General features: G+C 36.0%; 99 protein-coding genes, 4 tRNA genes, 1 pseudogene and 2 riboswitches (1 of these 106 cut by a window edge). Of the genes and pseudogenes, 52 read left to right on the plus strand and 52 right to left on the minus strand.

All coding sequences use genetic code 11. The annotated features are described in order from the left end of the window. Positions 1–40: 40 nt before the first annotated feature. The gene (locus C8D70_RS03875) at positions 41–370 is read right to left on the minus strand and encodes a hypothetical protein (protein WP_076597019.1); all 330 of its coding nucleotides are present in this window, start codon (positions 368–370) and stop codon (positions 41–43) included. A 183-nt stretch (positions 371–553) separates the two neighbouring features. Here C8D70_RS03875 and C8D70_RS03880 point away from each other — a divergent pair, with 183 nt between their 5' ends. Together C8D70_RS03880 and C8D70_RS03885 are read left to right on the plus strand one after the other, a co-directional pair. After that, positions 554–1,735: a hypothetical protein gene (locus tag C8D70_RS03880; protein ID WP_110366441.1), complete on the plus strand. Its 1,182-nt coding sequence runs from the start codon at positions 554–556 to the stop codon at positions 1,733–1,735. Then, a complete protein-coding gene (locus C8D70_RS03885) occupies positions 1,719–2,300 on the plus strand; it encodes a hypothetical protein (RefSeq protein ID WP_110366442.1) in 582 nt (193 codons plus the stop codon). The genes C8D70_RS03880 and C8D70_RS03885 overlap by 17 nt, the downstream gene beginning before the upstream one ends. Here C8D70_RS03885 and C8D70_RS03890 read toward each other — a convergent pair. Genes C8D70_RS03890 through C8D70_RS03905 form a run of 4 tightly spaced genes read right to left on the minus strand, consistent with a single transcriptional unit; the run spans position 2,249 to position 5,722 of the window. Continuing rightward, on the minus strand, positions 2,249–2,824 hold the full coding sequence (locus C8D70_RS03890; RefSeq protein ID WP_110366443.1) for a 5-formyltetrahydrofolate cyclo-ligase: 576 nt from the start codon (positions 2,822–2,824) through the stop codon (positions 2,249–2,251). The two genes, C8D70_RS03885 and C8D70_RS03890, sit on opposite strands and share 52 nt — an antisense overlap. A 5-nt stretch (positions 2,825–2,829) precedes the next feature. Beyond that, positions 2,830–3,060 carry a ferredoxin gene (locus C8D70_RS03895; protein WP_076597023.1) on the minus strand — a complete coding sequence of 77 codons (231 nt, stop codon included), beginning with the start codon at positions 3,058–3,060 and terminating at the stop codon, positions 2,830–2,832. Further along, positions 3,060–4,304 carry a peptidase U32 family protein gene (locus C8D70_RS03900; RefSeq protein ID WP_110366444.1) on the minus strand — a complete coding sequence of 415 codons (1,245 nt, stop codon included), beginning with the start codon at positions 4,302–4,304 and terminating at the stop codon, positions 3,060–3,062. The genes C8D70_RS03895 and C8D70_RS03900 overlap by 1 nt, the downstream gene beginning before the upstream one ends. A 56-nt stretch (positions 4,305–4,360) precedes the next feature. After that, positions 4,361–5,722 (minus strand): rhodanese-related sulfurtransferase, encoded by a 1,362-nt coding sequence (locus C8D70_RS03905; RefSeq protein WP_110366445.1) that lies wholly within the window; start codon positions 5,720–5,722, stop codon positions 4,361–4,363. A gap of 339 nt (positions 5,723–6,061) precedes the next feature. Here C8D70_RS03905 and C8D70_RS03910 point away from each other — a divergent pair, with 339 nt between their 5' ends. Then, positions 6,062–7,591, plus strand: coding sequence for a trypsin-like peptidase domain-containing protein (locus C8D70_RS03910; RefSeq protein ID WP_110366600.1), 1,530 nt, complete (start codon positions 6,062–6,064; stop codon positions 7,589–7,591). A gap of 67 nt (positions 7,592–7,658) precedes the next feature. Here the strand turns inward: C8D70_RS03910 and C8D70_RS03915 are convergent, their stop codons facing one another. The 3 genes from C8D70_RS03915 to C8D70_RS03925 all read right to left on the minus strand — a co-directional run bounded on the left by C8D70_RS03915 (position 7,659) and on the right by C8D70_RS03925 (position 11,223). Next, positions 7,659–8,114 (minus strand): hypothetical protein, encoded by a 456-nt coding sequence (locus C8D70_RS03915; protein ID WP_076597026.1) that lies wholly within the window; start codon positions 8,112–8,114, stop codon positions 7,659–7,661. Continuing rightward, positions 8,114–8,494: a RidA family protein gene (locus C8D70_RS03920; RefSeq protein WP_034694591.1), complete on the minus strand. Its 381-nt coding sequence runs from the start codon at positions 8,492–8,494 to the stop codon at positions 8,114–8,116. Before C8D70_RS03920 ends, C8D70_RS03915 begins: the two co-directional genes overlap by 1 nt. A gap of 143 nt (positions 8,495–8,637) precedes the next feature. Further along, positions 8,638–11,223, minus strand: coding sequence for a putative LPS assembly protein LptD (locus tag C8D70_RS03925; protein WP_110366446.1), 2,586 nt, complete (start codon positions 11,221–11,223; stop codon positions 8,638–8,640). A 53-nt stretch (positions 11,224–11,276) separates the two neighbouring features. Between C8D70_RS03925 and C8D70_RS03930 the strand changes: the two genes are divergently transcribed. The 10 genes from C8D70_RS03930 (at position 11,277) to C8D70_RS03975 (ending at position 18,675) form a co-directional block, all read left to right on the plus strand. Further along, entirely contained in the window at positions 11,277–12,563 is a 1,287-nt protein-coding gene (locus tag C8D70_RS03930) for an N-acetylmuramoyl-L-alanine amidase (protein ID WP_181416090.1), read from the plus strand. Positions 12,564–12,623: 60 nt separating this feature from the next. Further along, a tRNA-Glu gene (locus tag C8D70_RS03935) sits at positions 12,624–12,695 on the plus strand. A 446-nt stretch (positions 12,696–13,141) separates the two neighbouring features. Beyond that, complete coding sequence (locus C8D70_RS03940) at positions 13,142–15,193, plus strand: DNA/RNA non-specific endonuclease (RefSeq protein ID WP_110366447.1); 2,052 nt, start codon at positions 13,142–13,144, stop codon at positions 15,191–15,193. Between the two features lie 474 nt (positions 15,194–15,667). Continuing rightward, on the plus strand, positions 15,668–15,988 hold the full coding sequence (locus C8D70_RS03945; protein ID WP_076597979.1) for a hypothetical protein: 321 nt from the start codon (positions 15,668–15,670) through the stop codon (positions 15,986–15,988). A gap of 66 nt (positions 15,989–16,054) precedes the next feature. Further along, complete coding sequence (rpsT, locus tag C8D70_RS03950) at positions 16,055–16,309, plus strand: 30S ribosomal protein S20 (protein ID WP_002983073.1); 255 nt, start codon at positions 16,055–16,057, stop codon at positions 16,307–16,309. Between the two features lie 10 nt (positions 16,310–16,319). Beyond that, a tRNA-Glu gene (locus C8D70_RS03955) sits at positions 16,320–16,391 on the plus strand. Between the two features lie 82 nt (positions 16,392–16,473). Continuing rightward, positions 16,474–16,545, plus strand: a tRNA-Glu gene (locus C8D70_RS03960). A gap of 62 nt (positions 16,546–16,607) precedes the next feature. Continuing rightward, positions 16,608–16,679 (plus strand) — tRNA-Glu (locus C8D70_RS03965). A gap of 214 nt (positions 16,680–16,893) precedes the next feature. Further along, on the plus strand, positions 16,894–17,670 hold the full coding sequence (locus C8D70_RS03970) for a T9SS type A sorting domain-containing protein (protein ID WP_110366448.1): 777 nt from the start codon (positions 16,894–16,896) through the stop codon (positions 17,668–17,670). 249 nt (positions 17,671–17,919) lie between these two features. Next, positions 17,920–18,675, plus strand: coding sequence for a T9SS type A sorting domain-containing protein (locus C8D70_RS03975; protein WP_181416091.1), 756 nt, complete (start codon positions 17,920–17,922; stop codon positions 18,673–18,675). Between the two features lie 148 nt (positions 18,676–18,823). Here C8D70_RS03975 and C8D70_RS03980 read toward each other — a convergent pair whose 3' ends face one another. The 20 genes and pseudogenes from C8D70_RS03980 to C8D70_RS04075 all read right to left on the minus strand — a co-directional run bounded on the left by C8D70_RS03980 (position 18,824) and on the right by C8D70_RS04075 (position 43,303). Further along, on the minus strand, positions 18,824–21,082 hold the full coding sequence (locus C8D70_RS03980) for a DUF5074 domain-containing protein (RefSeq protein ID WP_110366450.1): 2,259 nt from the start codon (positions 21,080–21,082) through the stop codon (positions 18,824–18,826). Positions 21,083–21,118: 36 nt separating this feature from the next. Then, positions 21,119–22,312, minus strand: a complete 1,194-nt coding sequence (locus tag C8D70_RS03985; protein WP_110366451.1) for a cell surface protein — start codon at positions 22,310–22,312, stop codon at positions 21,119–21,121. Positions 22,313–22,326: 14 nt separating this feature from the next. Further along, positions 22,327–23,460, minus strand: a complete 1,134-nt coding sequence (locus C8D70_RS03990) for a YncE family protein (protein WP_110366452.1) — start codon at positions 23,458–23,460, stop codon at positions 22,327–22,329. Continuing rightward, complete coding sequence (locus C8D70_RS03995) at positions 23,457–25,490, minus strand: TonB-dependent receptor plug domain-containing protein (protein ID WP_110366453.1); 2,034 nt, start codon at positions 25,488–25,490, stop codon at positions 23,457–23,459. The genes C8D70_RS03990 and C8D70_RS03995 overlap by 4 nt, the downstream gene beginning before the upstream one ends. A 108-nt stretch (positions 25,491–25,598) precedes the next feature. Beyond that, positions 25,599–25,785, minus strand: a riboswitch (cobalamin riboswitch). A gap of 93 nt (positions 25,786–25,878) precedes the next feature. Next, positions 25,879–26,826 carry a transporter gene (locus C8D70_RS04000; RefSeq protein WP_110366454.1) on the minus strand — a complete coding sequence of 316 codons (948 nt, stop codon included), beginning with the start codon at positions 26,824–26,826 and terminating at the stop codon, positions 25,879–25,881. An 11-nt stretch (positions 26,827–26,837) separates the two neighbouring features. Further along, positions 26,838–27,893 (minus strand): cytochrome c peroxidase, encoded by a 1,056-nt coding sequence (locus C8D70_RS04005; protein WP_076595921.1) that lies wholly within the window; start codon positions 27,891–27,893, stop codon positions 26,838–26,840. Positions 27,894–27,903: 10 nt separating this feature from the next. Beyond that, on the minus strand, positions 27,904–28,731 hold the full coding sequence (locus tag C8D70_RS04010; RefSeq protein WP_076595922.1) for an MbnP family protein: 828 nt from the start codon (positions 28,729–28,731) through the stop codon (positions 27,904–27,906). A 27-nt stretch (positions 28,732–28,758) separates the two neighbouring features. Further along, entirely contained in the window at positions 28,759–29,520 is a 762-nt protein-coding gene (locus tag C8D70_RS04015; RefSeq protein ID WP_110366455.1) for a GEVED domain-containing protein, read from the minus strand. Between the two features lie 145 nt (positions 29,521–29,665). Continuing rightward, positions 29,666–29,911, minus strand: a complete 246-nt coding sequence (locus C8D70_RS04020) for a YHS domain-containing protein (protein ID WP_076595924.1) — start codon at positions 29,909–29,911, stop codon at positions 29,666–29,668. A gap of 48 nt (positions 29,912–29,959) precedes the next feature. Further along, on the minus strand, positions 29,960–30,328 hold the full coding sequence (locus C8D70_RS04025; RefSeq protein WP_076595925.1) for a hypothetical protein: 369 nt from the start codon (positions 30,326–30,328) through the stop codon (positions 29,960–29,962). Between the two features lie 437 nt (positions 30,329–30,765). Then, positions 30,766–31,437: pseudogene (locus tag C8D70_RS04030) on the minus strand (superoxide dismutase); the annotation flags it as partial. Positions 31,438–31,627: 190 nt separating this feature from the next. Then, positions 31,628–32,305 (minus strand): SCO family protein, encoded by a 678-nt coding sequence (locus tag C8D70_RS04035; RefSeq protein ID WP_076595926.1) that lies wholly within the window; start codon positions 32,303–32,305, stop codon positions 31,628–31,630. Further along, a complete protein-coding gene (locus C8D70_RS20715) occupies positions 32,292–32,567 on the minus strand; it encodes a YHS domain-containing protein (protein ID WP_083688837.1) in 276 nt (91 codons plus the stop codon). The genes C8D70_RS04035 and C8D70_RS20715 overlap by 14 nt, the downstream gene beginning before the upstream one ends. A 208-nt stretch (positions 32,568–32,775) precedes the next feature. Then, complete coding sequence (locus C8D70_RS21010) at positions 32,776–32,985, minus strand: hypothetical protein (RefSeq protein ID WP_228402514.1); 210 nt, start codon at positions 32,983–32,985, stop codon at positions 32,776–32,778. A 734-nt stretch (positions 32,986–33,719) separates the two neighbouring features. Beyond that, positions 33,720–35,702, minus strand: a complete 1,983-nt coding sequence (locus tag C8D70_RS04050) for a heavy metal translocating P-type ATPase (RefSeq protein WP_110366456.1) — start codon at positions 35,700–35,702, stop codon at positions 33,720–33,722. A gap of 45 nt (positions 35,703–35,747) precedes the next feature. Next, positions 35,748–36,167, minus strand: a complete 420-nt coding sequence (locus C8D70_RS04055) for a Fur family transcriptional regulator (RefSeq protein WP_034691375.1) — start codon at positions 36,165–36,167, stop codon at positions 35,748–35,750. Positions 36,168–36,179: 12 nt separating this feature from the next. Beyond that, positions 36,180–37,061, minus strand: coding sequence for a bestrophin family protein (locus C8D70_RS04060; RefSeq protein WP_110366457.1), 882 nt, complete (start codon positions 37,059–37,061; stop codon positions 36,180–36,182). A gap of 133 nt (positions 37,062–37,194) precedes the next feature. Beyond that, a complete protein-coding gene (locus tag C8D70_RS04065) occupies positions 37,195–38,424 on the minus strand; it encodes an efflux RND transporter periplasmic adaptor subunit (protein ID WP_110366603.1) in 1,230 nt (409 codons plus the stop codon). Positions 38,425–38,470: 46 nt separating this feature from the next. Further along, positions 38,471–42,832: a CusA/CzcA family heavy metal efflux RND transporter gene (locus tag C8D70_RS04070; RefSeq protein ID WP_110366458.1), complete on the minus strand. Its 4,362-nt coding sequence runs from the start codon at positions 42,830–42,832 to the stop codon at positions 38,471–38,473. A 147-nt stretch (positions 42,833–42,979) separates the two neighbouring features. Further along, entirely contained in the window at positions 42,980–43,303 is a 324-nt protein-coding gene (locus C8D70_RS04075; RefSeq protein WP_110366459.1) for a DUF6660 family protein, read from the minus strand. 165 nt (positions 43,304–43,468) lie between these two features. Between C8D70_RS04075 and C8D70_RS04080 the strand changes: the two genes are divergently transcribed. Genes C8D70_RS04080 through C8D70_RS21015 form a run of 3 tightly spaced genes read left to right on the plus strand, consistent with a single transcriptional unit; the run spans position 43,469 to position 44,620 of the window. Then, positions 43,469–43,939 carry a hypothetical protein gene (locus C8D70_RS04080; RefSeq protein ID WP_076595933.1) on the plus strand — a complete coding sequence of 157 codons (471 nt, stop codon included), beginning with the start codon at positions 43,469–43,471 and terminating at the stop codon, positions 43,937–43,939. Between the two features lie 43 nt (positions 43,940–43,982). Continuing rightward, on the plus strand, positions 43,983–44,465 hold the full coding sequence (locus C8D70_RS04085; RefSeq protein ID WP_181416092.1) for a hypothetical protein: 483 nt from the start codon (positions 43,983–43,985) through the stop codon (positions 44,463–44,465). A 14-nt stretch (positions 44,466–44,479) separates the two neighbouring features. Then, a complete protein-coding gene (locus tag C8D70_RS21015) occupies positions 44,480–44,620 on the plus strand; it encodes a hypothetical protein (protein WP_228407973.1) in 141 nt (46 codons plus the stop codon). Between the two features lie 14 nt (positions 44,621–44,634). On the opposite strand, the gene C8D70_RS04090 is transcribed toward C8D70_RS21015, so the two are convergent. Further along, positions 44,635–46,128 carry a RagB/SusD family nutrient uptake outer membrane protein gene (locus C8D70_RS04090; protein WP_110366460.1) on the minus strand — a complete coding sequence of 498 codons (1,494 nt, stop codon included), beginning with the start codon at positions 46,126–46,128 and terminating at the stop codon, positions 44,635–44,637. A gap of 17 nt (positions 46,129–46,145) precedes the next feature. Continuing rightward, complete coding sequence (locus C8D70_RS04095) at positions 46,146–49,079, minus strand: SusC/RagA family TonB-linked outer membrane protein (protein WP_110366461.1); 2,934 nt, start codon at positions 49,077–49,079, stop codon at positions 46,146–46,148. Between the two features lie 83 nt (positions 49,080–49,162). Beyond that, positions 49,163–49,262: riboswitch (SAM riboswitch) on the minus strand. A gap of 244 nt (positions 49,263–49,506) precedes the next feature. Between C8D70_RS04095 and C8D70_RS04100 the strand changes: the two genes are divergently transcribed. Beyond that, complete coding sequence (locus C8D70_RS04100; RefSeq protein WP_076595936.1) at positions 49,507–49,914, plus strand: type II 3-dehydroquinate dehydratase; 408 nt, start codon at positions 49,507–49,509, stop codon at positions 49,912–49,914. A 163-nt stretch (positions 49,915–50,077) separates the two neighbouring features. Here C8D70_RS04100 and pckA read toward each other — a convergent pair whose 3' ends face one another. The 8 genes from pckA to C8D70_RS04140 form a co-directional block, all read right to left on the minus strand. Then, positions 50,078–51,694: a phosphoenolpyruvate carboxykinase (ATP) gene (pckA, locus tag C8D70_RS04105; protein ID WP_076595937.1), complete on the minus strand. Its 1,617-nt coding sequence runs from the start codon at positions 51,692–51,694 to the stop codon at positions 50,078–50,080. 127 nt (positions 51,695–51,821) lie between these two features. After that, entirely contained in the window at positions 51,822–52,727 is a 906-nt protein-coding gene (locus C8D70_RS04110) for a GYDIA family GHMP kinase (RefSeq protein WP_110366462.1), read from the minus strand. A gap of 8 nt (positions 52,728–52,735) precedes the next feature. Next, a complete protein-coding gene (gene fabD / locus C8D70_RS04115) occupies positions 52,736–53,611 on the minus strand; it encodes an ACP S-malonyltransferase (protein ID WP_076595939.1) in 876 nt (291 codons plus the stop codon). Between the two features lie 70 nt (positions 53,612–53,681). Next, positions 53,682–55,649, minus strand: a complete 1,968-nt coding sequence (locus C8D70_RS04120) for a LysM peptidoglycan-binding domain-containing protein (protein WP_228407974.1) — start codon at positions 55,647–55,649, stop codon at positions 53,682–53,684. A gap of 38 nt (positions 55,650–55,687) precedes the next feature. Next, positions 55,688–57,274 (minus strand): bacillithiol biosynthesis cysteine-adding enzyme BshC, encoded by a 1,587-nt coding sequence (bshC, locus tag C8D70_RS04125; protein WP_110366464.1) that lies wholly within the window; start codon positions 57,272–57,274, stop codon positions 55,688–55,690. Between the two features lie 12 nt (positions 57,275–57,286). Next, positions 57,287–59,224, minus strand: coding sequence for a putative porin (locus C8D70_RS04130; protein WP_110366465.1), 1,938 nt, complete (start codon positions 59,222–59,224; stop codon positions 57,287–57,289). A 92-nt stretch (positions 59,225–59,316) separates the two neighbouring features. Beyond that, on the minus strand, positions 59,317–60,957 hold the full coding sequence (locus C8D70_RS04135; RefSeq protein ID WP_110366466.1) for a RagB/SusD family nutrient uptake outer membrane protein: 1,641 nt from the start codon (positions 60,955–60,957) through the stop codon (positions 59,317–59,319). A gap of 12 nt (positions 60,958–60,969) precedes the next feature. Continuing rightward, a complete protein-coding gene (locus C8D70_RS04140; RefSeq protein WP_076595944.1) occupies positions 60,970–63,834 on the minus strand; it encodes a SusC/RagA family TonB-linked outer membrane protein in 2,865 nt (954 codons plus the stop codon). A gap of 396 nt (positions 63,835–64,230) precedes the next feature. On the opposite strand from C8D70_RS04140, the gene C8D70_RS04145 reads away from it, so the two are divergent. Beyond that, on the plus strand, positions 64,231–64,911 hold the full coding sequence (locus C8D70_RS04145) for a hypothetical protein (RefSeq protein ID WP_076595945.1): 681 nt from the start codon (positions 64,231–64,233) through the stop codon (positions 64,909–64,911). A gap of 68 nt (positions 64,912–64,979) precedes the next feature. Here the strand turns inward: C8D70_RS04145 and infB are convergent, their stop codons facing one another. The 3 genes from infB to rimP form a co-directional block, all read right to left on the minus strand. Then, positions 64,980–67,940, minus strand: a complete 2,961-nt coding sequence (gene infB / locus C8D70_RS04150; protein WP_110366467.1) for a translation initiation factor IF-2 — start codon at positions 67,938–67,940, stop codon at positions 64,980–64,982. Positions 67,941–68,016: 76 nt separating this feature from the next. Continuing rightward, a complete protein-coding gene (gene nusA, locus C8D70_RS04155) occupies positions 68,017–69,252 on the minus strand; it encodes a transcription termination factor NusA (protein ID WP_034691439.1) in 1,236 nt (411 codons plus the stop codon). A 16-nt stretch (positions 69,253–69,268) separates the two neighbouring features. Next, positions 69,269–69,736 carry a ribosome assembly cofactor RimP gene (gene rimP / locus C8D70_RS04160; RefSeq protein WP_076595947.1) on the minus strand — a complete coding sequence of 156 codons (468 nt, stop codon included), beginning with the start codon at positions 69,734–69,736 and terminating at the stop codon, positions 69,269–69,271. 214 nt (positions 69,737–69,950) lie between these two features. On the opposite strand from rimP, the gene C8D70_RS04165 reads away from it, so the two are divergent. The 18 genes from C8D70_RS04165 (at position 69,951) to C8D70_RS04250 (ending at position 88,254) form a co-directional block, all read left to right on the plus strand. Beyond that, on the plus strand, positions 69,951–71,264 hold the full coding sequence (locus tag C8D70_RS04165; protein WP_110366468.1) for a UDP-glucose dehydrogenase family protein: 1,314 nt from the start codon (positions 69,951–69,953) through the stop codon (positions 71,262–71,264). Positions 71,265–71,268: 4 nt separating this feature from the next. After that, the gene (gene rfbB / locus C8D70_RS04170; protein ID WP_076595949.1) at positions 71,269–72,348 is read left to right on the plus strand and encodes a dTDP-glucose 4,6-dehydratase; all 1,080 of its coding nucleotides are present in this window, start codon (positions 71,269–71,271) and stop codon (positions 72,346–72,348) included. A gap of 131 nt (positions 72,349–72,479) precedes the next feature. Continuing rightward, on the plus strand, positions 72,480–73,343 hold the full coding sequence (rfbA, locus tag C8D70_RS04175) for a glucose-1-phosphate thymidylyltransferase RfbA (RefSeq protein WP_110366469.1): 864 nt from the start codon (positions 72,480–72,482) through the stop codon (positions 73,341–73,343). Between the two features lie 174 nt (positions 73,344–73,517). Beyond that, positions 73,518–74,366 carry an ABC transporter permease gene (locus tag C8D70_RS04180; protein WP_110366470.1) on the plus strand — a complete coding sequence of 283 codons (849 nt, stop codon included), beginning with the start codon at positions 73,518–73,520 and terminating at the stop codon, positions 74,364–74,366. Positions 74,367–74,409: 43 nt separating this feature from the next. Continuing rightward, positions 74,410–75,669 carry a polysaccharide ABC transporter ATP-binding protein gene (locus tag C8D70_RS04185; protein WP_110366471.1) on the plus strand — a complete coding sequence of 420 codons (1,260 nt, stop codon included), beginning with the start codon at positions 74,410–74,412 and terminating at the stop codon, positions 75,667–75,669. Then, a complete protein-coding gene (locus C8D70_RS04190; protein ID WP_110366472.1) occupies positions 75,666–76,067 on the plus strand; it encodes a sugar 3,4-ketoisomerase in 402 nt (133 codons plus the stop codon). Before C8D70_RS04185 ends, C8D70_RS04190 begins: the two co-directional genes overlap by 4 nt. Beyond that, a complete protein-coding gene (locus tag C8D70_RS04195) occupies positions 76,057–76,482 on the plus strand; it encodes a sugar 3,4-ketoisomerase (protein WP_110366473.1) in 426 nt (141 codons plus the stop codon). Before C8D70_RS04190 ends, C8D70_RS04195 begins: the two co-directional genes overlap by 11 nt. Beyond that, entirely contained in the window at positions 76,469–77,398 is a 930-nt protein-coding gene (locus tag C8D70_RS04200) for a DegT/DnrJ/EryC1/StrS family aminotransferase (protein WP_110366474.1), read from the plus strand. Before C8D70_RS04195 ends, C8D70_RS04200 begins: the two co-directional genes overlap by 14 nt. Further along, positions 77,385–77,873 carry an acyltransferase gene (locus tag C8D70_RS04205; protein WP_110366475.1) on the plus strand — a complete coding sequence of 163 codons (489 nt, stop codon included), beginning with the start codon at positions 77,385–77,387 and terminating at the stop codon, positions 77,871–77,873. Before C8D70_RS04200 ends, C8D70_RS04205 begins: the two co-directional genes overlap by 14 nt. After that, on the plus strand, positions 77,863–78,795 hold the full coding sequence (locus tag C8D70_RS04210; RefSeq protein ID WP_110366476.1) for a GNAT family N-acetyltransferase: 933 nt from the start codon (positions 77,863–77,865) through the stop codon (positions 78,793–78,795). The genes C8D70_RS04205 and C8D70_RS04210 overlap by 11 nt, the downstream gene beginning before the upstream one ends. A 3-nt stretch (positions 78,796–78,798) precedes the next feature. Then, a complete protein-coding gene (locus tag C8D70_RS04215) occupies positions 78,799–79,899 on the plus strand; it encodes a DegT/DnrJ/EryC1/StrS family aminotransferase (RefSeq protein ID WP_110366477.1) in 1,101 nt (366 codons plus the stop codon). Between the two features lie 3 nt (positions 79,900–79,902). After that, positions 79,903–81,402, plus strand: coding sequence for a hypothetical protein (locus C8D70_RS04220; RefSeq protein WP_110366478.1), 1,500 nt, complete (start codon positions 79,903–79,905; stop codon positions 81,400–81,402). 324 nt (positions 81,403–81,726) lie between these two features. Beyond that, positions 81,727–82,842: a glycoside hydrolase family 99-like domain-containing protein gene (locus C8D70_RS04225; RefSeq protein ID WP_076595960.1), complete on the plus strand. Its 1,116-nt coding sequence runs from the start codon at positions 81,727–81,729 to the stop codon at positions 82,840–82,842. Continuing rightward, positions 82,839–83,966, plus strand: a complete 1,128-nt coding sequence (locus tag C8D70_RS04230; RefSeq protein WP_228407975.1) for a glycoside hydrolase family 99-like domain-containing protein — start codon at positions 82,839–82,841, stop codon at positions 83,964–83,966. The genes C8D70_RS04225 and C8D70_RS04230 overlap by 4 nt, the downstream gene beginning before the upstream one ends. Positions 83,967–84,070: 104 nt before the next feature. Beyond that, positions 84,071–84,892 (plus strand): glycosyltransferase family 2 protein, encoded by an 822-nt coding sequence (locus tag C8D70_RS04235; protein ID WP_076595961.1) that lies wholly within the window; start codon positions 84,071–84,073, stop codon positions 84,890–84,892. A 236-nt stretch (positions 84,893–85,128) separates the two neighbouring features. Then, positions 85,129–86,040 (plus strand): glycosyltransferase family 2 protein, encoded by a 912-nt coding sequence (locus C8D70_RS04240; protein WP_076595962.1) that lies wholly within the window; start codon positions 85,129–85,131, stop codon positions 86,038–86,040. 483 nt (positions 86,041–86,523) lie between these two features. Beyond that, on the plus strand, positions 86,524–87,192 hold the full coding sequence (locus C8D70_RS04245) for an NAD-dependent epimerase/dehydratase family protein (protein WP_076595963.1): 669 nt from the start codon (positions 86,524–86,526) through the stop codon (positions 87,190–87,192). 123 nt (positions 87,193–87,315) lie between these two features. Further along, complete coding sequence (locus tag C8D70_RS04250; RefSeq protein WP_110366479.1) at positions 87,316–88,254, plus strand: glycosyltransferase family 2 protein; 939 nt, start codon at positions 87,316–87,318, stop codon at positions 88,252–88,254. A gap of 48 nt (positions 88,255–88,302) precedes the next feature. Here the strand turns inward: C8D70_RS04250 and C8D70_RS04255 are convergent, their stop codons facing one another. After that, positions 88,303–89,337: an acyltransferase family protein gene (locus tag C8D70_RS04255; protein ID WP_146212850.1), complete on the minus strand. Its 1,035-nt coding sequence runs from the start codon at positions 89,335–89,337 to the stop codon at positions 88,303–88,305. A 165-nt stretch (positions 89,338–89,502) separates the two neighbouring features. Here C8D70_RS04255 and C8D70_RS04260 point away from each other — a divergent pair, with 165 nt between their 5' ends. The 3 genes from C8D70_RS04260 to C8D70_RS04270 are packed head-to-tail and all read left to right on the plus strand — an operon-like array spanning position 89,503 to position 92,038. Then, a complete protein-coding gene (locus C8D70_RS04260) occupies positions 89,503–90,048 on the plus strand; it encodes an acyltransferase (protein WP_076595966.1) in 546 nt (181 codons plus the stop codon). Further along, the gene (locus C8D70_RS04265; RefSeq protein ID WP_110366481.1) at positions 90,045–90,884 is read left to right on the plus strand and encodes a glycosyltransferase family 2 protein; all 840 of its coding nucleotides are present in this window, start codon (positions 90,045–90,047) and stop codon (positions 90,882–90,884) included. Before C8D70_RS04260 ends, C8D70_RS04265 begins: the two co-directional genes overlap by 4 nt. A gap of 23 nt (positions 90,885–90,907) precedes the next feature. Then, positions 90,908–92,038, plus strand: coding sequence for a glycosyltransferase (locus C8D70_RS04270; RefSeq protein WP_228407976.1), 1,131 nt, complete (start codon positions 90,908–90,910; stop codon positions 92,036–92,038). 1 nt (position 92,039) lies between these two features. On the opposite strand, the gene C8D70_RS04275 is transcribed toward C8D70_RS04270, so the two are convergent. From C8D70_RS04275 to C8D70_RS04285, 3 genes are read right to left on the minus strand one after another with little or no spacing between them, the layout of a single operon-like run. Then, positions 92,040–92,798, minus strand: coding sequence for an SDR family NAD(P)-dependent oxidoreductase (locus C8D70_RS04275; RefSeq protein ID WP_076595969.1), 759 nt, complete (start codon positions 92,796–92,798; stop codon positions 92,040–92,042). Then, on the minus strand, positions 92,798–93,031 hold the full coding sequence (locus tag C8D70_RS04280; protein ID WP_047380387.1) for a phosphopantetheine-binding protein: 234 nt from the start codon (positions 93,029–93,031) through the stop codon (positions 92,798–92,800). Before C8D70_RS04280 ends, C8D70_RS04275 begins: the two co-directional genes overlap by 1 nt. Positions 93,032–93,058: 27 nt before the next feature. Further along, entirely contained in the window at positions 93,059–94,030 is a 972-nt protein-coding gene (locus C8D70_RS04285; RefSeq protein WP_110366483.1) for a 3-oxoacyl-ACP synthase III family protein, read from the minus strand. Positions 94,031–94,176: 146 nt separating this feature from the next. Between C8D70_RS04285 and C8D70_RS04290 the strand changes: the two genes are divergently transcribed. From C8D70_RS04290 to C8D70_RS04330, 9 genes are all read left to right on the plus strand, one after another. Next, on the plus strand, positions 94,177–94,653 hold the full coding sequence (locus C8D70_RS04290; protein ID WP_228402518.1) for an acyltransferase: 477 nt from the start codon (positions 94,177–94,179) through the stop codon (positions 94,651–94,653). A gap of 40 nt (positions 94,654–94,693) precedes the next feature. Further along, positions 94,694–95,842, plus strand: a complete 1,149-nt coding sequence (locus tag C8D70_RS04295) for a glycosyltransferase (RefSeq protein WP_110366605.1) — start codon at positions 94,694–94,696, stop codon at positions 95,840–95,842. Between the two features lie 11 nt (positions 95,843–95,853). Next, on the plus strand, positions 95,854–96,408 hold the full coding sequence (locus C8D70_RS04300; protein WP_110366484.1) for a serine O-acetyltransferase: 555 nt from the start codon (positions 95,854–95,856) through the stop codon (positions 96,406–96,408). 506 nt (positions 96,409–96,914) lie between these two features. Next, entirely contained in the window at positions 96,915–98,408 is a 1,494-nt protein-coding gene (locus C8D70_RS04305; protein WP_110366485.1) for a phosphoethanolamine transferase, read from the plus strand. A gap of 324 nt (positions 98,409–98,732) precedes the next feature. Continuing rightward, complete coding sequence (locus C8D70_RS04310; RefSeq protein WP_076595974.1) at positions 98,733–99,401, plus strand: carbonic anhydrase; 669 nt, start codon at positions 98,733–98,735, stop codon at positions 99,399–99,401. Between the two features lie 21 nt (positions 99,402–99,422). Beyond that, positions 99,423–99,722, plus strand: coding sequence for a hypothetical protein (locus C8D70_RS04315; RefSeq protein ID WP_076595975.1), 300 nt, complete (start codon positions 99,423–99,425; stop codon positions 99,720–99,722). A gap of 143 nt (positions 99,723–99,865) precedes the next feature. After that, positions 99,866–101,458, plus strand: a complete 1,593-nt coding sequence (locus C8D70_RS04320) for a SulP family inorganic anion transporter (protein ID WP_076595976.1) — start codon at positions 99,866–99,868, stop codon at positions 101,456–101,458. Between the two features lie 51 nt (positions 101,459–101,509). After that, a complete protein-coding gene (locus tag C8D70_RS04325; protein ID WP_076595977.1) occupies positions 101,510–102,145 on the plus strand; it encodes a carbonic anhydrase in 636 nt (211 codons plus the stop codon). Between the two features lie 226 nt (positions 102,146–102,371). Then, the gene (locus tag C8D70_RS04330; protein ID WP_110366486.1) at positions 102,372–103,298 is read left to right on the plus strand and encodes a hypothetical protein; all 927 of its coding nucleotides are present in this window, start codon (positions 102,372–102,374) and stop codon (positions 103,296–103,298) included. Between the two features lie 90 nt (positions 103,299–103,388). Here C8D70_RS04330 and pth read toward each other — a convergent pair whose 3' ends face one another. The 7 genes from pth to mfd form a co-directional block, all read right to left on the minus strand. Beyond that, positions 103,389–103,952 (minus strand): aminoacyl-tRNA hydrolase, encoded by a 564-nt coding sequence (gene pth, locus C8D70_RS04335; RefSeq protein WP_110366487.1) that lies wholly within the window; start codon positions 103,950–103,952, stop codon positions 103,389–103,391. A gap of 87 nt (positions 103,953–104,039) precedes the next feature. After that, positions 104,040–104,972, minus strand: coding sequence for a hypothetical protein (locus C8D70_RS04340; RefSeq protein WP_110366488.1), 933 nt, complete (start codon positions 104,970–104,972; stop codon positions 104,040–104,042). A 98-nt stretch (positions 104,973–105,070) separates the two neighbouring features. Beyond that, positions 105,071–105,946, minus strand: a complete 876-nt coding sequence (locus tag C8D70_RS04345) for a hypothetical protein (protein WP_110366489.1) — start codon at positions 105,944–105,946, stop codon at positions 105,071–105,073. Positions 105,947–106,098: 152 nt separating this feature from the next. Beyond that, a complete protein-coding gene (locus C8D70_RS04350; RefSeq protein WP_110366490.1) occupies positions 106,099–106,836 on the minus strand; it encodes a hypothetical protein in 738 nt (245 codons plus the stop codon). An 8-nt stretch (positions 106,837–106,844) separates the two neighbouring features. Further along, entirely contained in the window at positions 106,845–107,669 is an 825-nt protein-coding gene (locus C8D70_RS04355; RefSeq protein ID WP_228407977.1) for a hypothetical protein, read from the minus strand. A 2-nt stretch (positions 107,670–107,671) separates the two neighbouring features. Then, entirely contained in the window at positions 107,672–108,493 is an 822-nt protein-coding gene (locus C8D70_RS04360; RefSeq protein ID WP_110366491.1) for a hypothetical protein, read from the minus strand. Positions 108,494–108,864: 371 nt separating this feature from the next. Further along, on the minus strand, positions 108,865–112,233 hold the full coding sequence (mfd, locus tag C8D70_RS04365; protein WP_110366492.1) for a transcription-repair coupling factor: 3,369 nt from the start codon (positions 112,231–112,233) through the stop codon (positions 108,865–108,867). A gap of 250 nt (positions 112,234–112,483) precedes the next feature. On the opposite strand from mfd, the gene C8D70_RS04370 reads away from it, so the two are divergent. The 4 genes from C8D70_RS04370 to C8D70_RS04385 form a co-directional block, all read left to right on the plus strand. Beyond that, positions 112,484–112,879, plus strand: coding sequence for a hypothetical protein (locus tag C8D70_RS04370; protein WP_047427317.1), 396 nt, complete (start codon positions 112,484–112,486; stop codon positions 112,877–112,879). A 181-nt stretch (positions 112,880–113,060) separates the two neighbouring features. Beyond that, positions 113,061–113,357 carry a hypothetical protein gene (locus C8D70_RS04375; protein WP_076595986.1) on the plus strand — a complete coding sequence of 99 codons (297 nt, stop codon included), beginning with the start codon at positions 113,061–113,063 and terminating at the stop codon, positions 113,355–113,357. 135 nt (positions 113,358–113,492) lie between these two features. Beyond that, complete coding sequence (locus tag C8D70_RS04380) at positions 113,493–114,992, plus strand: GH3 auxin-responsive promoter family protein (protein WP_110366493.1); 1,500 nt, start codon at positions 113,493–113,495, stop codon at positions 114,990–114,992. Positions 114,993–115,061: 69 nt separating this feature from the next. After that, positions 115,062–115,343: the 5' portion of a hypothetical protein gene (locus tag C8D70_RS04385; protein ID WP_076595988.1), read on the plus strand. The gene runs 81 nt beyond the window's last position; only the first 282 of its 363 coding nucleotides appear in the window; its start codon is at positions 115,062–115,064; the stop codon falls past the right edge of the window.

Here is a 115,343-nt window from a genome sequence, read left to right on the forward strand (position 1 = left end):
TGGGTGAAACGGTTCTTTTATTGTTAAGCGTATGCTAGAATTATTTCTTAGCAGCATCTTTAGCAGCATCAGCAGCACCTTTAGCAGCATCAGCAGCACCTTTAGCAGCTTCAGCAGCACCTTTAGCAGCATCTTTAGCAACTTCAGCACCAGCAGCAGTAGTAGCAGCAGCAGCATCTTTAGTAGCTTCTACAGCAGTAGTTGCAGCAGAATCAACAACTTTAGCAGCTGAATCAGAAACTACAGCAGCAGAATCAGCTACAGTAGCAGCAGCAGAATCAGTTGTACCTTCAGTAGCAGTAGCTTCAGTTTTTTTACAAGCAACTAGAGAGATTGCAGCGATAGCAGCTACGAATAATGACTTTTTCATAATAAATTAAATTTAATTTTGTTAATATTGTTTTATAAAATTTTCTTCTGTTCTGTTATTTGAACAAGACAAAGGTAGAGCAGTTAGAAAGTTTGTCTATGAAAAATAATTGTAATACCTTTGTAAAATAGTTTTACAAAAAAACATAGCTGATAATCAATAATTTAATTATTTTTTGAAAAATTGACAGATTTAGATCTATTACACTTTGAACAGCTAAAAAAGGATGTTCAGGGTCAATACTTAAAAGAATATACCCCTTCGCAGGATGACATATCCAAGTGGAAGGGTATAGATATTATATATTTTCAGGAAGACCTTCGAAAAAAAGCGAAAGGTAACATTAGTGAAAAGTCATTTTACACTTATTTTAAAACTTCACCGGTTACTAAATTACCAAGGATAGATATGCTCAATTTATTGAGTATTTATGCGGGTTATGACTCCTGGTATGAGTTCAAAAAGCAACATCTTTTTGCCGGCGAATTGCTGCAGGAAAATGAAAATTTTGATGAAGAAGATATGGATGAACTTGAAAAAACAGTTTCTTCAGCTCCCGAACTTCCAAAAACTGAATTTCAGCCTAAAAAAGTTGAAATAAGCACCCAAGAAAACACTGATTTACAAAAATCAAATACTGAAAATCAGACACTTACAAAAAACAAAGCGACAACAAATGAGATTGAAATTTCAGCTGTTCCGCCTAAGAAAAATTTCTTCAAAAAGAACGCCTGGGCACTTGTTACTTCAGTTTTGATTACCATTACTGGCCTTTTAGGATTTAAAGATGTACTTTTTTCGAAAACTTATAAATATTGTTTCATTGATAAGGACAGAGGAGTTTCTGTGATCAATACCTTAGAAATAATGGTGGTGAAAGAAAACGAATCTCCGTTGATGTATAAAATAAAGCCCGGCGAGTGCTTCTATTATTCCAGCAAAGATAAAAATCTAAAAATGCGAATCAGTGCTCCTTTCTACGAGCCTCTGGAGGTCAACAGAAGCCTTGAAAATGCCCCTGAAGAAGAAAAAATAGAACTAAAGCCGGATGATTATAAGATGGCTGTGTATTATTTCTCTATAAAAGACATCAAAGGAGGGAATCCGGATGAGCAGGTTGCTCTTATTAAGCAGAAAAGAAATCAGCTGGAAAACCTGATCAGCAGCAATGCAGTCATCTATCAGGTGTATGATAATGACACTTATGGCATTGAAAGGCTGGATAAACAGAAGTATATCACTCTGGTAACCACGCCAACAACCTCTCTGAAAAACCTGAATGTAATAGAAATGAAAAAGGATATCAAAGGTAAAATTGTATCCATCAAATTTAAAATTGCTACCACAGATGAAAAGAATAAGTAATTTTTTAATTTTCACCGTGCTTCTGACTTTAGTTATTGCCTGTAATAATAAAACCTCAGAGGTAAGCGACCTCGATAAACTACGAAACAGCAACAATGAAAAAAGCTATCCTGCCGTACAGATGGATAGCATGCAGGCTATCAACTCCATCACCAAACAAAAAGTTCAGGAGCTTCTTGACCTGTCTACCCTCTATCTTAGTGGAAACAGGAATACGGAAATAGATACTGTCATTTATTCTCAGATGGAAAGTTATTTTCACAAACCGGATTCTCTGACATTTAAAAGACTGCTGAAGGAACTGGACAGCATGAAAGCAAAAACAGCGAAAGTCAGCAATCTGAATGTATATAAAGAGTTTTATAAAAAAGATACATTAGACTACGCCAAGTTCAATGTGGAGTATTTTGATAATAAAAACAAGTCGCTGGGAAGCTTTGAAAAGAATGCACAATACATCTTATTGTCTACATCAAAGCTTAAAAAAGAATTTAAATTCTACTTTTTAGATTTTTATTCCAAGCCGCTCAAGAAAGACAGTACGTCTGTAGGAGTAACCAGATAGTCCAGAGGAATATCATTTTCCCAGACATCATCCACATATTCATCGGGGTCAAAATAATTGACTCCGATTTTTTTTGTCTCGGAAGAAATGCCTTGAAACAAGCCGTCATAGAATCCTTTACCGTATCCTACCCGATTTCCTTTTTTATCACAGTATAATAAAGGTGTAATCACATAATGAAAGTAATTTTCCCCTGAATCATCATTAGAAACAGGTTCTGAAATCCCCCAACTGTTGGTTTCAAAAACAGTATCTTCAAAAATTTCAATAGCAATCAGCTTATCAGCTACAATTTTAGGCACATAAACCCGGATATTCTGTGCTAAAAAATAATCAATGAATATCTGGGTATCAATTTCCATTCTTGCCGGAATCGGGATAAAAACATGCACTTTCTCCGATTCTTTCGGATTGAAATACTGAATGAAATTTTCAAAAATCTTTTGAGATAACAGGAAAGCCTCATCGGTAGACAAGGCCTTTCTTTTTTGGATATATTTTTTTCTAAGTTCAGCTTTCAGCATAATGATTAAGTAATTCTTACAGAAATAATTTTCACAGGACAGGCGTTTGCCGCTTTCTCCAAATGCTCAAATGCTTCCTGATCAGATGTTTTTAAAGTATAGAAGCCCTTTTTATCTACCGTCTTAAGCAATACTGATTTGCCATCTTTTTTAGACATTCTAAAATATTCCGGAGCGAATTCAACACAGTAATTACAACCAATACATTTATCTCTTTGGAGTGTAGCAATGACCATTACGCTTTAACAATTTTATATAATTTGTCACTTGCCCGTACACGAAACTTCGTAGGGAAAGTAATCACATCAGACTTTGTTGCCTTTTCAGCTCCTTCCTTCTTATCAACGATCATACTTTCGATGATCATTTCCTGTGATCCTGTAGTGGGCCCCTGTATAAGTACACTGTCTCCTACGGAAATATCATAGGCTTCAACCACAAACTCAGCAATATTGGCTTTCGGATAGAAATGCCGCCCTTTTCCTATATAAACTTTCTTTTGTGTTGCACTGGAACCTGAGTTCGAAGACCAGTCACCCAGCTCCTGGCCAAGATAATATCCACTCCAGAAACCTCTATTGTATACGGTTTCCAGAAGTTTCATCCATTCATCAACTTTTTCCTGAGAAAATGTTCCTTCAGCAATACTGTCAATTGCTTCTCTATAACATTTTGTAACTGTTGCTACATATTCAGGTGCTCTTCCTCTTCCTTCTATCTTTAAGACTTTTACGCCGGCATCTACAATCTGATTCAGAAAACCAATGGTACAAAGGTCTTTGGGAGACATCATATATTCATTATCAAGTTCAATTTCAAAACCTGATTCCTGATCAATCACAGTATATTTTTTTCGGCAGTTCTGTTTGCACGCGCCTCTGTTTGCAGAAGAATTATGAGAATGCAGGCTTAGATAACACTTCCCGGATACGGCCATACATAAGGCACCATGCCCGAAAATTTCCACTTCAACAAGATTACCGGAAGGTCCTTTCACCTGATCTTTTTCAATCTGAGTACAGATTTTTTTGATCTGGCTGATACTTAATTCACGGCTCATCACCATTGTATCAGCAAAAAGAGCATAGAATTTTACGGTTTCAACATTGGTTATATTAATCTGCGTAGAAATATGCACCTCCATGCCAATTTGTCTTGCATAAGAGATTACAGCCTGATCCATTGCAATTACAGCTGTAAGACCAGCTTCTTTAGCTTTATCTAAAAGTGTTCTGACGATAGACAGATCATGATCATATATAATGGTGTTAAGGGTAAGATAGGTTCTTACTCCTTTTTCAGCACATCTTCTGGCGATTTCCGGCAGATCATCAATGGTAAAATTCATTGTTGCTCTTGCACGCATGTTGAGTTGCTCAACACCAAAATAGACAGAGTCAGCCCCATTATCTATAGCTGCCTGAAGTGATATGAAATCTCCTGCAGGAGACATCAATTCTATTGTTCCGCTTTTTGTCATTTTGAGTCCGGAATTACTAAGTTATTAAACAGAAATAATTTATTGAAAGTTCGGAATTATGCATTTTGTACAATTCTGTACATCTTATCAGATAAGCGAACTCTGAATGGTAATGCAAAAGTAATCTGATCTCCTATATTTGCTGTTTCACAAGGACCTCCGTTAGCATAGATTTCAGTAATAGTAACCTCCTGCTCTCCTGTTGTAGGACCTGAAATTAATACTTTATCTCCAACTGACAGATCTTTATGCTCAATTAAAAACTGCGCAATTTTTGATTTTGAATAGTAATGCTCTGCTTTACCTATCAATTCTTTTTTAACAGCAATCTTCTGGCGGATATTTTTTGTTTCGGCTTTTGCTAAAGGCTTATCAGTTAAATCTCCTGAGTTTTTAAATTTCAGGGCATCGGATTTTCCTTTTCTGAATACTTTATTTCCAACCTGTAACCCTTTTCTTAGTTTCACCTGTTCTTCCCAAGGTAAATGGATGGTATCCAGACATTCTGCAGAACAGCAGTTTTCCATTGCTGCTTTACAATCATCACATTGGATAAACAATAGATGACAGGCATCATTGGCACAATTGGTATGATTATCACAAGGTTTTCCGCACTGATGGCATTGTGCAATAATATCGTCTGTGATTCTCTCTCCTAAGCGGTGGTCAAATACAAAGTTTTTACCGATGAATTTACTTTTTATTCCTTCTTCTTTGATCTGGCGTGTATATTCAATGATACCTCCTTCCAGTTGATATACATTTTTGAATCCCTGATGTTTGAAGTAAGCACTTGCTTTTTCACAACGGATTCCTCCGGTACAATACATCAGCAGGTTTTTATCTTCTTTAAAATCCTGCAGCTGTTCGTTAATAATAGGTAAACTTTCTCTGAAGTTTTCCACATCCGGAGTAATTGCTCCTTCAAAATGCCCAACTTCACTTTCGTAGTGATTTCTGAAATCTACAACAATGGTATTGGGATCTTCCAGCATATTATTGAATTCCTGAGCTTTTAAGTGAATCCCTTTATTGGTTACGTCAAAAGTCTCGTCATTCAAACCGTCAGCAACAATTTTATTTCTGACTTTTATGGTTAATTTTAAAAATGAGTAATTGTCATGGTCTACCGCTACGTTCAAACGGATTCCTTTCATGAAGTCATAAACTTCCAGCGTATCACGAAAAGCCTCAAACTGATCTGCAGGAACACTCATCTGAGCATTAATTCCTTCTGTTGCAACATAAATACGGCCAAGTGCATCCAGTGCATTCCAGGCTATAAATAATTCGTCGCGAAATTTTTGGGGGTCTTCAATTTTGGCATACGCATAGAAAGACAAAGTAAGACGGTCTTTACCGGCTTCATCAATAAGTTGAGCTCTTTCTTCTGCGCTTAAGGTGTTATACAGTTGCATGCTATAAACGTTTTAAGTGAGAATAAAATTTTTGCAAAGGTAATAATTTTTGAATTAAGTATATTTATGACACGAATCAAGAATAGTAAGTAATGACCTGTCTGCAATGAAAAAGAAATCACTTTACATCATGATTCTGCCATATTTTCTTTAATTTTTTTTTAAGTTTTGTTAACTCTGACATTAACAATTATGACATAAGACATAAAATGATATAATAGCCGTTAAATTTTAGTTAAAATTGAAACATAGCATACTAATTGCTTACTTATTTAACATTAAATTTGTTTACTCAAAAACATAAAAATGAAATTAATTAATAAAAAAGAAAGATATACAATGAAGACTACTTTTAAAAAACTATTACCATTTGCAGTGGTAGGGGTATTATCTGGAGCTACTACCGTTGGAGCTTTACAATATTTCGGACATAGCTCTAATAATGGAGATCAATCTTATTTCACAACAGCCGCACCTAATACATCATTCGCAGGAATGAATACAGGAGCTGTAGGTGATGATTTTGTAAAAGCGGCTAAAACAACCGTTCCGGCTGTAGTTACCATTAAAAACTATCAGAGCAGAACCTCAAGCAGAGCTTCAGAGCAGGATTTGTTCGACTTTTTCTTTGGAGATCCTTTCGGGGGAAGAGGCCAGCAGAGACAGAAGCAGCAACAAGCTCCTGACAATATGCCATCTGGAATGGGTTCCGGTGTTATCATCTCTCCGGACGGTTACATTATTTCCAACAACCACGTGGTAGCAGGTGCTAACAAGCTTGAAGTTGTTTTAAGCAACAAAAAATCATATATCGCTACTTTGGTAGGAACAGACCCTAATACAGATATCTCTTTATTAAAGATTGAAGAAAAAGGTCTTCCTTATCTGAATTTTGCGAACTCTGACAATATTGATGTAGGACAATGGGTACTTGCAGTAGGAAATCCATTAGGATTAAATTCTACAGTAACAGCCGGTATTGTTTCTGCAAAAGGAAGAGGTATCGGAATCTTGGGAGGCCAGGGAAAAGCTACTAATCCTATTGAAAGTTTCATTCAAACGGATGCCGCCATCAACCCGGGTAACTCAGGAGGAGCTTTGGTAAACACGAATGGAGAGCTTATCGGGATCAACTCTGCGATTCAGTCTACTACAGGATATTATCAGGGATACGGATTTGCAGTGCCTTCTAACTTAGCAAGAAAAATCGTTGAGGATATCAAGAAATTCGGAATTGTACAGAGAGGATTCCTTGGAGTTCAATCTTTAGATCTTTCGAATGACCAATTGGTAAGTTCATACAACAAGCAGTTTAAAACAAATCTGAAGGTAGGTTCAGGAATTTATATTACAGGATTTGGTGAAAACAGTGGTGCTGAAGATGCAGGACTGAAAAAAGGAGACGTAATCACAAAAGTAGACAACTACGATATCACAGACTTTGCTGATCTTTCTATGTCTATCGGAAGCAAACGTCCTGGCGATAAAGTACAGGTTACTTATTCAAGAAATGGCAAAGAAAGTACTACCTCTGTAACGCTTAGAGACCAGAAAGGAGGCACTTCAACAAGAACAAAAGCCGACCTTAGTGTAACAGAAAAAATCGGATCTGAATTTGATCCCCTTACAGAGCGTTTCAAAACAGAATACGGACTAAATAGCGGTGTAGTGGCTAAAAACGTATCTGAGGGCAGCGAAATGGCTAAAATCGGGATCGTAGATAACTATATCATCATCGAAATCAATGGCAAGCCGGTCAATTCACAGAAAGATGTTGAAAAGATCCTTGAGAAATATCAGGGGAATGTACAGGTGAAATTCGTGGATGACTATGGAAGAATCTATACAAAAGGTTTCAAAATGCCTTAATCAGAAAACAAATTAGTTTTTCATATCAACAAAAAGCGCTGCAAATGTCTGCAGCGCTTTTTATTATTTATTTAGACTTGTTCATTTTATCAGCGATATTCTTCTTTTTATTCCTTTCGTAGATCACTTCTACAATTTTACCCCCAATCCATGAAAACGGAAAGAACGTAAGAAAAATAGAGATCTTATAAAATGTAGGATGATAAGGAAAAATAATGACATCCAACATGGCGATAAAAAGCATAATAAAGCCAATCAGAATAGCATAGGCTACTTTAGCATATTTAACAATAATGGCCGTCGCAACTCCTCCAATGGTCGTTCCTAATCCGGAAATAAATAAAAGGAAGCCGAAAAACGCCTTATCATCTTTCATGCTGAAAAGAAACCTTTGCCAGTGCTCAAACGGAGCAAAAGCCTCAAAAGTTACCCATTGCGGAAAAGCCCTTATACCAAGAGTAATAATAAGTCCTGCAATACCAAGGCCTATCAGAACCGCAATTGTATTTCTTATAAAGTTCATTAATCCTGATGTGCGATCATAGAAATTTCGATATCCACATTTTTAGGCAAGCATGAAACCTGTACTGTTTCTCGGGCAGGATAGCTTTCTGAATCTAAGTATGATGCATAAATATCATTCATTACAGCAAAATCATCCATGCTCTTAAGGAAGATGGTCGCTTTTACAACATTTTTGAAAGTCATGCCAGCTTCAGTAAGGATGGCTTCAAGGTTTTTCATTACCTGATGCGTTTCCTTTTCAATTCCTTCTACCAGTTTACCCGTTGCAGGATCTACAGGAATCTGTCCGGAGATATACAAAACTCCGTTTGCCATATTAGCTTGTGAATAAGGTCCGATAGCTGCAGGTGCATTAACTGTGTTGATTATTTGTTTCATATGCGGATATTTAATTTTTTCCAGATCATAGGTGATCACTATCTGTTATGTTCGCTGGTTTGCGAATTTTGTCAACAGTGATTTCATTAGTATTTATTCTGCTTGCAAATATAAAATTTATATTCACAAATGCCAATCTGATATTAGAAAGGTGCATTAGGCTGGGTAAAACTTCTGTCTTTGTACTTCAATGCATCACTTAAGATATTGGCTTTGATACCGATAAAGAAGTCATACACTTTATACTGTCCGAAAGGAACCCAGTTGAAATTGATTGTAAAACTTCGCTGATCCCTTGAAAAACCAATCCTTGTATATGCCAATTCTTTAGTCACCATATCATAATGCGTACTTCCGTTGATATTCCAGTAAGGAGTAAGCTTGATACTACCGTCTAATCCTATGGATGCAATTTTATTGGCAAATTTGCTCAATCCTTTGGAATAAGCATAATTGGCACTGATATTTAAAGTCCAGGCCTGATCAAAGTGAGCATAATGATCATCATCAAAATAATAATTTTCATTTCGGACTTCTCCCTTCGAAGAATACTTCTTGGCATAATCTGTTTTTTCTCCAAAAATTTCGCTGCTTAAAGGATAAGATAGCTGAACGTTGAATCCTTGCACACTGAAGTGACCGAACTGCTCTGTTCTTACCCCTGTATTTTCTCCTGATGAGAAATCAATTTTATAAGGTTCCAGCGCAAGACTGGTATTTACAGTAAGTTTACTATTGAAAAAGGAAGACTGTCCGTTGATAGAGAATACAGACCAGGGATGATCTTTAGCAGCAAAGTTGTAGCTTCCTGCCAGGTTTAAAGATTCAAAAATTTTGATTTTCTTTACCCCTGTAGAATCACTCTTAGACTTTACTTTCATCTCAATATTGTTACCGATATTGAACCCTAAGGCTCCCTGCATACCACTTGACGGGCTTCCGATAATTCCTTTTTCAAAAATAGAATAGGGTGTCAGCGCTCCGGTTGCATTATAATAGTTTCTGTAATATCCGAAGCCAGGACTTGAAAAATCCGGTGAATAGGTAAAACTCATACTTGGAGTCATCATATGTCTTATCGCTTCCACTGTAGATCCTTTTTTGAATTTCATCATTCCAAAAAGTGTTGTCTGAAGACTTGCGGAAGTGGAAAAAGTAGAGTATCCTGTAAAGTTTTTATTGATTTCGTCAACCGTTACATTTTTTACCGGATCATAATATCTGTTCAGCGTTTTTGTAGTCAAAGCGTTATCGATATTCGCACTTAAACTGAAAGTGAAGTATTTCGCCAATGTTGTATTGGTAGCCAATGCGATATTGTTTTTAAGTCCTGTCTGCATTTTATCCCACATTTCTTTTTTAAATAGCTCGTTCTCCTGAGTATTCACAAAATTGGTAAGATTGAAACCGGTATTCACTGTAATATTTTCAAGTAATCCCTGTCTGATCCCTGTTCTTGATTTGAACAGATAGAACTGATTAATTGCTACGTTCATCTGTGGAAGACGAAGGTCTGCCAATCCTGTTGCAAAGTTCTGGGAATATGAAGCAGTTCCTGTGATAGTCATCGGAAGTTTCAGGAATCTTTTGGTAAGGGTTACTGTAGAGTTCTGCTGGGTATTCAATACATTCTGATTGAAAATGTAATTGTTGTTAAGCGGGTTGTTATAGAATTTGGTACTTACAATATCTACAGAGGCACTGAATGTAAGGAAAGGATTGGCTTTGGAATCCTGCGAGTGAGTCCAGTTGATTCTATAGGTACTGTTTTTAGTATAATCGTCCAAACCTTTGATCCCTCTCACCATTGTACCAATATCTGCCGTAAAGTTTCCTGAGTAGCGGTATTTCTTCTGGTAATTCACCTGAGGACGTAAGTTCCAGCTTCCTTTTGTATAAATATCTGCTAAAACCTTAAGGTCAAAATGTTCTCCAATCGGTTGATAATATCCAATTCCGTTCAGGAAGAAACCAACATCTTCTCTTTCCCCGAAACTTGGGATCAGAATACCTGCAGCCCTTTTATCTGAGAATGGCAAAATAGCAAAAGGAAGGTAAAGCGGCGTAGGAACCTGTTCGATAAACATCTGAATAGGACCTGTTACGATCTGGGATTTTGTTTTGGTTTTAATCAGCTTAATATTATAGGCTCTCATAAAATAATCCGCTGCCGTATCTTTCTTCTTAATGAAATAATCATCCGTTGTATAATCCGCTTTTCTCATTGCGAATACGGAATCATTATATTTTTTAGTTTTCTGGGCTATAATTACCCCTTCGCTTTCTTCTGTTCTGGCATTGAAAGCAATGGCCTGTTTTGTTTTTGTATTATAGTTGAATTCATTGGTTTCGTATTTTTTCCCGGCCTGTGTAGTGATTACAGGCTCTATAATCTTCCCTAGAGAGTCTTGTTTTCCTCTGGCGTAGATCAGATTTTTGTTATCATCAATAGAGATATAATCCGCATCAATCTGCATATCCTGATACTTTACCTGAGCATTTTTGTTCAGGAATGTCATTTTTTTGGGAACATCTCTTCTCTGATCATCCGCTTTTGTACGAAGAACATCATTTAAAGGTTCTTTTTTTACAACTATGGTATCCTTTTTGGAAATAGTATCATTAACCGCATTTTCAGGCAATTTTTCAGGAGTTTTCTGTGCTAAAAAATTGTTAAAAATTAGGATAATTAAAATTTGTAATATATTTTTGAAGACGGTTTTGGCCAATTTTATTCTATATAATTAAGGCTCAAAATTAATATAATTTTTATAACTGTAAGATGCACAAACAAAATTTTAAAATAATTTTATCATTTCTCCTTATCCTTACCAGCAACTTTATTTTCTCACAGAAGAAGTTTACTATCGTTCTGGATGCTGGACACGGAGGAAGTGATCATGGAGCCAACAGGACTTATTCCGACATTGGAAGGGTTGCAGAAAAAGACATTACACTTGCCATTACATTAAAAGTAGGTGCCATGTTAGAGAAAAACAGAGATTTCAAAGTAATATATACCCGTAAAATAGACGAGTATCCTTCTCTGTCTGACAGGACCAATCTGGCTAACAGAAGTAAAGCAGACCTTTTTGTATCCATTCACTGTAACTCTTCCCAAAGACCTACAGCATATGGAACTGAAACGTATGTACAGGGACCTAACCAGAATAATGAGAACCTGGAAGTAGCCAAAAGAGAAAATGATGTAATTTTTCTTGATGAGAAAGATAAGCAGATTTTTGGTTCTTATAACCCGGATTCTCCTGAATCATTAATTGCTTTGAAACTTCAGCAAAGTAAATATCTGGAATCAAGTCTTCTCTTGGGAGGACTGGTAGAAGATAACTTTGTGAATAAAGATAAAAGATTTTCAAGAGGTGTATTTCAGAAAAACCTTCACGTTCTCCGTATGAATGCCATGCCATCTGTACTGATAGAAACAGGTTTTATCAATCACCCTGAAGAAAGCCACTATATTGCTTCAGACAAAGGACAGACTGAAATTGCAGAAAGTATCTACAATGCCATTATTGATTATAAAAAAGCGGTTGACAGAAAATCCGGCGGTTCTATGGCTGTCAGAAAACCAGAACCTGAAAAACCGGCAGAAGTTCCTTTGAAAAACGATTTCAGAATTCTATTGATGAGTTCTCCTACGAAATACAATGAAAATGATCCTGCCCTGAAAGGCCTGAACTATATTCTTACCCTTAAAGAAAACGGACAATACAAGTATTACTATGCTGTAACCAATATGGCTTCAGTGAAAGATATTAATCTTAAAACTGCCAAAGATGCAGGTTTCAGAAATGCGTTTGCTGTAGGATTTATGCCTAACCAGAGAATCAGTATGGGATATTATACCATAGAAGTGTATGCAGGTGATAAACTGAATGGTAATTCTTATATCCTTCAGAATTTAAAAGATGTGGAAAGAAACAAGGATAATGGAGTATTTTATTATACCTACGGAAAGGTATACACATTGGAAGATGCTGTAAAGCTTCAAAAGGAACTTGAAGCTAAAGGTGTCAAAAATACCGTGATACAAAAGGTCTACAAATAAATCAAAAAAAATAATTTTGAAGTTTAAAAGTTAATTCCTACTTTTGCAACCTCAAAATTTGGCCTATTCGTCTAGTGGTCAGGACTCAAGATTTTCATTCTTGCAACAGGGGTTCGATTCCCCTATAGGCTACTCAACTACATCAATCAATCCCTGATCAATAAAGGTTAAGGGATTTTTTTATTCCAAAAATCAACAGAATCTCCACGAATTTTAAAAGAACGCCTCTACACACTTTGTACAGGGCGAATTTCGAAAATCTTTTTTCATCTCTTTAAAGATTTTTTAGAGCAATAGTTTCATTTTTTTCCAATATCCACAAAAGCAAAATTTTGATTGCCCCATATAACATTTTTGATTTCAGGAACCGTTTTGAGCAAATAAAAACTCAACCTCAAAATCACGAAAAAGGGTAATTGAAATGATTCTGATTATAACTGAAATTTGTACTCATACATAGTCTAAGTATGGTACAAACTAAACAGCGTTGTAAAAAATTGAGCATCAAATTAAATTAAAATTATAGGAGTAGAGAATTCACGCTCTTATAAACAGTCGTAAAAACTAATTAAAAACATATGAAACTATCCAATCTAAAATTCATAGCAGAGACTGAAAAAAGATTTTCAAAATTGAGTCTTCCTCATGCTAAAGCAGCAATTGAATCACCAACATGGTTAAGTGAGAAAGTTATTATTAACGAAAGATTAGATCACCTTGTTTCAAATCGCTTTGAACCTTTCAATCTTGCAAAGGAAAGAATCCTGAAGAAAAATGATTTAATGAGTATAAATTATTTACAGTTGGGGTTTTTAGCTTCAAATCCTGTATGCAGAATTCACGTAAAGAATATAAGTGGCGGTAGCATAGGTTTTGGAACTGGTTTTTTAATCTCTCCCAATCTCTTGCTCACAAACAATCATGTATTTGCAAATGAGGGCGATGCCCAAAATAGTCTGGCTGAATTCAATTTTCAATACGACCAGTTTGGCGAGCCTACAGTAAGCCATATATTTACTTTTAATGTAAATAAATTCTTTTATACAAATGAAAGATTAGACTTTACAATTGTCTATGTAAACCCTGATTCTAAAAGCAAGATTAAACCGCTCTATCATTTTGGATTTTTAAAGCTTACTGAAGACCCGAATAAAGCACTCGTTTCAGAATGCGTGTCAATTATCCAACATCCTTCAGGACAATACAAACAGATTGCTATTAGGGAAAACCAGTTAATTGCTAAAACAGAAGACTTTATAACCTATTTTACAGACACTGCACCGGGCTCTTCCGGCGCACCTGTTTATAATGATCAGTGGCAGGTTGTTGCACTGCATCATAGCGGAGTCCCCCGAAAGGACGAACAAGGTAATTACTTGTGTAAGGACGGAACTATATTTCAAGAAAACATGGATGAGAATCTTATAGACTGGATTGCCAATGAAGGTGTTAGAATTAGTTCCATTCTGCAAGATATTAAAAGCAACATAAACAGTATACGGGCAAAATTCCCCAATAATTTGGTTGAGGAAATATTCAATAATTCAAATTCAATTTCTGATTTACAAATCTTAACAGAAAAAAAAGTCCATCAATCTTCATCTGATAATAAAAAATTAAACGAAATGAGCAACAAAATTACATTTAACGTACCCGTTGAAATTACGTTAGGTATTGGTCTTACAGACAACTTGGTTTCACAAAATACAACAGACAGTATTCCCACTAACCAAGATACTAAGGAGCAATCTTTCTTCATAGAAAAAGCAAAAAACCCAAATTACAAGGGCAGAAACGGATATGACGCAAACTTTGTAAGCTCAGATAATTTCAAGATTGAAATCGAGGACTTATTAAAATCTCAAAGTAAAAATTTAGCACCATTATTAAACCCTACAGAGACCAACAAAAGTCTTCTGCATTATTTTAATTTTTCGATAGCCATCCATAAGAGCCGAAAGCTGTGTATGATGACAGCAGTCAATATCGATGGGAATAGGCTTGATCCTATAAAAAGAGAAAATACAAAATGGATAATTGATCCAAGAATGGACGAGAAATATCAAACAGGTCCGGCCGTATATGCAGATAATGATCTGGATCGCGGACATATGGTTCGGAGACTGGATCCTGTTTGGGGCCCAAATGCAGCTGCTGCAAATGATGATACTTTTCATTTTTCAAATTCTACTCCGCAACATAAAGACCTGAACCAAAAGACCTGGTTAAGCCTCGAAAACTATATATTGGATAGTGCGGGACGGGAAGATATTAAAGTTTCTGTTTTTACAGGTCCTGTATTTAGTGAAGATGACATTCCATACAGAGGAGTTTTGTTACCATTACAATTTTGGAAAGTGGCAGTGATGATAAAAGCAGATGGAACACCTTCCGTAAGTGGCTATATGTTAAAACAACCAGAAAATATTGAAGATTTTAGAAATAAAGAAGGAATCAGAGAAGATGGTTTTGGTCAATTTAAGACTTATCAGGTTCCATTACAAAAAATTGCAGATCTAACGGGTATTGCTTTTAATGATTACAATGAATTTGATCCTTTAAATGGAGTTGATTTCCGCGAAACTATAAAACTTATTGAAATTACAGGGAAAGATGATATAAAATTATAAGTTCCTAGATTACTTAAAAAAGTTATTGTTAATCTGAAAATATTAAGCATCAAACTCTTTCTAAATAATTCTTTTGAATTATAATTTACATACAGTTTTTGAGAACAATAAAGAAGGACCATTAAATGTCCTTCTTTATTATTTAAATAAAATTTAGTCTGTTGATTTTCAAAACCAACCCCTCATTCAGAAATATTATAGCTTTGAAGAAACTTTTCAAATTTTGTGACTTATATTATAAATAAAGAACACCCGAATTTTAGCATGCTGATAATTGGAGAATTACCATCATTATACTGAAAAGGCAATGACTTTTATTTGAAAAAAGCATTCCATTGATGTTATATGTCACAAAAGCATTATATTTGCAAAAATTTTAACCATACTTGGTCACACCAATATGGTCACACTGATGAAAAATATTATTGATAAATCATTGTTTGCAGTTTTCTGCAGACTATCAAATTTTATATCATGCCGGATTTAAAAATACAAGAAGCGAAATTGCTTTTTAAGAAAATCCACTCTAACCCAAAAAGTTACGATTTACAAATCAATGAAGGCGGGATTACAGGCAGAGATGATAAAATCAGTTTCAGGCTTTACAGGACTGGAGAAAGGGTTGCTTTTGAAGTAACAATTGACGGACTTACTTTCACCAATACCACTGGAGAATGGAATAATGCACTGATCATGCTGGGAAATACGATCAAAAAATTAGAGAAAGAACAAGAAAATTTAAAAATAGAACAGGCAATAAATAAACTTAGAAAGTACCTATCAGAAGAAAATTAAATTTTTTAAAAATAAATTTGGTAGTTTAAAAAAAAGTTTATAGTTTTGCACTCACATTTAAACGATATGGCAAATCATAAATCAGCACTAAAAAGAATCAGACAAAACGAAACTAGAAGACTTCGTAACAGATATTACCACAAGACTGCTAGAACAGCTTTAAAAGCTTTAAGAAATGAAGAGAACAAAGCTGCTGCTACAGAACAATTGCCAAAAGTTATCGCTTTATTGGATAAATTAGCTAAGAAAAATATTATCCACAAAAACAAGGCAGCTAACTTGAAAAGCAAATTAACAAAACACGTTAATAAATTAGCGTAACAATATAGCTGGCCCGTTCGTCTATCGGTTAGGACCTCAGATTTTCATTCTGGTAAGAGGGGTTCGATTCCCCTACGGGCTACTTACATCTTATAAGACCACTGTAATAACGGTGGTTTTATAAAGATCAAAGTAGAAAAAGCTATATTAAAATAAATCTAACCGGCCCGTTCGTCTATCGGTTAGGACCTCAGATTTTCATTCTGGTAAGAGGGGTTCGATTCCCCTACGGGCTACAATAAGAGTTGATACTTACTAAAACAAAGCTAACACATTACTTCAGTAATGGAAGATAGAAGGCCCGTTCGTCTATCGGTTAGGACCTCAGATTTTCATTCTGGTAAGAGGGGTTCGATTCCCCTACGGGCTACAAAGGACTTTTTCGAAGGTCCTTTTTTCGTTTCTATATACAGATTTCAGGGAATCTTTTCCACTCCCTAATAATTTTTTATGCTATTTTTATTCTCTAAAGTAAAGTCATATTAAATTTCATTAAAAATATCACCAATAATGGAAATATTATTTCATATTTATTCTATTAATTATTAAATTTGAATAAAACTATTCATTCTAAAATATATAACATGAAATTCAATTTACTTTCGGGAAATCAATTCTCTATTAAAGCCGGATTGATGGCTTTATTTTTATTTTCTGCCAGCACAATGTCATTATTGGCACAAGACAGAATTTACGCGCATGCACAAAGTTCAGGCGTATTCGGAGTAGCCTGCCTGGGATGTCGTATAGATAATCCACTTAATGCTGTAGGTTTTAACGAAGACGACTATTCAACAATGGTATTGGGAACCGTGCTATTGGGAGGGATTCAGCAAACTCTTCTTTTCCCAGACCTGAGATCAGACACAAGACTGGTAGTAGGAATCGGAACAGATAATATCCCGTTATCAGTACAATTATTGAGCGGAGTAACTCTGGAAACCATGAATGGCGGCACTTCTAACGATGATCGAAGAACAATCGATGTAAGCCTCCTTAAATTGGGAGCAACTCCTAACAGAGGTACAATAGAATTCAAGCCTGCAAAACCCTATGATGGAATAAGAATCGGATTAACCGGCGGTGTTTTGAGCCTTGGTGGTGGTTTCAGAATTTATTATGCTTATCAGGATCCATTAATAAATATTATGGCTCATAGTCAAAACGGACGGATTACTCTTGGCGGAAATGTTCCTGTGGAGGGTTCAGAAGTCACCCTGTTCAATACTTCAGGAAAAGAAGTATTCCGTGCAACATTGAACTCAAATACATTCGAAGCAAAACAACCGGAAGGTGTTTACATCATGAATGTACAGACCAGGGAAGGTAAAACATATTCCAGAAAAATTTTAATCAAATAATTTAATAAGCGATAATATAAATACGGCAGACTTTGTTAGCTTGCCGTATTTTTTATATTCATTTTTCAGATCAAAAATGGCAGCAATCCCTTTAAACAATAATAAAACTACAATTACAAATATCAATAAATCATTGACAATTCACATAATTATGAAATAAAACAAGTAACATAATTGTTTTAATTACAAAAAGCTAAAACCAAAATTTTTCTACATATGAAATCTTATTTATTACTTAGCCAACGCACCATGAAAACTGCAATTTTGGCATTATTCCTATTTTTAACCAGCACAATGTCTTTTGCTCAGATTGTAAAAACCTACGCAGACAGCCAGACCAATCAGGTATTTGGAGTATGTCTGGGCTGTGGTGTATTGAATCCTGAGAATGCGGTAGGAAGCAACGAGAATGACTACTCTACTTTACAGGTGTCAGTAGGTCTTCTTGCGAGAACGGAACAGACATTAATTTTCCCAACTACCAATATTGCAAACAATACCAACAAGCTTGTTCTTGCCATTGGTTCAAACGGAACTCCATTATCTGCACAGGTGTTGGGTGGTGTATCTATTGAAACATTTAATGGAGATGTATCCAATAACGATTATACAAGTCTTGCTACAAAAATCATCAACATTGGAGCCGGAGATCCCAGCAAAGGTGAAATTGAGATGACGATGAACATTCCTTTTGACCGTATAAAAATTAATGTTAACTCAGGGGTATTGAATATTGGTGGTGAGCTTAGAGTATATTATGCTTACCAATACAAAGATCCATTCATTAATTTCATGACGCATAGTAATGATGGGCAGTTTACTCTGGACAAAAATGTTTCTGCTGAAGGTTCGGAGGTTACTCTCACTAATACTTCAGGCAAAGAAGTATTCCGTTCCAGGCTGACATCAAATTCTTTTGAAACAAAACAGCCACAGGGAGTATATATTATGAAACTTCAGACAAAAGAAGGAAAAACATATGCTAAAAAAGTGATAATTAAATAAGAAAAAACATAACAGATTGAATCCGGCAAGCTTTCCAAGCTTGCCGGATTTTCATATCCAATTTATAATCATATTGAATGATAAATAAAAAACCTCTGGTCAATTTTGACCAGAGGTTTTATTAACAAGATTACGATCTAAACCGGTATTAGTTTTTGATTAATTTTTGTTGATATACTGCTTTATCTGTGACAGCCTTTAAAATATAAATACCTTTTGGAAGTGTTGTCACATTGATCTGTCCGTTGTTCAGCTGTGCATTCACTACTCTGCCTGAAGTGTCATAAATAGAAACATTCTGGATTTTCTCCTGTGTTTTAATGGTAAGAATATCAGTTACAGGATTCGGATAAATGCTGAATTCAAGTTTTTTCACCTCAGCGGTGGCTAAAGTTGATGTATTACTGTTTACTGTAATGTTTTTTTCAACCAGTTTACCATTGGAGTTAAAACCAATCACAATATCAGATGTGCCTGAAACAAGTGGTGTTAAAATCAATTCATCATTGGTATTAATCACAGCAGAAACCGCTGTAGGATTGCTGTTTGATTTTATGGTTTTCACAACAGATACCTCCATATTGTCGGCATCAGAAACTATTGATTTCAGATCAATCGTTGTTGTGTTTCCGGCAGTAACCTGAGAAGGTAAAATGTTACTTACAACAGGAACCGAGTTATTGGTAAATACCGTTAATGAAGGAAACCAATAGTAATCATTCAATGTTTTTGTATTGATAAGAGTTCCGGTCATATCATAAGTATGAATCCAGTTTTTCTGGTAGTGTGCTCCATATCCGCTTTCTGTAGTATTAAGAACTAATTCTCCGGTAACCGGGTTTACACGAAGTGCTGCTCCGTAAGGAATTTGTTTAAACTGACCTGTTTGTCCGGGAATTTCAGCAAAGTTTTCATTAAATGTTTTCGTGGTAACATCAAATCTTACAATCTTTGTTCCTGAACTCCAGCTGCTGATTGAATTGATCCAGTATAAAGCATTTTCTTTATTACTTGCTGTAAATCTGCCTGCATTCCATGCCCCCCAGTCTCCAAAATATTTAGTGGTAGGAATATTATAAACCTGTGTTGCAAAAGTAGTAGGATTAATGTTGATCAGCTTCTGATCCTGAATCCCCCAAACACTTCCGTCTTTGGCCTGAACCACTGAGTAGAAGCCTCCCGCAATAGTACTCACTATCGTATCGGTATTAGGATTAATGACTAAAATTCCTGCCCCTTGCTTTACTGCAAAAACATATTGTGAAGTTCGGATCATATTTCCAATCTGTCCGTTTCCTCCTGTTCCGGTTATTAAAGAACCTACCTGCAAATTATCAATATTGAAAGTAACAATACCAGTAGAAGTGCCAATGTAGCCTTTATGTTCGTTCACTCCTACAAATGATCTCCCATCACCTCCTCCAATATTATTAAAGCCGGCAAGTTTCTGCATGGTTTGTGCATTGGCTACAACCAGTCTTCCTCCCGGAGTATATTGCGTATCACCTCCATCAGCAGCCTGCTTTGATACGAAGTAAAATTTATCTCCATAGATTGTTCCGTACTGTGTAGTGGCACCGAAAGCCTGGTTATTGTTCGCATTACTGTAGACACGGTAGTTGATCTGACCGTTATTGCCAATGAAATTTACAGAACCGTTGGTATGGCCAAACCATTCTTCGTTCACCATAAAATATCCATTGGTATAGTTTGTAGAAGCTACAAATGGAGAAACAGGAGTAATGGTAGAAGAAACAGGTGTTACATTAAATCCTACATTAAAGTTCCATACATCCCAGGAACCATTTTCCAATGCACGGGAGGAAGCACCAACACTGGAATATCCGAAATCTGCATCTGCCGGATTTTTCACCCAGTACGCCCAGTATCCGTTCACAGTCCAGCCAGACTGCCAATGATCGTTCGCGGCATCTACTATCGTGTAGCTGTCAAAATCATAAGCGGTAGTATTGACAAAACCATTCACCGGATATAAAGGATAAGTGGCATTTCCGCTTTTTATCAGAGCATTGGTCCCCTGACCGTTCAGATCAAATCCAATTCCTCCGACTGCTGATCCAAACTGTGTTCCCTGATAAAGCAGGGTATATAATCTGTGGTCTGCTTTAGCAATAGCTTTCAGCATGTCTTCCCCTGTAGCATTTCCGTTCCATTTGAACCCCCAAACCATAGCATCCGGGTTTTTACCGTCGTTCCACTGTACTACAAAAGCAGCCTGATTGGTTCCGGACCCTACCCAATACTGAATATCAGAAAAACTGATGGTAGTGGTATTAAGATTACTGATTCCTGAAATATCATTTCTGGGCACACCCTGTACTTTTATCTGCGCATTGGATAAGCATGCAAACAGAAAAAGCATCATAAAAAGATAAAACTTTTTCATTTTTTATTAATTTAAATAGATTGTATTATTAATTTATTATTTGAAATGTAAATCGTAAGCTCCCGCTACTTCTGTAGAGACTTCTCCCAGCCAGCCAGCTTCCTGATTGACTCCTGTATATATTTTCATAAAATCGATGCCCGGAAGTTTTACATATTTTCCGTTTCTGTCTACCGCCCATGAAATATCAATATTGGAAGCATCATCATTGTTCGGTGCATTATCAGCATATCCAAACTCATATGATTTTCCTACCCAATACGATCCGTCACCGTTCTGATCGTAAAAATTATTCGCAAGTCTTGTTCCCGAAAAGCTGTAAGAAGGATCTGTAAACCATAAAGGATAATAGCTCTGGGCGTGAAAGGTATTTTTTGTTTTGAATCCCTGATTTCCCAGATTGTCACTCCACTTGATATATTCCACATCAGTCTGCCAGAATTCAGTTCCGGGTACAGGTGTTTTATTTTCGTTAGGCTTATGATAAGTTATGCTGTAGTCTTTAAGTGTAGCATTTTTGAAATATTCACTGCCTGCAATTTCGTACCATTCATCATTATCGGGTTTTCCGTTTTTATTTCTGTCGTAGGCCACCATAATAATTCCCGGTTCACAAGATCCTGAACGCTGATCCGCGGCATCATTTCCAAAGAATGCATTTCCCAGTACTTTAAAATCACGTCCGTTTAAATTGGGAATCGTATGATCAAAACCGAACACTACATATCCGCCATATCCTCCCAGGCTGATCATCGTAGAATTACCTCCCACTAAAGATTCATTGGCTTTCTGAAGCATATTCGCTGTGGTATTTCCAGGTAGATATTCCGGGATTTCGTTCATAAACTGTCCTACGGCAGGACGGAACTCCAATACTTTAGAAATATATTTACTGTAAGGTGTTTTTTCCTTGGTTACGATTATTTTAGAATGAAAAACCTGCTCGCTTCCATTATTGTTAATCTTTAAAGTCAAAGGATAAGCATCTGCAGTAGGACTGATGAACTCAAGTTCTGAACTTTGAGAAATAATAGAATCGTTGATGCTCCATGTAACCGATCCTGAAGCATTGGTAGGAATACTCAACACCTTTAAACGTTCAATGGTATAGGAATCATCAAGGCCTTTAAAGGTAAATTCCTCTTCATCATCGTGTTTACAGGCGATCACTCCTAAAAGGAAAAAGGATAAAAGTCCGGTTTTTAAATCAGTAAATGTATTTCTGTTCATGTCTTAAAGTTGGGTTATTTGTATAAAAAAGCGAAGTGGGCAGGGATATTTCCGCCTTCTGTTTTCCATTTAAAGTGTCCGTTTTTATCAAAGCAATACACAAATCCCATGGATACATAATTTCTGGCATCTGTGATGTAGATATCTTCTGTGATGGGATTTACGGCAATCCCATAAGGAGTTTTAATAGCGGTTTCATATTCTTTGTCAAAAATTCTGTTGGTGATAATCTCTTCTGTTTTTACATCAATGATCCCAAATGTTTTTTTGTAGCTGTGGGTATTGTAATTGAACTCATTTCCATAGAAATAGAGTTTATCATTCACAATTGTCATTTCACTTACGGAGAGATGAAAATCTTTTTTCACAGTTCCTGTGGCTGCATCTATCAAATAAAGGCTGGAAGGAACGTTATAATAATCTCCTCTTGAGGTTACGTACAAATCACCGTAATTGTCTTTTTTAATGTGATGAAGATTAATCGCTACATTTATTTTTTTGAGTTCTGTAAAAGTATTCAGATCAATTACCGAAACCGTATTGTCATAATCGGGAGCTTTATATCCTCCGGAGTTGGCCACAAACAACTGATTACCCACAATTTCCATTTCTTCCGGCTGATATCCTACTACCACTTCACGCTGAATGGAAAGAGAAGTGGTATCAATTTCCACTACTTTTCCTTTAGGAGCCTTGGGATTAATGGCTACAGGGCCGGCATAGCTGCTGGCATAAGCTTTCCCATTTTTAAAAGCTAGATATCTGCAGTTTTGCAATGGAATAGAAGTAATACGTTTCGCCGTTTTGGCATCCAGCACTTCAATTTTATTGGAAACATTGACAACGATATAGAGTTTGCTTCCGTACACTTTAATATCATTTCCTACATCTCCCAGTTCTTTTACCACATTCGGATTGATTTCTGCGTAAATATTCCGGTAATAAGTTCCTTTGGTGTAATCAAAAAAATCCAGGGTACATTTATTACTGCCCATATTCCCTTCATTCAGCATATAGAAGCCCTTTATGGATGTATTTTCTGAGGGAAGTCCTTCTACCACTTCCTGACGGACAATAATATCATCTGTACGACATGAGGTAAGAAAAGCTAATACCAGAAATAAAAAATAAAAGTTTAGTTTTCTCATAAGGTGAAGTTTAGAATAAGTTTAAAGTTTCTTCCGGGCATCGGATAATTGATGACCACATCATAGTATTGATTGAAAATATTATTCGCCTCAAGGCTTACTTTGAATTGATGATTGGCCCAGTTGAATTTTTTCTGAACAGACAGATCGTGAGTATACCAGGGCTGCACATAATTGTATTGAATATTATCCTGATTCACATCATATCTTTCTCCCACATACATTGTACTGTAATTGAAACTCCAGTCTTTATAATCTGCCATCAGACTGAAAGACCCACTGTGCCATGGCGTGTAAGGTATCTGATTACGGTAAAAGGTATCTTCCGGATCGCTGATATCTCTTGCACTTTGGTACGTATAAGAAAGCAAAGGTCGAAGGGTTACTTTTCCCAGCTGAAGTTCAGTATGTACATTTACATCGGCTCCAATTATTTCAACCAATCCAAGGTTCATCATCAGCCAGCGGAACATACTTCCGTTTGGAGCGGCTACAATTTTATCCTGTACTTTATTGTAGTAACCGTCTACTTTAGCATAAAAAGTTTTAAAGAAACGGTTGTTATAATTCTTCTGATAAGTAAATCCTACGTCATACTGATTGGTAAATTCCGGTTTCAGGTAAGTATTTCCGATATTGGTATAATACAGATCATTGAAGGTTGGAAGCCGGAAAATCCTTTTATAGAATGCTCTGAGGGTAAGCTCCGGAATGATCTCCGGCTGATAGCTCATAAATACGGCAGGTGTCCACTCTCTGGCATCTCCCGGTCTTTTGTTTTTTCTTACTTCCTCAAATGTAAAGGTTCCTAAAAGGCTTCCCAGAATTTTAAACCTGTTCCACTGATAGGTTGTTGCCAATGCTACCAATGTTGTGTAACGCGTAGGATAAGAAAAGTTATCCAGATTGGCATCCAGATTATTGTACTGAAAATCTCCACTCAGGCTGATATCCCAATTGGGCGTAATAGAATAGATATTGGATGAGGAAAGGTAGAGTTCCCGCTGGATATAGGTATTATCGGTATGAATAATAGACTGCGAACGAACCGTATCCATAAAATGGGTATAATCATAAGCAAATTTTGCTTTCAGCTGGGTTTCAAATTTCGGGAACAGTTTTTTTCTCAGATTGGCCTGTACGAAATAATTTTCATCAGATAGTCTCGCTCCCCTTCCTCCAAAACGGCCATTCACAATAGGTGCCGGCATTCCACGGTCTGAAATATAACCGTAACCACGGATATTCCAGCTTCCGTTATTCAAAGTTCCGTTGAGAGAGGTTTCAAAACGTTTTGCTTTGATGTCTGAATCCTGTCTTTTCGCAATGGTATCATAGGCCTGCTGTCCATCAGGATATTTCTTGGCATATCGAAATCTATAAATTCCGTCACTCTGCATAAATTCTCCACTGAAGCTGGCAGAAACCCTGTCTGAAATCTTCTGTTCCAATCGGAATGAAGGGTTGAAAAGATCAATAGACGCACTTTTAGCTCTTATAACGAGATTGGTTTTCCTATTTCCTTTAAATACAGGTGTTTTAGGCTGTAAATAAATAGAACCCGAAGATCCGAAGTCTTTTGCCGGTTGGAAAATCTCACTTTTCTGTCCGTTATACAATGATATTTCTTCCAGATCATCCAAGGAATATCTTCCCAAATCCACCAGTCCGTTTTGGGCATTACCCAGTTGAATTCCATCATAGAAAACCCCTACATGCTGACTTCCCATACTTCGGATATTAATGGTTTTCAAACCACCTAATCCTCCATAATCTTTGATCTGAACTCCTGAAAAGTACCGCAGTGCATCTGCAACAGAATGACTGTTCAATCTTTCCAGCTGCTCGCCCTGTAAGGTTTGTGCCGGAAGGATTTCTTTAAAATTCTTTTTGTATAGATTGATTCCTTTAATGGTCTCTTCCTGAAGACTGTCTTTTTTCCTGGTTTGAGAAGACAAAAATTGAGATGTGATCACAAGTATGGTGAAAACAGCTTTATAAATTGCAGAAGTAGTTAGTTTTGCCGCCATTAGCTCATTTAGGGTAATGAAGACGCTAATGGGTATAAGAATACAACGACAAAGCACAGCGGTCACTGCACAGAATCATTGATGTCCTAAGCTTTATTCCACGAAAGCGTCAAACGATTATTTTCTGGCAGGTCTTCTGACTTACTCCATTTTTGAAATCCTTCCCATTAAAAAAACAGTGGATATATTCTTCAAAAACTTTGGTGCGGAGCTTACAGCAGCGGGTCTGTTCCGGATTCTCACCGGATTCCCTTTTAAGAGCTTTTTACGGCTCACCAAATCCCGGCAAAGATAAATAATTATTCCTAATCCCCAATTAAAATCATGATTGATAAACAATTAAAGCTCCCGAAGGAGCTTTAACATGGTTTTATGGAGGGTGTTTGCCCTAAATTCCAATATTCAGGAAAATACTGAATCTTGATTTGGCTTCAATATCTCCTCCTGCCAGATGAGTATACATGGGAAGCATAATTTCACTTCCCAGGCTCAGCTTTTTATAAGAAGCTTCAAATCCCAGTTTTCCGTACAAAGCGCTCCCGGCAGTGTTAGGCAATGCTTCATCAAATTGCTTATTCTGGGCATATACTTCTCCCTGAACTCCCGTTTTTACAGAAAAAACAGACTTTTCATTTCCTGCAACCTGATAAAAACCTGTTGCAGCATAATTCCACTGGTTTCCAAAACGGTAATTTTTCTTATTCTCTGTTTTGATTGTATAATCTGTGTTAACCAATACGGCAACTTTATTTTTCTGAAATTTATAATTCAAAGCCGCCTGATAATCCCAGCTTCCGGTTCCCAGCTGAAAACTTGGATTGACACCGGATGTTCCTTTTTCATCAAATTTCCCTAAAGGAATTTTCAAGCCCAAACCTCCGCTCAGATGATGGAAATTATCTTTGGAACTCATCAGCTGGTAAATTCCCATCAGATTAAGATCCCCTATTCCATTGATTTTAATATCTCCCTGCATGGTTTTCTTTTCATGGAAATGGAATGGCAGACTTGCGTAAACACTCAGTTTCTTAGTCAGTGGAATTTTTCCCCAAAGCTGCAGGGTATTAAAATACTGATCCTGCGTAAGATCTTTTACAAATAAGTTTTCTTTGGCTTTGTAATGCTGGGCAAAGTATTTGATTCCGACAAACTGTGGATTCAGCAAAGATTCAAAGCCGGAAGAGCCGTTTCCTGCCGCACAGCCACAGGCATCACAATCATCATCAAAATTGAATCTGCTAAAGGTTTCCGGGGCAATATATGCACTGTCTATAATGGTCTTCGCCTGATACTGACTCAACAGGATCAAACTTATGATTACTATAATCTTCTTCATGTTTCTATAAATTATTCTGCAAATTTTGGATTGGATATAAAACTCTTATCTGATAGTGTTTTCAGAAAAGCTATAATATACTGTTTATCCTGACCCGTCATGGGAATACCAGTATGCCCATTCTGTTTTAAAAGAGGATCAAGATTTGGATGATTTTCAACATTGTCTGAATAGAAATTAAGTACCGCCTCTAAGCTGTAAAATCTTCCGTCATGCATATAAGGTGCGGTATATTCTACATTTCTTAAGCTGGGAACTCTGAATTTCATGTTGTCATTCCAATCTAAAGTAACCCTGTATCTTCCTCTGTCATCGAACTGGGCGTTATAATACATTCCTGTATTTCGGTAGCTCTCATCGGTAAATAATTCTCCTGAATGACATGATGCACATTTATTCTGGAAAAGGGACATTCCCTGTGTTTCTTCAGCGGTAAAAGATACTTTTCCTTTCATCATCTGATCATATTTGGAATCTGCCGATATCATTGTTGCCATAAACTGAGAAATAGCCTTAAGAATACGGTCTCCAGTGATCTTTTCATCACCAAATGCTGCTTTAAACATTTTTTTGTAATTCGCATCACTATTCAGTTTTCCTACTGCTTCAGGAAGAGAGCTGTCCATTTCAAAATCTGTAGTAATAGGAACCAGAGATCTTTCATCCAGATTATGACTTACCCCGTCCCATGTATAATTTTTGAGAAAAGCCATATTCTGAATAGGTGGTGCATTTCTTATTCCTAATCTATCATCTATCCCATGGCTTACATTATGGCCGTGGTGGGTAAATGCATATTCCTGAATGTGACAGAACCCGCAGGAAATAGTATTATTTCTGGACAGCTTTCCTTCATAAAACAGTTTTTTTCCAAGAGCTACTCCATTTACTGTAACAGGATTTCCGGTAATATCAAACGTCATTTTGGGAAAGCCTGAAGGATATTCTAAGCTATAAGGTTCATCTTTATCAATAGGAATTCCTTCATATTCGTCAGAACATGAAACCAAAAGGCTTGTCAGGATGATGAAAATCCAAAGAGAGCAAAACCGCTCTCTCTTGGACATCGTCAATATCTTAGTCATTATGCACATGATCTACTTTAAACATTTTTGTAATGTTGTTGGTCACATTCACAAGATGCTGGCTGGATCCCATTGCCATATTGTTGCTGCTGTTCAGAGTTAAAGCAGTCTGCCCGCTCAAATACTGATTAAGATCAGCCAGAATATGTACAGAAGGCCTGATATCTTTGGTTACTCTCGCTGTAACAGGTAAATCCAGAGTAATTTCACGGTAAAGATCAGGAGTACTGTTGGCCGTAACATTCCCCATATTCCCACAATGATTCATAAAGTTGGTATCTGCAGAAGAAGTACCATACTTACCTTCAAGCTTGGTAAAAATGTATCCTGCTGCCCAGGACCATGCCATACCAGCTGTTTTAGCCTTCTGCCAGAAAACTCCCTGTCCATCCTGTCCGATAAGATAGGCTGTCTGGCTGATTCCCAAACCAATTCTTATCTTTTTATATTTATTTTGAGGGATATCCGTTAAATTAATGTAATTGATTCCTGCAACAGCTTCTGCCTGATCTACAATGAAAGCCCCTTTATCAGGATCATTATAGTGGTACTTAAATTCTCCTCCGTTCTCATCAATAAGTGCAATATTACTGATCACATATTTAAGAGTAGAAAACTGATGCTTTTGTCCGTTTGCTGAAGTCTGAGTGGTCTGGTTCAGAACAATATCTCCAAGATTATTGAATCCGTTTTCAAATTTGATCTGAAGATTTCCGGGTGTTGTATCCTGAACCTCATCATCATCGCTGCTTCTACATGATGAAAGGGTAAATAATGTAATGGCTACGAAAAATAGGGATAAGAATTTGTAAATTTTCATTTTGATTGTTATTTTAATTGTTAGTTATTATTGTTTTGTTATTTTTATTACTTCAAAGCCTTCTTTGAATTTTAGTTTTACGAAATAGATTCCCTCACAAAGGCTTGACAGATCAATGCTAATGTTTTTGTCTTTAATAGTACTTTGCTTAAGGACTATACCTCCAAGACTACTATAAATTTCATATTCAGTAATAGATTGATCTGACCAGATGTTTACAGAATTTTTCGTTGGATTGGGATAATACTGTATATTATTTATTCTTGAAGTCTCCTTCACAGACAAATTATTGTTGATCACATTCATTATATAATCACGTGTTTCACCTGATCCGAAACTGCTGCAGGCATCTGCGGCAGATATTGAACTTCCATAAGCTCTCGACCGAACTCTCATCCTTATATTTCCTGATGGTATATTATTCGGTATAGAAAGTGTATGGGTATTTTGAGAATTCATTGAATTGACTAACAGTGTGAATTCATTCTGTTCAAAAATACTGTTGCGGTTATAATCAATCCATACCCCAATCACCGCTTCGGAAGACGTAAAGGTAAACACATCATAAGACTGCCCGGCTGTAAGCTGTGCAGTGGTATTCCCGTTCGAGGGATACTCGTGATAATAAACAGTTGGCTCATCATAGGTATTATGATTTAAATCTGTTCCGTTTATTCTGAAGGTTACAAAGGAAGGCTCAAGTCCGCCTCCAAGATTGGCTGTACATACTGCCTGAGCATTTAATAAAGCATAGGACAGCAGTAAACCACTTATTAAAAATGATTTCATTCGGATATTGTAATTAAAAAAAGAGAATCAGCAAAATGCTCCAATAAATCTATCGGAAACATCAATTATGGAAATACCGTTATTTCTTCAAGCAATTTTATTGTCTTTGAAGAGCATCCGCTAATTCTCCTAGAGAAAATAGTTGTTATTTTGAGTATTTTACAGGATTCTTTTTGAACTCTGTCTTGCAGGATTTACTACAAAACCCGTAAATTTTGTTTTTGTAAACGGCAGTATCCGATAAAGACATTGAGGTCTTCATTTTACAGATAGGATCCAAAGTATTTATTACTTTAACCTTTTTACTATCCAGGGTTCCTGAAGTATGTTGTGCAGATATGCTAAGTGATGACATTGTACAGAATAATGTCATAAAAAAAAATATTTTCATTCGAAATCAGTATAAATTGTTATTCTCTATTTTGTTACAGATATAGAGTTATACTAATGGCGGATGAAAAAACTGGTTATAAAGTAAAAGATTGTAAATATTAGTATAAAATGAACTAACAGAATTTTTCAGAGCACCTGATTTTAGAATAAAGCTTTCGTCAAGGCTTTCGTTAATGATAAAATTATCAATAGAATTTAAGCTTATTTTTTGGGGACTTTTATTTCCCTGCTCCTGGGTAGTTTTTACCAATTCTTTTGAGAGGTAACATTTACCGTTACACATCAGCTCAGGTTTCATTCTATTTTCACAAAGTTCTTTTGTTATATAGTCATAATTAACTGTATAATCTATAAATGGCAATATCGGACGTATTGTCATCTGAATAATCATGAATATAGAAATGATGTATTTCACAGAGCAAATTTAATAATAATTTTACCTTTTTTATATGATATTTGACATAAAAGACAACCAATAAATCAAACTATTAGCTGTCTTTTTATGATTTTAATCAATTAATGTTCATCTTCAGCAGAACACAATCCTACAATTGTATGGAAGGTATCGTGCACAGCAGTAAGAGATTTTGTAATATTTGCATCAGAATCTTTCTTCTTGATTTGTTTTTCAAGATTCTGACTATCTTTAAAAAGTTTTGCAATGGCTTCCTTTACACCTTTTTTATTAAATTCAGCAGGAATAGCCGAAGTTTGCAATGCTTTTGCTTTCGCTGCCATCTCTCCTGCTCTGGTTTTTATCGGCTCAAGATTCCCTTCTTCTGCGGGATGAAAAGTCTGGGACATCACTTCATGAAAATCTTTCATTAAAGCCCAGTCATCAAACCTGCCTTTTTTTGCTTTAGTGGCTTGTTCGTATCTTTTACTGATCTCATTCCAGTTGGTAACATTCCAGATCGCGGTAAGATAATCTGCTCTTTTATTCTGATATTTTAAATAATAAGCATGCTCCCATACATCAATTCCGAAGATTGGCGTTCCTTTTTCCTCCACTACATCCATCAAAGGATTATCCTGATTAGGAGTAGAGGAAACAAATAATTTTCCATCTTTCCCTACAGAAAGCCACGCCCATCCTGAACCGAAACGGTCTGCTCCTGCCTTCGCCATTTTTTCTTTAAAAGCATCCATACTTCCGAAAGCTTCGGTGATGGCTTTTGCTAATTTTGCTGAAGGCTGAGTGTTTTTCTGAGGCGTAAGAACCGTCCAGAACAATTCGTGGTTGTAATGTCCTCCTGCATTATTTCTTACTGCAGCAGGTAATTTTGATACATTGGAAAGAATCTGAAACAACGTTTCTTTTTCCTGTGGAGTTCCTGCAATTGCTTTATTCAAATTGGCGGTGTAAGCTGCACCGTGTTTTGAGTAGTGAATTTCCATCGTTTGGGCATCAATATTCCCTTCCAGAGCATTATAAGCATATGGCAGAGGAGTCTGCTTAAACTGAGCCAGTGCAAACTGAGCCGCGAAAACTGCACTTAAAGCAGCTATTTTCATAATCTTCATAACTTTTTTGTTTATGGTTGAACAATGTTTTCTTATTAAGCGGGAAGATGGGAGATGGAGGCTGGAAGCAATTTATTTTTAAAGAATAACTTCTTCAACTTCTATTTTGCTTTTACAGCTATCTCAAAAATCGCCAGAGCTTCATCGTCTTGAATAACTTCCAGCTTCAAACATCCGGCTTCCCTCCTCTCTATTTCAATAATTTCTTAATATCCTCAATCAGAATTTCTCTGTCGGGATGGTATTTTCCTGTAAGCACAGGTGTTTTACCTTCCGGATCTCCATAATTCAATCCTGAATAATACAGAATGGGCATATTTTCTTTATTGTATCTGCATCGGATATTTCCGTCCTGATCTACCAGAGCAATCATTCCGCTATGATTCAGGCTTTCCCCTTCATCTTCTTTATCACCTACGTAGATATTAAACTGATCAGCAAGATTACCTATGTATGTACGGTCTCCTGTCAGGAAATGCCAGTTGGGAGATTTTGCACCAATTCTTTGCGCATGTTCTTTCAAAGCTGCAGGTGTATCATTTTCCGGATCAATACTGATAGAGATAATCCCGAAATCAGGATCATTAATCTGGCTCTGAATCGCTTTCATATTGGTATTCATCACCGGGCAGATGGTAGGACATTTGCTAAAGAAAAATTCTACCAGATATACCTTTCCCAACATATCCTTACTGGTGATCTTTTTACCATTCTGATCTGTAAGTTCAAAGTCCGGAACTTTCATCACCGTATAAAGGTTCTTTTTAAAATACCCCATTCCTACCCCGATTCCCAGGAAAAGCAATGCAAATACCACAATGGGTATAATCACTTTACTTTTATTATTGGTCTTCTTATTTTTGGGCATATTTCTCGGGACTTTTTTTAAATTCATCTTTGCAGTACACACTGCAAAAACCGTACGTTTTATTTTTATATACCGCAGTATCTTTAAGAGATCCGGCTGTTTTCATGTGGCAGATAGGGTCTTCTTCATTCACTACCTGTACATTTTCTATTTTCTTTCCTGAAGTGTCCATATGGCTTGCATGCTTTACCTTAGGCGTTTCTTTTGCACACGACAGCAATGATATCGACAGCAAAGCAGTCGAAATAATGAGAGATTTCATTGTAATGTTAAATTAAAATTAATACTATTAAATAAAGTTACGATATAATGCATAAGTGGAAAAAATACAGCATTTCTTAAGAAGAATTGATGCATTCTTTTTGCTTACATCAATTAATTTTAATTGCAAAATATTTCTTTAACGGCTTATTAATAAAGACTTTTGAAAACCTTCATCTATTAAACTAAAGATATAGTTTGCAATACAATTATATCAATGGAGGATGGAATATCCTTGAAAAGTATTCTGAAGAACGAAAATTAAAGTAGCCTGAATCGGGAATTGCAGTTAACAATTCCGAGTTTAGCTGAGAAAAGAAGGAGAGGATATCATGAGAAATAAAAACATCTAATCCTGCAATCTTTATGGTTTGGGAGCTGTTGGATTGTTTTTCTGTTTTTGCCAGTTCTTTTTTCACATAGCATTTTCCCTTACATGTTGATTGTGGCACATTTCTGTTCTCACAAAGGTTTTTTACAATATAATCATAATTAACAGCATAGTTTACCAATGGCAAAACGGGACGCAATGCAACGGTAAAAATGATGAATATGGAAATGAATAACCTCAACGATTCTGTTCTCTGTTACAAATATACTACTTCAAAATCGTTTTATGACAGATTTATGATGAATGTCATTGGAAAATTTTTATCTGTTACCGTCAAAATTTACAAAACTGTGGCTGTTACTATCATCCTATTATCCCGAACTTTGAGCAGGACCAAATCCGATAAATTTAGTTCTTTATATACAGTTTAATCTTGTTGATAAGAGCTTTGCTGATATTGTTGGCAGAGCTTTTTTATTTTCTGTTCGTTGGAAATCACAAAGACGCAGTTTTTTTTTAAATATTCCCTGTATCAAGGCGCGAGGATTTTATCTCTGATAAAATTGCAATACTGTTTTGATTAATCTCTCTAATTAGAGGAGATTTGTTTTTGCAGAGATTACTAATCGGAATGACAAACCGGGTGTATCATTTTTATACTAAATGCAATTATCAGTTATAGTTTATACGAAAGTAAAGGCAGTCTCTTTGTCACTCCGCAGGAGTCTCAATAGCATAATATAGAGTTTAAAACAAAAGCCCTGCTGAAAATTCAGCAGAGCTTTTATTGAATATAATTGAGTTGTGTTTATTATTTGCTTGTTAAAATTTCATTCTTTGGATTCTCACCGCATTTAAAATAGCCAGCAATGCAACTCCTACATCTGCAAACACAGCTTCCCACATGGTTGCAAGACCTCCTGCCCCAAGAATAAGAACAACAGCTTTTACAGCAAAGGCAAGTACAATATTCTGCCAAACGATCTTTTTCGTTTGTTTCCCGATATTGATTGCCATTGGGATTTTGCTTGGTTTATCATCCTGAATAACTACATCGGCCGTTTCAATAGTAGCATCACTTCCTAAGCCTCCCATTGCAATTCCTACATCACTTAAAGCCACTACGGGAGCATCATTTACTCCGTCTCCTACGAAAGCTACAGTCTGGTTTTTAGCTTTGATTTCTTTAACCTTGTTCACTTTATCTTCAGGCAGCAGATCTCCGAACGCATTGTCAATTCCCAGCTGATCTGCTACATATTTCACAACAGTACCTTTATCACCGCTCAGCATGGTTGCTTTCACATTCATTTTATGCAGGTTATCTACTGTTTCTTTGGCATCTTCTTTTATGCTGTCTGCAATCGTGATATATCCTGCAAATTTGTTGTCATAAGCCACTGCAATCACAGTGTACACTATATTGGCGTGGTTGATATCATAACTGATGTTGAATTTATCCATCAGCTTAAAGTTTCCAACCAAAAGTTCTTTTCCGTTAATAGTCGCTATCAATCCGTGACCAGCTATCTCTTCAACATTTTCTAAAGGAATAGCGTGATTGATCTCTCCTGCATAATTATGAATAGCCGTTGCCACCGGATGGGTACTTTTACTTTCGAGGGCATTGACCAGCTGAAGGATTTCTTCTTTGTTAAATTCAGGGCTTATGCTTACTTCCTGAACTTTGAATACACCTTCTGTCATCGTTCCGGTTTTATCCATCACCACATTCTGAATTTCTGCAATGCTGTCCAGAAAGTTACTTCCCTTGAATAAAATTCCATTCCGGCTTGCCGCTCCGATTCCTCCGAAATATCCTAGAGGAATTGAGATCACCAGGGCACAAGGACAGGAAATCACAAGGAATATCAATGCTCTGTACACCCAGTCTCTGAATTGATAATCGCTCACAAAGAAATATGGCAGTAAACAGATTCCTATGGCAAGAAATACTACGATAGGCGTGTATACTTTCGCAAATTTTCTGATGAACAGTTCTGTAGGAGCTTTTTGAGCCGTAGCATTCTGAACGAGTTCCAGGATTTTACTCAGTTTACTGTCTTCATAGGCTGTATTTACTTTAACCAAAGCAATACTGTTCATATTGATCATCCCGGCAAGAACCGCTTCGCCTTTATTTTTGGTATCGGGTTGACTTTCTCCTGTTAAAGCGGCTGTATTGAATGAAGCCGAGTCTGAAAGCAATTCTCCATCCAGCGCCAGTTTTTCTCCGGGTTTCAGCTGTATAATGTCTCCAATTTTAGCCTCTTTGGCTTTCATGGTTTTTGGCTGATTATTGACCATAACCGTTACCTCATCAGGACGTTGATCCAATAAAGCTTTTATATTTCCTTTGGCTCTGGTAACTGCCATAGACTGAAATACTTCTCCTACGGCATAGAAAAGCATTACTGCAACTCCTTCAGGATATTCTCCGATGGCAAAAGCACCAATGGTTGCAATACTCATCAGAAAGAATTCTGAGAATACATCTCCTTTGATGATACTTTTATACGCATCCTTTAATACAGGAAATCCCACAGGAATATATGCAGCCAGGAACCAGACTAAACGTACCCAGCCTGTAAACCATATGGGTTTTATATAGTTGTCAAAGGCAATTCCCAATAATAAAACTACAAAAGAGATAATAGCCGGCAGAAACATCTGAAAGACCGTCTGATCTCCGGAGTCGTGAGAGTGATCATGCCCGTCATGGTCATGTCCGTCTCCTTCTGCATGATGATGTTTGTGTCCTTTTGTATCTGGTTTTTCGGGGGTTGTACTACAGCATTTTTCCATAACTGAATATTTTTATACAAATGTAAAGATGAGACTGATGCAATGCTATTGCAAACTTTCAAGACAGTTTTCACAGATTCCTTTGGCAAATAATCTTATTTCGTCAATCCTGAAATTGGTCTGGATATTTTCAGGGAAAGAAATATCTTCTTTGCAGGTAGTCTGCTTGCATATTTTACAGTAAAAATGCAGATGCCAGTCTTTGTGTGTCTTTTCATCACAATCGTCTTCGCAGAGTTTGTATTTCGTGGTTGTATTTTCCTGGATGCTGTGAACAATTCCTTTTTCTTCAAAAGTTTTCAGTGTTCTGTAGATGGTAATTCTATCAGCATTTTCAAAATGATTTTCTATTTCAGAAAGGGACAAAGCCGCTTCCTGAGAGCTTAAGAAATCATATACCAGAATCCTCATACTGGTAGGTTTGGTATTTTTATCAATGAGTTTGTGTTCTATATCTTTTTTCATATTTACAAATTATTACATTTCATAGTACAATGTATTTTCTTTTTTGGAAGGGACATTCTGTTCGCCAATCATCTGTCTGATATTGATTTCTATAGTCTGCGCCAGAGAAGTCATTGGGGTATCTACCGGACCATTTTCAAACGGATCCTGCATGATGATGGATGTTTTCTCAATGGCGATGAATGTCACCGGAACCAGGAAAGTAATGGCAATTTCTACTACCAACTGTGAATCATCAAGTCCAAACGGAAGAATGGCCGCAAAAACATAGATCAGAATATGTACTAAAACACTATAAGAGCGGGGAAAAACCGTATTCTTCAGTCTTTCGCATTTCCCCATACTGTCGCATAATCTTGTGATGATATCATTCAGCTGCATCTGCTGGAAATCCGTCAGTCCTTTGGAGGCAGCAATTTCTTTCACCTGTCTGGAGTGTTCGTCCAGAATTGCATTGGGAATATTGGCTCCTTTAATCTGATGTTGATCCAGATATTGCTGAACTTTTTCAGAAAACGAAAGTTTTCTCAGTGATTCTCCAAGGGCATAGGTCCAGATAATCTGTCTTTCGGCAAAATCTTTTATTGCTTTATCATCTCCGGCAGGTATAAACTGAATAACAAGTCTCACTAAAGTTCTGGAATCGTTGACAACGGCTCCCCAAACGGTTCTGGCTTCCCACCACCTTTCATAGGACTGAGAGGTACGGAATGCCAGCAGCAATGATACTGCTGTTCCCAGCAATGCAGGAATATTCAATGGCAGAGAGATCTTGCGAAACCATGGCAGCTCGTCCAGAAGTCCGATGGCTATGGCAAATATTCCAATCAACAGAATTTGGGTTTTTATTTCACGGATGAAATACCAGACTGATATTTTTTTGTTTAATAACATAATCAGGTCATTTATTAAAAATTCGGTGAGATAATCTTTTCTTTTTTTCTGCCGTTTTTATTCAATAAAAATTCTGTAAACAGCTCTAATGTAAGGATAAAAATCGACATTTTACTGGTTTCAATGGCTTTCATTAATGTTCGTGTTCTCCTGAATTCACCAGTTTTGCATTCACGAAAAATGCTCCTTTTACTACTATTTTTGCATGGTCAGGAATATTTCCTACAGGAGTTACGGCAGTATATCCCATATCGGATGTTCCTTTTACCACTTCTATTTTCTCAAAATTTAAGGTTTTCGGATGTGGTTTGCCTTTTTCTTCATGTTCTTCTTCCCCTTTTTTATCGGTCTGAACAAACACAAAATATTTCCCGTCTGCTTCTACAATGGCCTCTGTAGGAACTGCAGGAGTTGTGCTTTTATCAAGGCTTACAATTCCGGTGATATTCATTCCGTCAATCAGTCCGGATTTGTTTCCAATTACTTCGCAATGCATAGAAATGGTTTTGCTTTCGTTTTCAAAAGAAGATCCTATGCTGTAAATTCTTGCATCATATTCGGTTTCCGGATTGTTGGTCAGTTTAAAATGAACAATCTGTCCTACTCTCATTTTAGGAAGATCTTTTTCAAACACCTGAAGGTCGAGATGAATGGAGCCGTTATCAATCACTGTAGCAACAGGAGAAGAGATATCTACATAACTCCCGATCTGTGCGGTAATACTGCTGATTGTTCCACTGATTGGTGCTGTAATAACCAAACCGGATTTCATATTTCCATTGCTTACTTTTCCAGGGCTTATTCCCATCATCTGAAGCTGTTTCAACAGGGATGCTCTTTTGGTTTTTAAGGTTTTAAGTTCCGCATCGGCACTCTGAAGATTTTTCTTCGCGCCTGCATCATTATCAAAAAGTTCTCTCTGCCTTCTGTATTCCTGCTCTGCATAAGTAATTCTGCTGTTGGTCGTCAGGTAATCTTCCTGAAGCCGGATATATTCCGGGTTGGCAATGGTAGCAATCACCTGCCCTTTCTTCACGATACTTCCTACCTGAATATTGATGGTTTTGATGATTCCTCCATACAGCGAAGTAATGGTTGCTTTATTGCTGTTCGGTACGCTCAGCAAACCATTTGCTTTTATCGTTGATGTCAGCTCTTTCATTTCCACAGTTCCTAAAGCCACTCCTACAGACTTCATCTGCTCTTCCGTAAGAGAAGCTATAGTTTGTGGAGCTTCTTCATGAGTCTTCTCTTTCTGTTCTGTTTTTTCAGGAGCTTTTTCTTCCGAAGCTTCTTTTTTTCCACAGCTTGTTAATAACATTGAGAACAAGATAATGGGTATGATATTATATTTGAGTTTCATATCTGAGAATGTATTTTGTGTGATGCTGTATTTCAACACTTTCATATTATTTATTAATGATTGAATTAATGGTTACAACAGATTGGTTCACCTGCTGGATAGATTCCAGATATTTCAACTGGATATTCGTGGCTGTCTGCAGGGCAAAAAGATATTCTACATAAGAGATTTCTCCTGTTTTATATCCCAACTGAGCTGCTTTTACAATTTTCTCTGCGTTAGGCAATGCCTGGCCTGTATAGTAGTCATACTGCTGTAAATCCTGATGATACTGACTGAAGGCGTTTTCCAACTGAGCAGAAAGCTGTTTCTGCTGCATTTTAGCATTGGTTTCAGCGACCTGTTTTTCATATTCCAACGCCTGAATTCTTGCTTTTGTAGCCCCAAATGTTAATGGAATTGCTACGCCTACTGTTGCAGAGTGAAAACGTTTCCCTGAGTTAAAAAAATTCTCCTGCCCGTTGATGGTATGAAAACCTATCAAAGACTGGTTGGTATATCCTAAGCTGAAATCGGGAAGCCCCAGTGATTTTTCAACTTTTTTATTTTTCTCGGCAATTTCCATTTCCTGGTAAAAAGCTTTTACCGTAGGATTATTGGCAACCACAGCGCTATCGAGCACATTTTCTGCTTTTAAAGGTGCATAATCTCTGTTAAACGGAACTTCAAGATCTTCTGACGTGTTCATCAGCGTTTTTAAATTCTTGTAGGCGTTATTCAGAAAAACTTCATTTTGTCTGAGCAGCAGATCAATTTCCCCTTTCTGGGTTTCCGCTGTACTGATCTCGATCTTTTTGATATCACCCGCTTTGAATCTTACGTTTGCAATTCTGATGAATTCCTCATAATATTTATCAAGACTGGTCAGCTGGGCTTTATTATACTGAAGATATTCAATCTGATAGTAATAGGTACGAACCTGCTTTATCAATTCATTGGCCGTAATTTCTTTATCAATCTGTCTGCTTTTAATATTCTCATTGATTAATTCTTTTCTTGCTTTAAATATTGTTGGAAAAGGGATACTTTGTGATATAGCAAATGATTGGTCAAACTTCGGACTGTTGTATTGTCCGAGCTGCGCTTCAAAGCTCAACTTAGGGAGTTCTTTTGCAGTTGCCCTCAATGCTTCAGCGGATTTAATACTTAGGTCTTTTGACTGCAGGGTTAAGTTATTATTCACAGCCTGCTCTACCGCCTGTTCCACAGAAATAGATCTGGACTGTGCTTTAAAAGTCTGTCCCAGCATCATGAAACCTACAACAAGAACCGTTGTAAACATTCCTGTATTACTATTTTTTCTTTTCAAAATCTTTGTGTTAAAAATGATATACAACATTGGCAAAACAAATAGTGTTAGGAATGTTGCGGTTACCAGACCACCAATCACTACTGTAGCCAAAGGTTTCTGTACTTCTGCTCCTGCTCCGGTGGAAATAGCCATAGGTAAAAATCCTAAAGAAGCTACCGTAGCCGTCATCAGTACAGGTCTTAATCTGGTTTTTGTTCCTTCAAATACTCTTTTCAGAATATCGGTTTCGCCTTCTTTTTCCAATTGGTTAAATGTTCCAATCAAAACTATTCCGTTCAATACCGCTACTCCAAAAAGAGCAATAAATCCGATTCCTGCACTGATACTGAAAGGCATGTCTCTTAATAAAAGCGCAAAGACACCACCAATAGCACTCATAGGAATCGCTGTAAAGATCAATGCAGCCTGTTTGAATGAACGGAAAGTAAAATACAAAAGCATAAAAATCAGAAGCAATGATACCGGAACAGCGATCATCAGGCGTTTGCTCGCTTCCTGAAGGTTTTCAAACTGTCCTCCGTAGGTAAAGTAATATCCGGAAGGAAGTTTCACTTTATCCAGTTTTGCCTGAATATCTTTCACCACACTTTCCACATCACGGTCTTTCACATTGAATCCGATCACAATTCTACGTTTTCCCTGTTCACGACTGATTTGTGCAGGTCCTAATTTGTAACTGATATTAGCGACCTGCGATAATGGAATCTGTGCTCCGGCAGCAGAAGTGATCATCAGATTATTCACATCCGAAATATCGGTTCTGTGAAGACTGTCCAGGCGGACAACCAGATCAAAACGTCTTTCATTTTCAAAAACCTGTCCGGCAGCTTTTCCTGCAAAGGCTGTACTTACTGCATTGTTGACATCTTCGATATTCAACCCATAATTGGCGATTCTTGTTCTGTCATACTGAACATTGATCTGCGGGAGACCACTCACTCTTTCAACCTGAGGGGCTGTAGCTCCATCGACTGTCTGAATGATTTTCCCTACTTTATCCGCATACACTGCTAAAGAATCAAGGTTTTCTCCGAAGATTTTTACGGCAACATCCTGTCTGATCCCTGTCATCAGCTCATTGAAACGCATCTGAATCGGTTGGTTTTTCTCAAAAAACACCCCTGGAATAGTTTCCAGCTTTTCACTGATCTCATCCGCGAGTTCGTTGTAGGATTTCTTGGTTTTCCATTCACTTTGTGGTTTTAAAACTACAATCATATCGGTTGCTTCAGGTGGCATCGGGTCTGTAGGAACCTCAGCAGAACCTGTTTTTCCGACGACCATTTTCACCTCATCAAATTGCCTGATCAATCTTGAGACCTGCATAGAGGTTTCAATACTCTGGCTCAATGAACTTCCCTGTGGTAAAATACAGTGGAATGCAAAATCCCCTTCCTGCAGCTGCGGAATAAATTCGCCTCCCATATTTTTGAAAATAAAAGCAGAAATAAGAAACACGACAGCCGTTGCTGATACAATGATATATTTGATTTTAATTGCTTTCTGTAATAATGGCTGGTATACCTTTTGAAGACGGTTCATCATTTTATCAGAGAAGGTTTCTTTGTGGGATATTTTCTTAGATAAAAAGAGAGCACTCATCATCGGAATGTAGGTCAGTGAAAGAATCAAAGCTCCCAGAATGGCAAATCCTACTGTTTTTGCCATTGGGGTAAACATTTTTCCTTCTACTCCAGCCAACGTAAGAATTGGAATGTAGACAATAAGGATGATGATTTCTCCAAAGGCGGCACTGCTCCGAATTTTTGATGCAGAAAGGAAAACTTCTTCATCCATTTCAGACTGTGTCAAAGCACGAGAAGATTTTCTTACGCCTAAATGATGTAAAGTGGCTTCTACAATAATTACGGCACCATCTACAATCAACCCGAAATCTATGGCTCCAAGGCTCATCAGGTTGGCGCTTACCCCGAAAACATTCATCATTCCCAATGCAAACAGCAAGGAAAGCGGAATGGCTGAAGCTACGATAAGTCCGGCTCTCAGATTTCCTAAGAAAACTACAAGAACGAAAATAACGATCAGCGCTCCTTCAATGAGGTTTTTCTGTACGGTATTGATGGCTCTGTCTACAAGATCTGTTCTGTCCAGAAAGGGTTCTATAATGACATCATCGGGAAGAGATTTCTGAATGGTCGGGATTTTTGCTTTGATATTGCTGACTACTTCATTACTATTGGCTCCTTTCAGCATCATCACGACTCCACCCACAGCATCTACTTTTCCATCATAGGTTAATGCTCCGTAACGAACGGCACTTCCTAAACGAACATCGGCAACGTCTTTTATAAAGATCGGAACGCTTCCTGTTTCGTTTTTAACTGCAATGTTTTTGATATCCTCAAGTGAAGTTACCAAACCAATTCCACGGATGAAATAGGCGTTGGGCTTTTTATCAATATAAGCTCCTCCGGTATTTTGATTGTTTTTTTCAAGCGCTGTAAAAATTTCGGTGATGCTTGTTCCCATTGCTTTTAACCGATTGGGATCAATAGCGACTTCATATTGCTTTAATTCTCCACCAAAACTGTTAATCTCCGCCACTCCCTGTGTTCCGTTCAGCTGTCTGCGAACGATCCAGTCCTGCATGGTACGGAGCTCTTTGGCATTGTATTTCTTTTCGCTTCCTTTTTTAGGATGAAGAATATACTGGTATACTTCTCCAAGCCCTGTACTTACAGGAGCCAGCTCGGGAGTCCCTACTCCTTTCGGAATTTCTTCCACTGCGTTTTTCAGCTGTTCATTAATGAGCTGTCTGGCAAAGTACACATCTACATTTTCTTTGAACACCACAGTAATCACAGAAAGTCCGAATCTTGAAATACTTCTTGTTTCCTGAATATCGGGAACATTGGCAATGCTCTGCTCAATGGGAAAGGTAACCAGCTGTTCCACTTCCTGCCCTGCCAATGTAGGACATACGGTAATGATCTGCACCTGATTGTTGGTAATATCCGGTACAGCATCTATTGGCAATCTGGTGGCACTCCACGTTCCCCAGATGATCAGCACCAGAGTCATCAACCCAATGATCACCTTATTTTTAATACTGAATTTTATGATTTTATCTAACACGATTTGTATTTAATTTTTATTGAAAAATGAATGCATACAGCATAAAATACTGCAGCAAAAATATCCTGAAAACCTCTGCAATGGTATTGCAAAGTTTCAAGCACAGGTAAGAATCAGAAAGCGAGACTTTCTGAAAATCAATAAAAATTAAATTTTGGGAGGCTGCCAGATAGGGTCATATACCTGGTAAGCAAAGTCGTTTTTGTGGAATAAGATCTTCTTTGAAAAATAAGCCGGAATCTGATCCGGAATTTCTAATAAAGGATCCATTTTAAATGCCGAAACTGTCATCTGGCAGCAGCTGCAGGCACACAGCGGAGAACAGATATCTCCTTTTTCTGTAGAATGATTCTCCTGAATGCTCAGAGAAATCATTTTACTCTCTGAACTCTGCGGATGAGACACATCAGCACATGGCATTAATGATAGCGCCAAGAAATACATTGCCAGTATCCATCTTAAGAGATTCATTGTTACAAAGGTAGAGATTTTTTATAAACTGAATTATTCATATTAAGTATTTAACTAACATTTTTATGTAAAAACCTATTCGCAAATATGTACCAAGGTCTTTATGATAAAAATAAAATTCATATCATTGAAAATAAAAATAACTCAATATGAAAAAGGGTACATATGAAAAATAATCACTTTTTTATCACCTTTTATTTGCTGATTATCATTAGTCTGATATCATGTAATAAGCAAAATACAATAAACCAGAATTCATCATTCATTTATAAAGATTTGACTGATACCTACGATTCAAAAACAGGTTTGTTTACACGAAACTATGATTCCGATTCAACTACGATAAAGGTCAATTTAACCAGAGAAGAAGAAGAAAAAATTCTGAAAACTTTTTCAGAAAACAGCTTTGAAAGTCTTCCTTCTACAATTGATTGTTCTATATGGGGATATAATCCTAAGATTTATAACAGATTGATTCTGAACAATATTAATGTAGAGTATATTCACAATACTGAAGAAGGATGGTTCTGCTATAATGGAAAAAAATTCGACAGAATTAACAAAACTATACAGGATATTATCTTCAACAAAAATGAAGTGAAACAACTAGAGCCTTCCACTATAGCATATGAATAAAAAGTATCTGATTGTGGTTAAATATATTTTTTCAATATTCTGCATGATAGGATTTCTAAGCAGTTACGGACAAAAACTATATAAAATAGAAAAAGATCAATTCGGGGAACCTTTATTAAATAATAAAGCAGAATATTCATTTACAGAAAAACCTTCTGAAGAAGATTTAAAAAAAATCGATACTACAGCATATTATGTTCAAATTTTTGAAGATCAATACCACAACGAAAATGAAGTAAAAAATCCAACAATTATTATTTTTCATGATGATGGTTATTTTAGAGAAACATCACTTTTGGCATTTGGGAAATTTGATGAGCATAGAGGAAAAAATTCTGTTTATTATGGAGGAAAATATAAAATAAAAAATAATAATATTCAACTTGAACAATTTGGAAATTCTCCAGATTCAAAAAATTGGTATACAAGATATATAACTAAAGGTAAAATAGAAAATAATAAAATTATTTTTAATGAAGGTTTAGTTTCTGTTTTTGAGAAAAGAAAAAATTTATCCATAAAATAGCGAAATCTTTAATTTTGGAAACAATAAGTAAAGCAGGTCAACAAGCCGCAAATTGGAATAATTGGTTTTGGAAAGGATATTTTTCAATGACTTATGAAAATAACTTTAAAAACAAAAACCACCGCAAAAGCAGTGGCTTAAAAAAATCAATCTAATTATGGACTATATCTTATAAATTCGGGTTATTCTCAAACTCCCTCTGTGGAATGCTGAACAAGTAATAATTACTATTCGGTACAAAAGCAGATTTATCCGGGAAATCAAGCACAGAATGTCCTTTACCGTCTACGGTTTTCACAGTACCGTCCGGTGTAGTGATCTGAACTTTTATCGGTTTGCCATCTGCATCTACAAACGGTTTTCTTACTACTGTACCCTGCGTTCTGATAATATCTGAAAGCGAAAATCCTTCTCCAAACAATTCTTTTCTTCTTTCAATCAAAATGGCATCTACTACTGCATTCTGTGACAATGATCCAGAATAAATATTAGCATTTCTCGCTGATTTCAATTGATTCAAAACAGCTACAGCCTGAGAGACATTTCCGTTTCTCGCTTCAGCTTCGGCTTCAATTAAATACATTTCTGCAGCTCTCATATACACAATGTCTGCAATAAGAGTAGGTTTAAATTTAAACTTAGCATACCTCAGCAATCCATCTCTACCTTTCTGCCCATCCCATGAAAACAACTGGGATCTGATGTCATTAGTATCAAAAAGATCCTTAAAATAAGGGTCTGCCATAAAACTGTAATAATAACTTCCCGATGAAGACACATCCAGATAATGGAAAGCATAACTCGCATCCGACTGCTCCTGTGTCTGTGCATGTCCCCAGATCCATTCTGCATTGTTGATATCATTAAAGCCATCTTTATATTTCTCCGGAGCCATCAGTGGAAATCCTTCTCTTGCAATTTTTGCAGATGCTGAAGCTTTGCTCCATTCACCAGTATTCAGATAAGTTCTGGCCAGAAGTCCATTCACAACAGAACGGTTGATCTTATCTTTATTGTTTCTTGTATAACTTTTTAATAGGTTATCAGCATCCATAAGATCGCTTTTAATCAAGGTATAAATATCCTCAAGGCTTGCTCTTTTCTTCCCTACCGTACTGGTTGTAGAAGGTTCAGTATAAATAGGAGCCGTCAAAGCCGACCTATCTTTAAGATAGCTGAACTGATAAAAGCTCGCCAGATTAAGGTAGCAGAAAGCACGTAATGCTTTTGCCTGTCCTTTCACCTGATTCTTTTTCTCCTGACTGCCTTCCGTTCCATCAATTCTTGTAATCACATTATTCATATTATTGATAGTGGAATACAATAAAGACCATATAAACAGCGGGCGGCTAGCTGTACTGTTCACCATTTCTGTAAAGGCATAGGTAGAAGCAAAACCATACTTATTAGTCAATACTGCTACATCACTTCCCATCGCATCACTAGCTCTTAAAACTGTGGAATACCCGATATTGGCATAGGTTGTTCCGTCATTATTAAATTTTGCCCAGGTACCGTTCACTACTGTCTCAGCACTTTCAGCTGTTTTGAAAACTTCTACGCTGTTGGCCTGATCAGTCGGAGCGGTATCCAGCTCACTTTCACAGCTTGCCAGCGACAAAAATCCGATAAGAGCAAACGATAGATATTTTAATTTTTTCATTGTTTCAATTTTAAAGGTTAAAGAGTTGCCTGAAGACCAAAAGTGATGGTTCTCATCGCAGGATATCTGTAATACGTTGTTCCGTCCAAAGCCTGCTCAGGATCCATTCCTTTATGTTTATAGAAAGTCAGAAGGTTTTCTGCCTGGATATAAATTCTGAACTTTTTCAATCCTATTTTCTCAAAATAATCCTCAGGAAGTGTGTATCCTAAGCTTAGATTTTTAAGTCTTGCATACGTCCCGGAATACAGGAATCTGGAAGACGTTGAGGTCCAGTTATTCGTTGTTGTACTCAATCCCGGAACGTCTGTATAAGGATTATCAGGCGTCCACCTGTTCAGCATTTCGGCACTCCATGCACGTCCTCCCGCACTTCCGTTATGCATGATGGAAGTATAATCGGTATCTAAAATTTTACCCCCGATTTTGAATGTCAGCAATCCTGAAAAATCAAAATTCTTATAGGTGATGCTTGTACTGATTCCACCTGTCAGCTTAGGTAATGCAGAACCTTGTAATAGTTTTGTAGCTTTTGAATATTCCGAAGTTGTTCCTTCCACTGAGTTTCCGCTGGCATTGGTAGTAACAGTTTTCCATAAGGGTTTTCCATTGCCTGGATCCACACCAACCCATTCCGGAATAAAGAAATCATATACAGAACCTCCTACTGTCAGCAATTTAGTTCCTACCACAAGAGAACCTCCGGGTAATTTGGTTACTTTGTTGTTTAAAGTACTTAGGTTCACATCTACATTCCATTGAAAATCATCATTCTTAATAGGTATTGTAAATAATGAAAATTCAAATCCTGTATTCTGGATGGTTCCGATATTCGCAGGATAATCACTGATTCCCAATGATGGTGCAACCGGCATATTAAACAGAAGATCCTGGCTTTTTCTTTTAAAATATTCGATATTCCCTTTAATCCTGTTATTCAGAATGGAGAATTCCAATCCTACATTTAAATTAAGGTTGGTTTCCCATTTCACATTATTGGTAGAAGTCTTTTCAAGGGTTGTTCCCGGTTCTCCGCCAAGGCTTATAAATCTATAAAGCTCCTGATACGCATAATAAAGCGGCTGCCCATTAGGTCTAAGTAATTTATCATTCCCCTGACCTCCGTAGCTGGCACGCAATGTCAATTGATTGAAAACATTCAGGCTTTTAATAAATTCCTCATTGGATATTTTCCACGAACCTCCCACTGACCAGAATCTCCCCCATCTGTTATCCTTCGCAAATCTCGAAGAACTGTCTGCCCTTCCTGAAGCTGACAGGAAATAGGTATTATTATAGTCATACTCTACTTTTCCAAGGAAACTTAATAAACTCAATTTATTGCTGTTTCCACTGAAACTTCCCAGCAGAGAAGCAGCATCCGGTTCATAGTAATAAGGAAGTGAAAACTGGCTTCTCGTTCCTGAAATGGTCTGATAATCGTATTTATAAAACTCGTGTCCTGCTAAAGCATTTACATGGTGCTTTCCAAACTTTTTATCATAAGTTAGGATATTACTTGTCGTATAAGAAAGTGTTCTGGTATTGGTTTTCGTTACCGAACCTCCTATTTCAGCACCTTGCCCCAATAATGGATTTGAGTAATAATGTCCGTTATAATTCACTAAATCCACAGAGAAGCTGGTCTTGAATTTCAACTCCGGCAAGAAAGTGAATTCCATGAATCCTTTTCCGGAGAAGTTATCTTCTTTGTTTTCGTTTTTGTCTAAAGGCAGTGTTGCAGCGGCATTCTGATTCTGAAGCGCATTCGTAGGCCTGTATTTTCCAAAATCATAAACCGGGTTTCCATCAGCATCCAAAATATAAGTACCATCTGCATTTCTTTCATAATAAGGATAGAATGAAGGAATAAATCTTGCAGCGTTGATGATGTTACTCGCCTTGGAATCCGAAGAAGTAGGCGCCTGCTGAACACTGTTTGTATAATTCAGGTTTACTCCAACATTAAGCCATTTTTTCACTTCGGAATTGATCTTCAATCGGGTATTGTATCTTTTATAGCCTGATTCAATCGCCATCCCTTTATCATCCAGATACCCCAGTGAAAAGAAGTAATTGCTTTTATCACTTCCTCCGCTGATATCAAGATCCACCTGATTTCTTGAAGCTACTCTCTGTAAAATATCTCTCCAGTCATCATTCCAAAGCGGCGATGCACCAGGTAATAATTTCCCATCTGTTCCTACCGGTTTTGGATAAGCAGTGCCATATGGATTAATTCCAAGGGTCGAAACAAGATTATCAGTTGCCATTTGTGCAGCCTGCTGAGAAGAAACTTTGCCAGACTGATATCCGTTTCTTAACGCTTCCCAATATAATTGAAAGTATTGATCTGTGTTTACCTGTTCATAATCTTTGACAGCTCTTCCTGAGAATCCCTGACTGATATTAAAATTAACTCTGGCTTCTCCTTTTTTCCCTGATTTTGTAGTGATGATAATAATCCCGTTTGCTCCTCTTGAACCATACAAAGCACTTGCTGTAGCGTCTTTCAAAACACTTATAGATTCAATATCGCTTGGGCTAATGGAGTTCAGGTTTCCGTCAAAAGGAATCCCGTCCACTACGTATAAAGGATCACTGGAAGCACTGATTGAGCCAATTCCCCTGATACGGATGGTAGAAACTGCGCCGGGCTGTCCCGATGCACTGGTAGTTTGAATTCCGGCAACCTGTCCTTCCAGTGCTTTGGTAATATTCGTAACTGGTCTGTTATTGATTTTATCGCTGGAAATTGTAGCTACAGAACCGGTATAGCTGTTTCTTTTTGCTTTTCCGTACGCTACCACTACTACCTCATCAAGTTCCTTTTCATGAAGGCTATCTTTTTTCGGCCTGGAATTCTGTGCATTGATGCTGGTTATTCCCAGAAAAAAAGCAGCAACCGGAGGTATCCATGCTTTAGAATTGAATAAATTTTTGCTAATCATAATCAATTTTATTTATCATATATTAAAATTTTACCCTTTGCAGAAAAGTCAGCAAAGGGCATCGATAAATACGATAAACCAAATGCTTATTTTTCCTTAAAAGGCTGAATGTAACACCTTGCCCCACGAGGCAGGTTGTTAAGATTTCACAGGGTCAGTTCCCTCTATCTTTCTTTATAAGCCGATCGAAATATGATTGCAAAGCTAAAAACTTTTAGTCTACAAAACAAGTAGACTTGTTTATTTTTCATGATAATTTTTTAATAATTAACATAAATTTTTAATAAAACCCACTACAATAAGAAGTTGCAGACCTTATCATTTATTCAAACATGACAAATATCATTGTCAATAATTCAATAGCATGAAAATTCAGTATACCTTAATTTTTGTGTGATTTATTGAAAAAACTTTTTAATTTTATGCTATGAAAGTTTTGATCATCAATGGCCCTAACCTCAATCTGTTAGGCACAAGAGAACCGGAAATCTATGGAAATGTTTCTATGGAAAGTTATTTGGAAAATTTAAGATCCGAGTTTCAGGCTTATGAATTACAATATTACCAGTCTAATATTGAAGGTGAGCTTATCAACAGGCTTCAGGAGGATGATTTTGATGCGGTGGTAATTAACCCGGGAGCTTTCACCCACTATTCTTATGCAATTGCTGATTGTTTGAAGAATATCCGCAAGCCGAAAGTAGAAGTTCACATCAGCAATATCTACAAAAGAGAAGAATTCCGACAGAAATCTGTAACAGCCGCTAATACGGATGCCGTTTTATCTGGCTTTGGAATGGATGGGTATAGATTGGCTTTATTAAGTCTGAAATAATTCAGTCGTTTATTTTCCCGCAGATGGCACAGATTTTCACAGATAATTATAGAAAAAAAACATATGTCAGTAGTTGCACTGCTGCAAAAATCTATTAAATTTTGAGAAATAAAATACAAAAGCCTCATCATTGATGAGGCTTTTGTACGTTTATGGTTAACTATTAAATAGTTTGTTCCTGTAATTGAGGTCCTGAAGCTACTAACTTCTTACCTTCTTCAGTATCACAGTACTGTTCAAAATTCTTGATATATCTTGAAGCAAGATCTTTTGCTTTTTCTTCCCATACCGAAGCATTTTCATAGGTATCTCTAGGATCTAAAATACCTGCAGAAACGTTTGGTAATTCAGTAGGAATTTCAAGATTCATAATTGGAACCTGAGCTTTAGGAGCATTATCAATAGATCCATCAATGATTGCGTCAATGATTGCTCTGGTATCTTTAAGCGAAATTCTCTTTCCTGTACCGTTCCAGCCTGTATTTACCAAATAAGCTTTTGCACCGTGTTCCTGCATTTTACCGATCAATGTTTTAGAATACATTGTTGGGTGTAATGTAAGGAATGCTTCCCCAAATGCAGGGGAGAAAGACGGTTCAGGTTCTGTAATACCTCTTTCCGTTCCGGCTAATTTTGATGTATACCCGCAAAGGAAGTGGTACTGAGCCTGATCTTCATTCAGGATAGAAACCGGAGGAAGTACTCCGAATGCATCTGCTGAAAGGTATACAATCTTCTTGGCATGACCTGCTTTAGAAGGCAATACAATTTTGTTGATATGATATATTGGATAAGAAACTCTTGTGTTCTCAGTGATTGAACCGTCTGTATAATCTGCTACTCCATTGTTAATAACAACGTTTTCAAGAAGTGCATCTCTTTTGATGGCAGCGAAGATATCCGGTTCTTTTTCTTCAGATAAGTCAATCACTTTAGCATAGCATCCTCCCTCATAGTTGAATACTCCGTTGTTATCCCATCCGTGCTCATCGTCACCGATAAGGTATCTTTTAGGATCAGCTGATAAAGTAGTTTTACCTGTTCCAGAAAGACCAAAGAATAAAGCAACATCACCTTTCTCTCCAACGTTCGCAGAACAATGCATGGAAGCCATACCTTTTAACGGAAGGTAATAGTTCATCATGGCAAACATTCCTTTTTTCATTTCACCTCCGTACCAGGTACCTCCAATGATCTGTAGTTTTTCAGTAAGGTTGAACATAATGAAGTTTTCAGAGTTTAATCCCTGAGCTTCCCAGTTCGGGTTTGTTGTTTTTGATCCGTTGATTACGGTGAAATCCGGCTCACCGTAGTTTTCAAGTTCGTAGTGAGAAGGACGAATGAACATATTAGTAACAAAATGCGCCTGCCATGCTACTTCAACGATAAATCTTACTTTAAGTCTCGTATCTGCATTCGTTCCGCAGAATGTATCTACTACATAAATCTTTTTAGATTCAGCAAGCTGGTTCAGCACTAGTTCTTTACAAGACCCGAAAATTTCTGCTGTTGTAGGTAGGTTTACTTTACCATCCCAGAAAATTGTATCTCTTGTAACATCATCCTGAACAATATATCTGTCTTTAGGTGAACGACCTGTGAAAATTCCTGTTTTTACCGATACTGCGCCAGATTCCGTAAGCTCAGCTTGCTCAAACCCCTGATTTTCAGGAGAAACTTCAGCCTGATATAATTCTTCATAAGAAGGATTATACACTACTTCATAGTTTCCTTTAATCCCTAATTTCTCTAAATCCTGGATGATTTTAGTGTTTTTCATTTTACTTATATTTTCTATTTCTTTATTGACTTCAACAAAAATAATATTAATTATTTGTTAAAGGTGGTTTAAATATACTGATATAAGTCAGAATGACAAATAAAAAAAAAGGATTGTAATTGCTTGATTATAAGCTAATTATATTTTCCCATTCTAAAACAGTGGAAAAACCTTTCTCCCAAAAATAGTTCTTATAGTCCCCAAATTTGGCACTCATTACAAAATCTCCACCCCATGCACCTAAACTTTTGACAAATAAAGGGCAATCTGAGAATAATTTTTCTTTAACTGTGAGAATTTCAAGAAAATTTGCAATTTTATGCTCATGAATCATCATTAATTCGGAAAATTTTTCCAATTCATTGCATAACAATATTTTTTTTGTGAGATCTGAAAATTCATTCACCAATTCCGGAGACTTCTTTTTGGACTTGTATAAGTTGATTCCCTCTCTACTATCCTGCTTCTGATTTAAATGGATAAAAATCAGTTCATTTTTAAAGGATGGACTGAAATCTACCTTCTCATATTTTATCTCAGGTTTACTCTGGAACAGAACTGCAGATTTTTCTTTAGCTACAGCGATATCGTATCCACTGCCACCTAAGCTGATAGTATTAAGATAAAAAGGATCAACCTCTGCCCATTCTGCCAGATTGTTCATCAGGGTGGAACTGCTACCAAGCCCATAATCCGCCGGAAACTGAAGATTGGTTTTTAAATGATAAGTAAGGTCTGCTTTGAATTTACTGCTAGAAAGCTGCTGAACATTTTGTAGTGTTTTGGTAATGAATTCAGCACTTGATGGAATATTGGTTTCCAGAATCTGCCAGTTTTTATAATCTATGACAGCTTTTAACCATAATGTATTCTGATGATAAGCTTCCCAAAGAATAAGAGAGTTTCCATCTTCTTTTTCTTCAAAGAAAAACTCTTGTCCCAGCCTGGTAGGTACCGCTAAGACAAGAGCTCCATCTATTGCGAAATATTCTGAAGTAAGCATAAGCTTTCCCGGTGAAAATATCGCGTTCATATTTTTTATTAGATTGCAGAAGTTGCTTCTACAGATCCGTCAATTTTTTTGATTAATCCCTGAAGGGTTTTTCCTGGTCCTACTTCTACGAAGTTTGATGCACCGTCTTTAATCATATTCTGAACAGATTGTGTCCATTTTACAGGACCGGTAAGCTGAGCGATCAGGTTTTGTTTGATCTCATCAGGATTTGTTACCGCTGTTGTCGTGATATTCTGGTATACAGGAATGGTTGCTTTTCTGAATTTTGTTTTTTCGATAGCTGCGGCCAGTCTTTCCTGTGCAGGCTGCATCAATGGTGAATGGAAAGCTCCGTTTACTGGTAATAGCAATGCTCTTTTAGCTCCTGCTTCTTTCAGTTTTGCGCAAGCTTCTTCTACTGCGGGTGTTTCTCCGGAAATTACCAATTGTCCCGGACAGTTATAGTTGGCAGGAACAACAATTCCGTTGATCTGTGCACAGATTTCTTCAACCTTAGCATCTTCTAAACCTAAGATAGCTGCCATAGAACTTGGATTGGCATTGCAAGCTTCCTGCATAGCCTTTGCTCTTTCAGAAACTAATTTCAAACCGTCATCAAAGGATAAGACTCCGTTGGCAACCAAAGCTGAAAACTCTCCTAAAGAGTGTCCTGCAACCATTTCAGCACCAAGACCATTTACGGCTTTTAATGCTGCTACTGAATGTATAAATATTGAAGGCTGGGTAACCTCTGTTTTCTTAAGATCCGCATCCGTACCGTTAAACATAATGGAAAGAATGTCGAAACCTAAAATTTCATTGGCAGATTCCATCAGATCTTTAATATCTTTTCTAGAATCATACAATTCTTTTCCCATTCCTACGAACTGAGATCCCTGCCCTGGAAATACAAGTGCTTTCATGTATTGAATTAAATATTATGCAAATATAACTATAATGTTAATAATATTCTTTTAAACAGCTATAAATCATTTAAGGTACTAACCTGATTACTCTATAACCGGTATTTACATAAGCACCATTAGCTTTAGATTTTACAAACTCAAATTTGGTAGCAAGCTGAGTCTGAACTTTATTCATCTGTTTAAAGATCTCTCCTTTTTTATTTTCTCTGGTTAACATGTCATTAACAACATCAAAACCTACGATTGCATATTTTGGTGGAGTTTTACAGTATTTGCTTTTATAAGCAGCCAGAATTTCTTTTTCAAAATTTCCGTCCGTATTAATCTTTCTATCCATCAGATATACCAGACTTGCCTGGCTCAGTTCGTCTACTCTCTTCTCAAAAACCGGAGAATAGAACATACTGAATGCTTTTATTCCCTGAACTTCTTTAGAAATAGCGATCATTCTGTTGGCAAAAGAATCTCCAGCAGCATTATCATCATTTGCTAAAATGGCAATAACCGGTGCAGACTGTCCTGTCATCATATTCTGATCCGGCTGAATATCTGCCGGGGAATTAACAATAATGATATTAGGATTTTTCACCGCTTTTTCAAGTCCGGCTTTGATATAATTGGCATTTTCTTTTTTAGCATCTGCCACTATATATATTTTCTGATCTGAATAAATTCCTTTTACCTCTTCTACAATCTTATCAGCATAGGTCTGATTGTTGGTCTCAACAATAATAAGATTACTGTAGTTATAGAGTTCCGGAGAGTTGGCAAATGGTGCTACAACCGGAATTTTCTGATTTTTGGTAAAATCAAGAACATCAATTACATTGGATTTAAAGAAAGGCCCTATGATAAGGTCTGTATTATCAGGATTGATCTGTGTTAAAGAGTTTTTGAATGAAGCTTCATTTCCAGAATCTACCACTTTAATATCCAGTTTTTGTCCTCCTCTTGCATTTCTTTCAATGGCAAGTTTAGCTCCTGTCAAAAAATCAAGAGCCATTGCTCTATACTGAGTTTCGTTGGTACTGTATCCGAAAGGAAGCATTAAGATAACACTTAAAGCATCACCGTTTTTCTTTACGTATGCAGCATCCTGCTTTTTAATTTTTAAAACCATTCCGGTTTTCAAACCATGTGAAAGATCCGGGTTAAGAGCAATAAGCTCATCAATAGAAACACCGAATTTGTTAACGATAGAGAATACTGTATCACCCTGCTGAACTGTATAGGTTACATAATCATCACCTGCGGCAACATTGGAAATAGTTGTTGATTTTTCGTTCCCGGAATCCATTTTTGCTTTTGGATTGGCAGTTTCTGCAACAGTATCAGTATGAGTCGTTGTATTTATTCTTTTTATTTTAATGGTATCACCTGGTTTCAGTCCTTTTTCTTCCAATCCCGGATTTAAAGCATAAAGGTCCTGCTGGCTGATGCCAAACTGTTTTGTAATTCTGTAATAATTATCTTTAGCCTGGATAACATAAGACTCTCCTTCTACAGCAGCAGTAGCGGTTGTAGGGGTAATCGTCGTTATATTTTTTTCTACAGCGGGTTCAGCATGTTTTTCTGCTGTTACAGCCTGCTGCTCACCACCATATTTTTTAATGCTGGCAAGAGGTAAGGTGATTTCGTCCCCTATTTTCATGTGAGAATCCAGTTCAGGATTCAGTTTTCTCAAATCAGTTTCGGAAATTCTGTATTGTTTTGTAATACCATATATTGTTTGCTTTGGCAGTAAAACAATTTTACCCAGAGAAGAAGCACTTGTGTTTGAAGTTACTTTTTCTGCCGGAGCAGTTTTTGTTACAGCCGGAGTGGCTGCTTTGTCTGATTTTATGGTTAAAACATCTCCAATCGCCAGTTTGCCATCTTTATGTTTGGGGTTTAGCTTCAGCAATTCATCTACAGTCATTCCATACTTTTTGGCAATGTTGTAAGGATTGTCACCTTGCACAACCGTATGTGATTTCTGGGCTGAAACTCCCAAAACCATACATAAACTGGATAGAATAAAAAACCTCTTTATCATATTCGATAATTATAATTTACAAAAATACTTCTTTAAAATTAAATGGCAATAATTATTAATTTGGAATCATCAACCACCATCTCTTCCAAACAATTTTCAAGCCACGAGTAGCCGTAATCTGAAAAGAATACACTAAAGTTATAGACTCTTTCCTGCCATGTTTTTGCGGGATGAACATCTAAAAACAGATTTTCAAGCCGTTCCAGCAATTCGTTCTGTTTTATTTTTTCAGCATGAAGCAGACGTTTTTTCATTCTTTTAAAAGATTTCAACTGTCGTACTTCTTCTGCCTTTACCATATTTCCAAAAGATTTTTCAGTGGTTTCCGCCGAAGCTTTCAATGCAGAAAAATTACTCATCAATAATTCTTCTTTTTCTTCAAGTAATTGTAAAATCGGATTATCTTTTAACATCTTCTGATGGGTAAGTACCGAGAAGTTATGGAAAAAATCTTCAATTTTAAGATCAAGTTTCTCAATTTTCCCCAATGTTTTTTCTTTCAGGAATAGCATCGAGTTTCTTGGAATAAGGATAGGGAAAGGTGTATTAATTTTTGAGAAATAATCTTTCAGTTCCAGCCAGTACATGATTTCGGCATTTCCACCGATGTAGGCCAGATTTGGCAGTACATTTTCCTGATACACCGGACGCATCAATGCATTCGGACTGAATTTTTCAGGATGATTTTCCAATTCTTCAAGAATTTCTTCTTCTGTAAACTGAATAGGTTTATCTACAATACTATATTTCTGTCCGTTAAATTCTATTCTGTCTCTGGTTTCAGAAAGGTAGAAAAGGTTTATTTCACGAGGGTTCACCTGAACCTTTCCGTATTTCTCTGTCAGAAACTTTACTTTATCTTCAGAAGTTTTCTGTAAGCTAAAATGAAGAAGCTCATCTTTAAAAATGGTCTTCATCTGATTTTTAAGTTCCTTAGAATCTCCGTCTACAATCAAAAGCCCAAATTCTGAGAAAAGACGATTGACAAGAATCTTAATAGCTTCCGTTAAAGTGTTTCCTGCCTTATAAGCTTCTTTCATCATTAAGATCAGCTCTGTACCGAAAATAGAATCTTTGAATTCTTTTTCAAATTCCGAAATAAAATAGGTATCAGTGATTTCAATTCTCCCTACCGGACCTCCGGATTTCTCATGGGTTTCGTAATAATTATTCTCTGTTTTAAAATGATTGATCTCCGCAAAGTCATGGTCTTCCGAAGCCATCCAATACACCGGAACGAAATTAAAATCCGGGAAATTTTCTTTCAGATAAGTACATGTCTTTATCGTCTGAAGAATTTTATATACGAAGAAAACAGGTCCTGAAAACAAGTTTAGCTGATGCCCTGTCGTAATGGTGAACGTGTTGGGCAGTTTAATATTCTCAAGATTTTCTTTCTGCCTTGAAGATAGGGAAAGAGTTTCTAACTGACCTTCTAACACATCAGCTAAAATATTTCTTTTTTCTGAAGCAAAAGAATCTTTTTTCAGATGAATCTGCTGTCTGAAATGCTCTAAGGAAAATGTATAATTTTCAAAACCTTCAATTTTCTGATGTAAAAAATCTTTTACCAATTGAGGAATGCTTTCTATATCGTTAAATGATATTTTATTAATTGTTTTCAACCTGTAAAGTTTTTAGTTGAACAAATACCACACGATTCCGATATTCAATCTGAAATCATACACCGGGTAATGTGGAAATGCATATGCTTTGTTATTGGAAATCACTGTTCCTATCTGCTGTCCTTCTATGAAAAAGAACATTTTCTTCACCTTCATATTAATATAAACATCAGCGATAGGCTGTCCTCCAATGGAGAATGAATCTGCTCTTGGAAGGATATATTCATTAAGAACAGGGAAGTATTCTCTTGAAGCGAATTTAGAAAAGTAATATACTTTAACACCTGCCTGAATTTCTGCTGCTTTTTTGAAGGCCTGAGTCTGGTAGAAGAAATTGGCTCTACCAATGAAGCCCGGCATTGGAAGCAGATCTTTGTTCGTTAAGGTATTCTGGAAATGCACTCTTGTATTCAGATGGAATTTGTTGAAGCTGAATGTAGCATCTCCTCCGATCTGAGAGATATTGACTGAATTGTCACTTTGCTTCGGACTTCCATTGCTGTCAAAGTACGTATAGTTATCAACTCTGAAGTAATTGGCGAAAATTTCAGTTTTAAACCATTTCAGATTGATACTTCCTCCCACTTCCATTACAGACTGGTTCTTTGCATCTTCAAGATAATAATTGAAATTATTATAAACGGAGGTATTCAATAAGTAATTGAATGAAGGATAGGCACTTTGGAAGTTCACTTTTGCATTAACAAAATAATCTTTGATGGGTTCAAATTTCAGATTATTGGTTGTTTTAAGGTAGCTTTTAAACTGGCTACCGTTTGAAAATTCCAGGAATGAATTCAGTTGAATTTTATCCCAAAGTTTTACCTGCAGATTTCCTACGGCTCCTATTCTGTTTTCTTTGAGTTCACCAGGAAAAGGCACATTGTTGAGTGCAACAATATCTCTTATCCCGAATTTAATCATCTGATAACGTACACCAGCATCCAGCTTGAATTTTTCATTATTAAAGATAAGGCTTACTGTATTGCTGAAATTTTCAGAATATTTCTTGGTTGTGAGTGGAAAACCATTGACTAAATCTGTAGGATCATCATACCAATAAGATTCCAAAGCGGTTTGGTTATAATAGTATTTATTTCCCTGATGAGAAAGAATATGTCTTATGCTGAAAGGAAATTTCTCAGAATTGAATGGAGTAAACTGATGACTCAGATAATATCTTCTGTAAGAAAACTGCGAGCTTGAAGAAGCCAGATTTACCTGTGCGTTTTGTCTGTTGCTATAATTACTGTCTCCACTCTGAAACAGATTATCTTCGGTAATCCCTCCACTTTCCTGATTATTTACATTCTGATGAAGATAATGGGCAAAAAGCTCATAGTTTCCGCTTTTCGAAATATAATGCCCCGAGAATAACGTATTGTTGTTTGCTGACAATGAGTTTCTGTAAAGCCCCTGAGAACGAAGTCCCATATATTCAAGAGCGAAGTTGAATCTCTTTCCGATATTCTGGGTATAGGTTGATTTCAGAGCAGCTCCGTTACGCATTGCATTATGATAAATAAATGATGCGGTAGGTGTTTTTACATCATAGTATTTCACATCATTGGCTCCAATGATCATGTAAGATTTATTGGAAGGCAGTAAGGAAAGGTTTTCTTCCGGGTTTACCTCAAATACAAGTGGATTGAATCCTGAACCAATGTTGGCAGGCTGTACTCTTCCGAAGTTATCTTTATTATTTTGCTGTGAAAAGATATAGGTTTTATCAAAAGTCATTACGGTATCAAAAACTTTCTTTTCAGAAAACTGAGTCTGATACTGGTAATCATTAATGGTAGGCTTAAAAATTTTCAGGGAATCTTTTTTCCCGGAATCTATCACAAGGGTATCTTCTTTTTTGGACTGAGGCTTTGTCTCTGCTTTATTAACGACCTGAGCCCTGGCTACAAAACTTAAAGAGAAGAGTATGAAAAGGATGTACTTCATTATTCATTATTGTACAGCAAAAATAAGAAATAAAAGGACATAAAAAACCCCTGCTTTGAGCAGGGGTTCTATATAAAATGATTATTGTATGATTAATAACCAGGGTTTTGCTGACAATTTGGATTGGCAGAAGTTTCTTGTACAGGTATAGGTAATGTATACTTATAACTATCATTTGGTAAGTTAAGAGATGGTAACGTGATAAAATCATCTTTAATGTTTCTATCCATTGTTACCCCTGCAACTGCAGCAAGTCTTTTTAGGTCAATATATCTATGTCCTTCTAAAGCAAGTTCAATTCTACGCTCTTTCAAGATATCAGCGTAAGCAGATTGAGCATTCGCATATACAGGAGTTGTTGCAGTACCTAAATAGTTTCTGGCAACTCTCACCTGCTGAATTAGTGCCTGAGCCGAAGCTAAGTTACCTGCAGCTACTTCTGCTTCTGCTAAAATAAAGTACATTTCAGACAATCTGAATACCTTAAGGTCATTTCTTGTTGCTGTACTTGTTTTACCAGGATACTTATCAATAACTAATCTATCATTTCTAGAGTCAACATTCAGGTAGTTTGCCTGTATGATTGATGTTGGATCAATATAATTATATCTTCTAACATCTCCTTTATCAGGTTGTCCGGCAGGAGTATAAATTAAATTGAATAAGTTTCTACCTAAGAACCACATTGGTACTCCAGTTGCTGTAGATTGGTTTGTATTCCATCTTGACCCAATAGTTGCACCAGCACCTAAAGGAAGTCTGTTCAAAGAGAAAATAATTTCTCCTCTTGACGAGTCATTCCATAAGTTTCTGTATGGGTTGAAAGAAGATGCAGTACCATAAAATTCACTTCTCCAAGTACTACCAGTGCTTAAATCAATTGCAGGCGACGTAGTAGTTATAATAGGATTGGCTACAGTTAACTTAGAACCTGTTGCAGCATCCACAATAGGAGAATTATTAATCACATCCTGAGCATATTGCTTTGCTAATGTAGTATTCCCTCTATATAGATTGAAACGAGCAGAAAGAGCATTAACAAATCCTTTACCAACAGTGTATCTTGCAGCTGCAGTATTAGAATATGTTAAAATACTTCTAGCATAATCTAAATCCGAATTAATAAGGTCATAAACATCCTGATTCTTAGCTCTTGGTAACTTAGCATCAGTTGCTGGAACATCTTTTATAAGAATAACACCTAATCCATTAGGGTCTTTCATATTAGGAGCAAAATACGTTTCCAATTGAACATAGCAAAATGCTCTGATTGCTCTTGCCTGTGCAATAATACTGTTATATTGAGCAACTTCACCAGAACTAGGAGTGATATTTTTAGCTCCTTCCAATAATCTGTTAACTCTGTTAATTACTTTGTAATTGTTAAGCCAGATCCCATCACTTGAACCAGTACTTACTGATCCCCCTCCTACAATTTGAGTGGATGGATCAAGGAAAAATCTGTGTAGTTCGTACTCCTGACCTCCACTACCGCTTCCAGGCTTAACTTCATCTGTGAAAACTGCAGTAAAATATATTTCATCGATTGGATCAAACACAGCATATACAGATCCATTTAAAGCTTCGTTCAAATTTGACACATTAGTAAATACTTCTTCAGGCTTCAATTCTCCCGCCTGTTTAATATCTAGTGCATCCTGGCAACTATTTAAAGCAAATCCTGTTGCTGATAAAGTTGCTAAAATTAAAACTGTATTTATAATTCTTTTCATAATTCTTTTTTATTAAAAATCAACATTTAACCCAACTGAAACTGTTTTAGGGTTAGGATATACATTTAACGAGTACGTAGTAACCGGCTCAGGGTCAAATCCTTTCCAGCTGCTCCATGTATATAGGTTTTCAGCCTGAACAAACACTTTAATACCTTTAACAGGTAATTTTCCTAACTGATCTTTAGTAAATGAATATCCTAAAGAAACATTCTTAAGTCTTATGAAATCTGATTTATATAAGAATCTATCTGAAGAACCATCTGTACCAGCGTTATCAGCAAATAAGTTAGGTACATCAGATCCAGTATTTTCCGGAGTCCAAGCATTCAATAAATTAGCAGATACGTTAATGTTGGCAGCTGCATAATCAGGATTCATTACCCATGAGTATAAATTGTCATAAATATATCCACCTTGTTGGTATGAGAATAATGTATCAAGGAACCATCCTTTGTATTGGAAGTTAAATCCAAAACCTCCTGTAAATTTAGCATATGGAGATTTCCCTGTCAATCTTCTATCTGAAGGTTGTGGGTTTTCTGTAATATTTCCATTGATATCAAGGAATTGCATATTTCCGTTTGCCGCGTTTACTCCTACGTATGGATATAGCTGATACTGACTAGCAGGACCTCCAATAGCATTAACAACATCACCTGACAAATCTTCGTTACTCATAGAAACGATTTTGTTTGAGTTGTAAGCACCGTTAACAAAAATGGATAGTTTTGTGTTCTCTGTTTTAATAGCATTAACCCTGATTAGACCTTCAACTCCCTTATTATCAAGGATTCCGTCATTTCCTCTAATACCATAAGTACCTGTAACAGCTGATCTCTGTAAAGTATTGAACATTCTTGTTGTTCTCTTTTGATAGTAGTCAAAGCTACCTTCTATAAGACCTTTATAGTTGAAATCAACCCCAATATTTGTTTGTTTTACCTGCTCCCATTTCAAATACGGGTTAGATAAGTTCACAAAATTATATCCTAATAAATTTTGATATCCAGATATCCCTGAATATAAATCAAGGAAATTATTTGGAAGTAATGCCAACGGGTTTTGGTTATTAGCTGCAACTCCTAAATTCTGGTTACCTGTAGTACCAATAGAAGCTCTTAATTTAAGCAATCTGAATCCAGACTCAGCCATGAAATCTTCTTTGTCGATATTCCATCTTACAGCAGCTGACCAGAAAGTTTCCCATCTGTTAGTAGGTAAGAAACGGTATGATCCATCTCTTCTGATAACCCCACTTACTCCATATTTATCTTTATAATCATAGTCTAAAGTTCCGAAATACGCCAGGGTTCCTGCAGTTACTTTTGAAGCTCCTACAGTAGGTCTGTAAATATTCGGTGTATCAGGATTGAATGGAATATATCCTGTTCCAGCACCAAACTGCCATTGTAATGGGTTTAATCCATTTTGAGTTTGGGTATTTGTGTTTACATGAGCTTTAATATAATCCATGTAAGCAGCAACTGAAATAGTATGGTCACCAAATGTTTTATTGAAAGTAATGTTTGTGATACTGTTAAATGTAAGATCCTGAGTAGTTGTAAAACTCTCTGATCCTCCATATTTAGCACCAGCTCCTGCTGCTACAGCCGTAGACAAATATCCCTGAGCTCCTCTAGCAAAGATTCTTTCGTATTCTTTGTATTCTATACCAGTTCTGTTCCCTACACTTAGGTAATCAGTAATCTTATAATTCACATTCGCATTCGCAGAAATACTTAGTTCAGTAAATCTGTTTCTCACTCCTCCATTAATGTTATCCTGAAGAATCCAAGCTCTATTTCCTGCACTGTTTTGTCCAATAGCGTTGAATAATTCTACCCCATTAGAATATGGATTAGGAGCCACATAAGAAGGAGAAAGCACGCTACCAAATAATGCATTCTGGATTACATTGGAGCTGATTCCTGTATTTTCCTCATCATCTAACTGATTTCTTTTGGAATATCCTAAACCTAGAATTGTACCGAAAGTTAATCTGCCATCTTTAGACTTACCACTTAAGTTATTTCTTAAAGTAAATCTCTTGAAATCGGTAGACTTTACAGTACCTTCACTGTCTAAATAACCTAAAGACAAGAAGTTGTTTATATTTTCACCACCTCCTGTAATCGCTAAATTGTGTTGCTGAGAAATACCTACCTGAGTAAATTGTTTTCTCCAGTCAGTATCTATAGCCCAGTTATCAATATCTTCCTGAGATAAGTCTTGATCTGCCGCAAAACCACCTCCGTAAATTTTTTGTATCTGTAATTGCTGTTTAGCGCTTGACATATTATAGTCAGGCTTAGGGATCATTGAGAAAGAAGTTAAGGCATCATAAGAGATTCTCAGTCCTGAATTAAATTTCCCCCCTTTCGTTGTAATTACAACAACTCCATTTGCAGCTCTGTTACCATAAATTGCGGTAGCTTGTGCATCTTTCAGAATACTGAATGTCTCAATATCATAAGAGTTTAAGTTTCTGAACTGCGAACCTGAAGTGATTACCCCATCTACTACGTATAATGGATCTCTTGAACCATTCAAAGAACTCATACCTCTAATCAAGATATTGAATTTCCCAGAACCTGGAGAACCAGATCCAGAGTTAATAACAATACCTGGTGCTGTTCCCTGAATTGAATTCAGAACAGAAATATTAGGTCTGTTTTCTAAAGTTTCAGCACCTACGGTAACTGAAGAAGTTGTAGATTTTGCTTTTGTAGCGGTCTTACTATATCCTAAGACAACTACTTCCTCAATTTTTGTCTCCTTGTCTTTTTTATCCTTGGAGTCATTTTCCTGAGCAAATACAGCCTGTCCTGTAAAAAACAAAACACCAGCCGTTAATACACGTAATTTAACATTCATATTAACAAATTTTAATATATTTTAGGAGCAAATATGTTAATAAATATTAACACTAGCAAATTTTTCAGATTCACAAATCATAGATATATTCATGATAAATCAATCTAATCCCACAACACACATTATAATTCATAATATTAGATGTAAAAAATTATTAAAATTTAAATTAGAAACTTAAATTATTCGCTTTTTAACACTTTAAAATCAAAAGAAAAATAATTATTTATAATGAATCTAAATTAAAACAATGCTAATATTCAAGCTTATAGGCGTTTTTTTTTAATTTATATGATCATTAATTTCTATTTTTTCAATACAAATGTTTCATCCAATTAAACAGATAAAAAATACTGGTTTCTTTTAAAAAGTAATATATTTATAACCTAAAAAAAAAACATGAGAAAAATAGTCTTAACAGCATTAGCCATATTTAGCTTCAGTTTTAGTTTTGCACAAAATACACTTTCAGTAAATGGTGCTACAGGAGCACAATCCGTATTTGATGGCATCAACTCAACTACAGGTAAAACATTTAAATATGATGAGATTGCAGGAGATTCCCCATATATTGGGAAAGAATTTTCTGATGCAAAGATTGCTGTTAATTATGAGCAGCTTCCTATACGCTATAACAGCTACACTGATGAAATCGAATTTAAGAAAAACGGAAATGTTCAGGTTCTTCCAAAAACCACAGATTTTTCAAGAATTGAAGTTCTGTCTCCTAGACAAGTAATCGTTTTACTGGACACTTCAGATAATTTAAACGGATATTTTTTTGAATTGATCAACGGAAAAAACAATCTGTACAAAAAAATCAAAACTAAATTTACTGATGTTGTACCGGCCGCAAATTCTTATGCAAGTGAAAGACCTGCTAACTTCAGAACATTGCCTCCAGTGTACTACATCAAAACACAAAACGGCTTTATCAAGAAGCCTAAAAATCAAAAGGATATTATCAATCAGTTTCCAGATAAAAAAGACAGCTTAACCACCTTCTTTAAATCCAATAAAATAAAGTTTGATAAGGATGAGGATTTAATAAAGCTTGTTACCTTTTTGAATGAAAATTAACGAAATATTTATAAACAATCATAAAAAAAGCAGGCATCTGAGATGTCTGCTTTTCTTTTCTTAAATTATTATTTCAATTTTTTCTTGACTGCTACTTCTTCGTAAACTTCAAGAATATCTCCGATTTCAATGTCATTGTAACCTTTAAGGTTTAAACCACATTCATAACCCTTAGTGACTTCTTTCACATCATCTTTGAAACGTTTTAAACTTTCAAGCTCACCGTCGAATTTAACAATACCGTCTCTTAATAAACGTACTTTGGATTGTCTTGTCACTTTTCCGGTAAGAACCATACAACCTGCAATGGTTCCCACTTTAGAAATCTTGAATACCTCACGGATTTCAACATTACCAATCACCTGCTCCTGAATCTCCGGAGAAAGCATTCCTTCCATCGCTTCTTTTACCTCATCAATTGCCTTATAGATTACAGAATAGGTTCTGATCTCAATTTCTTCACGATCTGCAAGCTCTTTCGCATTAGCACCCGCTCTTACGTTGAATCCGATGATAATTGCATCTGATGCAGCCGCTAAGTTGATATCAGATTCTGTGATCTGTCCAACCCCTGAGTGAAGAATTTTAACGCTGATTTCTTCTGTTGATAATCTTTGTAACTGATCAGAAAGAGCTTCTACTGAACCATCCACGTCACCTTTAAGGATAATATTCAATTCTTTGAATTCTCCTAAAGCAATACGTCTACCTAATTCTTCAAGTGTCGTATGCTTCTTAGTTCTGATTGACAATTCTCTCTGCAGCTGTTCTCTCTTATTGGCAATAGCTTTACCTTCACTTTCATCAGCATATACCCGGAATTTATCACCTGCAGTAGGTGCCCCATCCAAACCTAAGATTGTAGCAGGAATTGATGGACCGGCTTCATTAAGATTTTTACCTCTTTCATCAAGCAAAGCCTTTACTTTACCATGATTTTTACCTGCTACCACATAATCTCCAACTCTTAAAGTTCCGGTCTGTACCAGCATTGTTGCTACATAACCTCTACCTTTATCTAAAGATGCTTCAATAACAACTCCGTTTGCTGCACGTTCAGGATTTGCTTTTAATTCAAGCATTTCAGCCTGTAGTAAAACTTTCTCCAACAATACATCTACGTTATTACCGAATTTGGCTGAGATTTCTTGTGCCTGTACATTTCCACCCCACTCTTCTACCAAAACAGGAGGGTTTAAACCTGAAAGCTGCTGACGGATGTTATCAGGGTTGGCATTTGGCTTATCCACTTTATTGATTGCAATAATCATTGGTACCTGCGCGGCCTGAGCGTGAGCAATTGCTTCTTTCGTTTGTGGCATCACATCATCATCGGCAGCAATTACGATAATTGCAATATCCGTGATCTGAGCACCTCTTGCTCTCATCGCTGTAAAGGCTTCGTGACCTGGTGTATCTAAGAAGGTAATTCTCTGACCGTTTTCCAGTTTCACGTTATAAGCACCGATGTGCTGAGTAATTCCTCCTGATTCACCAGCGATTACGTTGGTTTTCCTGATGTAATCCAATAATGAAGTTTTACCGTGGTCAACGTGTCCCATTACAGTAACTACCGGAGCTCTCTGTAATAAGCTTTCTTCAGTATCCACTTCATCTTCAGCATCTGTATCTTCAAGATCAGCATCTGAGAATTCGATTTTATAACCGAATTCATCTGCTACTAATAATAAGGTATCCGCTTCAAGTCTCTGGTTCATGGTAACCATTACCCCTAATGAGAAACAAGCAGAGATTACTTCCGTTGGAGAAACATTCATCAAACTTGCCAATTCACCTACTGTGATGAATTCTGTTACTTTCAGCGTTCTGTCTTGTGCTTCAAGCTCCTGCTGACGCTCATCTTGCTCTCTACGGAAAGTTCTCTTGTCTTTTCTGTGTTTTGCAGATTTAGACTTACCTCCTTTGTTAGTAAGTTTTTCTAATGTTTCCTTGATCTGGTTTTTAACTTGTTCGTCAGTTAATTCAACTGGCATAACTCTTTGTCCGGGTCTGTTGTTCTGGCCTCCTTTTTTGAAGCCACCACCTTGCCCCTGACGGTTTCCACCCCCTTGGTTATTTCCAAAACGGTTTCCACCCTGGCCACCCTGACCTGGAGGACGATTTCCTTGTACTCCCTGACCTTGGCGGTTTCCACCTTGTCCACCGTTATTATTCTGACGGTTTCCCTGGCCCTGACCACCCTGGTTGTTATTATTTCCTGAGTTTTGATTATTCCCCTGACCTTGTTGGTTATTCTGGCCACCTGGTTTTTCAATTCTCTTTCTTTTCTTTTTTGCTCCTGCACCCGGCTTTGGCGCAAACTGAGTTAAGTCTATCTTTTCACCAACGATCTTAGGACCGTCAAGTTTCTGATACACTGTCTCAATTTTCTGTGGTTCCTGAGATTCAGGCTCAGCCTCAGCTTTCGGAGTTTCCACTTTTTTCTCTTCTACAATAACTGGTTTTGGAGTTTCTTTTACTGGTTCCACAGGTTTAACTTCTTCTTTTTTCTCCTCCATTTTTGGTTTGTCTTTTTTCACAGGTCTGTTTCTAGATTCTATTTGAGACAAATCAATTTTATCCAAAACTTTAAATTCCTGCTTTTCTGGTACTGTTTTAACTTCCGGTTGCTGTTCTTCTTTCACGATTTCTTCTTTCTTTTCTTCAACCGGTGTTGCAACAGGAGCCGCAGGAGCTTCTTCAACTTCAGGCTTCTTAGGCTCTAAGTCTATTTTACCTAAAATTCTGGTTTCTGGTTTATTTGCTTTAGCTCTTATCACTTCAGGGGTTTTCTTTTCTTCAATTTCCAGCTTTTCTTCCGGAACTTTAGTGATCACCACCTCATGGGAAGCCTTTCTTTGTTCGCCGTCTTTAGCAAACTCAGCCTCCAATGCAGAATATGCCGCTTCTTCCAATTGAGCGTTAGGATTGCTTTCAACCTCGAACCCCCTTGACTGTAAAAACTCTACTAATCTGGACATCGAAATGTTGAATTCCTTAACCGCTTTATTTAATCTAATTTTTGGCATTTATATTATTTACTGTTTTTAATTTTTAAAATTAAAGTATTTCTTTTTTACTGTTTATTAAGATTTATTTACAATCTTAATCTTCAAATTCTTCTCTCAGAATACGTTTAACCTCTTCGATTGTTTCTTCTTCAAGGTCAACCATATTTAAAAGACTTTCAGTTTCTTTATCCAATACTGATTTTGCAGTTGTAAGTCCTACTTTCTTAAACTCATCCAAAATCCACTGCTCGATATCATCGTTAAATTCTCTCAATTCAACATCGTCATCCTCGCTGGATTCTCTGTATACATCAATTTCATATCCTGACAACCAAGAAGCCAGTCTGATATTCTGTCCTTGCTTTCCAATCACTTTAGAAATCTCTTCAACAGGGGTGTAAACCAATGCATAGTTTTGATCCTCGTTGATGTCAATTTTATTGACGGTCACATTTCCTAATGCTCTCTTCACCAAAATCTCAGGGTTTTTAGACCACTGAATAACATCGATGTTTTCATTTCTCAACTCTCTTACAACGCCATGAATTCTGGATCCTTTAACTCCAACACAAGCTCCTACCGGATCAATTCTGTCATCATAAGCATCTACTGCAATCTTTGCCTTTTCACCAGGAATTCTCACTACCTTTTTCAGGATAATTGTTCCGTCCTGGATTTCAGGAATTTCCAGCTCTAATAACTTCTCAAGGAACTTAGGTGCAGTTCTGGAAATAATAATCTGTGGTTTAGAACCTTTAAAATCTACTGTCTCAACAATAGCTCTGATATTCTCACCCTTTTTAAAGAAATCGGATGGGATCTGGTTTTCTTTTGGTAAAATAAATTCATTTCCTTCATCATCCAGCAGAATCACGTGCTTATGACGGATATGATGGATTTCACCAACAACGATTTCACCAATTTTATCTCTAAACTGTTCGTACAGCATTGCATTATTGTGCTCCTGAAGTTTTGTAGCCAGAATCTGCTTAAGGGTAAGAATATTTCTTCTTCCCAATTGTGCAACAGGAATTTCCATTGTAAAGTCTTCTCCTACTTCGAAGGTAGGATCAATCTTCTTAGCTTCAGAAATTTCAATTTCCAAATCATCATCTTCAGACATTTCGTCCTCTACAATTGTTTTATTTAAAAATATCTGAAAATCTCCTTTATCCGGGTTTACAATCACATCAAAATGATCATCTGAATCAAATCTCTTTCTTAAAAGAGTCTTCAGTGAATCTTCAATAATTGCCATAAGATCAATCTTACTGATCCCTTTTTCGTCTTTAAAATCACCAAAGGATTCAATCAACGCTATATTATCCATCTATTCTTTTTTCTTTTTAAAATTTAATTACTACTAATGCTTTTTTGATCTCAGGATAAGAAATCTCTTTCTCCTCCTCCACATCTACTTTTCCTTTTCCGATATCTTTTGGCTTACGGTAACGTAAAACAAGTGTGATCTTCTCATCGTCTACTTTTGACAATTCTCCTTCAATTTTGGAAGAATCCTCCAGCATCACCTCAATCTCTCTTCCAATGTTTTTATTGAACTGTCTTGGTGTGGATAATGGCTCGCTCAGTCCTGCAGACATCACCTGAAGGCTGAAGTCATGCTCTTCACGATCCATATTAAATTCAATGGCACGGCTTGCATCAAGACAATCCTGCAAAGAAACTCCGTTATCACCATCCAAAATCACTGTAATATCATCCCCTGCAGAAATTTTAAGATCGATAAGAAACAGATCTTTTCTGGTCTCAAGGAATTCATTTAATAATTCTTCAATTCTTTTTCTAAACTCCATATTTATTTATCTTGATTTACAGTACGAAAAAAGGCTTTCTTCCGAAGCCTTCCCATTTTTTCCGTAAATCCATTGCAAATATAAGCTTTTTTTCTAAAAATGCAAAATTATCTTAAGTATCAAGTAAATAGCGCAAGATTCATTTACAATAAATTAAAAGAATATGTCACAGGATTTTTATTACTTTTGTGTTTAGAATTTTAAAACAAACATTTTGAATATAACGATTGTAGGAACAGGTTATGTAGGATTAGTTACAGGAACTACTCTGGCAGAACTTGGCAATTCAGTATACTGTGTTGATATTGATGAAAAAAAAGTAGAAGGTATGAAAAGCGGCATTGTTCCCATCTATGAGCCGAACCTTGAAGAAATGTTTTTAAGAAACATCCAGTCTGAAAGATTATTTTTCACTACCAATCTTAAAGAAGCGCTGGACAAAAGCGAAGTTATATACCTGGCATTACCTACTCCTCCAGGAGAAGATGGATCTGCGGATCTGTCTTATGTACTTCAGGTAGCTAATAATATTGGTGAACTGATGACTGAATACAAAGTTATTGTTAATAAAAGTACGGTTCCCGTAGGAACTGCGGACAGAGTGAGAGAAGCAATTGCTTCCAAAACAGATATCGCTTTTGATGTAGTTTCAAACCCTGAATTCTTAAGAGAGGGCTTTGCTGTTGAAGATTCAATGAATCCCTCAAGAGTGGTGGTTGGCGCAAGTTCAGAAAGAGCTAAAGACATTATGTCTAAAATATACCAGCCTTTTACCAATACAGGAATTCCAATTATCTTCATGGATGAGAAGTCTTCAGAACTTACCAAATATGCAGCAAATTCATTTTTAGCGGTAAAAATTACCTTTATGAATGAAATTGCCAACTATTGTGAAAAGGTAGGTGCAGACGTGGATAAGGTAAGACTGGGAATGGGTAGTGACGACAGAATCGGGCACAGATTCTTATTCCCGGGAATCGGATATGGAGGAAGCTGCTTTCCTAAAGATGTAAAAGCGCTTATAAAATCCGGAAAACAGGAAGATTTTAATTTCAAGATTCTGGAAGCTACTGAAAATGTGAATACCACCCAGAAAGTTATTTTAGTTTCTGAAATTGAAAAATATTTTGGCGGAAGCATTGAAGGAAAGAAAATTGCCATGTGGGGGCTTGCCTTTAAAGCAAACACAGATGACATCAGAGAAGCTTCCTCTTTAGATAATATTGCTCTTCTGCTGGAGAAAGGAGCTGAAATCATAGCATATGATGCGGTTGCAGAAAATAATGTACAGAAACTCTTAGGCAATAAAATACAGTATGCCAAAGGGATGTATGACGCACTGGAAAACGCAGACGCACTATTTATTGCTACAGAATGGCCGGAATTCAAAAACCCTAATTTTGAACTGATGGCTAAAAAAATGAAAAACAAAGTCATTTTTGACGGCAGAAATATGTACCCGCTGGAAATCCCTGAACAAAACGGATTTCATTATAAAAGTATAGGAAGAAAGACCATCACAAAATAAATCAATGAAAAACATTATCATCACAGGAGGTGCCGGATTTATCGGTTCTCATGTTGTAAGAGAGTTTGTAAAAAACAATCCGGATACTACAATCATCAATCTTGATGCTCTTACCTACGCCGGAAATCTGGAAAACTTAAAGGACATCGAAAATGAGCCTAATTATGTTTTCGAAAAAGCAGATATCACAAAACCGGAAGAACTTAGAAAAGTTTTCGAAAAATATAACCCGGATGCTGTTGTACATTTGGCAGCAGAAAGCCACGTAGACAGAAGTATTACAGATCCAATGGCATTTATCAATACGAATGTAAACGGAACTGCTAATCTTCTGAACCTTTGTAAAGAATTCTGGACATTAAATCCTGATCATACTCACGGCAGATTCCCGGATGAAAAAAGAAAGAATCTTTTCTATCACATTTCTACTGACGAAGTATATGGAAGCTTAGGCGAAACCGGGTTCTTTTTAGAAACAACGTCTTACGACCCTCAATCTCCATATTCTGCTTCAAAGGCTGCTTCCGATCATTTGGTGAGAGCTTACGGAAATACCTATGGAATGCCTTTCATCGTATCAAACTGTTCCAACAACTACGGTCCGAATCATTTCCCTGAAAAGCTGATTCCTCTTTGTATTTCTAATATTATCAATGAAAAACCGCTTCCCATTTATGGCGACGGAAAATACACCAGAGACTGGTTATTCGTCATTGACCATGCCAAAGCGATTCATCAGATCTTTAAGGAAGCAAAAACCGGAGAAACTTATAACATAGGAGGTTTCAACGAATGGCAGAATATTGACCTTGTAAAAGAACTGATCAAACAAATGGATGCCAAACTGGAAAGACCCGAAGGCTATTCTGAAAAACTGATCTCTTTTGTAAAAGACAGACCGGGCCACGATAAACGCTACGCCATTGATGCAACAAAACTGAATAAAGATTTAGGCTGGAAACCTTCAGTAACTTTTGAAGAAGGGCTGGCAAAAACTATCGACTGGTATCTTGAAAATAAAGAGTGGCTTGAGAATGTAACTTCAGGCAACTATCAGGATTACTACAGCAAGCAATACAGCTAAATTTCCTGCTATTAAGGAAGAATTATAGAATCTGGGATAATTAATTACATTTCAGTTTTTATCATCAACCAGAAATAGCTAAATAAATGCATTTACAACACAAAAGAAATACGCGTAATACGTACCAAAACATGAAAGGAATAATACTAGCCGGAGGTTCCGGAACAAGACTTTACCCTCTTACCATTGCAGTAAGCAAGCAGCTAATGCCTGTTTACGACAAACCCATGATTTACTATCCGCTTTCCACACTACTTTTAGCAGGAATCAAGGATATTCTCATCATCACTACTCCACATGACCAAGAAGGTTTCATCAAGCTTTTGGGTGATGGCTCACAAATTGGCTGTCATATAGAATATGTTGTACAGCCTAGCCCGGACGGTTTAGCACAAGCTTTTATTCTGGGCGAAAAGTTTATTGGGAATGATGCCGCTGCACTGGTATTGGGAGATAATATTTTCTACGGTTCAGAAATGGGAACTTTATTGAAAAACAAAACCAATCCGGAAGGAGGAGTTGTTTTCGCTTATCACGTAGCGGATCCGGAAAGATATGGGGTAGTGGAATTTGACAAAAATCTGAAAGCTGTTTCTATTGAAGAAAAGCCTTTAAATCCTAAGTCAAACTATGCTGTCCCTGGTCTTTATTTTTATGATAACAGCGTAGTGGAAATCGCTAAAAACATCAAGCCTTCTGCAAGAGGCGAGCTGGAAATCACAGATATCAACAATGTTTATTTAAACAATGGAAAACTTGAAGTAGCTGTTCTTAACAGAGGAACCGCATGGCTGGATACAGGAACTTTTGATTCTCTTCATGACGCTTCAGAATTTGTGAGTGTTATTGAAAAAAGACAAGGATTTAAAATTGGCTGTATTGAAGAAATTGCCTTCAGAAACAAATTCATTGATGAAGAGAAGCTGCTTGAAACTGCTACTAAATATGGCAAAAGCGGATACGGTGAATACCTGAAACAACTTATCGGAAAATAACACATATAATTTATAAAATTCATAGACTATTGGCTTTATGGTCAATAGTTTTTGCTCATACCAACAAATATCAATATATTAGTTGTTGATTTTTAGTTTTATTGACAATGAAAATTCATAAACTAATACATAAGGTAAGAATTAATTATTATAAATTTGCAAAAACTTACACAGATGAATGAACCACAACAGAAGTGGACAGAAACGATTGATGCAGATCATTCGCTATTTGACTTGAAGCTAAAAGAAGTCTGGAGATACAAAGACCTTGTTTATATGTTTGTAAAAAGAGATTTTGTATCCAGCTTTAAACAGACTATTTTAGGCCCGATATGGTTTTTTATCAATCCCATTTTAACGACTATCGTTTATCTGGTTATTTTTGGAAGAATTGCCAAATTGCCTACAGACGGAGCTCCGCCACTGCTTTTTTATCTGGCTGGTGTTACCCTTTGGAATTACTTTTCTTCCTCATTAATGGCCACCTCCTCTACTTTCACCGGAAATGCCGGAATCTTTGGAAAAGTATATTTCCCAAGACTGGTTACTCCGTTATCTATCGTTATTTCAAACCTGATGCGGTTTGGAGTACAGTTTGTCTTATTTATTCTTGTGTGGGCATATTACCTGAACGAAGGAAAGGTTCATCCTAACATCTGGATTCTTGCGACTCCGTTCCTTATATTCTTAATGGCACTTTTTGCCTTAGGAGTTGGGATGATCTTTTCGTCACTGACTACAAAGTATAAAGATCTTGCTATGTTACTGGGTTTTGGAGTAAGCTTATATATGTATGCAACTCCCGTAATCTATCCTGTTTCTTCACTACCGGGATTCTTTAAAAAACTGGCTTATTATAATCCTTTAACCGGTATTTTTGAATGTTTTAAATATGCTTGGATAGGTGCTGGAGACTTTTCTCCCGCCATGCTTGGAATCAGTACGGTGATTATTCTCATTCTTTTAATGACAGGAATCGTCGTATTCAATAAGGTTGAAAAAAGCTTTATGGATACTGTATAGCATCTATTGAGAAACTTTCGTATTAATTTTAAATCATTTAAATATGCTGGCTTTAAAAGCAGAAAATATATCAAAACAATACCGTCTGGGACAAGTCGGGACAGGTACTCTTTCCCATGACCTTAACAGGTTCTGGCATAAAGTAAGAGGAAAAGAAGATCCTTATCTGAAAATTGGAGAAGCCAATGACAGAACGACAAAAGGAGATTCAGAATACGTATGGTCTCTTCGGGATATCGATTTTGAAATCGCACAGGGAGATGCTGTTGGAATTATCGGAAGAAACGGTGCAGGAAAATCTACACTGTTAAAGGTTTTAAGTAAAGTTACAAAACCTACTACAGGTAAAATTTATACCCATGGAAGAATTGCATCATTGCTGGAAGTAGGAACAGGTTTCCATCCTGAAATGACGGGACGGGAAAATGTCTTTCTGAATGGAGCTATTCTGGGAATGACAAGAAAAGAAATTACCAGGAAATTTGATGAAATTGTAGACTTTTCCGGTGTTGAAAGATATATTGATACTCCTGTAAAAAGATATTCTTCCGGAATGTACGTCCGTCTTGCTTTTGCTGTAGCAGCGCATTTAGAGTCTGAGATCCTTATCGTAGATGAAGTTTTGGCCGTAGGCGATGCCGAGTTTCAGAAAAAATGTTTGGGTAAGATGAATGATGTGACCAGAGGTGAAGGCCGAACTGTTCTTTTTGTAAGCCACAATATGACTGCCATAAAAGAGTTATGTTCAAAAGGAATTCTTTTAAACCAGGGAAAAATTGATTACCAAGGAGATATTCTTAATACCATTATAGAATATCAAAAAAGCAGCACAAAAGAAAGTTCCTATATCTATAATGGGAATCTTGATGAGGCTCTGGGAAATGAAAATATCAGAATAAAAGAATTTTCAGTATCTCCTATTAAAGGAGATTTACTGGATATTGATTCCGGGGTACATGTAAAACTTGTTTTCCATAATTACTGCCCGGATATTACACTTGACACAACATTTGAGTTAAAAAATTATGAAGAACTGGTGATTTTCCATGTTGGAAAATTTGTTTCTGAGAACAATGATTCAAAAATTGGAGAATATACTGTAGAATTTGATATCCCTGCCGGACTTTTGAATGCCGGAAACTATTATTTCAGACTCTATTTTGGAAAAGATCAAAAAATTCTGCTCTATGGAATTGATGAATTTATCGGTTTTGAGGTAGAAAACGTAAAAGTGGGAACAATGATGCACATCTATCCGGGAATCACCAGGCCGTTTTTTGAATATAAAGTACAAACACCATGAGTCCTAAGATAATAGAATTGCCTAAAATATATGATAAAAGAGGGAATTTATCCTTTTTTGAACATCCCAATCAACTGCCATTTGAGATACAAAGGACATATTGGGTATATGATGTGCCAGGAGGAGAAGTAAGAGGAAGCCATGCATTCAAGGAACAGCAGGAATTTATCATTGCTCTTTCAGGTAGCTTTGATGTGGTAATAGATAATGGAAAATCAGAGCAGAGATTTTCACTGAACAGATCTTACTATGGCTTATATATTCCTAAAATGTTTTGGCGAAGATTGGAAAACTTTTCGACTAACTCATTAGCACTTATTGTTTCCGACAAAGAGTACAATGAAAATGACTACATAAGAAATTTTGAAGAATTTAAAATACTGACTAATGAAGAATAATATTTCTGTATTTGACTGTAATGTTATTGATTTAGGTAAAATCAGTTTTGATGAAGGTAATCTTACAGTAGTTGAAAACAATTCATCTTTTCCTTTTAATGTAAAAAGAGTTTTCTATTTATATGATATTGCCGGAGGTGAAAGCAGAGGGGCTCATTCTCATAAAGAATGTCACCAATTTCTCATTGCAGCAAGTGGTAGTTTTGAAGTTTCTTTAGATGATGGAAAATTTAAGCGACAGGTTTTCCTTAACCGTCCTGATTTAGGATTACATATTCCTCCCGGGATATGGGCTTCTGAAATTAATTTTTCTTCAGGAGCAATTTGTCTGGTACTTGCCTCTCATTCTTACAATGAAGCAGATTATATAAGAAATTATGAGGATTTCAAAAAATTAAGAAATGATCTTTTATAAAGGGCAAATCATAAATCCTGAAAATTTCAGACAACCGTCTTTTTTCATTAGTCCATTCAGAACATCTGATTTAGGAAAGAATGATTCAATTATAAAGGACGAATACCCTTCTGATGAAGAATTATTAAAAAAATTTCATTCATTTTTTGGAGAAACGCATGAATACTTTTTGAGCGGCAAGGAAGCAATAAACCAAGCATTAAGTCTCTATAATCTTGAAAGTGATGATGAAGTTCTCATCATCACTACAACTTCCAATTCTTACATAAGCAGCTGTGTTACTAAAGAAATTGAAAAATTTTGTCAGTGGTCCAGAGAAAAGACAAATAAAACGAAATTAATTTTTGTTATTCACGAGTTTGGAAAGGTTTACCCTGATATGGAAAGAATAAAAAGTTATAATATTCCTATTATTGAAGACTGTGCCATGAGTATGCTGTCCAACAACTCGCAACATCAAATAGGTCAATATGGAGACTTTACTATTTATAGCATTCCGAAATTTTTCCCAGTACAATTTGGTGGAATATTAAGGATTAATAATAACTATAAATTAGAAACTCAAAAACCATATCAGAATTATTTGCAGAAGATATGCCTATATTATCTAAAAGATATTGAAAATATTATTATACAAAGAAGAGCAAATAATCAATATTTAATTTCAAAATTAGAAAAAATAGGTTTCAAATCATTCTTTGATTATAATGAGCATGAAACTCCTTCTGTTTGTATGTTTGAAAATAACGGCTGTGATCTATCTGAATTAAAAATATTCCTTCAGCAGAATGGAATAGAGTGTAGTATATTTTACGGTAAAGATGTATTCTTCATACCAGTTCATCAAAACCTGGGAACTTTTGAAATGGATTATATTGTTAACCTTATAGAATATTTTGTGTATGAAACTAAGTAATATTTCATTAGGTGAAAATGTTGTTATTGATCCTACTACATCAATAAACAACGTGAAAATTGCAGATAATGTTAAAATTGCAAAGCTATGCAGTATTTATGGATCCGAAAAGAACCAGCTGGAAATCGGGCAATCATCTTATGTAGGTATGTTCAGCATCCTTAACGGATTTAGCAGAAAACTTACAATAGGTAAACATGTTTCTATAGCGCAAAATGTAAACATTATGACAGATTCCGGTCCTAATGCAAGTGAAGAAATGCAAAAAATATTTCCTCTTATCTCAGGAGAAGTACAAATTGGTGATCACAGCTGGATTGGTGCCAATGCGATTATTATGCCGGGCGTACACTTAGGAAAATTCTGTGTAGTAGCAGCAAACAGTTTTGTCAACAAAAGTTTTCCGGATTATTCGATGATTGGAGGAAACCCTGCAAAACTTATAAAAACATTACTATCACCTGATGAAATTTGAAATAATCAAATATAATAATTCGTATAAAGAAATTTGGAATTCTTTTATCTCAACATCAAAAAACGGGCTTTTCTTTTTTGAGAGAGATTTTATGGAATATCACTCTGATCGATTCAAAGACCATTCTCTTATAATTTTTAAAAATAATAAAATTACAGCATTATTTCCTGCTAATGAATCTGAAAAGCAGATTATTTCTCATGGCGGATTAACTTTTGGGGCTTTAATTATATCTCATACTGTAAAAACAAGTGAAGTTCTGGAGATTTTTAGTGAAATAAAGCAATACTATTCTGAGCTTTCTTTCGATGAAATAATATACAAAGCGATTCCCCATATTTTTCATAAGTATCCTGCAGAAGAAGATTTATATGCACTTTTCCGTAATGATGCCAATCTGTACAGAAGAGATATTTCATCAGTTATCGATCTTTCACAGCCTATCCGATTTTCAGAGACCAAAAGGCAATTGGTAAGAAAGTGTAAAGAAAATAATGTAACTGTTACAGAAAATACAAACTTTGAAGAATACTGGGGCTTACTTACTTCTGTTCTTCAGAAGTTTGATGCAAAACCAGTACATACAATAGAAGAAATTACATTATTAAAAGAAAAATTTCCAGAAAATATAAGACTGTATGAAGCTCAAAAAGATGGCAACATCTTAGCTGGTATTGTTATTTTTGATTTCGGAAATGTCATTCATACTCAATATATGGCAGCATCTCCAGAAGGAAGAAAAGCAGGAGCATTAGATTTCATCAATCATTTTCTCTTGGATACATTCAAAGACAGAAAATATTACAGTTTTGGAATTTCCACAGAGAAACAAGGTACATACTTAAATGAAGGGTTAATTCAGCAGAAAGAAAATATGGGAGCAAGAGGAATTACCTTAGATTTTTATTCAATTAAACTTTAAATTATGATTAAATTTCTTGATTTACAAAAGGTAAACTTACAATATCAAAATGAAATAGAGGCTAAACTTTTAGAAGTTTTCCGCTCCGGATGGTATCTCATGGGTAGCCAGCTTTCAAGCTTTGAAAAAAATCTTTCGGATTATATCGGGACCAAGCACTCTATTGGTGTCGCCAATGGTTTGGATGCTTTAAGACTCATTTTAAGAGCCTATATAGAATTAGGAGTAATGAATATCGGGGATGAAATCATCGTTCCTTCCAATACTTATATTGCTTCTATTCTAGCTATTTCAGACAATGGTTTAGTTCCTGTTTTAGTAGAACCAGAAATTAACACTTATAATATTAACATCTCTAAAATTGAAGAAAAGATAACTTCCAAAACCAAAGGTATTCTTATTGTACATCTTCAGGGAAGAGTTGTTTTTTCTGATTCACTTAAAGAAATTGCAAGAAAGCACAATCTGAAAATTATAGAGGACAATGCCCAGGCAATTGGAGCAGAATGGAATGGAATAAAATCCGGAAATCTTGGGGATGCTGCGGGTTTTAGCTTTTATCCGGGCAAAAACCTAGGAGCCTTAGGGGATGCAGGCGCTGTCACCACAAATGATGATGATTTAATGAAAGTAATTAGAGCATTAGCCAATTATGGCTCTAATCAAAAATATGTCAATATATATAAAGGATTAAATTCAAGGCTTGATGAAATTCAGGCTGCGGTTTTGGATATTAAACTAAAATATATCGATAACGAAAATAAAATCAGACGAAAGATTTCAAAGCGTTTTATAGACGAAATAAAAAACCCGGCAATTATTCTTCCTGAATATCCTGCTGATGAAAATGAACATGTTTGGCATGTATTTGTTATCCGCTCTGAAAAAAGAGATGAGTTACAGACATATCTTACAGAAAATGGGGTGCAGACTTTAATCCACTATCCTATTCCTCCTCATAAACAAGAAGCTTACAAAGATTGGAATAATCTTTCATTTCCAATCAGTGAAAAGATTCATGCTGAAGTATTGAGTCTTCCAATTTCTCCTGTTATGGAGGATGAAGAAATAAATAAAATTATTGAGATTATAAATAAGTTTTAGTCCATGTCAAGACTATTAGAGAATAAGAAATTTTTCCTTAAAACATTAAAAATCGCTAAACTTCTTTTTGACGAAAAGAAGTTTAATGACTGTTTGATGTATATAGAGAAAATATCATATTCAGCATGGTATAATTTTCCGGGATATTACACCTCTAATTGTTTTGAATCAATTATCAGAAACATTGCTCTTGAAAGTTTAGATTTTGAGAACGTAAGTATTCAAGATACCACAGAAGATAAAACATTACACCTTTTTTCTGAAATAAGCAGCATTGGAGGGCATTCAAAGCTTATCTTCAGCTGGATAGAAAATGATAAAAACAGTAAACATTATCTAATGAGTACCTGGCAAAATTTTCAGGAGATTTCTGAAATAGCCGGATCCTATCAATATAAAATAGATAATAATGTTTTTACTTATGATCAGAAGCTGAGCATTATTGAAAAATCTCAAAAAATAGTAGATACTTTAAAGGAAAATAATTTTAGTAGAATTATCCTGCATATTCACCCACATGATGTAATTCCGTCAATGATTTTTTCTTCCAATAAATTAAAAAGTCCTATATTTTTTCTTAATCATGCTGAGCATACTTATTGGCTGGGTGTACCTGTTACAGATTTTCTGCTTCAGATAAGAGAATCAAATATTTTAAAAGATTCTAAAAACAGAAATATTCCTGTACAAGATCAGTTCTTCTTGCCAATACCTGTAGATGAGTCATATTCATTAAAAAAGACAGAAAAAAATACATTCAATATTATTTCGATTGGCAGAGAATCAAAGTATGAACCCAATCAGGAATATAATTTCTATCAGGAAGCGTTAAAAATTGTAAAAAAATTTGAACATGTCGTCTTTACTATCATAGGTATTGAACTAAATAATCCCAACAGGAAGATTTATTCTCATGAACGATTAATTTTCATTCATCCTACAAGAGATATTAACCAATACATTGAAAATGCAGACTTATATCTGGAAGGGTTTCCTATACCATCTTTCACATCACTTCTGGAACCGGCAATGGCTGGAGTTCCTTTTATAATGCACTACAATCCCGCAAGTGTCTATAAAGTTTTTGAAGATAATAAAGAAAAAGGGATATTTTATCCCAAAGATCTGAAAAGCTGGGAGCGTGAAGTAGAAAAGATGATCACAGATGAAAATTATAGAAACCTCATCAATAATTTACAAGTAAAATATTTACGTGAAAAATATTCCTCACAAGGCTGGAGTATGAAGCTAGAAGAGATTAAAAGTTTTTCTAAAGATAAAAATCATATAGTTAGGCCTATTCCTAGCAAAGAAAAATATAGAGATGGAAGAGATGAGGAATTAGTGTCTGTTATTGAAACAAAAACAACCAATCATTATTCTTATACTAAAAGTTTAGGATTTTTTTCAAAATTAAAAGTTATAGTATTATCTTTTGATAATCCTTCATGGGTAGAAATTTTACCTTGGAAACAAACGATCAAATATTTATTTAATAGATAATTTAAGCACATAAATATGAAATTAAGACCAATCGCCATACATTTACCACAGTTTCATCCGTTCCCGGAAAATAATGAATAGTGGGAAAAGGTTTTACAGAGTAAAAGCAAAACCTTTATCTGAAAATCACTGTCAGACGATTGTTTACTTAGCAAAACATAGTTAGGGCATATTTATTCTCATAGGAATGATGCCCATATATAAAAATTAGATGAGTAAAGTTTTATATCACCATTAATAGGTTTACAAAATCAAAGCATACTGGTTGAAAGCAAATTAAAAGATGTAACTAAATTTACCATCAGAAAAAATAAATATCTACACATGAAAAAAATAAGACCTATTGCCATTCATCTCCCTCAATACCATCCTTTCCCAGAAAATGACGAATGGTGGGGTAAAGGTTTTACAGAATGGACGAACGTAACAAAGGCAAAACCATTATTTGACGATCATTATCAGCCACATCTTCCTTCTGACTTAGGATTTTATGATTTGAGGCTGGAAGAAGCAAGAATGGCACAGGAACTTCTGGCCAAAGAATATGGAATTTATGGGTTCTGTTATTATCACTACTGGTTTAATGGGAAGAGATTAATGCATGAACCTATTGACAGGAAATTAAAAAATCCAAAAGAAGATCTACCTTTTATGCTGTGCTGGGCCAATGAAAACTGGACCAGACGCTGGGACGGCAGCGATCATGAAATACTCATTGAACAAAAATACTCCGTTAAGGATGACGAAGATCACATTGATTTTTTGCTTCCTATTATTACGGATCCAAGATATATTAAAGTAAATAATAAGCCCATTATTGTCATTTATAAACCCAATATTCTTCCTAATGTACAGGAAACCATTAAATGCTGGCGGAAAAAAGCCAAAGCAGCCGGGGTGGAACTGTACCTATGCCATATGGGGTTTTCCTATGAGAAAGAATGGGATCAGTTAGTAAATGGCTTTGATGCTATAGTTGATTTTGAACCTTTCGGAATACGTAGAAAAAGTGTTTTGGAAGAAGTTCATGACAGAAAAAGAAGGATACATAAAAAAGGAATTATAAATAAAATTAAAAGACGCCTGAGTAAAAATGTAATTAAGAATACATACAATTGCGTTCCTTACCAATGGATGGGAGAAAATTTAACTCCTCAGAAGGATTTTCATTGCAAAATCTTTCCATCTATTGTACCCGGATGGGACAACACTTCCAGAAGAGGTAACAACCCAACCCTGATACTCAAAGATTCGACACCGGAACATTTTGAAAACTGGCTTTCAAATCTTAAGTTAGATTTCACCCCATATTCTGAAGAAGAAAACTTCATTTTTATTAATGCATGGAATGAATGGGCAGAAGGTAACCATCTGGAGCCTGACCAAAAATTTGGAAGAAAATATCTTGAAGTCGTTAAAAAATTATTCTTGAATCAATGATGAAGAAAATAAAACCCCTTGCATTCTACCTTCCTCAATACCATCCTGTTCCCGAAAATGACGAATGGTGGGGTAAAGGTTTTACAGAATGGACCAATGTAGCAAAAGCAAAGCCTCTTTTTGAAGGACATGACCAACCTATATATCCTGCTGATCTGGGATATTATGACCTTCGTGTTCCGCAAGTCAGAGAACAGCAGGCTCAGATAGCAAAAGATTACGGAGTTCATGGATTTATCTATTATCATTATTGGTTTGGCAACAGAAAACAACTACTGGAAAGAATAGCAAATGATGTTCTTACATCTAAAAAACCAGATTTCCCCTTCTGTTTCTGCTGGGCAAACGAAACCTGGTCCGGTATATGGCATGGTCTTGCAGAAAAGATTCTTGCAGAGCAAGTCTATCCGAATGAGCAGGATTTAATAGACCATTTCAACTACCTGCTCCCATTCTTTAAAGACGAAAGATATATCAAGGTAGACAATAAGCCGCTTTTCATAGTCTACCATCCGGAACATTTAAATGAAGGAGATCCTTACTATATTTCGAAATTCAGGGAACTGGCAAAAAAGAACGGATTTGATGATTTATATGTCATGGCTTCCAATAAACTTCGTGATGATATTGATTTAAAATCAATGGGGTATGACGGGAAAATATCAAATGCATTTCAGAAAGCATGGGTACCTTATATTAAGAAAGGAGAATATATTTCCCATTACCAGTATTATAAAAATAGAATAACAGAACTACTCGGATTTAAGAAAAAAATTAAACCGAAAGTCCTGACTCAGGATGCTAAAGCTATTGTTAATGATCTACAGTTTGTAGAAAGTAATGTTGCTACTTACCCATGTGTTCTACCTAATTGGGACAACACTCCCAGAAGTGGCTATAGAGGAGTTGTCCTTACTGATACATCACCGGAATTATTTGAGAAGCAGATTGAAAAAGCAATTGATTATCTTGAGGATAAAAATGATTATCCCGAAAAGTTATTGATTATCAAATCATGGAATGAATGGGCAGAAGGTAATATTCTGGAGCCAGATAGAAAGTATGGCTTTGGATATTTGAATACATTAAAAAAAATATTGGATAAATACAATAAGAACGGCTAAGTACTTATTCTTAAATCGTTTGCATTGTTGAACTTATTTAAATTCCTAAGTATTCAACCCGAAATACACTAGAAAAAACTTTGTAGTAAAAACCTTATTAAAAAATGACAAGTAAAGTTTCAATTATAGTTCCCTGCTTTAATCATGCTTTATATTTAGAAGAATGTATTCAGTCTATTATGGCTCAATCCTATACAAATTGGGAATGTATTATTATAGATGATGGTTCCACAGATAATTCATCAGAGGTAGCTCAAAAACTGATAAATCATAATATACGCTATATTTATCAGAATAACAAAGGAGTGTCCTGTGCACGAAACAATGGAATAAAGCAAGCTACAGGAGACTATATTTTGCCTCTTGATGCAGATGATACACTAAACCCTTTAGCATTAGAGAAAATGCTGGAGGTTTTTACTAAAAATAAAGAAACAATGATTGTTTTTTCAGATACGATGATGTTTGGTCATATCAATAATAAAACAACAGTAGATGAAAAATTCAATATTAAAGAATTATTACTGCAAAATAAATTATTTTGTACTTCAATGTTTCCAAAAAAATATTTCGATCAGGGTATAATATATGATGAAGAACTTACACATGGGCTTGAAGACTGGGAATTCTGGATACACCTTATTTCTTCTCACCGCAACCTCCCTGTTACCAAAATAGATTATCCGGTTTTCAATTATAGATCTCATGCTGGTAGTTCAAGAAACAATGATATTTTTAAGAATGATGACAAAAAAGAAATTATCTATAATATGATTTATGAAAAGCACAAAGCTCTTTTTCATGAATTTTACCCAAGCTACATTTCACTCTTAAAAAGAAAAACCTTTTACGAAAAAAAACTGGAAAATATATACAATAGTAAACTATATAGAATGTATAACTTTTTAATAAATTTATTTAGATAAGCCCCATATCTAAGATTTTTATACGCAAAGACATGGGCTAAACAGCTTACCTATAAAACTTTTGTCATTTTTCAGCTTAAAAACTCATTTATACCCGTTAAATAAATCTAATATGCAAGATCATTAAAAATAAGTACTTAAAAATTATTATCATTTTTTACGTGCATCATTATCTAATGAATTTTCTAAAAAATAAAATCCCCCAAAATACATATTCATTAAACTAAAGATTGAAAATGGTTAAAATAATTATTGTAAACTATAATTCGGAAAAATGGATTGACCGTTGTTTATCATCCATTGATCAGGCAGGATTAATTAAAGATACCATTATTATTGATAATGCCTCCACCGATGATAGCCTTCATCTGATTGAACGAAGCTTTCCTCAGGTGGAACTTATTAAATTGTCTTCCAATTTAGGTTTTGGACAGGCAAATAATATCGGGATTAAAAAAGCATATGACCAAGGTTCAGATTATGTTTTTTTAATGAACCAAGACGTCTATATAGAACCCAATACTATTGACTGTTTGATTTCAACTGCAAAATTAAATCCGGATTTCGGCATATTAAGTCCTGTGCACCTCAACGGAAATGGTTCAGAACTGGACTTTGCTTTTTCAAATTACATCATTCCTTCGAAGTGTAAAAAATTATACTCAGATATATTTTTACAAAAACTAGCTCCGCCGTACGAATTGCCTTTTGTAAATGCCGCAGCCTGGTTATTAACACGAAAATGTATCGAAAAAGTGGGAGGATTTAATCCATCATTATATCATTATGGAGAAGATGACAATTATTGCCAAAGAGTATTGTATCATGGTCTGAAAATAGGTATTGTTCCGCAATCCGTTATATATCACGACAGAGAATACAGAGTGGAAAATAAATACTTTGACAATTCCGCCCTGCTTTATGAAAGAAAATTAACTGTGATGTTTTCAGACCCATTTAACGATACACAATCGGTAAGGGAAATATATATTCATTCTTATAAATTGATAATAAAATCTTTACTAACATTCAGATTAAGATCGCTTAAAAATCATTACGGCAATCTCAAGACCTGTAATTCGTTAGACTGGAAAATGATTCTCAATAACAAAAAACAATCTATCACTCAAGGAAAAAATTTTTTATAAACAGTTCCCTTAGTTTTTATATTAGTAACAGGTCATAATAACAGCAACTTTTTTAAAGGTTATTATCCGGTGTAAATTCCCAACCTTATCTTACTCTATATACACTAAAAATATTAAAATCACATTTGGATTACCTAAAACCTGGTTTGGTTTATTCAGATTTTGTGCGTTATGATAAGTACCTTACTCCGCAACCTGTTCTAAGATATGGCATATAAAAACGTTGGGTCAGTCTTATGACTAATGAATACGTGTATCACAATAATGCACTTTTACCACAGGCACCCCCGAAAAAATATGTTTGGGTATTGGGTGGCCCATATCAAAATGAAGGAAAGAAGATACAAACAGGCTCTCAATAAGCCGGATCACATAAAAATCCCAGATGTGCAGAACTGGGAAACAAGCTTGGGCTTTTAAAAAATTTTAAGCCATTTTTAAGTTTTTAAATTAATAAAACAAAATCTAATTAGAAAACAATACATGATTATAGGTAATGGAATTTTGGCAAATGCCTTAAAGTTTTATGATAAAGACGATGTTATCTTCTTCGCATCAGGAGTTTCCAACTCCCTGGAAAAAGAAGCTTCCGAATTCGAGAGGGAGATCTCACTACTGAAATCCGTTGTAAGTCAAAATCCTGACAAAAAATTTTTCTATTTTTCAACCTGTAGTATTTATGATCCCACAAAAACAGGAAGCCCTTACGTAATCCATAAATTAACGATTGAAAAACTGATCGCAGAACTTTGCCAACATTTCGTTATCTTCAGGGTAGGAAATGCAGTAGGACATGGTGGCAATCCTAACACCCTGATTAATTTCCTGAAAAACTCTATACTTTCGGAGAATAAACTTATGCTGCACAACAATGCAAGGCGGATACTCATCGGTACAGATGACATTGCTTCATTTATCTGTCGATATTCAGAAGATTTCAATAATGAGATTATCAATCTGGCTTATCCTTACCAGTATTCCTTACCTGAAATTTTATCACAGCTGGAAACCCATCTGGATAAGAAAGCAGATTATGAAGTGATAGAAGAAGGTTCTTTTTATAAAATAGAATTCAACAGTTTTACTGAAGAATTTTTCTCAGGAATATCACCAGATGAATATCTAAAAAAACTATATTCATACTATTTATAATAAAAACAGACATAATTTCTTCTTATAGGAATCCTGTATAGAAAGGTAATTTTTTAGTTCCAAAATAAAAATTATTACCATTGAAAAAGCAAATATTAAAACACAAAATTAAAGCATAATATAATGAAAATTTCAGTCATCATTCCCGTCTATAACGCTGAAAAATATGTTTCTCAAGCCGTTGAGTCTGCTCTTCAATTCGAAGAAGTATATGAAGTAGTACTGGTAGAAGACAAATCTCCGGACAATGCCCTGCAGGTTTGCCGGGAACTCGCTGAAAAATATGACCGAGTAAAACTCTATCAGCATCCTGATAAAGGAAATCACGGAGCAGGTGCCAGCAGAAATTTAGGAATGGAAAAGGCAGAAGGAGATTTTATTGCTTTCCTTGATGCGGATGACTACTATCTTCCTAACCGTTTTGATGCAGAAAAAAAGCTTTTCATCAATCATGAAGTAGATGGAGTATATGGTGCTATAGGGGTTCATTATTATTCTGAAAAGGCAAAAGAACAGTATTATAAGGTTTTTGGAGACCGCCTCACTACAGTGTATAAAGAACATCCTCCTAAAGACGTGTTCCCGGGACAGCTCAATATGAGGGGAACTTTCGGACTTTTCAGTATTGATGCCCTGACGATCCGTAAAAGTTCTTTACAGCATATGGAGTACTTTTTCAAAACCCATTTAAAGCTTCACCAGGACACTGAATTCTTATTCAGACTCTCCTACTATCTGAATCTGTATCCGGGAATTCTTGACAAAGCCGTAGCCGTGAGAGGTGTTCATGAGAATAACAGAATTACCAAAGTAGATTCAGGAGAAGTAAAACCGGCTTCCACACGGGTTGTATTATGGAAGGAAGTGAACCATTGGGCAGAAAATGAAAATAGTATTCCTGAAGATATCAAACTTCACATCAAACGTGTATACAGAAGTTTTCAGATAGCCAATGCTCCACTTCTGAAAAAATGGGGAATGATCACAAAGTATCTGTTTACAGATTATAAAAGCATACGCTCAGGACTGTACAATATCAATTTCAGAAATGATCTGTTCTGATTATACTCTTAAACTAAATATATAGTTTAAAAAACATCCATCCGGATATTAGTGTTTTGCAAAATGAATCTTTCTTAAAAGATTGCGCATCGGCTTTTCTATCAACTGATAAAAGATTGCGGAACTCAACAGCATTACGAGAATGTAAATCAAAAATACCAGATCAATACTGAATCTGTAATCCCTCCATTTTAAAAACTCCCTTACAAGATAAAGCACAGGAATATGGGTGATGTATATACCATAGCTTATTTCTCCCAGATATTCCAGTGGTTTCAATGAAAAGAACCTTGTAACCCTGCCATTATTAGCAGAGATAAGAAAAATTGCAGGAACAAAAAATAATGCCATCAAACCATTATGATAGAAAAGCGGGACAAACATCAGGGAAAGAAGGATCAGTAAAAAGACTGCGATAACGTGGTAATCATAATTTTTCTGCCTGTAATTTTTCACAAAATATATTCCTGCAAGATTTCCGATCAGGAATTCATTAAGATGCCAGAAAGGGAAATAATACAGAAACTCATGGCTTTTGGTATGAGGCCCTTCATAAGCTCCATACACCGGGTAAAGATTAGAAAACACCTGAGTAATTAACCAAAGACCAATGGCAAATACCCAGATCATTTTGTTTTTCCTGACATAAAAATAATTATATAAGACCGGAAAAAGCAGATAGAAAAAGAACTCTACGGAAATCGACCATCCCGGAAAATTCAGAATCATTGCTTCTCCGGGTATCCAGCTCTGAATGCCCAATCCATATAGAATCAGCTTACACCAATCGAACATCTCATATCTTGTCATAAAATAGAGCAAAAGACCAAGCATATAAAGTGGATAGATCCTGGCAAACCTGTTTTTATAAAATTCCAGGCAATCAATTTTATCTTTCTTATGATAAGCAATAATCATAATAAATCCTGAAAGGATAAAGAAATAGCTTACACCGACATTGGCCCTCAAAAAAAGATTGGAAATGTAATCTATCTTATATAAAAACAGATCTTTACTGAAATGAGAAATAACAATTGCCATTGCAGCAACAAATCGGGTAAATGTAATCTGACTTATTTTCACAGAACACAGGATGCTTTACTTTATCAAAACACAGCAACTACAACTCTGAAGGCTGTTTTATTTCGTATAAAGTATTAATTTTAAGGCACAAAAATAAGATTTATTATTATAATTATATAAAACAAATTATATTTGTAGACTGCAAATGTGAAAATAAATTTAAGTATGCTTGATGAAATTTTAGCAAAAATTCAACGAAAAAGCCAGATTTCTCGTCTCAAAAAACACCCTAATGTTTCTTTTAAGGGAATAAGGCTTGGGATCAGCAATCATTTTATTCTGCACGAAAATTTAAAAAATGTTACGCTTGGGAATTCTTTGAGTTTCAGAAATTATGTACATATTCTTGTGCAGCAGAATGCTATTTTAGAAATTGGAGATCATTTTTTCATGAATAATTTTTGCTCAATCAATTGTCTTGACAGGATTTCAATAGGAAACAATACGTTGTTCGGAGAAGGGGTAAAGCTGTATGACCACAACCATGCTTACCAGACTCAGCCGGAATTTAGGCTGCTTTCATCTGAGTTTACTACGGCTCCCATCAAAATAGGAAATAACTGCTGGCTTGGAAGTAATGTGACCGTCTTAAAAGGTGTTACTATTGGGGACAACTGTATCATCGGAGCTGGATGTGTGATTCATAAAGATATTCCGTCCAATACCACAGTTATCAACCATCAGGATTTAATATTCAAAGAACGGTCATGAAGTTTTCTATCCTTATTGCCCATTACAACAACGCTGTTTTTTTTAAAGACTGTTTTGAAAGTATTCTTCAGCAGACCTATACAAACTGGGAAGCTGTAATTTTAGACGATGCCTCTTCTGACAACGAGAAGAAAATAATACAGGAAATGATTTCAAAGGACAAAAGATTCAGGTTTTTTGAAAATGAAAAAAACTCCGGTGTAGGAGTTACAAAAAGCAAGCTGATTGAACTGGCCGAAGGGGAAATCTGTGGCTTTCTGGATCCTGATGATACCATCTCTCCTACCGCTGTTCAAAAATGTATGGAGATTTTTCAGACTAGAAAAAACACAGTCCTTACCTACTCAAGGTTTATGACGTGTGATCAGAATCTGAAGCCTATAGCTCCGTTCAGATCAGCTATGCAGGTGCCGAATGGAGATCCCTGTTTTTTTAATTTCCCGATTCAGATTGCTCATTTTGTAAGCTTCAGAAAAGCAGTGTATGAGCAAACAGAAAAAATGAACCCTAATTTAAAAATAGGGGAAGATCAGGATTTATACCTTAAAATGTATGAAAAAGGGAATGTTCATTTTATTAATGAAACGAACTATCTTTACCGAACCCATCAGGGCGGCATTTCTCAGAATGACAATAAAAAGAAATCCCATGAATATTTTGCTCAGGTGATTTTCAACACCATGAAGCGCAGAGGGCTTAGTACCATCAATGGGAAAAAAGTTCCTGAAAAGTATACAGATTCAGATGAAATATTCGCGCTGCTGCAGTATCAGCATCAATTGCCTTTCCGAATCAAGAAAAAGATAAAAATTACATTACAATCAATCTTCGGATAATGTTAGAAAAAAAAATAAAAATTTTGTTCAGGCACCGCTCCATGGAAATGGGAGGCGTAGAAAAAGTATTACTGGGACTGCTCAACAACCTTGATCCTGACAAATTTGAAATGACGGTATGCCTTACCCTCAACCAGGGAAAACTGCGTGATGAACTTCCGAAGCATATCAGAAAAGTATACCTTACTGATGGAAAAGAAGATTTTTCCAGCAATTCTCTTTTACAGAAACTTCAGCTCGTTAAAAGAAGAATAAAGCTGAGAAAACTGAAAAATATCCCTGCCATCGCAGACCGTCTTATCAATGATACTTTTGATATTGAAATCGGGATGGATTACAGGGACTATGATGTCATTCTGAATTCAACCAATAAGAATTCAAAAAAAATCGGATGGTTTCACTCTGAAATTAATGTACCGAAATTTCAGCCTTTAGTGCCGAACATACTAAAGAGCTTTCCGCAATTTGACCATATGGTATACTGTTCCCACAAGATAAAAGATATGATGCATCAGCATTACCCTAATCTTAATTATCCGGCTGAAAGCGTTATCATTAATCCTATCCCTATTGATGAAATTAAACGTAAGGCAGAAGAAAACCTTGAAAATTTCCCTGAAGGACCTGTTTTTGCGTCTATTGGAAGACTTCATTCAAGAAAAGGATATCATAAGCTTATTGACGCTCATAAAAAGCTTATAGATGAAGGGTTTCATCACAGCATCATTGTTATTGGTGACGGTGATGAAATGAACAACCTCAAGGCACAGGCAGCCAAAAATAATGTTGAAAAAACATTTATTCTGGCCGGAAATCAAATGAATCCTTATCCTTACATCAAAAAAGCGGATTATTTTGTTCTTCCTTCAGAATCTGAAGCATGGCCATTGGTCATTGCTGAAGCTTTAATTCTTCAGAAACCTATTATTGCAACAGAAGTAGGAGATGTAGGATTGATGATCAGGGACCGTGAAACAGGATACCTCATCAATTATGAAATTGATGAAATGTATTCAGCGATGAAAACATTCCTTACCGATCCTGGCCTTGTTCTCCACATCAGAGAGAACCTTAAAACAATTGAAAGTCAGTTTGATAATAAGAAAATATTTGACAGCATAGAACATATTATAGAAACTTTACACAAAAAGTAAGTTACTGTGCAGAATATCCTCCGTCTATCACCAGGTTGGTGCCTGTGACCCATCTTGAGGCATCGGACAGTAAAAAAATACAGGCATTCGCTACATCTTTAGGTTCACCTATTCCCAGCGGATGCTTTTTTATGATTTCTGATGAAGCTTCCTCGCCGATATTTTCAAACATCTTCTCTAAAATCGGAGTATTTACCATCGCCGGGCTTATGCTGTTGACACGAATATTACTTCTTGAAAGTTCCATAGCCAAAGAACGTGCTCCGGAGATTACAGCTCCTTTACTGGCAGAATAAGCCGCTTTTCCGGCCTCTCCTATCATTCCCGCAACAGAAGAGATAAATACGAAACTGGAGTTTTCATCTTTATATTTTTTTAAAGATAAAATTTTAGCGATTTCAAGTCCCGCAATGACATTAACAGCAAATATGTCCTGATACAGCTGAGGATTGTGCTTTTTTAATGGTAATGTTTTTTCGATACCGGCACAATGAATAAATCCCGATATTTTACCTAAAATTGAAACTTTATCCGCAATAACTGCTTCAAGGTTTTCAGATTGGGTAATATCTTCAGTGATGGTTTCAACTTTTGTTTCAGGATTGAGCATAGAAACGGTTTTCATCAGTTCTTCCTGATTTCTTCCTACAAGAATAAGATCTGCACCGCTATTGCTGCATTCTACAGAACAGCTTCTCCCAATTCCGGAAGAAGCGCCTGTAATGAGAATAATTTTATTTTTTAATGAGAAAGCATCCATTAATCTTCAAAATTTTCTTTTCCTATAACATTCATCAGATCTGAAACGGTTTCAATATCTTTAAAATGCTTGGTATCAATTTTCTTGCTGAAATTTTCGTCTACAAACGCAATAACAGAAAGTAAGCTTATAGAATCGTAGCTTTCTAAAGATTTCAGGTTCGTTTCAGTAGTCAATGTTTCATCTTCTTCCAGTTCCTCCTGTAGTTTTTCTAAAAAAACGGATGTTTTCATATTTTATAATTTTAAATGTTTGTTATTTTAAATTTCCATAATAGTGGCACCCCATGAATATCCAACTCCAAATCCTGCCATTAAAACCTTATCTCCTTCTTTTAGCATTCCTTTATCCATGATATTTTTAAGAGCAATAGGAATTGTTGCAGAAACGGTATTACCGGTTTTTTCCATGTCAATATAAAACTTTTCTGCCGGTATTTTTGTTTTCTTTCTTAAATAATTCAGCATAAAAGAATTGGCCTGATGAAAAACAAAATGGTCAATATCATCCATAGTCATTCCGTTCACTTCCAATGTTTCTTTTACCAGTCCCGGAATATTTTCAATTGTAAAATTAAAAATTTCAGGGCCATTCATATAAATATTCTCAGGGCCGAATTCGTGTTCAGGATTCAGTTCAAAGTCTTTTTTAAATGCTCCTTTTTTCACCATAAGATTTTCCGCACCGCTTCCGTCTGTTCCCAGACAGAACTGATAATCATTACCTTCAGCTTTTTCAATAATAGCAGAGGCAGAGGCATCTCCGAATATACTTCGGTTGCCTTTATCATCGGGATGAATATGTTTGGTGTATGTTTCTGAAGTTACCAGAAGAATACTCTTTGCAATTCCACCGGCAATCAGCCCTTTTGCAAAGGCTAATCCATAAACAAATCCTGAACAGCCAAGGTTAAAATCTATAGCTCCGATATTTTTTCTAAGCCCCAATCTGTCCTGCAAAATACAGGCCGTTGTAGGAAGAAAATACTCCGGACTTTGGGTACAGAACAAAATAAAATCTACTTTGTTCCTGTCATAGTTTTCGAAAATTTTTTCTGAAGATTGTACAGCCATATCCAGTACGGTTTCGCCGTCAGAAGAAATATGGCGTTGGGAAATACCTACTTTCTCCTGAATACGTTCGGAGCTCCATTCAGGGAACTGCTTTTCAAGATCCTCGTTAGTTAACACCTGCTGAGGCAGGTAATATTCTATTTTTGAAATTTTCATCATATTAATAATTTCTCTTTCTTTGCAAAAGTAACGAAAACAAATTTACACTTGTGATGATTTTTATATTCAGAATCCTATTAAAAATAGACTCCCTCTATCATACTTTTTTGAACAGGGGCAGCCTTGAAGTGGCAAAATACAGAGGTATGAAGGTAGGAAAAAACTTTAATATGCCTGATAAAGTGTATTTCGGAACTGAACCTTACCTTATCGAAATTGGTGATAATGTAAACATTGCCGGAGATGTAAGGTTTGTAAACCATGGCGGAACGACTACTCTGCTCAGAAAACTTCCGGGCTATGAAGATGCAAGAATACTGGGAAGAATAAAAATCGGAAACAACTGCACTATCGGGCTTAATTGTGTGATTATGCAGGATGTTCAGATTGGAAACAACTGTATTTTAGGAGCGAACTCTGTGTTGTCACAGTCTATGCCGGATAATACCGTCTTTATAGGAAACCCTGCTCAATTCTTGTGTACCATTGAAGATTATGGTGATATTGTTCTTAAAAATAATCCGGAATATCCCCGTGAACTGGAAAAAGACAGAAAGAAACTGGATGCCTATATCAAAGAAAATCTTCCTCACAAGTATAAAAAAGCAAGAAAAATTAAATAAATTTAATCTTGTAAAAAATTATAAAAAAGAAAAAAACAAATTGAAAAAGAAAAAACTCCTCATTCGTATAGGTTCATTACGTCATGGTGGTGCTGAGAAAGTGTTAATCAACTTTCTGAAGAATCTGCCTGCTGATAAGTATGAAGTTGATCTTCTGGTAAATCTCTATTCAGGATTATACATTAAAGAGGTTCCGTCATGGGTGACCCTGTACTATTTGACAAAAGGAGAAATGATTACCACCAACAGGCTGCAGGATATTCCTGTGAAAGCCTATAGGGTTCTTTATCAGAAAATGTTTCTTTGGTTCCCTTCCCTTCTCTATAAATTTATTTTAAAGAATAAAAAATATGATGTAGAAATTGCTGCCATCCATGCCATGCATCAGGAAATTCTCTCCAGCCCCCAAAAAGATTCGAAAAAGATCATTTGGGTACAGAATGATATTTTTAATTTAAAAGAATATACTCCTGAAGTCATCAGACAGTTTTTCAGATTTGACAGAATTCTGGTAATCTCCAACAAACTTCAGGAAGGAATGCATAATTTGGCTAAAAATGAAGCTGAAAAAGCATCCGTTATTAAGATCTTCAATCCGATTGACAAAAATGATACATTAAGAAAAGCGGATATTGACGTGAATGATTATCCCTTCAGCAATGATCTTCCAACTTTTGTAACTGTAGGAACCGTATACCCTCAGAAAGGATACGACAGATTGCTTAATGTACATAAAAAGCTTGTTGATGAAGGGTTAAAGCATCATCTTTTGATCATTGGCGATGGGTATGATTTTAACAATATTCAGGATCAGCTCAATAAGCTCGGTCTTCAGGACACTGCAAAAATGCTTGGTTTCAGCAGTAATCCCTACCCTTATATGAAAAAGGCGGATTTCTATATTATGTCTTCAAGACATGAAGGATTTCCTACCATTATTGCCGAAGCACTGATTCTCAATAAGCCTATTTCTGCAACAGATATTTCAGGAATCAGGGATCTTCTGCAGGATGGCAAACTCGGGAATATCACTCCAAATTCCGAAGAGGGGATTTATGAAGGAATGAAAAAGTTTCTTACGGATAAAAACATCACTGAAGAATACAAAAAACAGATCTCGGAAACTGAACTTCCGTTTGTTTTGGAAAAATCTGTAGAACATCTTCAGAAAATAATTGACGAAGTATAAAAATATTTATAATGGCTGATTATTCAATCATTCAAAAAGACTTTTACCGGGAAAGCGGAAAGTGGCTTTCTACATTTCAGATCTGGAAAAAATGTATTCATCCCAATCTTCATTTTGTGTACATTCTGAGAATCTCTCAGAAGTATCAGAAGAAATCTATTTTAAATACTTTCTGGAGGGTTGTACTGAGACATTACCAGATCAAATACGGATTTCAGATTTATCCTGAAACTCAGATTGGCGAAGGTTTTTATTTGGGACATTTTGGAAGCCTTGTCATCAATCCCAAAACAGTTATCGGGAAAAATTGCAATATTGCCCATGGAGTGACTATAGGACAGCAAAACCGTGGAAAAAATGAAGGATATCCGGTTATTGGCGACGAAGTATGGATAGGCACCAATGCAGTTATTGTAGGAGGAATCACCATTGGAAATAATGTGTTGATTGTTCCTAATTCTTATGTCAACTTTGATGTTCCCTCCGATTCTGTTGTCATAGGAAATCCGGCAAAAATTATCCACACACCGGATGCAACAAAGGATTACATCAACCGTAAAGTGTAGTAAACCCAATAGTTATAGTAAAAATTCTACTTGTATTTATCGGTAATTTCATGTACATTTGAAAAAGTGTATTATATGATTAAGAAGATAACATCATAATCATCTGATTGTATCCATAATAGCACATTTTACTATCAGGATAATGCCAATCATGCAATACAAATTGTCTAAAAAAATCGCTTGACAGTAAAAACACAACTCCAACTTAATTATTAATAAAAAAGTAATTTTTTGATGAAAAAAAACAGAAAACCCAACATCCTTATCCCTACTCATGCAATCAACTCTATAAAGCGTAAAAACAACATACCGCTATAAACTGAAACTACTTATTTTCAAAAGTTCCTTTTTTGAGTTGATATAATATCTGCAAAATTTAAGAATTATTATCTGACACTAATTCATTTTTGTACAATACACAACCCTGATATTCAACACACTCACATCTGGAAACGTTTGAGGAAGATGATATAAAATTGGTCTCAACAGCACAGAAATACACAACCATGTTAAAAAAAATAGTTCCCATTCTACTTATTATATTATACCTTACAGGTTTTTTGGTATCATTTCCTTATATATTCGATAATCTTTTCGAAGCCGAAAAACTGGACAGTATCCGGAATATTTTTGAATATGGAATTATGTTTTCTTCGTTTCTTGTATTCAATGCACTTCTTTTTAAGAATAAATATACGTCCATAATTTCTGTTATTCTCTGTATATTATTAAGTATTAACTTTCTGATATCAGTTTCCTGTTTTCTTATCTATCATTCCGGATTTAATGTAGGAATGGCCATCAGTATTCTTGAGTCTAATCCTGATGAGGCAATGAGTATGTCTTATATGTTTATTCTTCCAGGCATTCTGTTCTTCATTTTCCTTGGAATGGTACTGTACTCTGTGATTTACCTTAAAAAAAATGTAGTCAGGTTTGATGCTAAATTTATCATTATTGCTTTACTGTGGCTTATTCTGCCCTTTGGATATCATCTTAAACACAAATATGTAAGCAATAAAGGAGGTGGTAAGATGATTAAGAATGTATACTATCATTTATCGGATTTCAATACTGCTTTAAATATACAGAGAGACATTAACGAAATAAAAAAGAACGTTCCGGTCTTCAATATCAAAAAAATACAGCCTGGAATAGAAAACGTCATTCTCATTATTGGAGAATCTGAAAGAAAACAAAACATGTCATTATACGGTTATAACAAAAAAACAACTCCTTATACGGATGAACAAGCCGGTAATATGATGATTTTTGATCATGCCATTTCTCCAGCAGGCATTACCAACCTGAGTGTTCCACTGATGCTATCCAGTATCCACCCGGATGAATTCAGATATCGTTATGACAAACTATCCTATAATATCATCAACATGGCGAATCAAAGCGGATACAATTCTTTCTGGCTGAGTACACAGGCAAGTGCAAGAGGAATTACAGCCATCGCTTCCATGTCTAAAAACAAAAAATGGGTGAATGGCTATGATGAAGCAATTGTTCCTGAGCTTAAAAAAGTGATTCAGAAGAAGGAAGATAAATTTATAGTTCTTCATATAATGGGAAGCCATCCAAATCCGTGTAACAGACTTCCTCCTAACTGGAATTCGGGTGATCTGAATTGCTATGACAGCTCTATAAAATATACAGATTATGTTTTCAAAAATATTTTCAACACCCTGAAAAACACCAACTCTGTAATAATTTATGCTTCAGATCATGGTCTTAAAATACAGGGTGACAAATTATTGCATATAGACTCTAAAGAATCTACCCAGGTACCATTTTTTGTTTGGTTTGGAGATAAAGTACCTGCAAACTATAGAATTACAGGGCACGAAACAAAACAGACCCAAACCACTTATATTTATCCTCTGATCATGAAATATATGGGTCTTGAAGCTCCTCAGCATTATAAAAATGAAGGGAATAAATACTTAAACCTGAATATGAGAAGTATGGAATATAATCAGCTTCCGGAATAATAAAAACTCTTTGTAATCAAGCGATTTCGATAGTTTTGTTTTTTTTATCAAAAAAATTACGAATATTTTAATTCACAAATAACAAATTCTGATTTATACTTCGTAATTTTATCTAGTGTTTTTTAAACGTTTGATTTCCCCATAGATCATAAACTGCAAAGCATATTGGAATATCAGATATGATTTTAAGCATATTTTAATATTAAACTTTGTTAAAAGTGTTCAATTATTTAGCAAAAAGTATATTTTTGTATAATTATTGATTTGGTCTATTGATTTTGGAAATAATTTAAACGAAATAAATAATTATATAATCTTAAAATTATGTCACAATCGTACCAGGTTATTTTCGAAAACAACAAAAAGTGGGTAGAGTCCAAAATAGCTGAAGATCCCAACTTCTTCCATGAACTTGCTAAGACTCAGCATCCGGATTATCTGTACATCGGATGTTCGGATAGCAGAGCTACGGCAGAAGAGTTGATGGGTGCAAAGCCTGGAGAAGTATTTGTTTACAGAAACATCGCCAATGTTGTTAATACTTTGGATATGAGTTCCACAGCAGTTATTCAATACGCTGTAGAACATCTGAAAGTAAAACACATTATTGTCTGCGGACATTATAATTGTGGAGGTGTAAAAGCAGCAATGACTCCTCAGGATATGGGGTTATTAAATCCATGGCTGAGAACCATCCGTGATGTTTACAGATTACATCAGGCGGAACTGGATTCTATTCAGGACGAAAACAAGCGTTATGACAGACTTGTAGAGCTTAATGTTCAGGAGCAGTGCATCAACGTAATTAAAATGGCCTGTGTGCAGGAAAGATACATTTTAGAAGAGTATCCTATTGTACACGGTTGGGTATTCGACCTTAGAACAGGTAAAATCATTGATCTGGAGATTGATTTTGAGAAAATCTTAAAAGATATCCAAAAGATCTATAATCTTACAAGTTCGGATTGGGTGATGAGCAGAAAGACTAAATAGTTTTTCTAAAAAGAAGATAAAATGAAATTCTGGAGTATTATTGTATTAACGTTTTTTCTGAATTTTACAGCGCTGCCGGGCATTGCTGCAGTTGCAGGCTGGGATATTGCAAGAACGAATGTAATAATCAACGAAGAAGAACCTCATTCTCACCCCTCCTCATTCATTGTTTACGAAAAGACCATTCCGAAACCTTTAGATGTATTTGATTATCTGAAGTTTTCAGAACCAGATGTTCAGGGCATGTCTTTTGTTCTGATTGATGATTCTTTTCATCTTTCCCCATTACTTACCATATTTTCTCCTCCTCCGGAAGCGTAACTCCTATAGTTAGATTTTTTTGATACCATTTCCATATCATTTTGTGATATAGGATACACACGTACTTTAAAATTTTTTTTCACTTTTTTATAACTGACTTATTAAAAAACAGATAAGCCGGTTATCCCTTACAGCTTCACATTATGAAAAAGACATCATTAATAGGAGGAATCAAGGAAAATTTTCCTTCAGGACTCGTGGTATTTTTAGTAGCACTTCCGTTGTGTTTAGGAATTGCTTTAGCATCAGGTGCGCCACCATTATCCGGTATTATTGCCGGTATCGTAGGCGGCCTGGTAGTAGGAACAATCAGTAATTCAAATATTTCAGTTTCCGGGCCTGCTGCAGGTCTGACAGCTATCGTTTTAACAGCAATAACAGATCTTGGCGCATTTGAACTTTTTCTTTGTGCAGGGATTATTGCAGGACTTATTCAATTGATTTTAGGGTTTGTAAGAGCTGGAAGTATTTCCAACTATTTCCCGAATAACGTCATTGAAGGAATGCTTGCTGCCATAGGAATCATTATTATTTTAAAACAGATTCCGCATGCATTAGGATTCGACAAAGATTATGAAGGTCATGAATCTATTTTTGACAATGGCCTGAATTTCGGCTATTTTACAGAATTATTTGGAGCGATCCATGCGGGTGCCATTGTTATTACTTTAATTTCTGTAGCAATCCTTATTGCATGGGACAAAATCCATGTACTGAAAAGGATGAAAATGCTTCCGGGAGCATTGGTTGCTGTAATTGCAAGTATTCTTTTAAATCAGCTCTTTAAGATGTCCGGAAGTTCTCTGGCTATCGAAACCCAGCATTTGGTTTCTTTACCGGTTCCACAGTCTTTTGATGATTTTAAAAATCTGATCACCACTCCGGACTTTAATGGTTTCACGAATCCAAAGGTATGGATCGTAGGAGCAACAATTGCTATTGTGGCATCTATTGAGACTTTACTTTGTATTGAAGCTTCCGACCGGCTGGACAGACAAAGAAGAATTACAGATACCAATCTTGAGCTTAAGGCCCAGGGAATTGGAAACCTTATCAGTTCTTTTATTGGCGGACTTCCAATGACTTCCGTTGTGGTAAGAAGTTCTGCGAATGCCAATGCGGGAGCAACCTCTAAAATGTCAACTATTATTCATGGTGTATTCTTATTGATTTGCGTACTTTCTATTCCTGTTGTTTTAAATCTAATTCCATTAGCTACACTGGCTGCGGTATTAATTTTAGTAGGATATAAACTGGCAAAGCCGGCTACGTTCAAACATTTCTGGCACTTAGGAAAATATCAGTTTATTCCGTTTGTGGCAACCGTTGTAGCTGTAGTGGCAACAGACCTGTTAAAAGGAGTAGGAATTGGTCTTGCCATCTCCGTTTTCTATATTCTTCAGGGAAATATGAAAAGAGCTTATTATTTAAGCAGAGAAAGGTTGGATGATGCTGATGGAATCAATATCAAGCTTGCTGAAGAAGTATCATTTTTAAATAAGGCAGCCATCAAAAAAACACTTAAAAACATAAAACCAAACTCTACAGTGATCATTGATGCAAGGAGCACTTCCTACATTGCAACCGATGTATTGGAAATGATTCAGGATTTCGCCAATATCCGTGCAAAGGAACAAGACATTACTGTAGAGCTTATAGGCTTTAAAACTTCATACAGAGATTACGAAAGAAGTGAGGATTCCCATATTCTGGTGACTCACAAAAGAGCCATGTAATCCCAATAATTAATTAATTTTTTTAACTTTAAATTCGAAAATAATAAAAATATGAAAGCACATACATACGAAACCCAATCTACTATTACTCCTGAGAAAGCATTGGAATTCTTAAAAGAAGGAAACCAGAGATTTGTAAACAATCTTAAAGCAAACAGAGACCTTCTTGAACAAGTGAATGCAACCCGTGAGGGACAGTGGCCTTTTGCAGTAGTTTTAAGCTGTATAGACAGCCGTACCTCTGCAGAGCTTATCTTTGACCAGGGATTGGGAGATGTATTCAGTATCAGAATTGCCGGTAACTTTGTGAATCAGGACATTCTGGGATCTATGGAATTTGGCTGTAATGTTGCAGGTTCTAAACTTATTGTAGTTTTAGGACACACCAAGTGCGGAGCTTTGAAAGGAGGTCTTGATGCTGCAAAAATTGAAGGCATGGGAATGGACAACCTGAACCACCTTATCAACCACTTCAATCCTATTATCAATGACATTATTGAAGAGAATGAAGAGCGTTCATCTAACAACAGCTCGCTTCTTGAAAGGCTTAATCATCAAAATGTAAAAAGTGCGATTGAAGATATCCGTAAGCAAAGCTCAACACTTAAAAATCTCGAAGCTGAGGGTAAAATTAAAATCGTGGGAGCAAACTATGACGTGGAAACAGGTGTAGTAACCTGGTTATAAGAAGTAAAACTCTTACATTTCAATTATAATTTACAGAAAAATGCCATCGGAATCCGATGGCATTTATTTTTTATTACCTTACATACATTATCAAAGTAAATAGTTAACCATAAAACATATTGTACTGGCAAAATCAACAATATATCCCAATTCAAGGAGACAGGGTTTTATTTTTTGAAAAATAATTATAATTTGGCATCTTTAAATAACTTGAAAACCCAATTACATGATTTTTCCAAAAGCAAAAAAAATAGCCAGAGATCTTGGCTGGTATAAAACAGGCGATGGCATATTCGGGCTTTACAAAGGCTATTTTTTCAACGTTTCAGATGCAAGTATAATACACACTCCTCAATACAAGTCTGTTTCAGTAACAACCGGCAATTTAACGGAGGAACAAAGACTAAAAATTAAAACAGAACTGACCAACAATAGAAAACGGTTAAAGTTCACCCTCTTCGAAGTCCGAGAAAATAGTATTTATTTTAAATTTACTGAAAATATAATGCCGACTAAAATCAGGACTGTTTATGCTCTGTTTGACTTTTTGGCTGATTTATTAAAAAAGCTAAACATCCCGGAGCAAAACAAATGTCATAGTTGTGAAAAGCTTCAAAGAATCAATTATTACGACCTTAACCATACTGGTATACTTCTTTGTGATGATTGTTTTAAACAGATGGATAATAAATTCTATGAAATTGAAAAGGAAAGAGTATCAAAAGAGAAAAACTATCTGACAGGATTTTTAGGTGCCGTCATTTTTTCAATTCCTGCCATTATACTTTGGGTCTTACTTGCAGTATATTTAGGAGGGATTTCCTCAGGAATGGCATTTGTTACTGCCCTTCTTGGGTTTTTAGGCTATGATTATTTCAACGGATTTCGTGGCAAACTGACAAGATCTATCATTTTCTTCACGAGCATTATCAGCATATTTGTGGCTAATATTATTACCGTAATCGCTTTATTCGTAAAAGGGGGTTTCTCCATTACTGAAGCAATATCAGAATTTCAAACAAACCCTGCAGCTAATGAAATATTTATGCGGAATATTATTGTATCTTTTATATTATCATGTATTCCATGGATATGGATATTGTTTATCAGGAAGGATAATCAATTAGTTATCAAACCAGCAGAAAAATTTTAGAAGCAGATAAATAAATGACTGCCTTAAAAATAAGGCAGCCATTCAATTTTATAAACTAGACTGTAATTTCAGTTTTTTTTACTTCTGAAATTATTTCCCGTTAAATGCAGACATTGTATTATTCAATCCTGCAAATACAAAAGACAGACTGGCCTTAGCAAAGGTTTCAATTCTTTCGGTAAGCTTTTCAGCTTCTTCGTCATTCCATGTTCCTAAAACATAATCTACCTGTCTTCCTGCCGTAAAATCTGCGGAGATTCCGAAGCGAAGTCTTGCATAATTTTGAGTCTGCAATACTTCATTAATATTTTTAAGTCCGTTATGACCAGCATCTGAACCTTTTCCTTTCAATCTTAAAGTCCCAAAAGGTAAAGCAAGGTCGTCAGTTACAATAAGAACATTTTCCAAAGGAATATTTTCTTTCTGCATCCAGTATTTCACTGCATTACCGGAAAGGTTCATGTAAGTGTCCGGTTTCAGAACAAAAACTTTTCTGCCTTTGTGCTTTCCTTCTGCCATCCAGCCAAAATTGGAGGTATTGAATGATACTTCAAGTGTTTCCGCTATTTTCTCAGCTACTTTAAATCCTATATTATGTCGTGTATTTTCATATTCAGAGCCTTTGTTACCAAGCCCGACAATTAAATATTTCATTAGAAATTTTTTGCAAAATTAAGGTATAAAAAATAAAAAACTCAATCTTAGGAAAGATTGAGTTTGAATATTGTTAAAAAAATTCTTCTATTGTGGTTTATAGATGTAATTAACGCCATATCCTTTTGTCATGTAAGTCTGAGGATCATAAACGTAATTGGTACTCTTCACTATCGGTGTCGGAATTGGCGGTGTAAGATCTGTTACCGACCATCTCTTAGGGTTGTTTGGAGACAAGATAAGACTTTCTTTATCATTGATCACTGTAGATAATAATCTTGAAATTTTATATACATGCGGTAACAATGTGAATGGGCTTACCTGCTCATCATAAGCATAGTATTCGTAGCTATATTTTCCGGTAACAGCACCAAATGCTCCTCCTGTCATTGTTCCATAGTGTCTTACCACTTTAGATACATTGTCTCCTACATAAGTATAGGCAGTTTTGGAATAATCTGTGAAGTTAAGCGGCGCTCCCGGAACGTCCGGACCGTTTCTCATAATTATTGAATCCAGTTTTCCTGTAGCAGTACTGTACTTAACCTGATAAGCCGTTTTCTCTTTTTTCAGTAACGTCTGTGGTCCCGGAGGATCTCCAGGTATTAACGGCGGTGTTCTTCTGAAGGTTGAACGGTTTTCAGAAATCAGCTGCAGTTTGCTATTGTTTGCATAAGTAAACAATTGAGTATAGGATACACTGTCTTTATCCAGCTTTCCGTTTCCGTCAAGATCCAGGAAACCGTTGAAATTAATCTGACTGATTTTATCACCACTGTACATAATATCAGTGATAGAAGCACTGTCTGTTATTACTTTAGTCACAAGAAGTCCGCTGTAGCGATATTCTGCGATCGTATCTTTATCTGTAATTTCTCTGTATAATGCTCTGGGACCGCTTAATCCTCCTGTGTTGTTGAGATCCAACAAAGGATTTCCATCCTCATCCAGCATGTCCTTGCAGGAATGTACTGAGGAGAAACCTGCGATTAGTAAAATAAAATAGAAAATTTGCTTCATTTCCTTGTAATTGATTATTTTTTTGACAAATATAATTTTTTTTGCCTAAAAATTGTATTATTATTTATATTCTGCTAAGATTAATAACTATATTTCTTCTATAAATTTTTATAGGTAAAAGTTAAATTCTGGTTTTTCTCAACCACCACATACCCTTGATTATCATAAGAATAACTTTGAGCAGTATTAACAGGAGTAGCCGGTGATGGTAATTCTATGAACATAGAAGTGGGATTATTCGGAGATGTTTTATAGAACTGAGCCGGATTGATCAGACTTCGGGTGATGAAATATACTGATGGCAATGTAGAATACGGGCTTTTCTGAGTATCGTAGTTCTGGAAACTATATTTGCTTATTACTGCCGTACTCATATTCGGGTTTCCGTTGATATCCAGCAGACCTTTGGAACAAACGACCTGAATTATATTTTCTCCCGTATACACAAAAGAATAATTAATAAATCTGTTATAAGCGCTTATTCCTCCTTCTTTTCTTTTCTCAAGAATTTTGGTAAGCCTGTTGGTAACCGGATCATAGGTAAATGCATAATCACTTACAACAGAAACTGACGGCGTTGCTCCCGTAGCTGTAGAAGTAGCATTATAAATCTTTTTACCTGTAGCATCCGGAACAATATTAAATTCATAAGTGAGGCTGGATGCTGCTGAACTTACATATTTAATTTTAGTGATATTTTTATCTGTGTATGTTACCGTTGCCGTATAATAAGCACTTCCGGCAAAAGACTCATCTTTAGACACTGCAGTCTGCAGATCTCCGGTTACAGCTGTTGTAACATATTCTTCCTGGGAAACATTATTGGCAGTAACCTTTGCTAAAATCTTTTTAGGAGGAGGTCCGTCATCCGGATTCGGGATAGATTCTGTAGGATCTGAGGTAGTATTACATGCTGTCAGCAGCCCAAGAAAAGCAATACCGGCAAACATTTTAAAAAAATAGTTTTTTACCATATAGAATTTTTTTAGCTTGTCCAAATATAATTCAATTTTCGATAATACACTTTACTTTATCTGAATAAATTCACAAGAAATAGAGTTAATAAACAAAAAAAATCTAAAAACATAACGTTTTTAGATTTATGATTATTGTATTATTATGAAAATTAATAAGGTTGCAATATGGATGTTGTCAAAACAGACTGTGACATATCGCTGTTGAGGAAATTAGTATCAACCGCTTTTCCTATTCCCAGGGTTGTTCCTGCAATGGCTCTTTTTATACAGGCTACTTTAACAGAATACTGGTTTTTAGGAGTAAGATTGGTAAGGGTTGCATTAAGATTAAAAATCTTATAAGCACCACTATCCCCCAATAATACATCTGTTCTTACTGCTCTAAGGGCATTATCAACAAAAACACCACAGGCAAAACTTGCAGAATTCGTTCCCGTTTTCTGAACAGTTGTCTGAAATGAGAATGTAGCCTTATTTGTGCCATTGGTCACGGAGAATGTATCCACAGTTCCAGAAATTACTGTCCAGCCTCCAGTAAGGGCTTCCCCATCATTATAGGGATTGGTAGCCCCGCTGCTACCGGTAAAACTAACTCCGGTTTTGTCTGAAACGGTATTAATGGAAAACACAGACATACTTCCCTGCCCATCTGCAATTTTAATTGATTTCCAGTCATTTACACCTAAATCTGTATTATTGTGAAATATATCACCTGCTGTTCCGGCAGATCCTTTTAGGACATCAGTACCTCCTGTTCTTAATTCTTTTCTGATATTGAGATCTCCGTTCACATCCAGCATATTAGTCGGATTAGGAGTATTTATACCCACTTGAGCATTTGCTGCAACAGCTGATAAAAGCGAAGTTACAAATAATATTTTTTTCATAATCCGTTTTAATTTATAATCGTATTAAACACTTCAGGAACTTCATATACGTCTACTTTAAGAGAAGATTGTGAAATAAAACTATTGATATTGCTATACACATTAGTTCCTATAGAAAGGATATTTCCGGCTCCTGAAGCACCATAAGATCCTAATCTCGTACAGGCAACGCTAACGGTATGATTTCCCTGGGAAAGATTTTCTACAATCCCGATCTGGGTATGAGTAAGAAAAGGATATGAAGTAGTAATTGCCTTTAGATTTCTCTGTCTCAGGTTCACCAGCTTATTATCCACAAAGATACCACATGCATAATCTATGGAGTTATCTGTACTTCCTGCTGCCATAAAATCAGCCTGTACAACAGTTTCAAACTGGAAGTAAGCCTTGCTTTGAGTACTGAAAACAGTAATGGTTTGTGAAAGGCCGTCTATTTTCTTAAAATTGGTAAGTGTACTATAGTCCTTTCCCTTCGTAAAGGTTCCGCCTCTTGAAGTCATGCTTACTGAAGAGTTTTCTGAAGAAGAAAAGGTGACTCCTACTTTATCTGAAAAAGAGTTGTTATAGATCAGGTAAAATTTATTGGGTTCATATTCAGGAATACGCAATGATTTCCAGATTGGAGGAAAGCCTTCACCCTGAGAAACAAGAATCTGATCATTGTTTCCTTGAAATATTGAGTTATCAGCAGCATTAAGGACCGCAATTTTATTTCTGAAATTCACATCTCCGTTTACATCAAGTTTTGCGTTTGGGGTATCTGTTTTTATTCCCACCTGAGCCGTTGCAAAAATGCTTATGCTAAGAAGCAGCGTTGATATTAGTTTTTTCATCATTAGTTGTTTTTATAGCTCACGTATTCTATAACATCCATTTTCATGGTAGATTCCAGCGTAAATGCACTGGAAGCGCCATTTGAAGACTCTACATTTCGTCCGATAGCAAATTGTGAAGTAGAACTTGAAGTATCAATCTTTCTGCACGCGATTTCAATATTGTGAACCCCTACAGGGACGTTCTGTTCTGTATAATTAAGAGTAAAGATATAGTCCTGAAGGCCAGCTTTCCCACTATTATTATTAGAAGCAATTCTATCCGGGCGTACCGCTACCAATGCTCCGTTTCTGAAAACACCACAAGCAAATCGTACGCTTTGTACGGCAGTAGATGAGGATGCTTTCATTTCAATTCCTGTCTGGAACTGATAGGTAAGTCTGTTTTTTCCGTTTTTGATGGTAAAAGTATTGTCAAGTCCGTCTATCTTTTTCCAATTTCCTTTAGTAACATCAGTAATATTATCTCCAACTTGGTTTGTGTAGACACCGTCACCGGCAACACCAGCGGTAAGTGATATAATACCTGTTTGATCTGATGACAGATAAGAATTAATCAACTTATACTGTCCCTCTTCCATAAAGGAAACATTCAAAGATTTCCACACAGGCGGCAATCCTTCGCCCTGAGAAACCAAAACCTGGCCGTTTAACCCGGCATTTCCAGCCTGAGTTGATGTACCGCCTACTCTAAGTTCTTTTCTTAAGGTGGTTTTTCCGTTCACATCAAGAACAGATTTGGGCTTTACAGTACCTATCCCCACCTGAGCGTTGGCGTAGAATGAAAGAAATCCAGCTACGCAGCAATGTATAATTGTTTTCATAATTAATGACTGCAAAGTTACATAACGAAGTCGAAAAAATTTCAGTCACCAATCTATAAACCTATAGAAATAAACACATTAGAAGATAGAATTATTCACACACAAAAGTAGAATTATTTCTACATAACTCTACTTTTCATGTATTAAAAAAAGGAACTCACACCTCAACCCCTTGCTGTATGGGGTTTTACAAGATTTTTTTTATCATTACAAAGTGATTACAAGCCCTCGAAAACAGGCTTAATTCTCTTTAACGGGAATACTACAAAAGAAAAATATGATAATAATCACAAAAAAACGCATAAAAAATCAATTTTTTAATGCGTTTTAGTAATTTTTATAATACTACTTCCAATAAATGAAACAAAAATTTAATCATGATTAATGATTGCTTTCAACAATAGATTAACTTCATCTACATTTTTAACTCTTTCTTTCCTCATCATCAACTGATTACCTTCTTTTCCTGATTTTTCTTTAAGTTGGGCTTCGGCCGGATTCCGGGTCAGATAACTAATAATATGCCGGAATCTATCTGTCTGATAAAACTTATCCTGAGGATTTCCCGGGAAGTACCCTAAAAATACGCCGTTTTTCATGACTATCTTTTCAAAACCGATGTCAGCAGCAAGCCACTTCAATGAAACACTCTTCAAGAGATTGACAGCTTCTTTCGGCAGTGCCCCAAAACGGTCAATCAGTTCCAGTTCAAACTGATGAAGGCCTGCTTCATTAGTAATTTCAGCAATTTTCTGATAGAGCAGCAACCTTTCTTCTGTATTGGAAATATAGGAGTCCGGCAGCATCAATTCCAAATCAGTATCAATATTGACATCCTTCACAGATTTAAAAAGCTTCTGCCTGTCTTCTTCATTTTCAAAAAGGTTTTCAAAATCTGCATCATCTTTTAGTTCTTCCAGTGCTTCCTGCATTAGTTTCTGATAGGTTTCAAACCCCATCTCATTGATGAACCCACTCTGCTCAGCACCCAGAAGATCTCCTGCACCTCGGATTTCCAGGTCTTTCATCGCAATCTGGAAACCGCTTCCCAGATCTGAAAACTGTTCAATAGCTTCCAGACGTTTTCTGGCATCCGAAGTCATCATATCATAAGGTGGAGTAATCAGATAACAGAATGCTTTCCTGTTACTACGTCCTACCCTTCCTCTCATCTGATGCAGATCCGCCATACCAAACCTTTGTGCATCATTGATAAAAATAGTATTGGCATTCGGAACATCTACTCCACTTTCTACAATGGTAGTGGACACAAGAACATCATATTTCCCTTCCATAAAATCCAGAACATTCTTTTCAAGCTGCTTCCCTTCCATTTGCCCATGCCCTGTAATCACTCTCGCATCAGGAACCAGCCGCTGGATAAGTCCTGCAATATCTTTCAGATTTTCAATTCTGTTATTGATAAAGTATACCTGACCATCTCTCTGAAGCTCATAAGAAACGGCATCGCGAAGGGTTTCTTCATTGAATCCTATTAATTGCGTATCTACAGGCTGTCTGTTTGGCGGCGGTGTTTTGATAACGGATAAATCCCTTGCAGCCATTAATGAGAACTGTAAAGTCCTCGGAATAGGAGTCGCTGTAAGGGTAAGTGTATCCACATTATTTTTCAAAGTTTTCAGTTTATCTTTTACTGAAACCCCGAATTTATGTTCTTCATCAATAATCAGCAATCCAAGATCTTTAAATTTTACTGAACTGCTTACCAACTGATGTGTTCCTATAATGATATCTACTTTTCCGTTCTTTAAAGCCTCTAAAGTCTCCGATTTCTGCTTAGCTGTCCTGAATCGGTTTACATACGCAACATTCACCGGAAAATCTTTAAGTCTTTCTTTAAAACTTCTGTAATGCTGAAAGGCAAGAATAGTGGTTGGAACCAATACTGCAACCTGCTTACCATCTGTAGCGGCTTTAAATGCAGCTCTGATCGCAACTTCCGTTTTACCGAAACCTACGTCACCACAGACAAGCCTGTCCATCACCGTATCAGCTTCCATATCTTGCTTCACATCTACGGTAGCCTTTTCCTGATCCGGCGTATCTTCATAAATAAAGCTGGCTTCCAGCTCGTTCTGCAGGTAGGAATCCGGAGTAAAAGCAAAGCCTTTAGCCGTTTTCCTCTGGGCATACAGTTGAATCAGGTCAAAAGCAATCTGCTTAACCTTCGCTTTTGTCTTCTGTTTTAAAGATTTCCATGTTGGAGATCCAAGTTTACTCAGAACAATTTCTCTTCCATCCGGTCCATTGTATTTCGATATTTTATGCAGAGAGTGAATGCTTACATATAATAAATCTCCATTTTTATAGGTAAGTTTGAAACATTCCTGGATTTTTCCGTCATTATTCACTTTCACCAATCCCATAAACTTCCCGATTCCATGATCAATATGGGCAATATAGTCTCCTATTTTCAGAGACATCAGGTCTTTCAGGGTGAGTTGTTCAGATTTTGCAAAGGTATTTTTAGCTTTATATCTCTGGTAACGGTCAAATATCTGATGATCCGTGTAAACCAGTAACTTGTGTCCGTTATCTACAAATCCTTCATGAAGTTCAGACTTAAAACTTTTAAATGGAAGCTCATGTTGAAGCTCTTCAAAGATGGATTCCAGCCTTTCTTTCTGTTTTTCTGTTGAAAAGGAAATCCAGGTATCAAATCCGCTGTTCTGTTTTTCTTCGATATCTTCAATCAACAATTCGAAGTTTTTATGAAAAGAAGGCTGTGGAAGCTGCTCCATTTTTACTTCAGCAACTTCTTTCAGTCCTTCAATGATCATTCCTCCAAAATCAATTGTTTTGAATTTTTTATAGTCAAACAGAAACTCCTGATCAGAAATAAAAAGCTCCTGCGGAGTCCTGTGGGCTATGTCTTTACTTAATGTATCATATTTTTCCAAAGATCTTTCATAGAACGTCCGGATCTTCTGCATTCCTACCATTCCGTTTTTAGAAACCACAAAACTTTCCGTAGGCAATAGCTGCAACAGAGAAACCCTGGTTCCCGTTACTGAAAAGTTCATATTGGAAACCAACTGGAAATCCTTTACTTTATCTACCGAAAGCTGTGTTTCGATATCAAAGGTTTTGATACTTTCCACTTCATTACCGAAGAACGTAATTCTGTACGGTTTTTCATGTGAATAGGAAAACACATCCACAATTCCTCCTCTCACAGAAAACTCTCCCGGTTCAGAAACAAAATCAGCCTGCTGGAAATGATAATGATTAAGCAGTTCATCCACAAAATCAAAATCCAGCTGGTCTCCTACTTTAATATGATGGGAAATTGCTTTAAAATCTTCTTTTTTCAAAACCTTTTCAGATAAAGCTCCGGCGTAAGCCACAATAACTTTCGGAGATCTCCCGGAATTGATTTTATTAAGAACCTCAGTCCTTAAAACCAGATTGGCATTCTGAGTCTTTTCTACCTGATAAGGTTCAAGATGGGTTGCCGGAAAATACAGCACCTTATCCTTGCCCAAAAGATCTTCCATCTCAGTATTGACATACAAGGCATCTTCCTTATCATCTACCAGATAAAGAATATTCTTCTTCTGAGCCAAAAAAAGCTCTGCCACAAAAATAGAAACTGAAGATCCCGCACTTCCTTTTACGGCAATATGCTGACTGTTTTCTAACTGAGTAAAAATTTCTTTCCCAAACTCTTTCTGCATAAGGTCTGGAAGGAACTTTTCATTGATGGATTTTAACTGCATAAATAGTAATGGTATAAACGAAAAAAGCGATTTCGGGAGTTTTCCGAAACCGTTGATGGTATACAAAGGTACGGATATTTTTTCTCTTCCTCAGAAAAACAGAAAGACCGAAGGTTTAAAATGAAAGACTTATCTTCATAAATCTTAATTTTTTACAATTTTATCTAATAACCTGTTAAAAAAAATCAACTTTCTCCCCATGGCATAGTGTTTGGGACTTCCAGCCTAACCAAACATTAAGAATAGTATTATGAAAAAAGCAATTAAAATCTTAGGAGTTATGATGCTGTTATTATTCACAGCATTATCTTTTTCGTCGTGCAGCAAAGATGACGACCCTGTCAACAATGAATTTTTCGCCGGAACCTACAAAGGAAAAGTCTCTTATAATGATGGAGGCTCTACCAATATCAGCACAGACAATGGAAGTGTATTTGTAACGAAGATCGCCAGCGGCACCAAATATAATTTCGCTTTCTCCAACAGCATTCCGGATCTAAACGGAATAGAGTTTAATCAGGAAGGAGATCATACTCTGGTGATGATTGGTTCTACAGCAACCTCTTATATCAGAATTGACAATAATGTTCTAAAAATCCTGTATGTCAAAGATGGCAAAACGTGGACAGCCAACTGTACGCGCTAGCCATGTCTATTTATATATTATGCAAGCTTGTTTCCGGAAATGGAGACGGGCTTTTTCATTGTAAATGAAGTGTTTTAATTTTTTTTTAAGATGTAATAAACTTTAGTTAAGTTTGAAAATACTGTTTTTGTAGCCTGCTTTTTGTATATCTTTATTTAACAAAAAACAAACAATAATTCTTATGAAAAAATTCTTATCTGCAATGTCTTTGATCCTGGGATTAGGACTTGCCACTGCTCAGCAGACTGCTCCCGCTACAGGTGCTACTGCACATCCGCCTGTAAAAGCAACTACAGCAAAAGCTGCGAAACCAGCTGAAGTGAAAGCTGCAAAACCTGCAATGGATGCAAAAGCAGTGAAGCCTGCACAACCGGCTGCCAAAATGAAAAAAGACGGCACTCCGGATAAGAGATATAAAGAAAACAAACACCTGAAAAAAGACGGTACTCCTGATAAAAGGTACAAAGAAAATAAATAAGCATAACATTAACATATAGTTGTTATTTTCATAATCAAATTTCGAAAAACCGGTGGAACACGTTCCATCGGTTTTTTTATGTGAAGCTTCGTAAAAAATGATTCAAGATTCTTTACTTATTTATAAATTTGACCCATGTTAAACTTCTTCAAGAAAAATGCAGCGCTGATTTGGGCAAAGAGACATGTTCAGAAAGCGGAGGATTTCAAAAAAAATGCTGAAAAAAACCAGGAAGACTTATTAATTTCTCTGGTGAATACAGCTCAAAAAACACTTTTTGGACGGGAACATGATTTTGAAAACATTCATTCTGTAAAGGATTTTCAGGACAGAGTTCCTGTAGCCGATTATGAAGATCTGAAACCTTACATTGAAAGGGTAAAAAAGGGACAGTCCAATATTTTATGGACGGAAACTCCGGAATATTTTGCCAAAACTTCGGGAACGACTTCCGGATCTAAGTACATTCCGATTTCCAAAGAAGGAATGCCATTTCAGATTGCCGGCGCCCAAAGTGCATTATTTCATTATATCAGCAAAAAGAATAACGCTGATTTTGTGAATGGAAAAATGATTTTCCTTCAGGGCAGCCCGGAACTGGAAGAAGTATTTGGAATAAAAACAGGAAGACTGTCCGGTATTGTAGCGCATCATATTCCTAACTACCTTCAGAAAAACCGTCTGCCAAGCTGGAAAACCAATATTATGGAAGACTGGGAAGCGAAAGTAGATAAAATCATAGAGGAAACGGAACATGAAAACATGACACTCATCTCAGGAATTCCACCATGGCTGATCATGTATTTTGAAAAGTTAACAGAAAAACACGGTAAAAAGATCAAACAGCTTTTCCCAAATCTTCAGCTTATTGTAACAGGAGGTGTCAACTATGAACCTTATCGCGATAAAATGGAAGAGTTATTGGGAGGTAAGGTAGACATCGTTCAAACTTTTCCCGCTTCTGAAGGTTTTTTTGCTTTTCAGGATGATTATACAAAGGAAGGATTACTCCTTTTAACCAATCACGGAATTTTCTATGAATTTATTCCTTTGGAAGAATATGGCAAGCCTGAAGCAAGAAGATTGACGTTAAAAGAAATTGAGCTTCATAAAGATTATGCATTGATTCTTACGACCAATTCCGGATTGTGGGCTTATTCTATAGGAGATGTTGTAAGATTTATCAGTAAAGATCCATACAGGGTTTTGGTGAGCGGGAGAACCAAACATTTTACCTCTGCATTTGGTGAGCATGTGATTGCTATTGAAGTGGAAGAAGCAATGAAAGCTGCGCTTGAAAAACATCCTGCACAGATTACGGAATTCCATCTCGCTCCGCAGGTGAATCCGGCTGAAGGACTTCCCTATCACGAATGGCTGATAGAATTTGAAAAAGAACCTGAAAACTTCGAAACTTTCAGGGATGAACTGGATCTGCAGCTTCGGGCAAAGAATACTTACTATGATGATTTGATTTCGGGAAATATTTTACAAAAACTGCAAATCACCAGACTTAAAAAAAATGCCTTTCATGAATATGCAAAATCCCAGGGAAAATTAGGGGGGCAAAATAAGACCCCAAGATTGGCTAATGACAGAAAGATTGCAGATCTATTGGAAATTTACAAATTTTAATCATATTTTTTCAATTCCAAAAACGTATATTCAAAAAAAATTATAAATTTGAAAAACTAAAAGAAAATAATGAAAGCATCTGTACTGTTGAAATCATCTTTACTAACATCTTTATTTGTTATTACATCTTGTGCTACTACAAAATACAGCGAAGATATTTCAAAAAATAATTACTCTAATCTTGAAGCCGGAAAAATATACAAAGTTACAATGAGAGACGGCTCTCCGAAGCAGACGATCTTATTCAGAAACGTTGTTGGCGAAAATCTTGTAGGTACAGCCGGTAAAAAAGACAGTACAGAAGTGATTATTCCTAAAGCAAATGTAGCTGCCGTAAAAGACAGAAGAAAA

The sequence above is a fragment of the Chryseobacterium sp. CBTAP 102 genome, assembly GCF_003201365.1.
Lineage (GTDB): Bacteria > Bacteroidota > Bacteroidia > Flavobacteriales > Weeksellaceae > Chryseobacterium > Chryseobacterium candidae.

Excerpts from the sequence above, each read along its gene's own strand:
- infB (WP_110366467.1), bottom strand. The coding sequence starts at position 67,940 with ATGCCAAAAATTAGATTAAATAAAGCGGTTAAGGAATTCAACATTTCG.
- C8D70_RS04135 (WP_110366466.1), bottom strand. The coding sequence starts at position 60,957 with ATGAAAAGAATTATAAATACAGTTTTAATTTTAGCAACTTTATCAGCA.
- C8D70_RS04320 (WP_076595976.1), top strand. The coding sequence starts at position 99,866 with ATGAAAAAGACATCATTAATAGGAGGAATCAAGGAAAATTTTCCTTCA.
- C8D70_RS04120 (WP_228407974.1), bottom strand. The coding sequence starts at position 55,649 with ATGATAAAGAGGTTTTTTATTCTATCCAGTTTATGTATGGTTTTGGGA.
- C8D70_RS04300 (WP_110366484.1), top strand. The coding sequence starts at position 95,854 with ATGGCTGATTATTCAATCATTCAAAAAGACTTTTACCGGGAAAGCGGA.
- C8D70_RS20715 (WP_083688837.1), bottom strand. The coding sequence starts at position 32,567 with ATGAAATCTCTCATTATTTCGACTGCTTTGCTGTCGATATCATTGCTG.
- C8D70_RS04075 (WP_110366459.1), bottom strand. The coding sequence starts at position 43,303 with ATGAATCTCTTAAGATGGATACTGGCAATGTATTTCTTGGCGCTATCA.
- C8D70_RS04240 (WP_076595962.1), top strand. The coding sequence starts at position 85,129 with ATGGTTAAAATAATTATTGTAAACTATAATTCGGAAAAATGGATTGAC.
- C8D70_RS04080 (WP_076595933.1), top strand. The coding sequence starts at position 43,469 with ATGAAAAATAATCACTTTTTTATCACCTTTTATTTGCTGATTATCATT.
- C8D70_RS03875 (WP_076597019.1), bottom strand. The coding sequence starts at position 370 with ATGAAAAAGTCATTATTCGTAGCTGCTATCGCTGCAATCTCTCTAGTT.
- C8D70_RS03920 (WP_034694591.1), bottom strand. The coding sequence starts at position 8,494 with ATGAAACAAATAATCAACACAGTTAATGCACCTGCAGCTATCGGACCT.
- rfbB (WP_076595949.1), top strand. The coding sequence starts at position 71,269 with ATGAAAAACATTATCATCACAGGAGGTGCCGGATTTATCGGTTCTCAT.
- C8D70_RS04005 (WP_076595921.1), bottom strand. The coding sequence starts at position 27,893 with ATGTCCAAGAGAGAGCGGTTTTGCTCTCTTTGGATTTTCATCATCCTG.
- C8D70_RS03930 (WP_181416090.1), top strand. The coding sequence starts at position 11,277 with ATGCACAAACAAAATTTTAAAATAATTTTATCATTTCTCCTTATCCTT.
- C8D70_RS04210 (WP_110366476.1), top strand. The coding sequence starts at position 77,863 with ATGAAATTTGAAATAATCAAATATAATAATTCGTATAAAGAAATTTGG.
- C8D70_RS04250 (WP_110366479.1), top strand. The coding sequence starts at position 87,316 with ATGAAAATTTCAGTCATCATTCCCGTCTATAACGCTGAAAAATATGTT.
- C8D70_RS04260 (WP_076595966.1), top strand. The coding sequence starts at position 89,503 with ATGCTTGATGAAATTTTAGCAAAAATTCAACGAAAAAGCCAGATTTCT.
- C8D70_RS03900 (WP_110366444.1), bottom strand. The coding sequence starts at position 4,304 with ATGACAAAAAGCGGAACAATAGAATTGATGTCTCCTGCAGGAGATTTC.
- C8D70_RS04245 (WP_076595963.1), top strand. The coding sequence starts at position 86,524 with ATGATTATAGGTAATGGAATTTTGGCAAATGCCTTAAAGTTTTATGAT.
- C8D70_RS04100 (WP_076595936.1), top strand. The coding sequence starts at position 49,507 with ATGAAAGTTTTGATCATCAATGGCCCTAACCTCAATCTGTTAGGCACA.
- C8D70_RS04340 (WP_110366488.1), bottom strand. The coding sequence starts at position 104,972 with ATGAAGCAAATTTTCTATTTTATTTTACTAATCGCAGGTTTCTCCTCA.
- C8D70_RS04095 (WP_110366461.1), bottom strand. The coding sequence starts at position 49,079 with ATGATTAGCAAAAATTTATTCAATTCTAAAGCATGGATACCTCCGGTT.
- mfd (WP_110366492.1), bottom strand. The coding sequence starts at position 112,233 with ATGCAGTTAAAATCCATCAATGAAAAGTTCCTTCCAGACCTTATGCAG.
- C8D70_RS03990 (WP_110366452.1), bottom strand. The coding sequence starts at position 23,460 with ATGAGAAAACTAAACTTTTATTTTTTATTTCTGGTATTAGCTTTTCTT.
- C8D70_RS04060 (WP_110366457.1), bottom strand. The coding sequence starts at position 37,061 with ATGTTATTAAACAAAAAAATATCAGTCTGGTATTTCATCCGTGAAATA.
- C8D70_RS03895 (WP_076597023.1), bottom strand. The coding sequence starts at position 3,060 with ATGGTCATTGCTACACTCCAAAGAGATAAATGTATTGGTTGTAATTAC.
- C8D70_RS03995 (WP_110366453.1), bottom strand. The coding sequence starts at position 25,490 with ATGGCGGCAAAACTAACTACTTCTGCAATTTATAAAGCTGTTTTCACC.
- C8D70_RS03970 (WP_110366448.1), top strand. The coding sequence starts at position 16,894 with ATGAAATTCAATTTACTTTCGGGAAATCAATTCTCTATTAAAGCCGGA.
- C8D70_RS04180 (WP_110366470.1), top strand. The coding sequence starts at position 73,518 with ATGAATGAACCACAACAGAAGTGGACAGAAACGATTGATGCAGATCAT.
- C8D70_RS04310 (WP_076595974.1), top strand. The coding sequence starts at position 98,733 with ATGTCACAATCGTACCAGGTTATTTTCGAAAACAACAAAAAGTGGGTA.
- C8D70_RS04140 (WP_076595944.1), bottom strand. The coding sequence starts at position 63,834 with ATGAATGTTAAATTACGTGTATTAACGGCTGGTGTTTTGTTTTTTACA.
- C8D70_RS04275 (WP_076595969.1), bottom strand. The coding sequence starts at position 92,798 with ATGGATGCTTTCTCATTAAAAAATAAAATTATTCTCATTACAGGCGCT.
- fabD (WP_076595939.1), bottom strand. The coding sequence starts at position 53,611 with ATGAAAGCACTTGTATTTCCAGGGCAGGGATCTCAGTTCGTAGGAATG.
- C8D70_RS04265 (WP_110366481.1), top strand. The coding sequence starts at position 90,045 with ATGAAGTTTTCTATCCTTATTGCCCATTACAACAACGCTGTTTTTTTT.
- C8D70_RS04235 (WP_076595961.1), top strand. The coding sequence starts at position 84,071 with ATGACAAGTAAAGTTTCAATTATAGTTCCCTGCTTTAATCATGCTTTA.
- C8D70_RS04225 (WP_076595960.1), top strand. The coding sequence starts at position 81,727 with ATGAAAAAAATAAGACCTATTGCCATTCATCTCCCTCAATACCATCCT.
- rfbA (WP_110366469.1), top strand. The coding sequence starts at position 72,480 with ATGAAAGGAATAATACTAGCCGGAGGTTCCGGAACAAGACTTTACCCT.
- C8D70_RS04195 (WP_110366473.1), top strand. The coding sequence starts at position 76,057 with ATGAAGAATAATATTTCTGTATTTGACTGTAATGTTATTGATTTAGGT.
- C8D70_RS03915 (WP_076597026.1), bottom strand. The coding sequence starts at position 8,114 with ATGAACTTTATAAGAAATACAATTGCGGTTCTGATAGGCCTTGGTATT.
- C8D70_RS04330 (WP_110366486.1), top strand. The coding sequence starts at position 102,372 with ATGATTTTTCCAAAAGCAAAAAAAATAGCCAGAGATCTTGGCTGGTAT.
- C8D70_RS04305 (WP_110366485.1), top strand. The coding sequence starts at position 96,915 with ATGTTAAAAAAAATAGTTCCCATTCTACTTATTATATTATACCTTACA.
- C8D70_RS04020 (WP_076595924.1), bottom strand. The coding sequence starts at position 29,911 with ATGAAAATATTTTTTTTTATGACATTATTCTGTACAATGTCATCACTT.
- rpsT (WP_002983073.1), top strand. The coding sequence starts at position 16,055 with ATGGCAAATCATAAATCAGCACTAAAAAGAATCAGACAAAACGAAACT.
- nusA (WP_034691439.1), bottom strand. The coding sequence starts at position 69,252 with ATGGATAATATAGCGTTGATTGAATCCTTTGGTGATTTTAAAGACGAA.
- C8D70_RS04230 (WP_228407975.1), top strand. The coding sequence starts at position 82,839 with ATGATGAAGAAAATAAAACCCCTTGCATTCTACCTTCCTCAATACCAT.
- C8D70_RS04145 (WP_076595945.1), top strand. The coding sequence starts at position 64,231 with ATGAGAAAAATAGTCTTAACAGCATTAGCCATATTTAGCTTCAGTTTT.
- C8D70_RS04085 (WP_181416092.1), top strand. The coding sequence starts at position 43,983 with ATGATAGGATTTCTAAGCAGTTACGGACAAAAACTATATAAAATAGAA.
- C8D70_RS03980 (WP_110366450.1), bottom strand. The coding sequence starts at position 21,082 with ATGAAAAAGTTTTATCTTTTTATGATGCTTTTTCTGTTTGCATGCTTA.
- C8D70_RS04220 (WP_110366478.1), top strand. The coding sequence starts at position 79,903 with ATGTCAAGACTATTAGAGAATAAGAAATTTTTCCTTAAAACATTAAAA.
- C8D70_RS04000 (WP_110366454.1), bottom strand. The coding sequence starts at position 26,826 with ATGAAGAAGATTATAGTAATCATAAGTTTGATCCTGTTGAGTCAGTAT.
- C8D70_RS04065 (WP_110366603.1), bottom strand. The coding sequence starts at position 38,424 with ATGAAACTCAAATATAATATCATACCCATTATCTTGTTCTCAATGTTA.
- C8D70_RS04055 (WP_034691375.1), bottom strand. The coding sequence starts at position 36,167 with ATGAAAAAAGATATAGAACACAAACTCATTGATAAAAATACCAAACCT.
- C8D70_RS03940 (WP_110366447.1), top strand. The coding sequence starts at position 13,142 with ATGAAACTATCCAATCTAAAATTCATAGCAGAGACTGAAAAAAGATTT.
- C8D70_RS04375 (WP_076595986.1), top strand. The coding sequence starts at position 113,061 with ATGAAAAAATTCTTATCTGCAATGTCTTTGATCCTGGGATTAGGACTT.
- C8D70_RS03910 (WP_110366600.1), top strand. The coding sequence starts at position 6,062 with ATGAAGACTACTTTTAAAAAACTATTACCATTTGCAGTGGTAGGGGTA.
- C8D70_RS04315 (WP_076595975.1), top strand. The coding sequence starts at position 99,423 with ATGAAATTCTGGAGTATTATTGTATTAACGTTTTTTCTGAATTTTACA.
- C8D70_RS04050 (WP_110366456.1), bottom strand. The coding sequence starts at position 35,702 with ATGGAAAAATGCTGTAGTACAACCCCCGAAAAACCAGATACAAAAGGA.
- C8D70_RS04355 (WP_228407977.1), bottom strand. The coding sequence starts at position 107,669 with ATGAAAAAACTAATATCAACGCTGCTTCTTAGCATAAGCATTTTTGCA.
- C8D70_RS04190 (WP_110366472.1), top strand. The coding sequence starts at position 75,666 with ATGAGTCCTAAGATAATAGAATTGCCTAAAATATATGATAAAAGAGGG.
- C8D70_RS04290 (WP_228402518.1), top strand. The coding sequence starts at position 94,177 with ATGAAGGTAGGAAAAAACTTTAATATGCCTGATAAAGTGTATTTCGGA.
- C8D70_RS04285 (WP_110366483.1), bottom strand. The coding sequence starts at position 94,030 with ATGATGAAAATTTCAAAAATAGAATATTACCTGCCTCAGCAGGTGTTA.
- C8D70_RS04325 (WP_076595977.1), top strand. The coding sequence starts at position 101,510 with ATGAAAGCACATACATACGAAACCCAATCTACTATTACTCCTGAGAAA.
- C8D70_RS03945 (WP_076597979.1), top strand. The coding sequence starts at position 15,668 with ATGCCGGATTTAAAAATACAAGAAGCGAAATTGCTTTTTAAGAAAATC.
- C8D70_RS04380 (WP_110366493.1), top strand. The coding sequence starts at position 113,493 with ATGTTAAACTTCTTCAAGAAAAATGCAGCGCTGATTTGGGCAAAGAGA.
- C8D70_RS04090 (WP_110366460.1), bottom strand. The coding sequence starts at position 46,128 with ATGAAAAAATTAAAATATCTATCGTTTGCTCTTATCGGATTTTTGTCG.
- C8D70_RS04370 (WP_047427317.1), top strand. The coding sequence starts at position 112,484 with ATGAAAAAAGCAATTAAAATCTTAGGAGTTATGATGCTGTTATTATTC.
- pth (WP_110366487.1), bottom strand. The coding sequence starts at position 103,952 with ATGAAATATTTAATTGTCGGGCTTGGTAACAAAGGCTCTGAATATGAA.
- rimP (WP_076595947.1), bottom strand. The coding sequence starts at position 69,736 with ATGGAGTTTAGAAAAAGAATTGAAGAATTATTAAATGAATTCCTTGAG.
- C8D70_RS03975 (WP_181416091.1), top strand. The coding sequence starts at position 17,920 with ATGAAAACTGCAATTTTGGCATTATTCCTATTTTTAACCAGCACAATG.
- C8D70_RS04130 (WP_110366465.1), bottom strand. The coding sequence starts at position 59,224 with ATGAAGTACATCCTTTTCATACTCTTCTCTTTAAGTTTTGTAGCCAGG.
- C8D70_RS04345 (WP_110366489.1), bottom strand. The coding sequence starts at position 105,946 with ATGGTAAAAAACTATTTTTTTAAAATGTTTGCCGGTATTGCTTTTCTT.
- C8D70_RS04200 (WP_110366474.1), top strand. The coding sequence starts at position 76,469 with ATGATCTTTTATAAAGGGCAAATCATAAATCCTGAAAATTTCAGACAA.
- C8D70_RS04110 (WP_110366462.1), bottom strand. The coding sequence starts at position 52,727 with ATGAACGCGATATTTTCACCGGGAAAGCTTATGCTTACTTCAGAATAT.
- C8D70_RS03885 (WP_110366442.1), top strand. The coding sequence starts at position 1,719 with ATGAAAAGAATAAGTAATTTTTTAATTTTCACCGTGCTTCTGACTTTA.
- C8D70_RS04350 (WP_110366490.1), bottom strand. The coding sequence starts at position 106,836 with ATGAAAAAAATATTATTTGTAACTTCGCTTTTATCAGCTGTTGCAGCA.
- C8D70_RS04035 (WP_076595926.1), bottom strand. The coding sequence starts at position 32,305 with ATGCCCAAAAATAAGAAGACCAATAATAAAAGTAAAGTGATTATACCC.
- C8D70_RS03890 (WP_110366443.1), bottom strand. The coding sequence starts at position 2,824 with ATGCTGAAAGCTGAACTTAGAAAAAAATATATCCAAAAAAGAAAGGCC.
- C8D70_RS04205 (WP_110366475.1), top strand. The coding sequence starts at position 77,385 with ATGAAACTAAGTAATATTTCATTAGGTGAAAATGTTGTTATTGATCCT.
- C8D70_RS03905 (WP_110366445.1), bottom strand. The coding sequence starts at position 5,722 with ATGCAACTGTATAACACCTTAAGCGCAGAAGAAAGAGCTCAACTTATT.
- pckA (WP_076595937.1), bottom strand. The coding sequence starts at position 51,694 with ATGAAAAACACTAAAATCATCCAGGATTTAGAGAAATTAGGGATTAAA.
- C8D70_RS04360 (WP_110366491.1), bottom strand. The coding sequence starts at position 108,493 with ATGAAAACAATTATACATTGCTGCGTAGCTGGATTTCTTTCATTCTAC.
- C8D70_RS04280 (WP_047380387.1), bottom strand. The coding sequence starts at position 93,031 with ATGAAAACATCCGTTTTTTTAGAAAAACTACAGGAGGAACTGGAAGAA.
- C8D70_RS03985 (WP_110366451.1), bottom strand. The coding sequence starts at position 22,312 with ATGAACAGAAATACATTTACTGATTTAAAAACCGGACTTTTATCCTTT.
- C8D70_RS04185 (WP_110366471.1), top strand. The coding sequence starts at position 74,410 with ATGCTGGCTTTAAAAGCAGAAAATATATCAAAACAATACCGTCTGGGA.
- C8D70_RS04215 (WP_110366477.1), top strand. The coding sequence starts at position 78,799 with ATGATTAAATTTCTTGATTTACAAAAGGTAAACTTACAATATCAAAAT.
- C8D70_RS04010 (WP_076595922.1), bottom strand. The coding sequence starts at position 28,731 with ATGAAAATTTACAAATTCTTATCCCTATTTTTCGTAGCCATTACATTA.
- C8D70_RS04015 (WP_110366455.1), bottom strand. The coding sequence starts at position 29,520 with ATGAAATCATTTTTAATAAGTGGTTTACTGCTGTCCTATGCTTTATTA.